This is a genomic window from Sphingomonas sp. PR090111-T3T-6A, assembly GCF_000383095.1.
In the GTDB taxonomy this organism is placed as follows: Bacteria; Pseudomonadota; Alphaproteobacteria; order Sphingomonadales; family Sphingomonadaceae; genus Solisphingomonas.
Genome location: NZ_AORL01000021.1, coordinates 1,063,083 through 1,163,284, shown reverse-complemented (window position 1 = coordinate 1,163,284; position 100,202 = coordinate 1,063,083). Strand labels below are relative to the sequence as shown.

Annotated in this window: 92 protein-coding genes (1 of these 92 only partly in view); 48 read left to right on the top strand and 44 right to left on the bottom strand. The window is 68.1% G+C overall.

Annotated elements, in window-relative coordinates:
* Nucleotides 1-134 precede the first annotated feature (134 nt).
* Both ST3T6A_RS0115725 and ST3T6A_RS20410 read right to left on the bottom strand, forming a co-directional pair.
* Nucleotides 135-743, bottom strand: a complete 609-nt coding sequence (locus tag ST3T6A_RS0115725) for a hypothetical protein (protein WP_019833908.1) — start codon at nt 741-743, stop codon at nt 135-137.
* Nucleotides 740-1,441, bottom strand: a complete 702-nt coding sequence (locus ST3T6A_RS20410; protein WP_019833907.1) for a class I SAM-dependent methyltransferase — start codon at nt 1,439-1,441, stop codon at nt 740-742. Before ST3T6A_RS20410 ends, ST3T6A_RS0115725 begins: the two co-directional genes overlap by 4 nt.
* A gap of 248 nt (nt 1,442-1,689) precedes the next feature.
* Between ST3T6A_RS20410 and ST3T6A_RS0115715 the strand changes: the two genes are divergently transcribed.
* From ST3T6A_RS0115715 to ST3T6A_RS0115695, 5 genes are all read left to right on the top strand, one after another.
* Complete coding sequence (locus ST3T6A_RS0115715) at nt 1,690-2,643, top strand: UDP-2,3-diacylglucosamine diphosphatase (RefSeq protein ID WP_019833906.1); 954 nt, start codon at nt 1,690-1,692, stop codon at nt 2,641-2,643.
* Entirely contained in the window at nt 2,640-3,701 is a 1,062-nt protein-coding gene (locus tag ST3T6A_RS0115710) for a glycosyltransferase family 4 protein (RefSeq protein ID WP_019833905.1), read from the top strand. The genes ST3T6A_RS0115715 and ST3T6A_RS0115710 overlap by 4 nt, the downstream gene beginning before the upstream one ends.
* 127 nt (nt 3,702-3,828) lie before the next feature.
* Complete coding sequence (locus ST3T6A_RS0115705) at nt 3,829-4,119, top strand: hypothetical protein (protein WP_019833904.1); 291 nt, start codon at nt 3,829-3,831, stop codon at nt 4,117-4,119.
* Nucleotides 4,120-4,196: 77 nt separating this feature from the next.
* A complete protein-coding gene (locus tag ST3T6A_RS0115700; RefSeq protein WP_019833903.1) occupies nt 4,197-5,552 on the top strand; it encodes an amino acid permease in 1,356 nt (451 codons plus the stop codon).
* Nucleotides 5,553-5,666: 114 nt separating this feature from the next.
* Nucleotides 5,667-6,140 carry a hypothetical protein gene (locus ST3T6A_RS0115695; RefSeq protein WP_019833902.1) on the top strand — a complete coding sequence of 158 codons (474 nt, stop codon included), beginning with the start codon at nt 5,667-5,669 and terminating at the stop codon, nt 6,138-6,140.
* A 6-nt stretch (nt 6,141-6,146) separates the two neighbouring features.
* Here the strand turns inward: ST3T6A_RS0115695 and ST3T6A_RS20405 are convergent, their stop codons facing one another.
* A complete protein-coding gene (locus tag ST3T6A_RS20405; protein ID WP_019833901.1) occupies nt 6,147-8,558 on the bottom strand; it encodes a glycosyltransferase in 2,412 nt (803 codons plus the stop codon).
* A gap of 222 nt (nt 8,559-8,780) precedes the next feature.
* Between ST3T6A_RS20405 and ST3T6A_RS20400 the strand changes: the two genes are divergently transcribed.
* A complete protein-coding gene (locus ST3T6A_RS20400) occupies nt 8,781-10,796 on the top strand; it encodes a glycosyltransferase family 4 protein (RefSeq protein ID WP_019833900.1) in 2,016 nt (671 codons plus the stop codon).
* A 13-nt stretch (nt 10,797-10,809) separates the two neighbouring features.
* On the opposite strand, the gene ST3T6A_RS0115680 is transcribed toward ST3T6A_RS20400, so the two are convergent.
* Genes ST3T6A_RS0115680 through ST3T6A_RS20940 form a run of 3 tightly spaced genes read right to left on the bottom strand, consistent with a single transcriptional unit; the run spans nt 10,810 to nt 17,750 of the window.
* Entirely contained in the window at nt 10,810-11,775 is a 966-nt protein-coding gene (locus ST3T6A_RS0115680; RefSeq protein WP_019833899.1) for a class I SAM-dependent methyltransferase, read from the bottom strand.
* 19 nt (nt 11,776-11,794) lie between these two features.
* Nucleotides 11,795-13,453 (bottom strand): glycosyltransferase family 4 protein, encoded by a 1,659-nt coding sequence (locus tag ST3T6A_RS20395; protein WP_019833898.1) that lies wholly within the window; start codon nt 13,451-13,453, stop codon nt 11,795-11,797.
* Nucleotides 13,454-13,478: 25 nt separating this feature from the next.
* Nucleotides 13,479-17,750 (bottom strand): rhamnan synthesis F family protein, encoded by a 4,272-nt coding sequence (locus ST3T6A_RS20940; protein ID WP_051103460.1) that lies wholly within the window; start codon nt 17,748-17,750, stop codon nt 13,479-13,481.
* 259 nt (nt 17,751-18,009) lie between these two features.
* Here ST3T6A_RS20940 and ST3T6A_RS20385 point away from each other — a divergent pair, with 259 nt between their 5' ends.
* The 6 genes from ST3T6A_RS20385 (at nt 18,010) to ST3T6A_RS20375 (ending at nt 27,011) form a co-directional block, all read left to right on the top strand.
* Nucleotides 18,010-19,644, top strand: coding sequence for a TolC family outer membrane protein (locus ST3T6A_RS20385; RefSeq protein WP_019833897.1), 1,635 nt, complete (start codon nt 18,010-18,012; stop codon nt 19,642-19,644).
* A gap of 82 nt (nt 19,645-19,726) precedes the next feature.
* Nucleotides 19,727-21,466, top strand: a complete 1,740-nt coding sequence (locus tag ST3T6A_RS0115655; RefSeq protein ID WP_235785805.1) for a type I secretion system permease/ATPase — start codon at nt 19,727-19,729, stop codon at nt 21,464-21,466.
* Nucleotides 21,467-21,471: 5 nt separating this feature from the next.
* Nucleotides 21,472-22,857 carry an HlyD family type I secretion periplasmic adaptor subunit gene (locus ST3T6A_RS0115650; protein WP_019833895.1) on the top strand — a complete coding sequence of 462 codons (1,386 nt, stop codon included), beginning with the start codon at nt 21,472-21,474 and terminating at the stop codon, nt 22,855-22,857.
* A 1-nt stretch (nt 22,858) separates the two neighbouring features.
* Complete coding sequence (locus ST3T6A_RS0115645; RefSeq protein WP_019833894.1) at nt 22,859-23,629, top strand: sulfotransferase domain-containing protein; 771 nt, start codon at nt 22,859-22,861, stop codon at nt 23,627-23,629.
* Nucleotides 23,630-23,930: 301 nt separating this feature from the next.
* Nucleotides 23,931-25,196: a calcium-binding protein gene (locus tag ST3T6A_RS20380; protein ID WP_019833893.1), complete on the top strand. Its 1,266-nt coding sequence runs from the start codon at nt 23,931-23,933 to the stop codon at nt 25,194-25,196.
* A 732-nt stretch (nt 25,197-25,928) separates the two neighbouring features.
* Entirely contained in the window at nt 25,929-27,011 is a 1,083-nt protein-coding gene (locus tag ST3T6A_RS20375; protein ID WP_019833892.1) for a calcium-binding protein, read from the top strand.
* 81 nt (nt 27,012-27,092) lie between these two features.
* On the opposite strand, the gene ST3T6A_RS0115630 is transcribed toward ST3T6A_RS20375, so the two are convergent.
* The 16 genes from ST3T6A_RS0115630 to ST3T6A_RS0115550 all read right to left on the bottom strand — a co-directional run bounded on the left by ST3T6A_RS0115630 (nt 27,093) and on the right by ST3T6A_RS0115550 (nt 47,854).
* Nucleotides 27,093-28,079, bottom strand: a complete 987-nt coding sequence (locus tag ST3T6A_RS0115630) for a M23 family metallopeptidase (protein WP_019833891.1) — start codon at nt 28,077-28,079, stop codon at nt 27,093-27,095.
* Between the two features lie 14 nt (nt 28,080-28,093).
* Nucleotides 28,094-32,005: a glycosyltransferase gene (locus ST3T6A_RS0115625; RefSeq protein WP_019833890.1), complete on the bottom strand. Its 3,912-nt coding sequence runs from the start codon at nt 32,003-32,005 to the stop codon at nt 28,094-28,096.
* Nucleotides 32,002-33,180, bottom strand: a complete 1,179-nt coding sequence (locus tag ST3T6A_RS0115620) for a sulfotransferase family protein (protein WP_019833889.1) — start codon at nt 33,178-33,180, stop codon at nt 32,002-32,004. The genes ST3T6A_RS0115625 and ST3T6A_RS0115620 overlap by 4 nt, the downstream gene beginning before the upstream one ends.
* A 47-nt stretch (nt 33,181-33,227) precedes the next feature.
* A complete protein-coding gene (locus tag ST3T6A_RS0115615; RefSeq protein WP_019833888.1) occupies nt 33,228-34,292 on the bottom strand; it encodes a GSCFA domain-containing protein in 1,065 nt (354 codons plus the stop codon).
* The gene (locus tag ST3T6A_RS0115610; RefSeq protein ID WP_019833887.1) at nt 34,289-35,029 is read right to left on the bottom strand and encodes a hypothetical protein; all 741 of its coding nucleotides are present in this window, start codon (nt 35,027-35,029) and stop codon (nt 34,289-34,291) included. The genes ST3T6A_RS0115615 and ST3T6A_RS0115610 overlap by 4 nt, the downstream gene beginning before the upstream one ends.
* The gene (locus ST3T6A_RS0115605) at nt 35,026-37,218 is read right to left on the bottom strand and encodes a hypothetical protein (protein WP_019833886.1); all 2,193 of its coding nucleotides are present in this window, start codon (nt 37,216-37,218) and stop codon (nt 35,026-35,028) included. Before ST3T6A_RS0115605 ends, ST3T6A_RS0115610 begins: the two co-directional genes overlap by 4 nt.
* Nucleotides 37,219-37,253: 35 nt before the next feature.
* Nucleotides 37,254-38,351, bottom strand: a complete 1,098-nt coding sequence (locus ST3T6A_RS0115600) for a hypothetical protein (protein ID WP_019833885.1) — start codon at nt 38,349-38,351, stop codon at nt 37,254-37,256.
* 107 nt (nt 38,352-38,458) lie between these two features.
* Entirely contained in the window at nt 38,459-39,283 is an 825-nt protein-coding gene (locus tag ST3T6A_RS0115595; protein ID WP_019833884.1) for an ABC transporter permease, read from the bottom strand.
* On the bottom strand, nt 39,283-40,536 hold the full coding sequence (locus ST3T6A_RS0115590; RefSeq protein WP_019833883.1) for a glycosyltransferase family 4 protein: 1,254 nt from the start codon (nt 40,534-40,536) through the stop codon (nt 39,283-39,285). The genes ST3T6A_RS0115595 and ST3T6A_RS0115590 overlap by 1 nt, the downstream gene beginning before the upstream one ends.
* The gene (locus ST3T6A_RS0115585; RefSeq protein ID WP_026359766.1) at nt 40,533-41,774 is read right to left on the bottom strand and encodes a capsule biosynthesis protein; all 1,242 of its coding nucleotides are present in this window, start codon (nt 41,772-41,774) and stop codon (nt 40,533-40,535) included. The genes ST3T6A_RS0115590 and ST3T6A_RS0115585 overlap by 4 nt, the downstream gene beginning before the upstream one ends.
* A gap of 223 nt (nt 41,775-41,997) precedes the next feature.
* Complete coding sequence (locus tag ST3T6A_RS21610) at nt 41,998-42,600, bottom strand: hypothetical protein (RefSeq protein ID WP_157602894.1); 603 nt, start codon at nt 42,598-42,600, stop codon at nt 41,998-42,000.
* A gap of 91 nt (nt 42,601-42,691) precedes the next feature.
* Entirely contained in the window at nt 42,692-44,374 is a 1,683-nt protein-coding gene (locus tag ST3T6A_RS0115570; RefSeq protein ID WP_019833879.1) for a capsular polysaccharide export protein, LipB/KpsS family, read from the bottom strand.
* A 14-nt stretch (nt 44,375-44,388) separates the two neighbouring features.
* A complete protein-coding gene (locus ST3T6A_RS0115565; protein ID WP_037538485.1) occupies nt 44,389-45,429 on the bottom strand; it encodes a phytanoyl-CoA dioxygenase family protein in 1,041 nt (346 codons plus the stop codon).
* A gap of 40 nt (nt 45,430-45,469) precedes the next feature.
* A complete protein-coding gene (locus ST3T6A_RS0115560) occupies nt 45,470-46,072 on the bottom strand; it encodes a histidine phosphatase family protein (RefSeq protein ID WP_019833877.1) in 603 nt (200 codons plus the stop codon).
* Nucleotides 46,069-46,887: a 3-deoxy-manno-octulosonate cytidylyltransferase gene (locus ST3T6A_RS0115555; protein WP_019833876.1), complete on the bottom strand. Its 819-nt coding sequence runs from the start codon at nt 46,885-46,887 to the stop codon at nt 46,069-46,071. The genes ST3T6A_RS0115560 and ST3T6A_RS0115555 overlap by 4 nt, the downstream gene beginning before the upstream one ends.
* A gap of 10 nt (nt 46,888-46,897) precedes the next feature.
* Complete coding sequence (locus ST3T6A_RS0115550) at nt 46,898-47,854, bottom strand: KpsF/GutQ family sugar-phosphate isomerase (protein ID WP_019833875.1); 957 nt, start codon at nt 47,852-47,854, stop codon at nt 46,898-46,900.
* Between the two features lie 265 nt (nt 47,855-48,119).
* Between ST3T6A_RS0115550 and kdsA the strand changes: the two genes are divergently transcribed.
* Nucleotides 48,120-48,950 (top strand): 3-deoxy-8-phosphooctulonate synthase, encoded by an 831-nt coding sequence (kdsA, locus tag ST3T6A_RS0115545; RefSeq protein WP_019833874.1) that lies wholly within the window; start codon nt 48,120-48,122, stop codon nt 48,948-48,950.
* A 263-nt stretch (nt 48,951-49,213) separates the two neighbouring features.
* A complete protein-coding gene (locus tag ST3T6A_RS20935; protein WP_019833873.1) occupies nt 49,214-49,750 on the top strand; it encodes a TonB family protein in 537 nt (178 codons plus the stop codon).
* Between the two features lie 60 nt (nt 49,751-49,810).
* Here ST3T6A_RS20935 and ST3T6A_RS0115535 read toward each other — a convergent pair whose 3' ends face one another.
* Nucleotides 49,811-50,167 carry a GntR family transcriptional regulator gene (locus ST3T6A_RS0115535; RefSeq protein ID WP_019833872.1) on the bottom strand — a complete coding sequence of 119 codons (357 nt, stop codon included), beginning with the start codon at nt 50,165-50,167 and terminating at the stop codon, nt 49,811-49,813.
* Between the two features lie 43 nt (nt 50,168-50,210).
* On the bottom strand, nt 50,211-50,789 hold the full coding sequence (locus tag ST3T6A_RS0115530) for a nitroreductase family protein (RefSeq protein WP_019833871.1): 579 nt from the start codon (nt 50,787-50,789) through the stop codon (nt 50,211-50,213).
* A 198-nt stretch (nt 50,790-50,987) separates the two neighbouring features.
* On the opposite strand from ST3T6A_RS0115530, the gene ST3T6A_RS0115525 reads away from it, so the two are divergent.
* Complete coding sequence (locus ST3T6A_RS0115525) at nt 50,988-52,778, top strand: peptide MFS transporter (RefSeq protein ID WP_019833870.1); 1,791 nt, start codon at nt 50,988-50,990, stop codon at nt 52,776-52,778.
* 364 nt (nt 52,779-53,142) lie between these two features.
* Here the strand turns inward: ST3T6A_RS0115525 and ST3T6A_RS0115520 are convergent, their stop codons facing one another.
* Nucleotides 53,143-54,090, bottom strand: coding sequence for an L-threonylcarbamoyladenylate synthase (locus tag ST3T6A_RS0115520; protein ID WP_019833869.1), 948 nt, complete (start codon nt 54,088-54,090; stop codon nt 53,143-53,145).
* A gap of 122 nt (nt 54,091-54,212) precedes the next feature.
* Here ST3T6A_RS0115520 and glmM point away from each other — a divergent pair, with 122 nt between their 5' ends.
* Genes glmM through thiD form a run of 3 tightly spaced genes read left to right on the top strand, consistent with a single transcriptional unit; the run spans nt 54,213 to nt 56,529 of the window.
* A complete protein-coding gene (gene glmM / locus ST3T6A_RS0115515) occupies nt 54,213-55,550 on the top strand; it encodes a phosphoglucosamine mutase (protein WP_019833868.1) in 1,338 nt (445 codons plus the stop codon).
* A complete protein-coding gene (locus ST3T6A_RS0115510) occupies nt 55,550-55,771 on the top strand; it encodes a DUF1272 domain-containing protein (RefSeq protein ID WP_019833867.1) in 222 nt (73 codons plus the stop codon). Before glmM ends, ST3T6A_RS0115510 begins: the two co-directional genes overlap by 1 nt.
* Nucleotides 55,768-56,529 (top strand): bifunctional hydroxymethylpyrimidine kinase/phosphomethylpyrimidine kinase, encoded by a 762-nt coding sequence (thiD, locus tag ST3T6A_RS0115505; protein WP_019833866.1) that lies wholly within the window; start codon nt 55,768-55,770, stop codon nt 56,527-56,529. The genes ST3T6A_RS0115510 and thiD overlap by 4 nt, the downstream gene beginning before the upstream one ends.
* Before the next feature lie 58 nt (nt 56,530-56,587).
* Here thiD and ST3T6A_RS0115500 read toward each other — a convergent pair whose 3' ends face one another.
* Nucleotides 56,588-57,910, bottom strand: coding sequence for a nucleotide sugar dehydrogenase (locus ST3T6A_RS0115500; protein WP_019833865.1), 1,323 nt, complete (start codon nt 57,908-57,910; stop codon nt 56,588-56,590).
* 127 nt (nt 57,911-58,037) lie between these two features.
* Here ST3T6A_RS0115500 and msrA point away from each other — a divergent pair, with 127 nt between their 5' ends.
* From msrA to folP, 4 genes are all read left to right on the top strand, one after another.
* Nucleotides 58,038-58,580, top strand: a complete 543-nt coding sequence (gene msrA, locus ST3T6A_RS0115495; protein WP_019833864.1) for a peptide-methionine (S)-S-oxide reductase MsrA — start codon at nt 58,038-58,040, stop codon at nt 58,578-58,580.
* A 261-nt stretch (nt 58,581-58,841) separates the two neighbouring features.
* Nucleotides 58,842-59,444 carry a ribonuclease HII gene (locus ST3T6A_RS0115485; protein WP_019833862.1) on the top strand — a complete coding sequence of 201 codons (603 nt, stop codon included), beginning with the start codon at nt 58,842-58,844 and terminating at the stop codon, nt 59,442-59,444.
* Between the two features lie 350 nt (nt 59,445-59,794).
* On the top strand, nt 59,795-60,931 hold the full coding sequence (locus ST3T6A_RS0115480; RefSeq protein WP_019833861.1) for a DNA methyltransferase: 1,137 nt from the start codon (nt 59,795-59,797) through the stop codon (nt 60,929-60,931).
* The gene (folP, locus tag ST3T6A_RS0115475; protein ID WP_019833860.1) at nt 60,928-62,052 is read left to right on the top strand and encodes a dihydropteroate synthase; all 1,125 of its coding nucleotides are present in this window, start codon (nt 60,928-60,930) and stop codon (nt 62,050-62,052) included. Before ST3T6A_RS0115480 ends, folP begins: the two co-directional genes overlap by 4 nt.
* A 124-nt stretch (nt 62,053-62,176) precedes the next feature.
* Here folP and ST3T6A_RS0115470 read toward each other — a convergent pair whose 3' ends face one another.
* Nucleotides 62,177-63,610, bottom strand: a complete 1,434-nt coding sequence (locus tag ST3T6A_RS0115470; protein ID WP_019833859.1) for a sigma-54-dependent transcriptional regulator — start codon at nt 63,608-63,610, stop codon at nt 62,177-62,179.
* Between the two features lie 135 nt (nt 63,611-63,745).
* Here ST3T6A_RS0115470 and ST3T6A_RS21250 point away from each other — a divergent pair, with 135 nt between their 5' ends.
* From ST3T6A_RS21250 to ST3T6A_RS20365, 5 genes are all read left to right on the top strand, one after another.
* Complete coding sequence (locus tag ST3T6A_RS21250) at nt 63,746-63,877, top strand: aa3-type cytochrome c oxidase subunit IV (RefSeq protein ID WP_019833858.1); 132 nt, start codon at nt 63,746-63,748, stop codon at nt 63,875-63,877.
* A gap of 6 nt (nt 63,878-63,883) precedes the next feature.
* Nucleotides 63,884-65,008 (top strand): NAD(P) transhydrogenase subunit alpha, encoded by a 1,125-nt coding sequence (locus ST3T6A_RS0115460; protein WP_019833857.1) that lies wholly within the window; start codon nt 63,884-63,886, stop codon nt 65,006-65,008.
* A gap of 52 nt (nt 65,009-65,060) precedes the next feature.
* Nucleotides 65,061-65,354 (top strand): NAD(P) transhydrogenase subunit alpha, encoded by a 294-nt coding sequence (locus tag ST3T6A_RS0115455; RefSeq protein WP_019833856.1) that lies wholly within the window; start codon nt 65,061-65,063, stop codon nt 65,352-65,354.
* Nucleotides 65,355-65,383: 29 nt separating this feature from the next.
* Nucleotides 65,384-66,799 (top strand): NAD(P)(+) transhydrogenase (Re/Si-specific) subunit beta, encoded by a 1,416-nt coding sequence (locus ST3T6A_RS0115450; RefSeq protein ID WP_026359760.1) that lies wholly within the window; start codon nt 65,384-65,386, stop codon nt 66,797-66,799.
* Nucleotides 66,800-67,291: 492 nt separating this feature from the next.
* Nucleotides 67,292-67,975, top strand: a complete 684-nt coding sequence (locus ST3T6A_RS20365; RefSeq protein ID WP_019833854.1) for a LuxR C-terminal-related transcriptional regulator — start codon at nt 67,292-67,294, stop codon at nt 67,973-67,975.
* 5 nt (nt 67,976-67,980) lie between these two features.
* Here the strand turns inward: ST3T6A_RS20365 and ST3T6A_RS20930 are convergent, their stop codons facing one another.
* The 15 genes from ST3T6A_RS20930 to flgB form a co-directional block, all read right to left on the bottom strand.
* Nucleotides 67,981-68,628, bottom strand: a complete 648-nt coding sequence (locus ST3T6A_RS20930) for a LuxR C-terminal-related transcriptional regulator (RefSeq protein WP_019833853.1) — start codon at nt 68,626-68,628, stop codon at nt 67,981-67,983.
* Nucleotides 68,629-68,833: 205 nt separating this feature from the next.
* Nucleotides 68,834-69,529, bottom strand: coding sequence for a hypothetical protein (locus tag ST3T6A_RS0115435; protein ID WP_019833852.1), 696 nt, complete (start codon nt 69,527-69,529; stop codon nt 68,834-68,836).
* A gap of 373 nt (nt 69,530-69,902) precedes the next feature.
* A complete protein-coding gene (locus ST3T6A_RS0115430; RefSeq protein ID WP_019833851.1) occupies nt 69,903-70,874 on the bottom strand; it encodes a flagellar motor protein MotB in 972 nt (323 codons plus the stop codon).
* Nucleotides 70,875-70,877: 3 nt separating this feature from the next.
* A complete protein-coding gene (gene motA / locus ST3T6A_RS0115425) occupies nt 70,878-71,741 on the bottom strand; it encodes a flagellar motor stator protein MotA (protein ID WP_019833850.1) in 864 nt (287 codons plus the stop codon).
* Nucleotides 71,742-71,884: 143 nt separating this feature from the next.
* A complete protein-coding gene (locus tag ST3T6A_RS0115420) occupies nt 71,885-72,757 on the bottom strand; it encodes a flagellin N-terminal helical domain-containing protein (protein ID WP_019833849.1) in 873 nt (290 codons plus the stop codon).
* A gap of 11 nt (nt 72,758-72,768) precedes the next feature.
* Complete coding sequence (gene flgK, locus ST3T6A_RS0115415) at nt 72,769-74,136, bottom strand: flagellar hook-associated protein FlgK (protein ID WP_019833848.1); 1,368 nt, start codon at nt 74,134-74,136, stop codon at nt 72,769-72,771.
* Nucleotides 74,133-74,447, bottom strand: coding sequence for a rod-binding protein (locus tag ST3T6A_RS0115410; RefSeq protein WP_019833847.1), 315 nt, complete (start codon nt 74,445-74,447; stop codon nt 74,133-74,135). Before ST3T6A_RS0115410 ends, flgK begins: the two co-directional genes overlap by 4 nt.
* Nucleotides 74,444-75,538, bottom strand: coding sequence for a flagellar basal body P-ring protein FlgI (locus tag ST3T6A_RS0115405; protein WP_019833846.1), 1,095 nt, complete (start codon nt 75,536-75,538; stop codon nt 74,444-74,446). Before ST3T6A_RS0115405 ends, ST3T6A_RS0115410 begins: the two co-directional genes overlap by 4 nt.
* A gap of 9 nt (nt 75,539-75,547) precedes the next feature.
* Nucleotides 75,548-76,243 carry a flagellar basal body L-ring protein FlgH gene (locus tag ST3T6A_RS0115400; protein ID WP_019833845.1) on the bottom strand — a complete coding sequence of 232 codons (696 nt, stop codon included), beginning with the start codon at nt 76,241-76,243 and terminating at the stop codon, nt 75,548-75,550.
* The gene (gene flgG / locus ST3T6A_RS0115395; protein WP_019833844.1) at nt 76,240-77,028 is read right to left on the bottom strand and encodes a flagellar basal-body rod protein FlgG; all 789 of its coding nucleotides are present in this window, start codon (nt 77,026-77,028) and stop codon (nt 76,240-76,242) included. The genes ST3T6A_RS0115400 and flgG overlap by 4 nt, the downstream gene beginning before the upstream one ends.
* A gap of 34 nt (nt 77,029-77,062) precedes the next feature.
* Nucleotides 77,063-77,812, bottom strand: a complete 750-nt coding sequence (locus tag ST3T6A_RS0115390) for a flagellar basal body rod protein FlgF (RefSeq protein WP_019833843.1) — start codon at nt 77,810-77,812, stop codon at nt 77,063-77,065.
* Nucleotides 77,813-77,845: 33 nt separating this feature from the next.
* Nucleotides 77,846-79,159: a flagellar hook protein FlgE gene (locus ST3T6A_RS0115385; protein WP_019833842.1), complete on the bottom strand. Its 1,314-nt coding sequence runs from the start codon at nt 79,157-79,159 to the stop codon at nt 77,846-77,848.
* 27 nt (nt 79,160-79,186) lie between these two features.
* A complete protein-coding gene (locus tag ST3T6A_RS0115380) occupies nt 79,187-79,858 on the bottom strand; it encodes a flagellar hook assembly protein FlgD (protein ID WP_019833841.1) in 672 nt (223 codons plus the stop codon).
* Entirely contained in the window at nt 79,855-80,259 is a 405-nt protein-coding gene (gene flgC / locus ST3T6A_RS0115375) for a flagellar basal body rod protein FlgC (RefSeq protein WP_019833840.1), read from the bottom strand. The genes ST3T6A_RS0115380 and flgC overlap by 4 nt, the downstream gene beginning before the upstream one ends.
* A complete protein-coding gene (gene flgB, locus ST3T6A_RS0115370) occupies nt 80,259-80,618 on the bottom strand; it encodes a flagellar basal body rod protein FlgB (RefSeq protein WP_019833839.1) in 360 nt (119 codons plus the stop codon). Before flgB ends, flgC begins: the two co-directional genes overlap by 1 nt.
* 258 nt (nt 80,619-80,876) lie before the next feature.
* Between flgB and ST3T6A_RS0115365 the strand changes: the two genes are divergently transcribed.
* The 8 genes from ST3T6A_RS0115365 to ST3T6A_RS0115330 are packed head-to-tail and all read left to right on the top strand — an operon-like array spanning nt 80,877 to nt 87,061.
* On the top strand, nt 80,877-81,560 hold the full coding sequence (locus ST3T6A_RS0115365) for a motility protein A (protein ID WP_019833838.1): 684 nt from the start codon (nt 80,877-80,879) through the stop codon (nt 81,558-81,560).
* The gene (locus ST3T6A_RS0115360; RefSeq protein ID WP_019833837.1) at nt 81,557-82,057 is read left to right on the top strand and encodes an OmpA family protein; all 501 of its coding nucleotides are present in this window, start codon (nt 81,557-81,559) and stop codon (nt 82,055-82,057) included. Before ST3T6A_RS0115365 ends, ST3T6A_RS0115360 begins: the two co-directional genes overlap by 4 nt.
* A 60-nt stretch (nt 82,058-82,117) precedes the next feature.
* Entirely contained in the window at nt 82,118-82,672 is a 555-nt protein-coding gene (locus ST3T6A_RS0115355) for a flagella basal body P-ring formation protein FlgA (RefSeq protein ID WP_019833836.1), read from the top strand.
* Nucleotides 82,673-82,689: 17 nt separating this feature from the next.
* On the top strand, nt 82,690-82,980 hold the full coding sequence (flgM, locus tag ST3T6A_RS0115350; protein ID WP_019833835.1) for a flagellar biosynthesis anti-sigma factor FlgM: 291 nt from the start codon (nt 82,690-82,692) through the stop codon (nt 82,978-82,980).
* Entirely contained in the window at nt 82,977-83,300 is a 324-nt protein-coding gene (locus tag ST3T6A_RS0115345) for a hypothetical protein (RefSeq protein ID WP_019833834.1), read from the top strand. The genes flgM and ST3T6A_RS0115345 overlap by 4 nt, the downstream gene beginning before the upstream one ends.
* A gap of 51 nt (nt 83,301-83,351) precedes the next feature.
* Nucleotides 83,352-84,209 (top strand): transglycosylase SLT domain-containing protein, encoded by an 858-nt coding sequence (locus tag ST3T6A_RS0115340; RefSeq protein WP_019833833.1) that lies wholly within the window; start codon nt 83,352-83,354, stop codon nt 84,207-84,209.
* Nucleotides 84,210-84,215: 6 nt separating this feature from the next.
* Nucleotides 84,216-86,345 carry a flagellar biosynthesis protein FlhA gene (gene flhA, locus ST3T6A_RS0115335; RefSeq protein ID WP_019833832.1) on the top strand — a complete coding sequence of 710 codons (2,130 nt, stop codon included), beginning with the start codon at nt 84,216-84,218 and terminating at the stop codon, nt 86,343-86,345.
* Nucleotides 86,346-86,359: 14 nt separating this feature from the next.
* The gene (locus ST3T6A_RS0115330; protein WP_019833831.1) at nt 86,360-87,061 is read left to right on the top strand and encodes a FliA/WhiG family RNA polymerase sigma factor; all 702 of its coding nucleotides are present in this window, start codon (nt 86,360-86,362) and stop codon (nt 87,059-87,061) included.
* On the opposite strand, the gene ST3T6A_RS0115325 is transcribed toward ST3T6A_RS0115330, so the two are convergent.
* Both ST3T6A_RS0115325 and ST3T6A_RS0115320 read right to left on the bottom strand, forming a co-directional pair.
* Nucleotides 87,009-87,782, bottom strand: a complete 774-nt coding sequence (locus ST3T6A_RS0115325; protein ID WP_019833830.1) for a hypothetical protein — start codon at nt 87,780-87,782, stop codon at nt 87,009-87,011. The genes ST3T6A_RS0115330 and ST3T6A_RS0115325 overlap by 53 nt on opposite strands.
* Before the next feature lie 112 nt (nt 87,783-87,894).
* A complete protein-coding gene (locus ST3T6A_RS0115320; RefSeq protein ID WP_019833829.1) occupies nt 87,895-88,749 on the bottom strand; it encodes a flagellin N-terminal helical domain-containing protein in 855 nt (284 codons plus the stop codon).
* Between the two features lie 295 nt (nt 88,750-89,044).
* Between ST3T6A_RS0115320 and ST3T6A_RS0115315 the strand changes: the two genes are divergently transcribed.
* From ST3T6A_RS0115315 to fliP, 13 genes are all read left to right on the top strand, one after another.
* Nucleotides 89,045-90,316 (top strand): sigma-54 interaction domain-containing protein, encoded by a 1,272-nt coding sequence (locus ST3T6A_RS0115315; protein ID WP_026359757.1) that lies wholly within the window; start codon nt 89,045-89,047, stop codon nt 90,314-90,316.
* 11 nt (nt 90,317-90,327) lie between these two features.
* On the top strand, nt 90,328-90,687 hold the full coding sequence (gene fliE / locus ST3T6A_RS0115310; RefSeq protein ID WP_019833827.1) for a flagellar hook-basal body complex protein FliE: 360 nt from the start codon (nt 90,328-90,330) through the stop codon (nt 90,685-90,687).
* Between the two features lies 1 nt (nt 90,688).
* On the top strand, nt 90,689-92,452 hold the full coding sequence (gene fliF / locus ST3T6A_RS0115305) for a flagellar basal-body MS-ring/collar protein FliF (RefSeq protein ID WP_019833826.1): 1,764 nt from the start codon (nt 90,689-90,691) through the stop codon (nt 92,450-92,452).
* A complete protein-coding gene (gene fliG / locus ST3T6A_RS0115300; RefSeq protein WP_019833825.1) occupies nt 92,445-93,473 on the top strand; it encodes a flagellar motor switch protein FliG in 1,029 nt (342 codons plus the stop codon). Before fliF ends, fliG begins: the two co-directional genes overlap by 8 nt.
* Nucleotides 93,466-94,110 carry a FliH/SctL family protein gene (locus ST3T6A_RS20355; RefSeq protein ID WP_019833824.1) on the top strand — a complete coding sequence of 215 codons (645 nt, stop codon included), beginning with the start codon at nt 93,466-93,468 and terminating at the stop codon, nt 94,108-94,110. The genes fliG and ST3T6A_RS20355 overlap by 8 nt, the downstream gene beginning before the upstream one ends.
* Nucleotides 94,107-95,435: a FliI/YscN family ATPase gene (locus ST3T6A_RS0115290; protein ID WP_019833823.1), complete on the top strand. Its 1,329-nt coding sequence runs from the start codon at nt 94,107-94,109 to the stop codon at nt 95,433-95,435. The genes ST3T6A_RS20355 and ST3T6A_RS0115290 overlap by 4 nt, the downstream gene beginning before the upstream one ends.
* Nucleotides 95,432-95,860 carry a hypothetical protein gene (locus ST3T6A_RS0115285; protein WP_019833822.1) on the top strand — a complete coding sequence of 143 codons (429 nt, stop codon included), beginning with the start codon at nt 95,432-95,434 and terminating at the stop codon, nt 95,858-95,860. The genes ST3T6A_RS0115290 and ST3T6A_RS0115285 overlap by 4 nt, the downstream gene beginning before the upstream one ends.
* The gene (locus ST3T6A_RS0115280) at nt 95,857-97,344 is read left to right on the top strand and encodes a flagellar hook-length control protein FliK (protein ID WP_019833821.1); all 1,488 of its coding nucleotides are present in this window, start codon (nt 95,857-95,859) and stop codon (nt 97,342-97,344) included. Before ST3T6A_RS0115285 ends, ST3T6A_RS0115280 begins: the two co-directional genes overlap by 4 nt.
* A gap of 14 nt (nt 97,345-97,358) precedes the next feature.
* A complete protein-coding gene (locus tag ST3T6A_RS0115275; protein ID WP_019833820.1) occupies nt 97,359-97,937 on the top strand; it encodes a flagellar basal body-associated FliL family protein in 579 nt (192 codons plus the stop codon).
* A gap of 29 nt (nt 97,938-97,966) precedes the next feature.
* On the top strand, nt 97,967-98,929 hold the full coding sequence (locus ST3T6A_RS0115270) for a flagellar motor switch protein FliM (RefSeq protein WP_019833819.1): 963 nt from the start codon (nt 97,967-97,969) through the stop codon (nt 98,927-98,929).
* A 5-nt stretch (nt 98,930-98,934) separates the two neighbouring features.
* Nucleotides 98,935-99,252: a flagellar motor switch protein FliN gene (gene fliN, locus ST3T6A_RS0115265; protein ID WP_019833818.1), complete on the top strand. Its 318-nt coding sequence runs from the start codon at nt 98,935-98,937 to the stop codon at nt 99,250-99,252.
* Nucleotides 99,249-99,548, top strand: coding sequence for a flagellar biosynthetic protein FliO (locus tag ST3T6A_RS0115260; protein WP_019833817.1), 300 nt, complete (start codon nt 99,249-99,251; stop codon nt 99,546-99,548). The genes fliN and ST3T6A_RS0115260 overlap by 4 nt, the downstream gene beginning before the upstream one ends.
* 61 nt (nt 99,549-99,609) lie before the next feature.
* Nucleotides 99,610-100,202: the 5' portion of a flagellar type III secretion system pore protein FliP gene (fliP, locus tag ST3T6A_RS0115255; RefSeq protein ID WP_037538827.1), read on the top strand. It continues 211 nt past the right edge of the window; only the first 593 of its 804 coding nucleotides appear in the window; it begins with the start codon at nt 99,610-99,612; the stop codon falls past the right edge of the window.

The following is a 100,202-nucleotide window of genomic DNA, read 5'->3' as shown; positions in this document are numbered from 1 at the left end:
TTGAGGCTGACAACCCCTCCACCACCTGCGGCGGTCCCCCTCCCCATTTCATGGGGAGAATGAGGGGCCGCCTTCCGATCAAAAGAAAAGGGCGCCTCGGCCGGAACCGAGACGCCCCAGACTTCATCCGAAGCTCAGTTGGCCTCGACGGTCGCCCAATTGTCCAGGCGCTCGCCGCGCATCAGGCGGCCCGGCGCCTTGCGGTAGAGCTTGAAGTCGTTGAACGGATCGGTGAGGATCTTGGCGCCCCACACCAGCCCGGTCTGCACATCGCGCACGAAGAAGAGCTGCACGACGCGGAAGACGAGGCCGCCGGCGCCCAGCGCCAGCCACACCAGGCCGAGGTGACGCAGAAACTCCATCACGCCCGCCGGCTTGTCGAACAGGCCGAACAGCGTCGGGTTGGCCCAGAGCGCCACCGGGGTCAGCGCCCAGATCGTCATGAACACCCACTTGCGGGCGAGGTTGTAGCCGACCTTCACGTCTTCCTTATACTCGTGGCTGGCGTCGTTCGCGACGTCATAACCCTTCGGCTCGAAGAAGAAGTGGCCGATCTGGCGGCTGGTCATGGCGACCGTCCAGGCGAGCAGGCTCGCCAACGCCGGGTCCTTGAACATCAGCACATAGGCCGTCAGGAACGTGCATGCCGACAGGAAGTGCAGGCTCTGGTTGACCAGGCTGTGGTGATAATAGCGATGGTCGTCCCAGCGCTGTTCATGCAGATGTTCGCGGAAGCTCTTCATTGAACCACCTCGTTGACGGGCGCCCGGACGGCCCCGTTGATGGAGTCGTTGGCCGCCAATGCCATCTTGCGAAAGCGCACCAGCGAGAAATGGCCGAGCGGCGGCAGCTCGCGGCGCTCGATCAGCTCGATCTCGGGCATCGCCTCAGCCCAGTCGGAATAGCGCGAGAAGGCGAACTCGGTGCGGAAGCCCAGCCGGCTCGTCACCGGCATCAGCGCCTTCTCGATCTTGCCGCGGATGCCCTGCTCGGCGCCGACGCGGGTGGTGATAACGATCTCGCCGCCGGGACGCACGACGCGGGCGAACTCGTCCAGCGCCTTCTCCGGGTTCGGCACCGAAGTGATGACATATTGCGCCACCACCACGTCGAAGCTGTTGTCGGGGAAATCCATGTTCTCGGCGTCCATCACCTCAATCGCCTCGACATGGCCGAGCTTGAGCGCGCGGACGCGCTGGCGCGCCTTTTCGAGCATCGGCTCGGAGATATCGACGCCGGTGATGCGGTTGGCCTTGTCGTAGCCCGGCAGCGAGATGCCCGTGCCCACGCCCACTTCGAGAATACGGCCGCCGATCTGCTCCGCCACGTCGATCGCCGCGCGACGGCCCTGCCGGAACACCGGCCCGAACACGAGGTCATAGACCGGCGCCCACCGCCCATAGGCATTCGCAACCTGATCGGTTTCCATTTGCGGCACCATCGCCAACCTCCTGAATCCTGACCTCCGCCTATGATCCCGATGTGCGACAAAGAAGCGTCCGATCCGCGTAGCTTTTGCAATGTTCGCGTTTCAGTTCGAAGACAGTTCGACGGGCGGTTTTTGGGTGATTGGCCATAGTCAAGATTCCGTAAAGAAGTGGCAACAGCAGAGTCTTGATTTGGGGCTATAGGGCCTGACGACGGCGGGGTGCCGCCGCCGGTTGCGATTTTCATTCCGGAGGCCACCGCATGGCGACCCTTCCCGATACCCCCGCCGAGGCCCGCCGGTCGCCGCCCGCGCCGCGCCACGATCGCGTGCCACCGCGCACCGGTCGCAAGCTGCCGGACTGGATCCATGAGAGCGACAAGCGCGATCAGCATCCGCACAAGCAGCGCCTGCCGTTCCGCACGATCTGGATCTCGGACACGCATCTCGGCACGTCCGGCTGCAACGCCGATCTGCTGCTCGACTTCCTGAAGTCCACCGAGTGCGAGACACTCTATCTGGTCGGCGACATCGTCGACGGGTGGCAGCTCCGCAAGGGCTGGTACTGGCCGCCGCGCCACAACGACGTGGTGCGCTGCATCCTCAAGCGCGTGAAGCGCGGCACCCGCGTCATCTATGTGCCGGGCAATCACGACGAGGCGTTCCGCGATTTCGTGGGTCTCGACTTCGGCGGGATCGAGCTGATCCCCGAGGACATCCACGTCACCGCCGACGGCCGCCGCCTGCTGGTGCTGCACGGCGACCAGTTCGACTCGATCGTGCTCTATGCCAAGTGGCTCGCCTTCCTCGGCGACAGTGCCTATGTGTTGCTGCTCAAGTCAAACCGGCTGGTGAACGCGGTGCGCAAGCTGTTCGGCCTGCCTTACTGGTCGCTCGCGGCGCATCTGAAAAAGCGCGTGAAGAACGCCGTCCAGTTCATCGGCAAATATGAGGAAGTGGTCGCCCATGCCGCCGCCGATCGCGGCGTGGACGGCGTGGTGTGCGGTCATATCCACTCGGCCGAAATCCGCCAGTTCGGCGACATCACTTATTATAACGACGGCGACTGGGTGGAGAGCTGCACCGCGCTGGTCGAGCATTTCGACGGCCGGATGGAGATCATCGACTGGGCCGAGAAGGTGCGCGCCGAGGCGATGGCCGCCGCCGCGACTGGCGCCCGCGCGACGCCCTCCACCGGCGCGGCCGTGCCCGCATGAGGATCGCGCTGGTCAGCGACGCCTGGGCGCCGCAGGTCAATGGCGTCGTTCGCACGCTGACCACCACCGTCGCGATGCTGCGCGGGCAGGGGCATGTGGTCGAGACGATCACGCCCGACCAGTTCGCCACCGTGCCGTGCCCGAGCTATCCGGAAATCCGGCTGGCTCTGGGTTGCGGGCGGGCGGTGGCGGCGCGGATGAAGGCGTTCGCGCCGGACGCGATCCACATCGCCACCGAAGGCCCGCTCGGCTGGGCGGCGCGGCGCTGGTGCATGGATCGGAAGCGGCCGTTCACCACCTCCTTCCACACGCGCTTCCCCGACTATGTGGCGATGCGCAGCCGGCTTCCGGCCAACTGGTTCTGGCCGATCGTCCGTCGCTTCCACGGCCCCGCCGAGCGCGTCTTCGCGGCGACCGAGACGCTGTCCGCGGAACTGGCGGAGCGCGGCCTGCCGCAGACGCATCGCTGGTCGCGCGGCGTCGACCTCGCGCTTTTCACCCCCGGCCTCGTGGCCCTGCCCGAACTGGCGGACCTGCCGCGTCCGATCCAGCTCTCGGTCGGCCGCGTGGCGGTGGAGAAGAATATCGAGGCCTTCCTGCGCTCCGGCGTGCCCGGCACCAAGGTGGTGGTGGGTGACGGCCCGGCGCGCGCGATGCTGGAGAAGCGCTTTCCGGACGTGGTCTTCCTCGGCGCGCTGCATGGCGAGCGGCTGGCGGCGGCCTATGCGGCGGCGGACGTGTTCGTCTTCCCGAGCCTCACCGACACGTTCGGGCTCGTGATGATCGAGGCGCTGGCGAGCGGCGTTCCGGTGGCGGCCTTCCCGGTGCAGGGGCCGCTCGACATCATCGGGCGGGACGGCATCGGCATGGCCGGCGGCGCGGGCCGTCCGGTCGGCGTGCTCGATGAAAATCTGGAGACGGCCATTCGCGAGGCACTGCTGCTCGACCGGCAGGACTGCGTGGCGGAAGGGCGGCGCTATGGCTGGGATCGCTGCACGGCCCAGTTCTTCGCCGGGCTGGCGTCGATCACGGAAGGCGATCTCGTGATCGCCGCCTGATCGGCTGTTCGAAACTCTGGAACGATTTTGTCGAAACTATCGGGCTGATCCGCAAAGGCCGATCGAAGTATGAACGGTTTGTCAGCCGAGCCGCTCCCCCCTCCGGCCCGGTGACAGGAGGCCCGTCATGGTCCAGTTCGCCTATGCCGTAGCGCGTTGCACCGGAGCTGATCCAGCCGCGTTCGGTCGCCCCTCCCGGCGGACTCAGGCCACGGCGGGCCTCTGCTTTGATCTCATCCGGCGTGTCGCGACCGGGCTGCTGCTGGTCGCGTTGCTGAGCCTCGCCGGCTGGCTTGCCGCTCGTGCGCTGGACTCGACGCTGCTGGGCTTCGTCTTCGCGGACCTGCTGTTTCTTGTCGGCATTGCGCTGCGCGGGGCGGTTGCGCCGGCTCGTGGCCCCCAATCGCGCTCGCGCTGAGGCCAGTCATATTCCCCTGAGTTGACGGACTGCGATACGGATGTGCAATCTCGTGCCCTCAGCGATGGGGGCGCGCGATGGCGGACGAGGCAGGCAACGGCACAGGTCGGCAGAAGCGACCGGCCCGCGCGCTCGGCTTCTGGATGTGCAGCGCGCTCGTCGTCGGCAACATGATCGGTTCGGGCGTGTTCATGCTGCCAGCCTCCCTCGCGCCGTTCGGATGGAATGCGATGCTCGGCTGGATCGTGACGATCGCCGGCGCGCTTACCATCGCCTTCGTCTTCGCGCGCCTCGCACGGGCCTTTCCGCAGGCGGGCGGGCCTTATGCCTATACCCATGCCGCGTTCGGCCCGATGGCGGGCTTCGCGATCGCCTGGACCTATTGGCTGTCGATCGTCGTGGGCAATGCGGCCATCGCCGTCGCGGGCGTGAGCTATCTGAGCGTGCTGATCCCGGTGATCGGGCAGGTGCACGCCCTGCCGCCGTTGCTCACCCTCGGCGTGATCTGGTCGCTGACGCTGGTGAACTGCCTCGGCGCGCGCTCGGCGGGGTGGGTGCAGCTCGCGGCGACGATCCTGAAGCTGCTGCCGCTTGCCGCCGTGCTGCTGGTCGCCGCGGCGGTGTTCGCCGGCGGGGCGGAGCCGGTCGCGCCGTTGCGGCTGGCGGATATCCATCCCGGCGCGGTGACGGGCGCGGCGACGCTGACGCTGTGGGCGCTGCTCGGCCTCGAATCCGCGACCGTGCCGGCGGACAAGGTGATCGACGCGCCGCGCACCATCCCGCGCGCCACCCTGTTTGGGACGGCCTTTGCCGGGCTCGTCTATCTCTGCCTCTGCTCGGCCGTGCTGCTGCTGATGCCGGCGGACCAGCTCGCGCATTCGCCGGCCCCGCTGGCGGACTTCCTCGACGCCCACGTCGGAGCGCATAGCGGCCCGGTGCTGGCGGGCTTCGCGGCCCTGAGCGCGTTCGGGGCGCTCAACGGCTGGGTGCTGCTCCAGGGTGAGTTGCCGGGCGTGATGGCGCGGCGCGGCGTCTTCCCGCGCTGGCTGGGCAAGACCAATGCCGAGGGCACGGCGGTGCGCGCGCATCTCGTCTCGGCGGTGGTGCTGACGGTGACGATGCTGATGAACTTCCAGCGATCGATGGTGGAGCTGTTCACCTTCATCGCGCTGCTTTCCACCACGGCGTCGCTCTTCGCCTATCTGTTCAGCGCGCTGGCGGCGATCCTGCTCCAGCGGCGGGGTGAGATGCCGGCGTCGCGGCCGCTACACGGCGTAGCGGCGGTGGCGGCGGCTTACTCGTTGTGGGCGATTTGGGGCGCGGGCCGGGGGCCGGCGATGTGGGGGCTGGCTTTCCTCGCCTCGGCGCTGCCGGTCTACGCGCTGATGCGCTGGCGGGAGCGGGCGGGCCGGGCGGCGCTGGCGACGGGGTGAGCGTCCTTAACGGCGGATAAAGACTTTGGTCGAAATTCGCGGCTTGTCCTGCATTTCCATGCAACTCAACGGGATACTCGTGGTTGCATCGGCGAAGGCAGCGGGAGCGCGCCCATGCGGGACATGCTGGAAGAGTATCTTGAACGGATGATCGCCATCACGGTTTCAGCGGAGATGGAGATACTGTCGGTATCGGGCACGGACTTCGCGCATCTCGACTATCATCGGATGCGGATGGCCCGGACGCTCACCGCCTACCAGCTTTTCGCGCATCGAGAGATGTTCCACGCCCTGCTGTCGAGCCGCCATGCCGCCGACGTCGAATGCGGGCAGCGGCTGAGCGTCGAGTGCAATGCGCTGGCCGAGGCGATGCGAGCCCACGCCCGCAAATGGGCCGCGCAGGAGCCGGCAGCGATGTGGGGCGAATATCGCCCTGCGGCGCTCGGGCTGATCGAGCGCATCCGCCAGCATATCCTGCACGCCCGCGCGGGCGCGAAGCGGCTTGATCGCGACGAGCGGATGCCGGCGGAAGCGATGTCCTACCCCGCCGACTCCTATCTCCGGCAGATGGCGCGGACCTCGCTCTGACCGACCTCAGGCCTGGCGGCGATAGGCGCTGGCCTGCTCGATGCTGCCGAACGCCGCCGCCTCGATGAAGCGGGCGCGAGCCTCCTCATCGTCCCTCTCGCACAGCGCGAAGCCGATCACGGCGATCGACGCGGCGTGCTGCTTGTCGGTGCCGCCGGTGGACATGGTGATGGTCTCGCTCGTGTCGCCACGGACGAGCACGGTGAGGCTGCTCCGCGCGCCTTCGGGCACGTCGCCGCCGATCCAGCGCGTGGTGCCGGCGTCGAGGCGGCCGCACGCGATCACCGTGCCGTCGACGATGATCTCGAAGGCGGAGGACGCCGCCGCCAGCCCACGCAGGCGGAGATAGAGGCGCAGCGGCACGTTTCCGGCGGGCAGGTCCATGCGCAGCTCGCCGCCGTCGGGGCGGGTGCGGCAGCCGCTCGTTTCCGGCCAGAGCCAGCCCTCGCCGGTGCGGAAAATCTCGCCGCTGGCGAGCCCGCGCCAGATCGGCGTGTCGCGATACAGGCTCACCGGATAATAGGCGCCGAGCGAGACGGGGCGGGCGACGGGCGCCGAGCCTTCGCCCTCGCCGGCGAACCGCTCCAGCGCGTCGCTGATCTGGCCGGCCACCTGCGTCCAGGTGCGGGGCGTGAAGCCGGCACGGATCTCCGCCTCGCGCGCGGTGCGCCATTCGGCATCGAAGGCCACCTTCTCGACCGCCTCGACCAGCCCTTTGGCGCTGTCGTCCTCGAACACCAGCGCGAAGCCGGCGCCCGCCTCGGGCAGCGAGCTGTTGTCGGCGATCACCGGCACCTTGCCGTAGCAGAGCGATTCCGTGATCGGCAGGCCCCAGCCTTCATAATGGCTCGGATAGACGGTGAACTCGCAGGAGCGATAGAACAGCGCCAGCTCCTCGTCCGACGCCTGATGGATGATCGTGACATGCGCGCGCAGCTCCGCGTTCGCGTTGAGGCGCGCGAAGATATGGTCGTTCAGCCACCCGTTGCGGCCGACGCAGACCAGCCTCGGCACCTTCGCCTTGCCATGGCGGCGCAGCAGCTCGGCCCAGGCCTCGAAGGCGAGGAGATGGTTCTTGCGGGATTCGATCGTCGAGACGAACAGCGCGTAGGGCGTGTCCTCCAGCCCCCATTGCGCCAGCGCGGAGGCCGGCAGCGGATGGGACGAGGGGCGGCGGAAGTCGGCGTCGAGCGGCACGACCTCGACGCGGTTCTCCGGCACCTCATGGCCGAGCCGCTCGGCGACGCGCAGCAGGTCGCGCCGGGTGGACTGCGAGTTCACGAGGAACAGGTCCGCGTGCTGGAACACGCCGACCAGCCAGCTCACATAATCCTCGATCACGCCGCGCACGACATGCTCGGGCGCCATGATCGGGATGAAATCGTGGATGAAGGGGATGTAGCTGATCCCCTGCCGCTCCTTGGCGTCGCGCACCATCCGGTAATAGTCGTAGATCCACCACGACGTGCCGAGATTGACGAGGATCGCCTTGTCCGGGAGCGCATAATGCCCGTCCACCGCGAGGTGGAAGAAGAGGCGGGCGCGCAGGAACTGCCACGCCGGATCGTTCGCGTCGCTGCCCGAGGTGGCGAGATAGGCGAGTTCGAGGAACATCGGGACGGGGATTTCGATCCAGTGATCGCGCCCGTCGATGAAGCAGCAGATGCCGACCATCTCGCGGCCATGCGTCTTGAGCGCGGTGGCGAGCACCTCGATCTGCACGCGCTGGATGCCGGTGGGCAGGCGGCTGTGGCGGAAATGGGCGATGAGGTCGGTCAGGTCGAACACCAGCGGGCGCTGGCTGGCCGATGCCGGGGCCTCGGCCCACCCGACATGATCGAGCGCCTCGCGCGCGGCGGCGAGCGTGCGCAGATCCTCCGAACTGGCCTTCTGGCCGAGGCGGCGCATCGCCGCGTCGAGATCGGCGGCGGCGCTTGCGGCGGGCTCGGTCGGACGGGCGGCGGCCTGCTCCTCGTGACGGATCACCGCGCGCACGAGCGCGGGCGACATGTTCGCGACGCGGCGGATGGCGTGGAAGACCTCTTCCTCCAGTTCCTCCGCATGGCCCTGCCGGAGGAGGCCGCTGGCGTAATAGCGCGTCGCGTCGGGGTGGCGCCCGCCGCGCTTCGAGATGTGGCCGAGATGGAGATAGGGTTCCGCGCTGTCCGGCCTGAGCGCGGCGGCGGACTTGTAGGCCTCCACGCCTTCGTCGATGCGATGGCATTCGGCAAGCGAATGGCCGAGCTGCATCCAGATGTGAAAGAGCGAGGAATCCTCCGCCAGCGCCGCGCGATAGGCGTCGGCCGCGCCGGACCAGTCGCCGCTGTTGCGGGCGCGGTTGCCGCGGGCGATCGTCCGATGGACGCGCGGGGTGACGGCCACGCCAGCGGATTTCTTGATCTTCAGCTCGAACTTCATGACCGGCGGTTTCTGTCCTTCGGGGTGCGCGCGGGGGCGGTGTATACCGGGCGGCGGGCCATGCCAACGCGCCTCGCGGCGCTTCGTCCTGAGAATGAGGGTAAGTGGCGTCAACCCACTTGAGTTTCGCAAGGCCTTCGTGGATGGCCGGGTTGAAAGCAATATGCGGAGCGGGGCCGGGAGCGGGCGGAACCCACGCATTCAGCGGGAATGTTCAGGACTATGCCGATCGAAAACGACTCCCACGCCGTGAACGGCGCGCAGAGCCTGCTGGAGGCAGTGCAGACGGCGCGGGATTCGCTGGGCCGCATGGCGTTCGAGCTGGACGCCGGCACCGCCACGCTGCCCGCCGACGCAGCCGAGAGCCTGAAGGAGGCGCAGCAGCTCCTTCACCGTCTGGCCGGCGAGGTGACCGACGGCCCGCGCGCGACCGGCACGGGCAAGGCCTTCTTCTTCGACGTGTCCGACCTGCTCGGCTATTATCCGCACAACCGCCTGCCGACCGGCATCCAGCGCGTGCAGATCAACACCATCCTCAATCTGCTCGATGCGCCGGGCGACTGGGCGATCACGCTCTGCCGCTTCTCGGAGACGCGCGACGAGTGGCTGGCGGTGCCGGTCGCGCCGTTCCGCAGCGTCTGCGAACTCAGCATAGCGGGGGGTGATCCCGAGGCGAGCGTGTGGCGCAACGAAGTCGCGCGTCTGGAAGGGATCGTGATGAGCGGCCCGGCGCTGGCCTTCCCCAAGGGCGCCACGCTCATCAACCTCGGCACGTCGTGGTGGCTGCCCAATTATTTCATGTACATCCGCCAGGCGAAGATCGCCTCGCAAATCCGTTATGTGCCGCTGATCCACGACATGATCCCGGCGATGCTGCCGGACTATTGCAATATCGAGCTGGTCCATGAGTTCATCGACTGGCTGGTCGGCGTGCTGCAACATGCGGACTTCTTCCTCGCCGTGTCGGAATCAACCAAGGCGGACCTGATCCGTCTGGCGGGCGATCTCGGCCGTGAAATCCCGTCCGAGCAGGTGGCGGTCGTCCCGCTCGCAGCCGAGCTGAACGGCGAGGCCGTGAAGGCGCAGGCGGCGCACGTGTCGCTGGGCAAATGGGGTCTCGCCAAGGGTTCGTTCGTGCTGTTCGTCTCGACGGTCGAGGCGCGCAAGAACCAGGTCGCGGCGTTCGAGGCGTGGCAGAAGCTCTTCACCCGCCACGGCAAGGACAAGATTCCGCAGCTCGTCTGCGTCGGCAAGAAGGGCTTCGGCTGGGACGTCGCTTATGCCCGCCGGGAGATGAGTCCGGACCTGATCGAGAAGGTCACCATCCTCGACAAGGTGAACGACGCCGAGCTGGAGGCGCTGTACCGCAACTGCCTCTTCACCATCTATCCGAGCCTTTATGAGGGTTGGGGCCTGCCGGTGACGGAATCGCTCTGCCACGGCAAGGTGCCGGTGGTGGCGAACAACTCGTCGCTGCCACAGGCGGGCGGCGGCTTCTCGGTGGAGTTCGAGACCGGTTCGGTGACGAGCTTCGTCGCCGCGCTGGAGCAGATGATGTTCGACGATGGCTTCCGCGCGTCGAAGGAGCAGGCGATCGCGCAGCGCTTCGTGGCGCGGACATGGCGTGAGGTGGCGGCCGATGTCGAGCGGCGGGTGGGCGAGTTCGCCGCCCGCGCGGACGGGACCGAGCATCTGTGGCGCACCCCGGTCGCCGAGCCCGGCTATTATCCGATGATGCGCAATCGTGAGCGGACGGCGCGGGTCGGCATCGGCTCGGCCGAGTTGTTCCGCCACGGCAACGGCTGGTGGCGTCTGGAGGATGCGGGCTGCTGGACGCGGCCGGGCGGTGGCGAGCTGCTGCTGCGCGTGCCGGCGGGCGCTGCGCGGATCGGCATCGAGCTGATGGCGCTGCCGAACCATGTGACGAAATACAGCATCAGCTCGTCCGACGGCGTGCTGGCGACCGGGGCGCTCGATCCGAAGGTGCGGAAATGGGCCTTCTTCGATCTGCCGGCGGCGGACGAGGATCGCGACGTGCTGCTCCATATCGTCAGCAACACGGAGGAAGTGTCGGTCGAGGACGAGGAGGGGAACGAGCTGGAGCCCAGCCGCGATCTCGGCATCGGCCTCTGCGCCTTCTTCGTCTTCGATCTCGCGAACCCGCGCGCGCGCATCGACTTCATCGAGGCGGCGGCGCTGGGCGGGCTCGGCGATTACAAGGTGGGCCTGCGCTTCTGACGCCGGCCCGGCGTCAGAGCTTCCAGGCGATCAGCGTGTTGCCGGCGGCATAATGCTGGCGCGCCTCGTCCGGGAGTGCTGCCATCACCCGGCCCCAGAAGGGGCCGCCCGGCTGCTCGGCCAGCAGCGCGCCGACGGACATGGCCCTCATCTCCTCGCGCAGCTCGGGTGAGGTGATCGCCTCCATGATCCCGGCGAGCTGCCAGCTGATGGCGTGATCCGGCGTCTGATTGTCGAAAGTGCCCAGCCGGATCGTCTCGAAGCCGTCGTCGAACAGCCGCGTCAGCCCCGCGCGCGTCGCGTTGTAATAATGTGACGGATATCCGTGGACGGGGACGAGGAAGGGATAGTCGATGAACACGACGCCGCCGGGCTTGAGCATCCGGCGGAACTCGGCCGCCGCCACCCACGGCTCGGTGACATGCTCCAGCACCGCGAAGCAGCCGATGCCGTCCAGCGAGGCGTCCGCGATCGGATAGCGGCAGGCGGGCTCGATCACGAGATCCGCGCTCGCCGACGGGTAGACGTCGAGATAGAGGCAATTGTCGAACCGGCGGCTACGCAGCCCGCAGCCGACGTCGAGATAGCGGCGATCGGGATGGCGGCGCACCTCCTCGACGAAATCGCCGAGGCCGGGATTGGCCGATTCCGCATCATATTCCGCGAGCGTGTGGCTGAGGCCTCCATAAGCCACGGGGAAGCTACCTTCGCCGCGCAGGAAGCGGAAGCTGCCGCCCGCGCCGTGCGATGCGTCCAGAACGTCGGCGAAGCGCCGATATTTCCGCTCCGCGCGCGTGCCGACCCAGCCGAGCGCCTCGGGCAGCCACTGATGCCGCCCCTCGCGCCGGCCGTGGCGGATGAAATGGTCCCAGGCGTCTCCGCCGTTCGCGACATGGCGCGCCACGTCGGGATTGGCGCGGAGATACAGCTCCTCCTCGAAATTCTCTTCGGTGGCGGGTTCGCGGGGCGGCTTGGTCATGATTGAAACCCTGTGTCGTCTAGCGCGCGGTCGTCGCGAAGCCGTATTTGATGAGCCACATCACGCCGGCGGTGAGAATGCGGCGGTTGATCTCGGGGAAGGCATCGAACAGCGTCCGCAGCGTGGCGTCACCCGCGTCGAGCCGGGCGAGGATCGCGTCCAGCCTGGCAGGAGCAGGCAGGAGGTGAGGGGCCGCCATCGTCATCTCCAATCCCCCCGCGACTGCCGCGGCCTCCGCCGGTCCGCCGGGCAGGCGGCGGATCGGCAGGTCGAACCCGAGCGGCGCGGTCGGATAGGATTCGAAGAGCGTGTAGGGGTCGCCCCGGTCGGGCCGGAAGGGCTTGCCGGCGGCGAGCGGCGCCGTCTCCCCGGTCGCGGCCTTGCGGCGTTCCGCCAGCTCGCCGAGCAGATCGCGATACTGGCCGATCACGACCGGCCAGTCATAGAGCCGGCGTGCGTGGCGGCGGGCGGCATGGCCCATGGCGGCGCGCAGGGTGGCGTCGGTGATGAGCGCCTCGAACGCTTCCGCGGCGTGGGCAAGATCGATCGACGTGCTCTGCGCCGCCGCGCCGATATAGCCGTTATACTCGTCGATCCCGAGCGCGTAGCGCAGTGTCAGATGGCTCCCTGCGCCGGGCAGCGGCTGCATGGTGGGGATGAGGAAGCCCGTCTCGCCGTGCGCCACCGTGTCGCGGAAGCCGTCCCAGTCGCTCACCACCACGGGCAGGCCGGCGGCCATCGCCTCGACGGGGGCGAGGCCGAACGTCTCCTGGATATTGTCGACCAGCAGCGTGAAGATGTCGGCGGCGGCCCAGATCGTCCGGCGCACGTCGGCGCGGCGGCCGTCGACGACATGCGTGACGATCGTCTCCGCGAACTGGTCGGCGATGGCCTGGAAAGCGGCTTCCTGCTGGGGCGAGGAGAACCAGCCGGCGAGGATCAGGTGGACCTTGCGTCCCGCCTTCCGGGCCGCGGCATCGAGCGCGAGATAGAGCGGCACCGGATGCGCCTTCCCGAACAGCGCCAGCCGCGCGACCTGAAGGATGGCCACCGCGTCTTCGGGGATGCCCAGCTCCTCGCGCCAGCGGGTGCGATTCTCGGGCGTGGTGGCGAAATCGTCGCAATGGACGCCCAGCGGGATCACGGGCAACTGGCAGGTATCGAAACGCTGCGCGCCGAGACGCGCGGCGAAATATTCCTTCTGCGCCTCCAGCATCGTCGTCACCGTCGCGAGGACGGACTTCGAGGTGCAGATCAGCGCGTCCCAGCTCTGCACCGGCGTCGTCATCAGCGCGGCGATGCGGTCCATCGTATTGTCGGAAGCCGTCGTGTGCGTGATGCCGACGATGCTCCAGAGCTTCTGTCCATGCGCGCGGCGATGCCAGGTGAAGGCGCCCACCGACGGATCCGCGAGCCAGAGCGCGCCCGCCTCGATCAGCGCGCGCTCCGCGCCGATGCCGGCGCGCGCCGTCGCCCCCGTCGATCCGAAGGCGGCGACCTTCTTCGCGAAATGCTCGCCTTCGGCGGCATTGTGCGTCCAGCAGGTCAGCGGGTCCGCGCCCGCATGGCGGGCCCACGCCTTGAGGAAGCCCTCGCTCGCCGAATGCCGGCCGAGCAGGCGCGGGCCGGTGGTGTCGAACTCGGTCGAGACATATTGCAGCGCGGCCAGACCCGGCATGGGGAAGCGTCCTCAGGGAGTGGCGTCAGCGATACCAGGCGTGCGGATCGGCCTGGGGCGCGAGATCGAAGCGATCGCGGTGATGGCCGGGGTGGAAGGAGGGGTCCGCCTCCAGCCAGCGCCGCCAGCGCGTGGTGAAGCGGGCCATCTCCTCGCCGGGCGGCAGCACCTCGCCCCGCGAGGCCTTCTCGGCATGGGTGAATTCCGCATCGGGCGTATAGACGATGCGATAGCCCATCGAGCGCAGGTTCAGGCAGAGGTCGACATCGTTGAACTCGAGGCTGAAGCCCTCGTCGAAGCCGTTGACCTTCTCCATCAGCGAGCGGCGCGTGGCGAACACCGCGCCCGTCACCATCGACCATTCACGCTGGGCCAGCGCCCAGTCCTGATAGCCGCCCTGATCGGTGCGCGCGCCGAGCCAGACATGCGCGACGGCGGCGAACAGCGGCGCGATGCCGGCATGTTGCAGGCGGCCATCCTCATAGAGCAGCCGCGCGCCGACGCCGCCCACGCCCTCATCTAGCGCGAAGGTCTGGAGACCCTTGAGCCAGCCCGCGCCCAGCGGCAGCAGATCGTCGTTGAGGAAGACGAGCTGCTCCGTCTCGGCCGCGCGCCACAGGCGGTTCATCTTGGCGGCATAGTTGAAGGGCTCGCCCGGCGCGCGCGGCGTGGCGAGGCGGCGCAGCTCGAATGGCCAGTTGCGCTCGGCCCAGGGGGCTTCGTCCTCGATGTCGTCGCCGACGATGACGTGCAGGCGGTCCATCGGCCAGTCCGTCTCGGCGATGCCGGCGAGCAGGCGCTCGATATAGGTCGACTGGCCGTCCGGCGTCGGGCTGCGGCGCGTGGGGATCAGCAGCGTCACCGCCGGCATGGCGCCGGGATCGAAGCGGCGGGCGAGGCTCAGCAGCCCCGGCGCGCGGCCATCGGCCGCGTCGTGCATCGCGAAGGCCGGCAGGTCGCGCAGGACGGCGCGGCGGCTTTCCGCCGAAGCGCGGGGACGCGCGCCCTGGAAGGCGAGCAGCACCTCGGGGATGCGCACGATCGACAGCCCGGCGGCGTGCGCACGCAGGAGGAGGTCGGTCAGGACCGCCGCGCCATGCTCGGCATGGAGGCCGAGCTGCGCCAATGCGGAGGCCCGCACGATCACCGGCCAGCCGACATAATCCTGCGCGGCGAGGAGGGTGACGTCGAACTCCGGCTTGAGGCGGATCTGGTCGATGCCCTGCTCTTCGCCGACCGCGACGTCGTCCGCATAGAGGATCGCGGCGTCGGGGCGCCGGGCGGCGAAGTCGAGCACGCTGCGCTCGAACTGGGGCGAGGCCAGCGCCTGCTCGGGCGCGAAGGCGATCCAGCGATCGGCCTCGGTGGGGAGATCGGCGAGACGCTCCGGATCGAGCGAGCCGTCCTCGGCGAGCGGCACGGCGACGAGGCTTTCGTTCCAGTCCACCTCGGGGAAGGGCACGCCCGCATCGACGTTCGAGCCGAAGCCGCCCGCCGGGCGGATCGGGCCGCCGCGCTGGACGGTGGCGTCGAGGCTTTCGGTGATCTGGCGCGCGACGGTTTCGAGCGAGAGCATCGCGCCGATGCGCTGGCGGCCGGCGTCACCGATCTGCGTCTCGCCCGCGTCGACGGCGGTAGCTGCGCGAGTCAGCGCGTTGGCGAGCGCCGGCTCGTCGATCCGCGCCCATTCGCCGCCGGCGGTGTAGTGGCCGAAATCCTCGGTCAGCTCCCAGCGATGCGCGCGGACGGGATAGCCGCAGCTCGCATCGAGGAAGTCCCTGCTGCCCGAGAAGTCGGTTGCGACGACGGGCTTTCCGGCTGCCATGGCTTCCGCGATCGTGAGGCCGAAGCCCTCCGAGCAATGCGGCGAGGCGTAGATGTCCGCCGCCGCGACGAGATCGGCCAGCGTCGCCGGATCCATCGAGCGGTCGATCAGGTGGACCGACGGCGTGCCCTCGGCCAGCGCCTTGAAGGCGGCCCCGTCTTCGGGGCGATCCATCAGGTGCTTGGTCTTGAGCACGAGCGTCCAGCCCTGCGCCGCAAGGCCCGAGGCCGCGAAGGCGCGGACCAGCGCGGCGGGGTTCTTGCGGACGAGATAGCTCGACCCATCAAAGACATAGAGGATGATCTTGCCATCCACCTTCAGGCCGAGATCGCGGAACAGCGCCTTGCGATACACGGGCCGCGCCGGGGCGACGGGCACCGGATGCGGAATGACGTCCACCGGCGCATCGCTCTCGCGGGCGAAGACATCGGCGCAGTAGCGGCTCGGGCTCCAGATGCGGTCGACCGAGTGGAACTCGGCGCGCCAAGCCGGCGGCAGATGGCCCATCTCCCACACCCAATAGCCGATGCGGCGATGGGCGGAGCGGACGGCATGGAGCTGCTCGTCGGTCAGCAGGTGCCAGCTATCCGGGTTGAGATGGACGATGGCGATGTCCGGCGTGCCCTCGAAGTCGAGGATGTCGACCGGCGGCGTCAGCGGGCGGTGGACGTGGAAGGGCTTCTTGATCGGATGCGCGTTGATCCGCGCGCCGGTACGGCGCAGCGCGGCGAGCAGGTTGCGGCTCGCGCTGCCGAGGCCGTTGTCGTAATTCCACGGGCCGTAGAAGGCGATCTTCAGCCGCTGCTTCGGCGCCTCCGGCAGGGGCTCGACGCGGCGGGCGAGGAGCCCGCGATCCGGGCCTTCGGGGCCGAACTCGTCGGCAGCGGCGATGGTCTGGTCGATCAGGCCGATGTCGAAGCCCGCCTGCGTCAGCGTGTCGCGCCAGCCGTCGGTGTCGGCTTCCGGGAAGAGACCGCGCAGCAGGAGCAGCTTCACGAAGGGGAAGCCGTCCGCGATCAGCTCGCGCCAGCCGAACAGCGAGGGGTTGATCGCCAGATGGCTGGGGAACAGCACCTCGACCGTGTGGCCATAATTCTCCATCCCCCGTGCGAAAGGGATCTCATAGGTGCGGACCACATCGTCCTTGGAGCCGAGCATCTGCACCCGGTCCCAGAAGCTGTGGAATGCCCAGGAGGAGAGCAGGCGCGGCTTGCAGGCGACGAAATAGCTCTGGAGATGCCAGCCATATTCATGGCTTTCGGTGAGCCCCACGAGGTCGGCCTCGCTCGCCCGCACCCGCTCGATCATCGTGGCGAAGCGCGGTGCGTCGACCGGCCCCATCACGCTGTCGTTGAGGAGGAGCAGCAGCTTCGACCCGAACAGCTCGGGATGGAGCTTCAGCGCGTGGGCCCAGGCGGCGAAGTCGTAGCCGACATTCTCGCGCACCATCGCGCCGGCCAGCAGGTCGAGCACGGAGGCCGGCAGGTCGAGCGGCCGGTCCGCGACGGCCACCAGCAGCGTGGCGATGCCCTGATCCTTCAGCGCGCGCAGATAGCCGGGGACGTGCGGCTTGAGCTTGCCCATCGGCGCGTGCGTGACGAACAGGGCGACCTCGCCATGGGCAGGCATCACGAACGGTCGGGCCATGGTGCTGTGCGCCGCCCACGCCGGGCGCGGTGCGCCGTCGCCGAAGCCGGGGTTCGGGTGGAGCTGCACCGGCGAATTGTCCAACTCCTCGCCGCCGGGGAGGCGGTGGGCCGAGACGATCACCGTGTCGCCGTCGATATCGAGCATGGCGCGGAAGCCGTGCTCGCCCGCCTTCTCGCGCGGCAGGCGGGCGCGGGTACGGCCGATCACCTGGCCGTCGACGCGGAACTCGATCAGCGGGCGCTCGCCGGGCTCCGACAGTACGAAGCCAGACACGTTGCGCTGGAACCATCCGTCGAAGCGGCCGACCGCGACGGGGGCCTCCTCCGGCTGCTCTTCGGCGGGGGGCGGAGGCGCGGACTCCTCCTCCTGCGGAGGGACCGGGCCGAAGCCGATGCCGCCCGGCGCATCGGCGGCAGCTTCCGTCGTTTCGTCCTCCGCCTGTTCGACCGGCGGCAGCGGCAGGTTGGCGAGCGCATTGCGGGCATCCGTGTTGCCATCCAGCAACAGGCTGTCCGTATAATGGAGGCGGGCTTCGTCCACCTTGCCCTGCCGGTTCGCCAGATGGCCGCGGCACAGGGCGAGATCGGCGTCGCCGGGGTTCAGGCGGTCGGCCGTTTCATAGGCGCGCTCGGCGTCATCGAACTGACCGGCTTCGCCCAGCATATGGCCGAGTTGCACCCAGATGGCGGCATCTTCGCGATGGCGTGCGAGATAGCGCCGATATTCGGCGGCGGCGTCGGTCCAGCGGCCTTCGGCGCGGGCGGCATCGCCCCTGCGACGCGCCGACCGCGCGGCGCGGTCGAGCAGATAATCCCCGATCATGAACCCCTCGACAAACACCGGAAACGCAAATTGTGCACCCCTTGCCCGCGATCACAAGTCGGCGCCGAGCCGACGATCCGTTCCGCTGTAGGAAAGAGCGTGGCATGTGGAAAGCCTTGTAGGATGGTCGAGCCGCCCCATGGCCCTCGATTGACAGCAAATGCGATCCCGCTAAGGAAACCTCCGCGCGATTGCCTTTGATGCCATCCGTGAACTTTTGGATCTCTGCTTGACTGCAATCGGCCGCCATCGACCGTCCATGAACCTCCGCGTCCTGTCGCGAGCCCTTCGCCTGCTTCCGCCCGTCATGGCCGCTGCCATGCCGCAGGTGGTGAGCGCGGAGAGCCTCGCCGATGCCGTCGCCATGGCCTATGCCCATAATCCGACGCTGGTGCAGCAGCGCTTCACCCAGAAGAGCGTCGACGAGAATTATGTGCAGGCGCGCGCCCAGTACGGGCCGCAGCTCAGTCTTCAGGCGACCGGCAATTACGACAGCCAGAACGCGCTGGGCAGCACGTCGAGCTCCTCCACCGGGCAGGTGATCGCGCAGGTCAGCCAGCCGATCTACACCTCGGGCCAGCTTCGCGGGCAGCTTCGGGCGGCGCACGCCAATGTGCTCGCGGGCCAGCAGAACCTGCGTCAGGTCGAGCAGAACACCGTCCAGAACGTCATCATCGTCTACGCGCAGGTGCTCCGCGACGAGCAGCGCGTGCAGGTGGCGCGCGAGAATGTCGCGGTGTTGCAGGACCAGCTTCGCGAGAATCGGGAGCGCTACACCAAGCTCGGGCGCGGGCAGGGTGCGGGCGATGTCACCCTGACGGACGTGGGGCAGGCCGATACCCGCCTCGCGCAGGCCGAGAGCGACCTCGCCTCGCTGGAGGCGACGCTGGACACCAGCCGCGCCCAATATCTCCAGATCGTCGGGCAGAATCCCGGTACGCTCGATCCGCTGCCGGACCTGCCAGGCATGCCCGCATCGATCGACGAGGCCTTCGCGCGCGCCGAGGCCAATAATCCGGGCCTGCTCACCGCGAAATATACCGAGCAGGCATCGAGCGCGAACGCCGCCGCCGCGCGGGGCGCGCTTGGGCCGACGGCCTCGCTGACCGTGCAGGGGAGCTACACGAGCGAACCGAACCAGGTGATCGGCCGTTATGGTTCGAAGGAAGTGTTCGCGGGTGTCACGGTGCGCCAGCCGCTCTTCTCCTCCGGTGCGCTCCGCTCGCAGGTGCGCCAGGCCGATGCGCGCAACGGCGCCGATCAGGCCGCCGTCGAGGCGGCGCGCCGGCAGGTGATCGAATCCGTCGACGCCGCCTGGAGCCAGCTCGTCGCCGCGCGCCGTTCGCTGACCTCGGGTGAGCGTCAGGTCACCTCCGCGCAGCTCGCCTTCGCGGGCATGCATCGCGAGGAGCTGTACGGCCTGCGCTCGACGATCGAGACGCTGAACGCCGAACAGGACCTCTTCTCCGCGCAGCTCAATTTCCTGTCGAGCCGCTACACCGAATATGTCTCGCGGGCGCAGCTCCTCTCGGCGATCGGCGCGCTCAAGGCGGAAGCGATCGTGACGGGCCTCCAGAAGCAGGACCCGAACGACAATTTCCGCAAGGTCCGCAACCGCGGGCGCACCCCGCTGGAGCCGCTCGCGATGGCGATCGACCGGATCGGCTCGGCTAATCCGCGCCGCCCGGCGGTCGCCGATCTGGCGGGCGCGGACAGCCCGCTTCCCAATTCCACCGCGCCGCTTCCCGACACGCCCAGTGCGGAGGTGTTGCAGAAGCCGCTCGTTCCGATCACGCAGAGCCCACTGGTGCCTGCGGACAAACTGCCCGGCGGACTGCCCAAGACCGGCGACCTGCCGGACAAGCCCGCCATGTCGACGGACCTCAACCCATGACGTTCCCCTTCGTTGCCGCCTTCGCCGCGCCCCTCGGGCGCGCTAAGGTCCGTACTGCAATCCTGTCGGAGGGGGCCCGGTCATGGCGTTGAAACCCGGAAAATCCTCGCGCGTCCACGAGGTGATGCCGTCGCCGCTGCGCCGGACGCTGGCGCTCGGCATCGGCCCGATGCTGTTCGCCGGCCTGTTCAGCCTCGTCAGCAACCTCTTGTATCTCGCGCTGCCGATCTACACGAACCAGATCTACAGCCGGGTGCTGTCGAGCCAGTCGGTCTCCACGCTGGTGGTGCTGACGCTGGGCGCGGCGTTCGTGTTCATCATCTCCTCGATCGTGGACCATTTCCGCGAGCAGGTGCTGAGCGGCTTCGGCGCGGTGTTCGACCAGCAGGTCGCCTCGCACGTCTTCTCGGCGCTGTTCGACGCGGTGGTGCGCCGCCAGGGCACGCGGGCGCAGGCGCTGCGCGATCTCGATACGGTGCGTCAGGCGATCAGCGGCTCGGCCGTCAACGTGCTGTTCGACCTGCCGTGGATGCCGGTGTTCCTGCTCATGCTGTTCATCGTCGATCCGCTGATCGGCGTGGCGACGCTGGTGGGCGGCGTGATCCTCGTGATCCTCGCCGTGTTGCAGGATCGCGCGACCCATGGCGCGCTAAAGACCGCCAACAACGCCGCGCTGCAAAGCTACAGCTTCACCGACGCGGCGCTCCGCAACGGCGAGGTGGTCCGCGCGCTGGGCATGTTGCCGCGCCTCGGCTCGCAATGGGCGAGCTTCCGCCAGCTCTCGATCAGCGCCGGTGCCGCGGCGGGCGAACGGGCGTCCTTCTACAGCGGCGCGATCCGCTACGTCCGCATGCTGATCCAGATCCTGATCATCGCGCTCGGCGCCTATCTGGTGGTGGAGCGGACGATCCCGTCGGGCCTGCTGTTCGCCAACATGATCCTCGCCGCTCGCGCGCTCGCGCCGATCGAGCGGATCGTGGCGTCGTGGAAGGGGCTGTTCGAATCCGCGCAGGCCTTCCGCCGTCTGGAAGCCGCGCTGGAGGATTATGAGCCGCCGGTGCCGCTCACCCAGCTTCCGGTGCCGCAGGGCCGGCTGACCGTCGAGAACGTCAATTTCGCGCCCGCCGGCGCCCCGGCGCTGGTGCTGGTGAACCTGACCTTCGGCATCCTGCCGGGCGAGATGGTGGGCGTGATCGGCCCGTCCGGCGCGGGCAAGTCGACGCTGGCGCGCCTGCTGGTCGGCATCTGGAAGCCGGTGGCCGGCTCGGTCCGCCTCGACGGCGCCGACGTCTATAGCTGGGATCGCGAGGATTTCGGCCGTCACGTCGCCTATCAGCCGCAGGATACGGAACTCTTCTCCGGCACGGTGCGCAACAATATCGCCCGCTTCCGGGCCGATGTGGACGATGCCGACGTGATCCGCGCCGCGCAGGCCGCCGGTGCGCATGACCTCATCCTGCGCCTGCCCAATGGCTACGACACCGAGCTGGGCGAGGGCGGGGCGATCCTGTCCGCCGGCCAGCGCCAGCGCGTCGGCCTCGCCCGCACGCTGTTCGGCGATCCCAAGCTGGTGGTGCTCGACGAGCCCAACGCCAATCTCGACCAGGAAGGCGAGAAGGCGCTGAACGAGGCGATCCTGAGCCTCAAGGCGCGGGGCGCCACGATCGTGATGATCTCGCACAAGCCTTCGGCCTTCCAGCATGCCGACAAGCTGCTGGTGCTCCAGAACGGCAAGATCAGCATGTACGGCCCGCGTGAAGACGTCATGCAGCAGCTCAGCGGGGCTCGCCCGCGTCCGCCGCTTGCGGAAGTGAAGGGTTAAGTTCGGTGAAGGCTTTCATTCGTCGGCATCTGGGCGCCCCTCAGCTGGAGGCGCCGGCGGCCGAGTTCCGGCCCGCGGGCGATGCCCATCCGGGCGAGATCATCCGCCTGCGCCTGCGCCGCCCGATCGTCGCGGGCAGCATCGTGGTGCTGGTGCTGGTGTTCGGCCTGCTGATCTGGGCGTCGATCTTCTCGATCGCGGGCGCGGTGATCGCGCCGGGCACGGTGAAGGTCGAGGACAATATCAAGCAGATCAAGCATCGCGAAGGCGGCATCGTCCGCGCGATCCTCGTGCGCGAGGGGCAGCGGGTCCATGCCGGCCAGGTGCTGCTGCGCCTCGATCGGGTGCAGGCGCAGGCCAGCGTCGACATCTACCAGGCCGATTATGACAGCGCGCTCGCGCAGATCGCCCGCTTCCAGGCGGAAGCGGCGAACGCGAACGACATCCGCTTCCCGCAGGAGCTTCTGGCCCACCAGAACGATCCCCGCATCGCCGCGCTGCTCACCAGCCAGCGCAGCCTCTTCCAGTCCCGCATGACGCTGTACCGCAGCCAGTCGATGGTGCTCTCCGGGCAGGCGGAGCAGCTCGGCACGCAGATCCAGGGCCTGCGCGCGCAGATGACCGCGCTGGACGCCCAGTCCGATCTGATCAACGACGAGCTGAGCGGCGTGCGCGATCTCAACAAGCAGGGCTATGCGCCCCGCACGCGCCTGCTGGAGCTTGAGCGCAGCATGGTGAGCCTCAAGGGCCAGCGCGGCTCGCTCGTGTCGGACATCGCGCGGGCGAATCAGGCGATCGGCTCGGTCCGCCTCCAGATCGCCCAGCTCGACGACAAGCGCGAGACGGACGCGACGCAAGGCCTGCGCGACACCGAGGACAAGCTGACCGACACGGTGCCGAGGCTCCGCGCGATGCAGGACAGCCTGTTCCAGGCGGACGTGCGCGCGCCGGTCGACGGCTACGTGTTCAACCTCACGCAGTTCACCGTCGGCGGCGTCGCCGCGCCGGGTGAGGCGCTGCTCGACATCGTGCCGGTGAACATGCCGCTCAACATCACCGTGGAGGTGAAGCCGAGCGACATCGCCGAGGTGCATGTCGGCATGCCGGCCCGCGTGACGCTCACCGCCTTCAACCCGCGCACCACGCCGCAGGTGGACGGCCATGTCACCCTCGTCTCGGCCGACGCCAGCACCGACCAGCAGAGCCACCAGTCCTTCTACGTCGTGCAGGTGAAGGTCGATCCGGGCGAGCTGGCCAAGGCGGGCAAGGGCGTCCACCTGACGCCGGGCATGCCGGCGACGGTCGCGATCGTGACGGGCAAGCGCACGATCATGCAGTATCTGCTCGGCCCGATGACGGAAGCGATGCACACCGCGCTCCGGGAGCGGTAGGATGCCCCGTTCGGACAGGCGCGTGTCCTTCCTCGTCGCCGGCGTGCAGAAGGGCGGGACGAGCGCGCTGTTCGAATATCTGCGCGAGATTCCGGCGCTCCAGCTGCCGGAGGTCAAGGAAGCCCATTTCTTCGACGACGAGGAAGGGGTGGACTGGTCCGCGCCGGATCATGTCCCCTATCACCGGCTGTTCGTGGAGGACGGCCGGATGTGGGGGGAGGCGACGCCGATCTACCTCTACTGGCCGAACGCGCTGGAGCGTGTCCGCGCCTACAACCCGGACATGAAGCTCATCCTCCTGTTCCGCGATCCGGTCGAGCGGGCCTGGTCGCACTGGAAGATGGAATATGCCAAGCGCAAGGAGACCGAGCCCTTCGCCTGGTGCATCCGCGAAGGCCGTGCCCGCATGGCGGAGGGAACGCCCTATCCCGGCTTCCACCGCGTGTTCAGCTATGTGGAGCGCGGCTTCTACGGCCGGCAGCTTGCCCGCGCGTTGCATCTTTTCCCGTCGAATCAGCTTCTTCTGCTGGAATCGGCGAGGCTCTCGGCGGAGCCCGATACGGTGCTGGCGGAGATATGCGCCTTCCTCGGCGTGCCCGAGCCGGAGGCGCCGATCAGGCCGCGCCGCGTTCGTACCGCGCATGAAATGATCTACCCGTCCGAGCTGACGAACGCGGATGTCGACTATCTGCGGGACCTGTATCATACGGAACTTGCACGCTTTCATCACTTGGTGGAGCGGTGCAACCAAAACCGGGCTGAGGCTTTTTAGCTGTCCGGCGCGACGCCGGGGAGGAACGTCCGGCTGTCATTCAACTCCCATGTCACCGTGCTGCCACACCGCTGTCATCAAGAGGGGCGGTGTTCGGATCAGCGTCGATATATTGCGACTGGTCGTTGCGTTTCGCGGTTGCACGGTAGGAGAAGCCCCGCTAATCAACCGGCTGGGCTCGCCGCGTTGACCACGCCCTGGCAGGGGTATGGCGGCTTGGCGAATAAGGCGCCTCCAGCTCGTTGCGGGGGGGAGGGAGCTGAATATGCACGCCCGGACGAAGGTTTAAGTGGAGGCTTTCATGGCTAGTTTCATTTTCGAAGAGGGTACCCAGATTCAGGCTAGCGCGTTCACCGCTGGCGATACCCTGATCTTCCGTGATGCCGATCCGGCGTCGCTGAACGTTACCTTCACCGCGAGCACCGGTGGTCTCTCGGTTGACACGGTCACCATCTCGGATGGCACGCACTCGTTCAACTTCGCCGCTTCGGCGCTGGACGATGCGGCGACCACGACGCAGTTCCTGTCGTCGGGTGGCAGCCTGATCTTCACCACCGGCGCTACCACCACGGTGGCCGGTGATGACGCCGACGCGGCCTATAACTTCACGGGCGCGGCGACGACCTTCACCGTGACGGACGCGGGCAACCACGTGATTCACGCTGGCAGCGCTGGTGACACCATCGACGCTGGCACCGCGACCGGCGACCTCAACATCCTCGGTGGCAAGGGTGTCGACACCATCACCGTTGGTGACGGCAACAACATCGTCTCGGGCGGTGCCGGTGCTGACAGCATCATCGTCGGTGATGGCAACAACCACGTGTACGGCAATGCTCTCGGCTCGGTGCAGGGCGCGACTGACGGCATCGACACCATCACGGTTGGCGATGGCTCCAACTATGTGAACGGCAACGCCGGCAACGACATCATCACCACCGGTGATGGTTCGAGCCGCGTGTACGGTGGTCAGGGTGATGACAACATCACCGTCGGCAATGGTAACAACCACATCAACGGCAACGCTGGTTCCGATACCATCAACATGGGTACCGGCAACAACACCGTGAACGGTGGCCAGGGTGACGACCATATCTTCGCCGGCACTGGCAACAACACCATCTCGGGTGACCTCGGCAACGACGACCTGCACGCCAACACCGGTATCGACATCCTGACCGGTGGTGCTGGCAACGACGTTTTCGATTTCAGCGTTACGGGTTCGGCGGCTGTCAATGTGGTCGGCTCCGGCACCTCGGCCGCGAACTACTACGATGAGGTCACCGACTTCACCAACGGTACGGATCACTTCCACCTCGGCAACGCGACCGATGCGGTCCTGACCCAGGGTGCGGGCGTCACTTTCACGTCGGTCGACGACGCGCAGGTTTATGCCCAGCAGATCCTCACCGCCGGTGCGGATGACCACGCCGTTGCGGCGATCGTGGTCGGTAGCGATACCTACCTGTTCTACAATGACGCGGGTGCGGCTACGACCATCGACTCGGTCATCAAGGTCGACGGTTTCACCGACACGGCTCACCTCAAGGCCGCGTCGTTCGTCTAATATTTCCGGCCGCATCGCGGCTTGAAATAGAAGCAAGTTGGGGGCCGGTCCTTCGGGATCGGCCCCTTTCTTTTTGCCTGTATGAGATCGATGCCATCCATGTGGGTGAGCCTGCGAGCGCCATGATGCCTGTGGCATTGCATACACACAGCGCGAGTCCGGTCGGCGCCGTCCTCGGAAACGGGGACGGAAGACGTGGAGCGGCGTCGGCTCTGATCGGCGGAGGGATCGGGAAGGCGGCGGCGCAGGGCGCTCGCGGCAGGTCCGGAATGCTGAAGTGGGGAGGCCTTTGGGCTCAGCCTCCCCACAATGCACATTCGGACGAAGGCCCGATATCCTCCGATACGCGAGGATATCTTCGAGCCGAACCGACTATGGGCTTCTCGCGTGAGAAAATGAAGTCGTAAGTGGAATGATGGCGGATTTTTCAGGTTTCGCCCATGGAAAGCCCGCTTCCGCCTCCGAACCGCGCCTCCCGGCGACGGCCTTTCGGGAGCCGGGCTCCTCGCCTGTCCCATCGCGGTGCGATTTCCCGGTCCCTGATTCGGCGCCACGTCGTGCGGAAGGGGGCTGTTGCAATGAAACCGCTAATAAAACTCGATTTGTTGCATGGCTGCATAAGGCCATGGTCTAGAAAACATAGATAAAATCCCGTTAACCATTTGTTGTTCGGATCGTCGTCCTCATGATTTCCGCAGGGGTGCGCAACCTTTTGTAGAAGGGAACGGGGTCGTGGCGAATTTCGTCTTTGGGCTTCTCGGCACGGTCGAGAACCTGTTGCTGAGCACGTTGGGGTTGTCGAACAGCGACACTCTCAGCTTTCCCGATACGGTCGGTCTCGACAATCTGTCGATCACATCGAGTGGCCTCAACACGACGTTGTCCGCGCTGGGCAACACGCTCTCGCTGCCGTCGCTGCAACTGAGGACGGCGGCGCAGGAAGGCCATGTCACGCTGGCCGACGGCACGCATGTGATCACCGGTACGGACAGCGCCGAGACGCTCAACGGTTCCAGCGGCGACGACGGCATCTACGGCCTCGGCGGCGACGACACGCTGACGAGCGGCGGCGGCAACGACTATATGTTCGGCGGCGCAGGCAATGACGTCATCACCGGCGGAGACGGGAACGACCATCTCTACGGCATGGGCATGACGGCCGACGTCAGCGGCGACGGCGCGGATACGATCAGCGGCGGCGCGGGTGGCGACTATATCCAGGGCAATGCCGGCAACGACATCCTGGACGGCGGCGACGGCGACGACCGCATCAACGGCGGCAAGGATGACGATCACATCACCGGTGGCAACGGCAACGACACCATCAACGGCAACTTCGGCAACGACGTCATCGATGGCGGCGCGGGCGATGATGTGCTGCGCGGCGGCAAGGACAACGACACCATCACCGGCGGCGACGGCAACGACCAGATCTATGGCGATCTGGGCGTCGACACGCTGACCGGCGGCGCGGGGTCGGACACCTTCCACTTCAGCGGCAACGATTCCGCGCTGCTCAGCCTCACCACGCTGGGCCAGACCGATACGATCACCGACTTCCACCATGGCGAGGACCATCTGGACATCGGCTATGCGCCCGCGGGCGTGATCCAGGGCGGCGTCGCAGGGACCGTCGAGGCGGCGATCGCGGCGGTGACCGGGTTGCTGACCGGCGCTTCGGGCAGCGTCGTCGCGATTGGCGTCGGCAGCGACACCTATCTCTTCTACAGCGCGAGCCACACCGCGCTGGTGGATAGCGTCATCGATCTGAAGGGCGTGGCGCCGACGTCGATGGCGGTGTCCGACTTCGTCTGATCCAGCGACTGGGGGAGGTCTCTGGCTGGCGGCGAGCCATCCCTTCGGGGGGCTCGCCGCTTTTGTCCTGTCCGGGCCGGCTCAAAGCGTGATGCGGAAGCTCCGTACGATCACGTCCACCCCGTCACGGCGGACGCTGTAATCGGCCTGATAGACGCCCGGGGCCCAGCCCTGCGCAGGCCGGCGGCGGCCGACGTTGAAGATGGTCTGGGCCTTGTCATGATCCAGCGGCTCGGCCCGCTCGTCGGCGATCACCACGGCACCGGGGCCGCTGACGCGCAGGCGCTGGATGTCGCCCTTCTCGAGCCCGAGCGCCTGCACGAAGGCCACCAGTGCGGGGGCGTCGCGGTTGACGCGGGGCTGCTGGTCGGCGCCATTCTCCTGCGCTTCGGCCATCTCGACCGCGCGCGTGGCGAAGCCGGCGACGAAGACCTGGCCCCGCTGATAGGGCAACCGTTCCTTCCACAACGGCACGCCGCCGCCGCAGGAGCCCGGCGCCGCGCCATAGGCGAAGGGATCGATCGCCTTGCCGTCCTTGCGCACGGTCAGGTGGACGTGCGGGAACTCGGTATCGCCCGAGAGGCCGATGCGGCCGAGCACCTGTCCGGCCCTCACATGGCGGCCCGGCTTCACGCGGATGCTGCCGTTGGCGAGATGGCAATACTGGCTTTCCCAGCCATGGCCGTGATCGATCACCAGTCCGTTGCCGCATTCCTCGCCGGTGACGGCGGCCTTGCCGCGCTCGTTCACCGAGATGTCCGGCACGCCGTCGCGGGTGCGCAGCACGCGGCCCGGCGCGACGGCGACGACATTCACCCCGGCGCGTTGCCGCGCCATGCTGGGGATGCGGAAATCGATGCCGTTATGGCCCTGGTAGGTGCGGCCGCGGCAGAGATAGTCCTTCGCGGCCGGGCCGGCATCGTCGTCCATATAGTTCTGGACGGCGCAGTCCTGCCCGATGCGGCACTGGAGCGGCAACTGGAGCTGGAGCGGCGGGCGCGGTCTCGCGGCCCCTCCGAGCAGCAGGGGGAGCGCGAGCAGGGCGACGCGGCCGAGAGTGCGAGACATGATCGTGGTCCTTCCTACGCGGCCACAAGGCGCTCCAGCCGCGCGAGCAGGGCCGGAGCGATTTCGGAAACGGCGCGATGGCGCCAGAGATATTCGTGAAGGCGGGCGGCCTCCTCGCGCGCTGCGTCGCGATGGTCGAGGATGTGGGCGAGCGCCTCATGCCAGCCATCGTCCGCCACGCGCGTGGCGGGGAGGGCGGGGTCGGCTCCATAGGCCGGCCCGTCCGAGGCAAGCGCCGCCAGCCCGAGCGCGGCATAGTCGAGCAGCTTGATGTCCGACTTGCCGCGATTGAAGTCGTTGTCGACCAGCGGGGCGAGGCCGACATCGAACGGCCCCTGATCGCGCAGCCAGTGGACGAAGCGCGGATAGGCGATCGCCTCGGCCGGGGGCGACAGGCGATGCATCCACGGCGCGGGCTCGATGTCGGGCGAGACGCCGATGACGGTCAGACCGAAGCTGCCGGGGCGTTCCTCGGCCAGCCGCTCCAGCGCCGGGCGGATCATCGCGAAGTCCGCGCCATGGGTGTGCGTGCCCATGTAGAGCATCCGCACGCGTTCGCCCGTGAAGGGCGCGGGGCGCGGCTTGCGCCAGTCGCGCCACAGTCGCGGGTCGAGCATGTTGGCGCGGACATGCGGATTGGTGGCGATGCCGCGATAGGCCTGCGCCAGCTCGGCAGTCGAGAACCATGTCTCGGCGGACGCGGCGATGGCGCGCTCCAGCGCGGCGTTGAGCGGGCGGTAGAAGGCGGCCTCGGGATGATCCGGTCCGATCCGTGTGAAGGTGTCGTCCACCTCGGTGACGAGCGTCGCGCCCATCGCGCCAAGCTGGCGGATGAGGGCGTCCACCGCCTCGACCGTCGGCATGGCGGTGCGCTGGACGATGCAGACGTCCGAGGGCGGCACCGGGTCGGCCGACGAACCCAGCGTGACCTCGATGCGGCCGGTGATGCTCTCGTCGGTGAGCGGGGCGATCAGGCGGATGAAGGCCGAGCTTTGCGGGCCGTGGGGACCGTGCGGAGCGATGATGTGGACGCGGAGCGGCTTGCGCGGCGCAGGTGTCGTGCGGGGCGCCTCCGGTCCCTCCAAGCCGAGTGTGCGGAGCGCATCGCCGACCAGCTTGGCGGCGCGGGCGTCGAAGCTGTGCTCCTTTGCGACCGTCTCCGCGAGCTTGCGGCGCGTTTCGGGATCGGCGGGCGCCGCGAGCAGGCTGTCGATGGCGCGCCGCGCCTCGCGGGCATCGGCCACCTGCGTCACCGCGTCACCGAATAGCGGCGCGATCGAGGGCACTGGATCGGACACCACGCGCCCGCCCGATGCCACCACGTCGAACAGCCGGTTCGATACCAGCCCGAAGGCGCGCATCGACGGCCAATGGTCGTTCAGCACCACGCCCGAGCCCGCATAGAGCCGCCCAAGCGCCTTGTTGTCGATGTTCTTCGCGGCGACCAGCGCGTCGGGCACGAGGCCGGCCCAGCCGTCGCCGTAGATGGTCGGCTCGCGGTCGGCGTCGATCGCCCAGCGGACGATCTCGCGATCCATCCCGCGCGAATTGCCGCAGAAGAGGATGTCGGGCGCATCCCCGGCCGGCGTCTCGGGGTGGAAGCGCGCGGGGTCGGTCGCCTGGAGCAGGACGTCGACCGGCGGCTTCACGAGATGCTTGAGCAGCGCCGCGTGCGAGGCCGAGGCGCAGTAGATGCGCGTATAGCGGTCATATTCCTCATAGCCGACCTGATCGGGGTGGCTGATGTTCCACAGGAACGCGATCTGGCCGGGGCGCGGCGTATAGGGGATGAGCCCGCGCAGCACGATCGCGACATCCTCGTCGGCGAGCGCATGGCCGGACCATTGATGGCGGAAGTCGATCCGCGCCTTGTGGCCGAGCCGCTCGATCGCCTCCGCCAGCGACTGCGCGAAGTGGAAGTCGCCCCAGGCGTCCCTCTCGTCCTCGGGTGCGGCGATCTTGATCGCGAAGGTAAGCTTCAGTGCCTTGGCGAAGGCCTTGCTGCCGATCTCCAGCCCTTGGCGGTTCTTCGTCCAGACCATCTTCTGAAAGGCGGCGGGCTCGGAGACGGTGATCCGCTCGCGATCGGCGCGGCCGTCGAAATAGTCGCAGCCGACGAAGGGCGCATAGCCCGTATCGCGACCCCTGGTGATGCGCAGGATCAGATCCCAGTCGACCATCCGCCGCAGCTTCGTGTCGAACACGCCTACCTCGTCCAGCACGTCGCGCCGGTGGCAGAAGGCGTTGAGGTCGACATAATTCTGGGTGAGGCAGGCCTCCCAGTCGAAATCGTCGCCGCGATAGCCGGTGAGGTGGCTGAGATCATCGCGCAGCGCGATACCGCAATAAGCCGCCGTCTGCCCGGTGGCGGTCAGATGCCGGACCATCACGTCGAGGAACCACGCCTTCCAGCGATTGTCGGAATCGAGATAGGCGACGATCTCGCCGGTCGCCTCCGCCAGCCCCGCATTGCGCGCCGCCGAGACGCCGCCATGGGGCGCCTTCACCAGCTTCACGCGCGGATCGGCGAGGAACTGGGCGACGACCGAGCAGGTGGCGTCGGTCGATCCGTCGTCGACGACGATCAGCTCGAAGCGCTCGTGCGTCTGCTCCAGCACGGAGGCGATCGCCGACGCGATGGTCGCCTCGCGGTTGTAGGCGGGCATGACGATGCTGACGAGCGTGTCGCGGGCGCGTTCGACCTGCTCGGGCGGGAGGTTTGCTATGGCGTGCAGGAAGGCCTGCTCGCGCTCGATGTCGAAGACGGGGTAGAAGCGGCGAGGGCCGTCTTCTGTCGCTTCATATTCCGGTTGGCTGATCCCGATGGCGAGGCGCTTCTCGGCGAGGCCTATTTCGAGGAAATGGCGCAGCGGATCGCCGGTTACGTCCGGATAGGTCATCCGATAATGCAGGCCGTCGAACAACGGCCCGGTCATGCGACCCTCAGTGGCGCCATGATGTGTGTAATGGTGGAGCGGATGCATCCCCGCCGCGAACACGTCGGCGTGCGTGCGGTTGTAGAAGCTGCTGGAGAAATAGGGATTGGGATCCAGTGCATCCTCGTCACGGCCGGTGCGAATATAATCCACCAGCGGATTGTGCGCGCGGATTAGCTCGACCAACTCGGTATCGAGGGGAGCAACGGAGCGTTCGGCGCGATTTACCAGGGTTCGGATGATCGGCTCATGGCTGGGTTTGCCTGGAGCGGGCGTGATCTCGATTCCCTCTTCATCGACGAGGCCGATACTTCCTCCATCGGCGATGGGCGCCAAACCAAAAAGCCGTTCCAGCGCGTGCGCGAGGGTTCCATCGCGATCGGTCCCCTCCGCGTGCGCGCCCTTTTCGAAGTCGGCAACCACCATGGTCAGCCGCTCCAGCAGGGGAAGGCGCGTCCAGAACATCGTGCCTGCGAAAAAGCCCCAGTCCGCAGGTGGATAAGCCGGCGCGGCAATCCGTGGGGCGAGGCGCGAAAGCAGTTCCGCGTTCCGGAACTGGTGACTGGCGACGGACTTGTAGAGTGGCCTTGATCCGATCAGCGCTACGGACGGATCGCGCTCGAATGCGGCGAGGATGTCAGCGACCAACGCCTGCGAGCCGATCGTCCCATCATAGGCCATGTCGCGCCATTCGGCGGCGTAGCCGGACGAACCCTTTTTCGTATGGAGCTTGCAGATGACGTCATATCCGCGCGCGCGAAGCTGCGGCAGGATGGCGAAGAGAGGGGCGATGTCCCAGCCTGCGTTGGGTACTTCCATTCGTTCGACCGCGCCCGGCACGCGATCCAGAGCGCTGTCGATCTCGGGATCGAGTTGTCCGCTGTAAGTCGCGAACAGGTCGATATCCGCGCGGCCGAGCGCGGCGACGCGATCGATCAGGTCGAGCGCGATGTCGGGATAGAAGAGATGGAGATGGAAGGCAGCCTTCACAGGGTGTTCCCCGATTGCCCGGCAAGGCGTCTTGCCATCTGCCGCGCGTAATATCCGGTGTCGAAAAGCGGACTGGGGTTGCGCCCTTCCGCCGCGCCGATGGTGAGATAATGATCGACCGCGTCCATGTCGGCCGGCACGTCAGCATAGCGCGCACGATACCAATCGGCGTCGAACAAGCCGCTGTTCCGAATGAGCGCCGCGTCGCCCGAAGGGTCGTGTGCCGGCGGCGGGGGCGGGTTCGTCACTGTCGCTTTCGCTTTCTGGGTAGGCTCGGCTGGAGGCGTGGCATCTTCGATCGCCTTGGAAGCCATACGGCGGTGGCGAAGCTCATCATGGACGACATCGCCTTCCAGCCAGGGGAGGGCTTCCAAACGAGCGTAGGCGCGGTCGAGCCGGTCGCGCGCAGAAGCATCATCAGAGGTGATGAGTCCGCGCAGGCCATCCTCGACCTCGACGATGATCCCCGCGAGGGGTTCCTCCAACGCCGCGCGAGGGTGCTGATGATGCCGCAGCGATGGATCGATGAAGCGATCGATCTCGGCCGCTTCGCCGGTTTCAAAGACATCCGTGTCGCGGCCGAGCAACGGCGCTAGGCGCCGCGCCGTATCGCGCCAGTCGGCCAGCATGGCGTCATAGTCGACGACGACTCGCTGCATTGCGCGTGAGCCCTGTTCGGCGTCGATCATGTGGCGCAGACAGAGCAGATGGGCATAGGCCGGTGTGGTTCCGTCGCGGCTGGCGATGGAAGCCGCGATGTCCACCATGTTGCGCAGCATCAGCACCGCGCGGGGCTCGACGTGCATTTCGCCCAGCACATGCTGCACGACCGGCACGAAGCGGCATTGGCGGGGATCCTTGACGACGAAGAGAGGAGCCGTACCGAAGGCGTGTTCTAGCGCTTCACGGATATGGCGGCGCCTCGATGCAAGGGCATTGGGAGATAGTCGGGAAAAATCCAGCGGACGCGGATCGAACCAGCTCGACCGGGCGACACGCAGCAATTGGTCGTCCGCGGCGACCAGCCCGGTCGACTCCCAATATCCGCGCGGATTTTCGGGTGTCGGCGCGATCGCGTCGGCGGGCAGCGTCGCGCCGAGGCGGCCGATCAGCCATGTCAGCGCCGAGGTTCCGCTGCGGTGCATGCCCAGCACGAGAATGGCGATACGGTTCATAGCCACGATCGGGTAGCGGAGGGCAGGGGCGTCCGCAACGGCGCGTGTCAGGGCTGGTCCAGCATGGCCTCGTCGCACATCGTCTCGATCCAGGCGGCGATGTCGGGGGCTACTCCCGTCTCGACCTCGCGGGACGGGGCGGCGGGCATGCCGGGCTCGATCCCGGCGGCGTGGCGGAGGAAGACCGACATGACGTGCGACACGCCTTCCTCGGTCACTTCGCGCAAATCCTCGGCGTAGAAGCGTCCGCGCGCCTGCGGCCCGGTGACGATCTCGTAGGAGGGGAAATAGAAGACGTCGCCGACCTCCTCGTACACCTCCTGCGCGGCCACCCGGAGCACCGATTTGGAGTAGATCGTCGCCGGCAGCACGTGCTGCGCCGAGGCGCTGGCGGCGAGCGGCACGGGCGAGACGGTGAGCATCACGCGGGCGCGCGGATTGACCGAGCGCAGTCGCGCGATGAAGTCCTGCAACTGCGCGCGGACTTCCGACGCGCGGAGATTGTGGAAGCGGTAGGCAGCCGGATCGAACGTCCCGCCCGCCACGCCGGGGCAGATTGGGAAGGCCGCGCCATCGGCCGCCGAGACCCATCCCTCGGTCAGCCCCAGCGTGAAGACGAACACATCGAGCGTCTCGAACGCCTCGCGGACCTTGGCGAAATGATGCGCCCGGTCGGTGAGCAGCTCGGCTTCGGAGGAGAAGCCGCCGGGCTGGATGGTCGGCCGGAAGGGATCGGCGACACCGCCGTCCGCCAGCCGCCACGGGGCCTCGGCAGGCGTGAACCGGGCATAGGCGCGGTCGAAGAGCTGCACGAGCTGGAGCGTCGTGTAGATGTTGCCGTAGCGCGCGGTGTAGACGCCGTAGCCGGCCGCCTTCGCGGCCTCGGCGGGGACGATCGGGTGCGCCGTCTCGGTGACGAGATAGTGGAAGCCGCTCGCCGCCAGATGGCGCGCGATGTGCTGGGCGAAGCAGCTCCCGGCGGTCGCCACCTTGTCCTCGCGGGAGAGGTGGAGGAAGGGGCCGGCGATCGGATCGGCCCATGGCGCCGTCGCCGCGACCGAGCGCCGCCAATAGGCCGTGTCCGGCATCGCGCGATAGGGATGGTCCGTCATGCCATGGCCTCCAGTGCGCGGATCAGCGCTTCGCCATATTGCTCGTTCCCGTGCGTGGCGTCGCCGGCGAGATGGGGCAGCAGGAAGCCGTCCGCATCGCACAGCGTCGCGGGGACGGGGAGGAAGCGGCATCCGAGCGCCTCCACCGCCTCGCGCACGATGCGGCTGTTGAGCCGCCAGATCCGCCAGCGCAGGCCGGCGGGCGCGACGCCGCGCGCCTCCAGCCCGCGCCCCTGGAAATAGGCGTCGGCCTGCACGGCGATGGCGGCGTCGTCCCGCAGCGGGGGCGGGCTCTCGATATGGATGAAGGGCCCGAACTCGGCCAGCCGCCGCAGCCGCGCGAGATCGCGCGCAATGCCCTTTTCGAGCGCAGCGCGGACCAGCGCCTCGGGAATCGGCTCGGCGGCCTCGTCGAGGGGCAAGGGGGAGCCGCCGGTCAAATGGAAGTCGAACGGCCGTTCATGCTGCACCAGCGCGATCGCGTTGTGGAAATTGCCGCCCATCGCCGAGGCGAACAGCGGGTCGTGCCGGTCGAGCTGGTCGCGGATCGTCTCGACGAGGCTCGGGCCGAAGCGGGCATCCGGCCCTTCGCCCTCCATCTCGGGGCGATAGCGCTCCTCCAGCGTGTGGATGACGCGGGTGCGGGGGGCTTCGGGGTTCGTTTCGCGGCGGGTCCTGGCCGCGGAGCGGATCGCGGCGATGTGGCTCTGGCCCACGACGAGAATGTTGCGGCTCATGCCTCGACCTCCAGATGCCCACCCTCGAACGCCGTCGCGCCGTCGACACCGCCGATCTCGATCACGTCGCCGGGCTTCACCTCGCTCGCGTCGAAGCGGAGCGAGAAGCCATAGGCGCCGTGGCCGATGCCGGCGGCCAGCAGATCGGCGCGGAAGGTGCTGGCGGCGGCGCGCGCGATCGTCCGCCCCGCGACATGGGCGCGCAGGGCCGGCTGCGCGCCGGGCCATTCGGGCAGGTACAGCCAGCCGTCGAGCGACACCTCGCCCGTGCCCTCCAGCCGCAGCCGGCCTGGCGCGGACAGGGACGCGGCGCCGGTGGCCGCATCGAGATAACCCGACAACGGCGCGACATGGGTGATCGGCGCCTGCGAGGCGATCGGTGCGATCGGGCGGCGGAGCGCGGGGCCATCGTCCGCGCCGATCTTGTCCGGCTGGACGATGCCCGCGCCGTGGAAGACGGCCGCCGTCAGCCCGAGCAGGCCGATCAGCCCGAAATAGTCGAAACGCGTATCCCGGAGGTGCGCCAGCAGCCGCTCGCGGTCGATGCTGTCCCACAGGGCCACGTCCGTGGTGCGGAACAGGTCGGACAGCCACGCCCGCAGCCGGGGCATATAGTTCACCGAATGCTGCCAGTTGCCGAACAACGGCAGACCGGGCGCGGCGAGCAGCGGTGGTGTCTGCGGCGCGTTGGGAAGTGCCGCGTTCCAGCTCTGGTGTGCGAAGGGCAGGTCCAGCAGTTCGGGCGCGAGGCGGCGGACGATCTCGAAATGCAGCCGCTCCTGCCGCCGCTCGCCGGCCGTGAGGCGGAAGGCGAGCGCTTGCAGGCTGTCGACACCGAGCGGCATGATCGGCTGCTGCTCGAAGGATTTGATGCCCCGGATGCCGCCCAGCCAGTTCGGCACGCGGTTGCGGAGGTAGAAGAGATCGGGGAGATCGGCCTCCTCCGCGCCTTCCGCGCGGGCGGCGTCCATCTGCGCGGCCACCTCGGCCACCATCGCCGCGCGGGCCTCCGGGCGCAGCAGTTCGAGTGGATCGAACGGGGCCTGGAGCCGGATCATCGCCACCGGGTCGAGCACGCCATCGCCGCCGCCCTTGGCATAGGCCTTGAGCACCTCGCCGAGATGGCCGGTCATCGTCGTGGTCGCGCCCTTGGCGGTGCCGCTGACGAGATCCCAGCCACCCATGCCGCCGTCGGTCTGATAGACCAGCCGGGCGAGGGCGGCATGGAACATGTCGGCGTCCCAGTCGGTGCGGGCGCGTAGGCCGGGGGCCGTCTCGCGCCGATGGGGAACGCCGATGCGCGCGGCGATCAGACGGCCGGCCTCGACGTCCGGATGACCCTCCGGCCCGCGCGTGAAAAGCTGCAGCCGGTCGCGCAAGCCCGCTGCGAGGCAGATGGCGAGCACGGCGCGGCTGTCCTTGCCCCCGGTGATGGGGAGCGTGACGATCCCGTCGCCCGCGCCGAGCAGGGCGGCTGCGCGCGCCTCTTCCAGCCCGCGTTCGAGCAGGGCCTCGCTCCCCTCCGCCTCGAAGCCGCGTGGCGTGCCGGGGACGGGGAGGATGGCGGCGGGGGGCAGATGGCGCGCCCGTCTGTTCTCCACCACCATCGGCGCGGCGAGCTGGCGAACATTCCGCCACGCCGTCGCGCGGCCGACGCGATAGCCGATGGTGGAGAGCCACAGCCCCGCCTCCGGCTCGGGCGTCCAGTCCTGCCCCAGCAGCGCGAGGAAGGCAGCGCGCGAGGCGACCATCGCGTCGTTGTCGGTGCGGCGGAAGAGCTGGTGCAGCCCGCGCGGATCGGAGAAGGCCGTCAGCGTGCCGCAGGGATGGAGGCGGGCGACGGCATATTCGCCGGTCACATCGTCGGGCAGGCGCTGTCCGGGGCGTTCCAGCAGCCGTGCCACCTCGGCGGCGGAGACGAGGCTGGGCACGCCATCCCGCTGCCGCCAGAGCACGCCATGGATGACGCAGGCGCCGCCTTCCGGGTCGGTCCAGACCTGCTCGTCGGTGCGGTAGAAATGCGTGTCGGTGGCGAAGGCGGCGAGCTGCCACACACCGCCCCGCGTCGCGATCGGGAGCGCGAAGCTCCGGTCCGGGACGACATGCGCCTCGTCCCGCAAGCGTTCGTGAAGCAGGGAAGGCGGCCCGAGCCGGACCGCCTCCTCATGCCAGAGAGCGAACAGCGCCATCGTCGGAACGGATCAGCGGCGTTCGCGCCCGTTCGTTACGCGGTGTGCTCGCGCACGCCGGCCACGATCAGCCAGCCGATGCTGTAGGCCACCAGCAGCGAGAGGAACACGGTGAGCAGCGTCTCCGCGCGCTTCGGATAGAGCGCCTTCACCGGCATCGACGGATCGACGATGCGCAGCAGATAGAGGCTCTGGCGGCGGGCGGTGTCGCGCGCCTTCTCCAGCGCGGCGGAAGCGACTTCGTAGCGCTTGGCAGCGAACGCCTGACGGACCTTCAGATCCTCATAGCCGCCGAGACGCGAGGCGACCGTGCTGCCCGAGCCGGTGAGCTTGCCCTTCTGCCGGCCGACCTCGGCCTCCAGCGCCGACACGCGCTGCTGCATCGCGCGATATTGCGGGCTGTTGTGATCGATCATCGTGCCCATCAGCGCGAGCTGCGAGCGCGCTGAGGCGAGGCTGCCCTCAATCTGCGTCAGCAGCGAGGACTGCTGCACACCCGAGACGGTCGGATCGACGTCGGCATTGCCCTGGCGATAGGCGGTCATGCGCGCCTCGATGTCGCGGGCATTCTGTTCGGCTTCATCGACCTGGCGCTGCGCGTTGCGCACCGCGTCGTTGTAGGAGCGCTGGTTGAGCTGGTTCACGCGCTCCTCGCCGAGCGTCAGCAGGCGCTGGATGAGCGCATAGGAATCGCCCGGCCGGAATGCGCGGACCTCCAGCGTGGAAATGCCGGTGTCGCGGTTGTAGCGGGTCTTCACCCGGCCCTCATAATAATCGTGCAGACGCTCGGGCGTCGGATCGGCGGGGTGGAGCTTGGACAGCATGTCCGCTTCCGGACGGCGGAAAATCTGCACCAGATTCATCTGCTTCTGGAGAGTGTCGACGGCTTCCTGCGAGCCGAGATAGTCCGACACGCCCATCGCCTGCGACTGGCTCGACGAAACCGGGCCGGAGAAGCCGAACACGTCGCCGATGCTCATCGGCATGCTCGTGCCCGTCGACGACTGGATCACGAAATGCGCTTCCGTCTGATACTGATCGGCCGCGATCACATAGAGATAGAGCGCGGTCAGCAGCGTCGGCAACACCACGATCAGCATGAGGGGCCGACGCTTGCGCATCCAGTCCATCATGCGCCGGCCTGGCGAGGCCTTTCCATGATCGGTCGAATGGGCCGGGGTTATGAAACCGTGCATGTTCATGAATGATGCCTATCGAAGCAGGTTTTTGCGCGGGCAGATCAGCTGAGCTGGATGCGGTTGCGAACGGTGGAAAGCAGCAGCAGCCCGATCAGGGTCAGCCCCACATTCCAGGCGGTTGCATAAGGAAGATCGACATATTCGAGGGTCGCGCTGGCGAACTGGCCATAGCGGACCATCTCGAACATATGCGGCAGCGGCACCCACAGCAGATAGCTGCGATACGGTTCGGGAATCCAGGACACCGCGATGAACGCACCGGAAATCGGCATCGCGAAATAGGTGGCCGGGTGGACGAGCCGGCCGAGCGTATGGCGCTCATAGGTGCCGGCCGTGATGATCATCGACAGCGCGAAGGACACCCAGAAGACATAGAAGATGCCGAGCATCAGATAGAGCGGGCGGGCGGGCCAGTCGGTGAAGCCCATCGCGATCGATATCGAGAGCAGGATCAGGAAGGCGGAAACCGTGCCCGCCAGTTCCAGCAGCGCGCGCGCGACCGTGATGTCCAGCACCGTCACCATCCGGTGATAGAGCAGGCCGAGATTGCCTGGCAGCGCGCCCTCCGCGCGGTTCACGATGCCGCGGAAGATGATGAAGATCGAATAGCCCGTAACCGCGAAGGCCACGGGGTTCATGTCGCCCTCATGGCCGCGCTGGCCGCTGTGCATGGCGGCGATGACGCTGCCGAACATCAGCGGTTCAGCGACGACCCAGAGATAGCCGATATTGTCGCGGCCATAGCGCGTGTGCAGTTCGCGCATCAGCAGCGCGCCGATCACGCGGAGCTGGATTTCGAGCGACTGGAGGAACGACGTTCCCTTGTCGACTGTCGTAGGGCTTTCGCTCAGCCGAACGTCCGACATCAGGCAATTTCCTCAACGGTCTTCAGTACAATCCGCACATGCTCTTCCCAACTGGGGGCGGCCCAGGCCTGCATCCGCGCGAGCTGGGCTGCGCGGCGTCCCGACCCCGGAGCGCTATACTCGATTAACGCATTGTGCCAGCCGATACCATCCAGAGGATGGATGTAGTCCGCCGCATCGCTGCCGGCCTCACGAAGCGCGGGCAGGTCGCTGCAGATCACCGGCGTGCCGAGCGCCAGCGCCTCCGTCACCGGCATCCCGAACCCTTCCGCGAACGAGGGGAGCAGCACGGCGCAGGCGCCCGCCACGATGCCGCGCATGTCCGCGTCCGAGAGGGCGGACATCTCCTCGACATGCCCCTTCAGCGCCGGACAGCGATCGAGCATGTCGACGACCTGCTCGTTTTCCCAGCCGCGCCGGCCGATGATGACGAGCTTCGGGATCGGCCGGTCCCCGGCTTCCTCCGCCCATTGCCGCCAGATGTTGAGCAGCAGGAGATGGTTCTTCCGCGCCTCGATCGTGCCGAGGCAGGCGAAATAGGGCTGGGCGGTCGGACGCGGCACGGGCCGGCTTTCGTCGTGGAGGCCGAGATGGGCGACGCGGAGCGGAATGTCCCGTCGCTCGGCCGCGAGGTGCGGCGCGAAGGAGCGCAAGGTCGCCGCCGAATTGCCCAGCGCCGCAGACGCCAGCCGCGCCACCGTCCGGATGCGGCGCCGGTGGAGCGCATCCCCGCCGGGGCGGGCATATTCGGGATATTCGATCGGGATCAGATCGTGGATCAGGCAGACGAGGCGCGCCTGCTCGCGCCGCAATATGTCCCGGACAAGCTGTTCGTTGTGGAGATGGTGCGGCGAACTCTGCACCAGCACGCGGCGCGCCGATCCGCCCGGCCGCGCGCGGCGGGGGCGCATCTGCCACAGCACCTTGAGCGCGTGGAGCTTGCGGCCGGGCCCGCTCGCGGGAATCTCGATCTCCCCGGCCCACGCGGCGCGGGTCGCCTCCAGGAAGGCGCGGGCGGTCTTCGTCGGGATGCGGCCGTAGAAGCCGGTCGGATGCACGAGGCAGAAGGACAGGCGCTCGGGCGCCTCGCGCAGCAGCCCTTCGGCATAGGCCAGCTCGACCCGGTCCACGCCGGTCGGCGTCTTGTGCAGTACGCGCGAGACCAGCCGCGAGATGTCGAGCAGGATCTCGGGCTGGTCGGCTAGGGGAGGACGGGTGCGCGTATCCCGGGGATCGCGCCAGGCGGTCGTCATGGACGGGCGACGGGCACGGCCAGATCGACGGGGCCGGCCTCGGTCAGCCGGCTCATGGCGGCGGAGACGAGCAGGTCGATGCCGGCATTGCTCAGGAACGCCCCGTGCAGCAGGCAGCGATTGGCGAGAACGCGGTGGAACGCGTCGTAGATCGTCGGATCGGGCGCCGTCGGGTTCAGCCAGAAGCTGTCCAGCGGCTGCTGGTCCGTCACGCCGGGGATGTCGTAGACCGCATCGCCCAGCACCTTCACCGCGCGCCCAGCGGCGAGCGACAGCGTGCCGCTCGTGCTGTTCACCGTCACCATGCCGCGCGAGCCGTTGACGAGCTTCAGCAGATCGCCCTGCTCCAGGAAGGCGATCCGCTCGCCGATGCCGAGCGAAGCTGCGATCTCGGCCACGACGGTGCGCCAGTCCTTGAGGCCGCTGTCGAGCGGATGCTCCTTGATGGCGAGCATCATCTCGGCGGGCGCATGGGCCGCGAAGCTGCGCATCACCGTCTCGATCGCCGGCCGCATCTCGCCGAAGGGGGAGTGGACGCGGATCTGGTAATCCGAGTTCAACTGGAGCGGAAAGAGGAAATAGTTTGTCTTCTCAAGGCGCTCAAGGTCGAGCTGCGTCCGCGCTTGATCCTCGTCATGCTTCGAGAAGCGGCGGAGGAACATGATGCCCTCCCACACCGGATTGCGCGAACGGTGGCTGCCGTGGAACGGGAAGCGCCAGTGCTGGAGCACGACCTCCGCATAATAGAAGAACGCCGCCCAGCCTCGCGCCGTCGTGTAGGAGGGGATCGGCTCATGCTCGCCCGGCGCCGGAAGGCCGCGCGCCTGCTCGACATACCATTGCGGATCGCGCGACAGGGTCGAGTTGCCGTTCACGCCGTCGCGTTCCAGCGTCACCCAGTCAGGCCGGATATAGCCTTCCTCGAAGACGTGGACGCGCACGTCGGCGGCCCGCGCGATGGCGACGGCCTCGATATGATGCGGGCGGCTGTCCCCGAACAGGATCAGGTCGGTGACCGCTTCCTTGGCGAGATAGCGCTCGAAGAAAGCCGGCCAGTGCCGGTCCTTGCCGCGGAAATCCGTGCCGTTCGGCCAGGTTGCGCGGTCGCCGCCGTTGAAGTTGATCCGGCGCACGCGATGCCCCGCCTGCTCCATGGCGTTACCGAGCTTGGGGAAGAAGGAGCCGTGCGGGCCCTGGAGGAAGAGGAATGTCCGGCGAATTCTGGGATGCTGCCTCACGAATGCGCGCTCCGCATCATGGAACGGGCCATCGTGCAGAGGGAGGTCTGCCCAGTCATGTAATCCCCGGCAATCATGGCGGACACAGCACCGTCTCGATCGGTCGCCATTTCGTAGCGAACTCCGAAGAGGCGCGCGAATTGCATCAAAAGCAACATTGTTTCGGATAACGAAATGCGGCCGGCGCCGCAAGCCGCGCGCCGGCGGGAGGGAAACGCCATGGTCAGATCCTGACGTTGCGCAGCGCTTCGCGATCGGCGGTGGCGAGCAGCGTCCCCACGGTGATCGGCAGGACGGCGGGCAGGAGCATCGCGGCGAAGGCCAGCCAGTGCGGCACATGGCCGATCAGCATCAGCGCGGACAGCAGCCAGTAGGCGAGATGCCCGGCATAGGCGCGGATGCCGCAGCTCGTCCGCTGGTCGCTGCCGACACGCTGGGCGAAGACCGTCCACGGCCCGGTCGCGACGCCGTAGGACCAGAACCAGAGCAGCTCGGCGCGCGCGGGGAAGGCCATGATGCGGGTGAGGCAGAGATATTCCCAGCCGAGCACCACGAGCATCGGCAGGATGCCGCTCAGCAGGCCGACCAGACGACCGGTGCGGCGGCCATGCCGCTCCAGCGCGGCGAGCGCGGCGGCGTCGAGGCCCCTCACCACGAATTCGAGCAGGGCGGCCACGATCAGGCCGACGACGAAGGCTCCGATCCCGCCGACGACGACCATCCATGCGCCGGACAGCAGGAGGGCAACGCCGCTGATAACGCTGACGAGGCTCAACAGGGCCATGGGGATCGTCGCCAATCCCATCACCGTACCAACCAAATCCAAGCGTCGCTCCCCTCCGGCTCCGGCGGGCGCCCTAGCCTATCATGGCCACGGTGAAAACAGGCGAGTGACGTCAGGATGACGCCAAATCGGGCTAACGGCTCGCGAGGCGGCCCTGGAGGCGGCGCAGCGTGGTGAGCCAGGTGGCCTTGGGCCGGACCTGCTCCGCCAGCCGCGACACCAGCAATTCCGCGGGACAGGGCAGGAAGGTGACGGGGTCGAGATAGCGCGGATAGAGGATCAGCACGCCGGCGACGAGTTCGTGCACGGTCAGCCGTCGCGTCCGACGCCCGGGCACTGCGCCGAGATCGCGGGTGACGCCCCAGCCCGCATAGAAGGGCGTTCCGTGCGTGGTGACGTCCCGCCCGCGCAGCAGCGCCTCGAAGCCGGTGAGCGAGGTCAGCACATGCACGCCGTCCACCAGATCGAGAAGCTGCGCCATGCCGCCGCCGCGCACCACCTTGTCCGCATGGCGCAGCGCCTCCTCGTCCGGCACCGCGCCGCGCCGGTGGCCGGCATCGACGTCCGGGTGGGGGCGGAACCAGATTTCGGCATCGGGCTCCAGCGCGCGGACCCGCTCCAGCAGCGTGAGATTGCTGGCCAACCCGCCGCCGCCGAGCAGGACGGACATGTCGTCCTCCACCTGTCCGGGGACGAGGACGAGGCGTCGCGCGGGGGCGCGCTCGGGGAAGCGGTGCGCGGCGGCGCCACCATATTTGCTGATGCCGGCCTTGACGATGAAGGCTTCCAGCGCCCGTGCCCGTTCGATCAGCGGCTCGGGGAAGTCTGCCGTTTCAAGCAGATGTTCGAGGTCGCTCGCACGGGATGGGTCGTAATGGATGCCCCGCCGGTCGACCGCGACCGAGAAGGGCGGGAAGAGATTGCTGCCCAGCCCCACCGAGCGGACGAAGCCGTCCTCCACCCGGATCAGCGGCACGCCCTCGCGCGCGGCCTCCTCGCGGAAGCCTTCGGGCAGACGCGACGGCCAGACGGCGATGCCCGCGCCCGCCGCCTTCGCCGCCTCGATCGCGGGGCGGGTGGAGGTGGTGAAGCGCAGCGGCGTCTTGCGCGGCGCCCAGAGGAAGCGCTCGATCTCGCGGCGCTTCCACCAGGCGATGCCGGCGGCGACGGCGATGCGATGGTTGGCATCGATCGTCTCGCGCCACAGCGCGAGGAGGGCGATGGCCTCCTCCACCGCGCAGGGCTCGCCGGTGAAGGGATTGCGATAGCGGGTCGCGGCGAGCAGGTCGCGCGCGACCAGGCGGGCGCGTTCCTCGGGCGGGGTGGCGTTACTGCTGAAGCGTCCGGGTGTGTGGATGCGGAGCGGGGCTCCGGCGATGCAGGCGAGCGCCGCCATCTCGTCGTCGCCATGGACGTGCCACGCCGCGCCGCTCGTTAGCAGCGGCCACGGATCGACCTCTCCGATCGCGGTGCGGATGCCCTTCGCGCTGAGCTTCCATGCCGCATGCCGCGCCCATTTGGCGTAGGGCAACAGGATCAGCGGCGCGGCGGCGTCCGTGGCAGGGAGCGCTTCCACCATCCGCTCCGCTTCACTGGCGGAGGCGGGGCGCAGCACGGCCGTCACCGCCCCGAACTCGGCGGGCGCGGCCCAGCTCGGCCCGCCGATCCGCGCCTCCCGGATGGCGGCGAGCAGCGTTTCGATGCGCTCCGGCGACAGATCGGGCTCTGGTCCGGTCGCGCGCACGCTCACCGCTGCCTCGGCCGGATCGACGCGCGGGAAGGGCGGGGAGCGCAGGAGGGGCGGGAAGCTCGGCATCGGCGCGATCGGGCTCAGCCGCCTACGTCTTCGGCGGCGGGGGCGGCGGGCGTCTTGATCCCGGCGTCGCGCCACGGCTGGCCGAGCCATGCACGGAAGCGGTCGCGCGCCGCCCACATCCAGTTGGCGCGCCGCTCGGCGATGCCGGGGAGGCTCAAGAGGTCGAACCCCGTCCACGGCAGGAAGGGATTGCGGCGGCCATAGGTCCAGATCTCGACGCGGATCGACGGACGCACCGACGGCCCGCGCGCATGGAAGCCGGAGGTGTCCGCCACCACCAGCGTGTTCGCCGGCACCGCGAAGGCTTTGGGCGCAGGCAGGCCGAGGCTCGCCAGCTCGTCCTGCCGGATACGCAGCGAGCCGCGCGAGGAGAGCCGGTCGAGGCCGTCGCGCGCGCGGATGCTGCGCTCCTTCTCCCAGGCGAGGCGCTCGGGCGTCATCCGGTGCGAGCCGGGGACGTAGACGAAGGGGCCTTCTTCCGCGTCCACGTCGGTGAGGAAGTAGAAGGCCTTGACCGTCGCGTGGAAGGTGTCGGCGTGGAGCGCGGTCTGCGGGTCCGGCTCGCGGTCGTTCACATGGGAGAGGATCGTCTGGATATAGCCGACGGGCTCGCTGTCGAAGCTGCCGACATAGCGCATCAGCCCGCGCCATTTCGCGCTGCGGATTAGCGTACGGACACCCGGCATCGCGTCGAGCGCGGCGGGATCGAGCGCCATGCGGCGCGTGATCGTGTCGCCCTGCACCATCTCGCGCGCGGGTCCGCGATAGGAGAGCGCCTCTTCGCGCAGCCGGGCGAACTCCTGCGGCGGCAGGAAGTCGCGCTTCATCACGAAGCCGTCGCGCTCGAAGGCGGCGCGCTCCTCGGCCGAGATGAGCCCGCTCAGCCGCTGCCGCCGCGACCGCGCCAATGCCGCCGCGATCCGCACGCGCCCGACATGCAGGCCCCAGCGGTTGAGCAGGGGCGAACCGATCAGGGGATTGTCGCTGAACGCCTTGGCCCCGGTCGCCAGCTCGGCGAGCCACCATGGGAAGAGGAGAATGCGCAACGGGTTCATCCGCGCCCTTTCGGCCAGCCGTCGCCCGCGCGCAAGAGGGTCAGGGGCGGCGATCCCAGGCTTCGAGGCGCAGGCCGGCTTCGGTCGCGGCGATTTCGCCCCATGCGCCGGTGCGCAGCTTGAGCGTGGGCAGCGCGCTCGCCTGTTCGCGGAGCGCCGGGTCGGTGGTGAGCGCGAAGCGCGCCGCCCCGTTGCTGGTGACGAGGAGGATGTTGCCGCTGCTCTCTGTGTAGAGCTGTCGCCATGCGGCGAGGCGGGCGGGGACGTCGATCGCCCAGCCGGGGGGCACGGTGGCGTCGCGCTCCCATGCCGCCAGCGCTTCCTCGCCGATGCGGGCGAGGACGGCGGCCTCTGGCTGGTTCTCGTCGGGGCCGTGGTCGACTTCGGCGAGCCAGTCGGCGGTCTCGATCGGCGGGGTTGCGGAGAGGGCAGCGGCGATCAGCTCGGCCGTCTCTCGGGTGCGCAGCAGCGGGGATGTCAGGATGCGGTCGAAGCTACGCCCGGCGAAAGTGCGGCCGAGCGCGCGGGCTTGCTCGCGGCCGCTCTCGACCAGCGGTATGTCGGTTCTGAGGCCGACGCGGCGTGGCGTTTCGCCGGGCGCGAAGGTGTTGCCGTGGCGGACGATCGTGAAACGGGCGCTCATGCCCGGTAAGGATCGCCCAGTTCAGCGATCAGTGTCTCCGCCAGCGCGACATCCTCCGGCGTGTCGATGCCCGAGACGGCGAAGCGCGGCGGCGCGACTTCGACGGTCAGGATGTCGAGCCCCATTTCCAGAAAGCGGAGCTGTTCCAGCCCCTCAATCTGCTCGTAATGCGAGAGCGGGGTCTGCTCGAACCGCTCCAGCGCATCGAAGCGATAGGCGTAGAGGCCGAGATGCTGGAACACCGGCGACTGGGGCGATTGCTTCCGTCGCTCGGCCTCGTCGCGGATGGCGGGGATGATGGCTTTCGAGAACCACAGCGCCCGCCCGTCCGGCGCCCGCACGCAGGTGGTGCCGCTGAAGGGCGCGCGGGTCTTGTGGTCGCGCAGGCGGTCCAGTTCGGCCCAGCCCATGCGCGTGACGGGCGTGGCGGCGGCGGTGCTGCTGGCGCGCACGGCCTCGATCAGTTGCGCCACCACCTCCGGGGGCATGAAGGGCGCGTCGCCCTGAAGGTTGACGACGATCTCCGGCCGCACCTCCCGGCTGAGGGCCGCGGCATAGGCACGGCCCGAGCCCGAGCTGATATCGCTCGCCGTCATCACCGCCGCGCAGCCGAGGTCGCGGGCGTGCGCCTCGATGCGCGGATCGTCGGTGGCGACGAGGATGTCGATGTCGCCCGCCACGCGCGACGCCTCGCGCGCGACATGGACGACCCGCTCCAGCAGCGTCCGCCCCGCGATCCGCACGAGCGGCTTGCCCGGCAGCCGCTTCGATCCGAAGCGGGCCGGGACGACGATCAGGTCGGTACGGGACGTCAAAGGAAGAGGCTCAGGCCACCCCGTGGCGCAGCACGTCGTGCAGGTGGATCGCGCCGACCAGACGGCGGTTCTCGCACACGAACAGCACGGTCACGGCGTTCTCGTTCATGATGCGCAGCGCATCGGACGAGAGGGTGGTCGGCGGCACGGCCAGCGGGCTGGACGTCATGTGCGCGCTGATGTCGTCGTGCAGATGATTGGTCGCAAAGCTGCGGCGGAGATCGCCGTCGGTGAAGGCGCCGACCAGCTCGCCCTGTTCGTTCACCACCGCCGTGCTGCCGTAGCGCTTGCGGCTCATCTCGAAGGTGGCGTCCATCAGCGTGGCGCCGGTCGAGACGACGGGCACGGCCTCGCCGGTGCCCATGAGCTGGCCCACGGTGGTGAGCTGCGCGCCGAGGCGGCCGCCCGGATGAAGAACGTGGAAGTCGGACTTCGAGAAACCGCGCTTTTCGATCAGCGCGATCGCCAGCGCGTCGCCCAGCACCACCTGCATCGTGGTCGACGAGGTCGGCGCGAGCTGGTTCGGGCAAGCCTCGCGCACGGCGGGCAGCGGCAGGCAGATGTCGGCGGCGCGGCCCGCGGTGCTGTCGGCGCGTGAGGTGCACACGATCAGCTTCACGCCGAAGCGGCGGCAATAGGCGATGATGTCGCCGAGTTCGGTGGTCTCGCCCGACCAGGTGAGCGCCATCACGAGATCGTCCGGCGTGATCATGCCGAGATCGCCGTGGCTCGCCTCGCCCGGATGGATGAACATTGAGCGCGTGCCGGTGGAGGTCATGGTGGCGGCGATCTTGCGGCCGATGATGCCGCTCTTGCCCATGCCGGTGACGATCACGCGGCCCTTGGTGTCATGGATGGTGTCCACCGCCAGGGCGAACGAGTCCCCGAGGTCCGTCTCGCGGAGCGCCTGGGCGAGGGTCGCCAGCGCTTCCTGCTCGATGCGGACGGTCTGGACGGCAGAGAGCATGGCGTTTTCGCCAATCCTGCTCATCTCCATGATACGCAAACTCCCCTTCATACCCATGGTCCCCCGGCAGCGCTGATACAGTGCCGACCTCTTATGACGTTGCGAGTCCGGTTTTCCCTTAGGCGAGGGCGTAACGGTCGCAAGCGTTGACTTCCACAGCAATCGCGTCGCAGGAGCCGAACGAAGATCAACGGCGCGCCGTTCCCGACGAACGTGCGACTTTTTTACAGCGGCTCCCCATGGCCTGCTGAGAGGACGACGGCAAATGCTTTTGTGTGGCCAGGAAGTAGGGCTCGACCAGCGGCTCTTCGTGATCGCGGGGCCTTGCGTGATCGAGAGCGAGGCGCTCGCGCTCTCGACCGCCGAGACGCTGAAGGGCATCGCCGAGCGGCTCGGTATCCTGTTGATCTACAAGAGTTCCTTCGACAAGGCGAACCGCAGCTCGGGCAAGTCCTACCGTGGCCTCGGCATGGACGAGGGGCTGCGCATCCTCGAAAAGGTGCGCGCCGAGACGGGCCTTCCGGTGCTCACCGACGTGCATGACGGCGATCAGGTGAAGCCGGTGGCCGAAGTGGTCGACGTGCTCCAGACGCCCGCCTTCCTCGCGCGGCAGACCGATTTCATCGCGGCAGTGGCGGCGAGCGGCAAGCCGGTCAACATCAAGAAGGCGCAGTTCATGGCACCGGGCGACATGGGCAATGTCGTCACCAAGGCCCGCGATGCCGCGACTCGCGCGGGCGTGCCCGACGACCAGTTCCTCGTCTGCGAACGCGGGGCCTCGTTCGGCTACAACAACCTCGTCTCCGACATGCGCAGCCTCGCCATTATGCGCGACACCGGCTGCCCGGTGGTGTTCGACGCGACCCATTCGGTGCAGCTTCCGGGCGGGCAGGGCGATCGCTCGGGCGGGCAGCGCGAGTTCGTGCCGGTCCTCGCCCGAGCGGCGGTGGGAGCGGGCATCTCGGGCCTGTTCATGGAGACGCATCCCGATCCCGAGACGGCGCTCTCCGACGGCCCCAATGCCCTGCCGCTCGGCGAGGCGGAGCCGCTGCTGCGCCAGCTCCTCGCCATCGACGCGGTGGTGAAGGCGTACTGAGGCCAGCGATCCGGCTACGTGTCAATTTGGTAATGAAATTACACGAATGATGCAGTTCGTGGAAGGGATCGTGTCGTTTGTCGATCCCGCCTTAAGGAAAATTGCCTTCAGGCGCTAGGTGACCCTTGCCCGGTGACTCGCGACGAGGGCGTCGGACATGCCGGACTTGGTGTCGCTTGGCAGGCCTCGTGGCGGGGCGGGCATCGTCGACGCGGAAGCGCCGCATCCCCGGTCGCGGGCATCTACGCAGAGGAGAGACGGATATGCTCAAGCGCAACTGGCGCCTGCTGGCGCTCGCGCCGCTTCTGGCCACGCCTGTGTGGGCGCATGGGGCCCAGACCCATGACAACAACGCCGCCATCACCGTCCAGGCACAGCATGAGACGGTGGGCGAATGGTCCCAGCGTGTGGGCCGCAGCCTCGACGATGAGTTGGTCTATCCGCACAGGGCCGGACCGGATGATTATGCGCAGGGGCTCGCCAAGGTGAGCTTCCGCTGCTCGGACGACGGCAGGCCGGGAAGCGTCGCAATGCTCTCCTCGTCCGGATCGCGTGATCTCGACCGGGCGGCGATGCAGGCGGTGAAGCGCATTCCCACGCTGCACCCGCTGCCCGACGGCATCAGCCACGACCGGGCCTTCCAGGCGTGGATCGCCTTCGCGCTTGATGAGGGGGCGCTGAAGAGAATGGCCAACACCGCCCATCGCGATGCCGACCAGATGAACGCCCGCGTCGAGCGAGATCGCACCGGCCGTCAGGTGGCGAGCAACGCGCTGCCGATCGTGATCGCCGCCAACTGATCCGCCAGCCTGCCGTGCGGAGGGGCTTCCCCATCTCCCCCTCCGCCCGGCCGTTTTGGCTCAGGCGGGCGTCTCGACATCCTCATGGAAGAGATCGGCCGGATCGAGGTCCAGCCGGCGGATCTGCGCGTGGATGCGCGGCCATGTGTCGCGCAGGAAGGCGGTGCGCTCCTCGGCGCGCAGCCGTTCGCTCGCGCCCTTGGCGACGAACATGCCGATGCCGCGACGCACGACCACGAGGCCATTGTCCTGAAAGCTCTGATAAGCCTTGGCGACGGTCAGCGGGTTGGCGCCATATTCGGCGGCCAGCGCGCGGACCGAGGGGAGCGGATCGCCGTCGCGATACCGGCCTTCGAGAATGGCCTCCGCGATCGAGTCGCGCAGGCGGAGATAGACGGGGCGATCGTCATGGGCCATAGCGATATGCTGTACTAACACAGCAGCGCAGGATCAAGCGCCATCAGCCGTTCCAGCGCGAGACAATGCTGTCGAAATCGGGACGGGGGCGCTCTTCGGGCTCCTTGCCGGGCGTGCCGAGGAAGACGAAGCCCGCGATCCGCGCGCCGGGATGGCCGAGCCCTTCCGCGACCTCCGGCGAATAGGCCGCCCAGCTCGTCAGCCAGCCGCCCACGAAGCCTTCCGCATGGGCGGCATAGAGCATCGCGGTGCAGGCGGCGCCGGCGGACAGCTCCTGCTCCCAGAGTGGGATGGGGCGCTCGACATTGGGCGTGGAGAGAACGGCGACGAGCACCGGCGCCTGATGGGCGAACTGCTGAAGCGTCTCGATCTCGCGGGGCGTGGGGGCCGGCTTGTCGACGCGATAGGCGCGCTCCAGAAGCGCGGCGAACGCCTCGCGCTGTTCCGCGCCGATCACCACGAAGCGCCACGGCGCGATCTTGCCATGATCGGGCACGCGCATCGCGGCAGTGAGGATGCGGCGGAGTTGCGCCTCGTCGGGGCCGGGGGCCACCATGTCGCGCGGCTTGCCCGAGCGGCGCGTGGCGGCGAGCGCGGCGGGGGAGGAGAGGTCGTTCAGCATGGCGTCCCGCTAGCAGCCGGAGCGGCAGCCGCCAACTCGCGGGCGCAGGTATGTGGCGATGCTGCGTTGCGATCGTGCGACAATCGGCAACATCCTTGCGCGGGGCTCTTGGCATCGCCGCCGCCGTCGCTAGGGTGCGCGCCATAATCGGCCGCGCCCGCAAGGTGCCGCGCGCCGTCCTCTTGTTCTGGAGCATCCATGGTCCTTCCGGACGCCGACGCAACCTTCGAGCCGGGGTCGCCCCACGTCAGCCGATCTGACGGCGGCACCTGGCTCGGCCATCCGCGACAACTCGCGCGCCTCTTCTCGGTCGAAGCGTGGGAGCGCTTCGGCTTCTACGGCCTGCGCGCGCTGCTGGTCCTCTATCTGACCAACCACTTCCTGCTCTCCGACCGCGAGGCCAACGGCCTCTACGGCGGCTATATGAGCCTTGTGTACCTGACCCCGGTGGTCGGCGGCCTGATCGCGGACCGCTATCTGGGCTCGAAGCGCTCGGTGAAGTTCGGCGCGATCGTGATGGCGGTAGGCTATTTCCTGCTTTGCTTCGGCGGGCAGCCGGCCAAGCCCTTCGCGCTGATCGACGGCCAGCGCTATGAGGTGACCGAGCAGAAGGCGGCGGACGACAGCAAGCAGCAGTTCATCACTGCCGCCGGCCAGCACCTGCGCATCAAGGGCCAGCCGGACGGTTCCGTCCAGCTCCTCGCCGACGACGGCCATGTCGCGCGCACCGTGTCGAAGGAGAGCTTCTCCTCCGACGCCCACCGCTCGCCCTTCTATGTCGCGCTGATGCTGTTCGCGCTCAGCCTGATCGTGGTGGGCAACGGCTTCTTCAAGCCGAACATCTCCACCATCGTGGGCTCGCTCTATGCGGAAGGGGACCGCCGGCGCGACGCGGGCTTCACCATCTTCTATTGGGGCATCAACATCGGCTCCATCGGCAGCCAGACGCTCTGCCCCGTGCTGGTGACGTGGTTCGGCTGGTGGGCGGGCTTCCTGCTCGCGGCGATCGGCATGTTGTTCGCCTATGCGCTCATCAGCTTCGACGGCGGACGGCTTGCCGGCTATGGCGAGCCTCCGGCGCGCGAGGGCAAGGACCGTGCGGCGATCATCTACATCCTCGCCGTCCTGGCCGCCCCGCTCACCTGGCTGGTGCTGCGCAACGTGATGGAGGCCCCGGAGGCCGCTGCGGGCGCGGGCTTCGTCGGCTATCTGCTGGCGCTGCCGGTGCTGGGCAAGGTGCTGTTCGTCACCTTCCTCGCGGCCGTGGTAGGCATCCCGATCTGGGCGTGGAAGGCGGGCACCCGCGCCGAGTTCCAGATGATGCTGGCGGCGGTGATCCTCGTCGTCTTCAACGTCACCTTCTGGACGCTGTTCGAGCAGGCGGGCTCCTCGCTCACCCTGTTCGCGGATCGCAACACCGATCTCAGCCTGTTCGGCCTGCATATGTCGGCCGCGCAGACGCAGAATTTCAATCCGATCACCATCGTGCTGTTCGCGCCTGTCATGAGCTGGCTGTGGCTGGCGCTGGCGAAGCGCAACTGGGAGCCGTCGATCCCGATCAAGTTCGGCCTCGCGCTGGTGCTGGTCGGCGCGGGCTTCGTGCTGCTGGCGTTCAGCGGCCATTTCGCCGGTTCGAGCTTCCGCGTCTCGCTCTGGTGGCTGGTGGCGACCTATTTCCTCCACTCGATCGCGGAGCTGTGCATCTCGCCGGTCGGCCTGTCGATGATCACCAAGCTGTCGATCGCGCGCGTGGTGGGCATGATGATGGGCGTATGGTTCCTGTCGATCTCGGTCGCGGAATATTTCGCGGGTGCGATCGCGCAGGCGGCTTCGGTGCAGACGGTTGGCGGTCAGGTGACCAACGCCGAACTCAGCCTCCACACCTATCTGGGCAGCTTCCAGACGGGCGGCATCGCGACCATCGCGGCCGGCGTGCTGCTGCTGGTGTTGGCGCCGGTGCTGAAGCGCCTGATGCACGGCGTGCGCTGACGGACGGGCTGGCCGGGGTTCGCCCGGCCAGTCTTTCGATCACTGTGACGCAGACGATCAATTTCACGACAACGCCGGACACGGCTATTCAGGTCGTGTTCCCAGGGTTCCTCCCCTGGCCCTTATGGGAACCCCAAGCCCCGCTGGCTCCCCCCCCTTTGGCCAGCGGGGCAATTTGTATCTGCGCCATGGCGTTGCGCGCTGGCGGCGTTGCGGCCGCCTTTTTCGTTGCCACACCAACTCGTCACCCCGGACTTGATCCGGGGTCCAGCTTTCTTCTTCCCTCGTCGCGAAGAAGCAAGAAGCGGGATCCCGGATCAAGTCCGGGATGACGAAGGGGAAGTGCGGCGACGGAACAGCAGCGTTATCGCGGCGCGGCGGCGCGGGCGAGGCGGTCGTTGATCGCGAGGCCCAGTCCATCGCGCGGGATCGGGGCGACCGCGATGGCGGTGGACGCCGTCTCATCCGCATCATGCAGCGCGCCGAACAGCCGGGATGCGGCCTCGATCAGGTCTCCGCTGGCGGACAGCGTATCGTCACCCGTCACATCCCCGAAGCCGATCAGCCATTCGCCGTCGCGCCGCTCGGTCGCATCGAGGCGGAGGGGCTTGCCCGGTGCATAATGGCTGGAGAGCTGGCCCGGCGCCTCGATCGCCGCGTCCGCGACGGGGGAGAGGACGGGGAGGCCGCTCGCCTCCTCCAGCGCCTTCGCGTCGATGGGGCCGGGGCGGAGCAGACGCAGCTTGTCCTGCTCCACAGCGACGATGGTGGATTCCAGCCCATGCCGCGTCGCGCCGCCGTCGAGGATGAGCGCCACCTTGTCGCCCAGCGAGGCGGCGACGTGCGCCGCACGGGTCGCGCTGATCCTGCCGCTGGCGTTGGCGGACGGCGCGGCAAGCGGGCGGTCCGATGCGGCGATCAGCGCGCGCATCGCCGGGTGCGCCGGCATCCGGATCGCGACCGTCGTGAGCCCCGCCGTCACCAGATCGGCCACTGGCGAGCCTGCGCGCGCGGGCAGCACCATGGTCAGCGGGCCCGGCCAGAAGGCGGCGGCGAGCCGATGGGCGGCGGGCGGAAGCTCGGCCAGCGTCTCGGCCTGCTCCAGGCTCGCGACATGGACGATCAGCGGGTTGAACGAGGGCCGCCCCTTGGCCGCATAGATGCGCGCCACCGCCTCGCCCGAGGTCGCGTCGGCGGCGAGGCCGTAGACCGTCTCGGTTGGCACTGCGACGGGCAGGCCTTCGCGGATCTGCGCGGCGGCCACGGCGATCGCGGCGTCGTCGAGGGCGAGGATGCGGGGATGGGACGGCATGACCGGGCGCTAAACCGCATGAGGCCGCGAGGCAACAGCATGAAAGCGTCGCAATGATCGCTGCTCGGGCTGGCGGTCGGCCGCCCGAGCAGAGTATGAGGCCGCCAAGGAAGGGAGCACACATGGCGCGCAAATATTTCGGCACGGACGGCATTCGCGGGCGGACCAACGAGGCGCCGATGACGGCGGAGCTGGCGATGCGCGTGGGGCAGGCGGCCGGCGCGCACTTCCTGCGCGGCGATTATCGCCACCGCGTGGTGATCGGCAAGGACACGCGTCTGTCCGGTTATATGATGGAATCCGCGCTGGTGGCGGGCTTCACCTCGGTGGGGATGGACGTGATCCTCGTCGGCCCGATGCCGACGCCGGCGGTGGCGCTGCTCACCAAGGCGATGCGCGCGGACATCGGCGTGATGATCTCGGCCAGCCACAATCCCTATCAGGATAACGGCATCAAGCTGTTCGGCCCGGACGGCTTCAAGCTCTCCGACGAGGACGAGATGGCGATCGAGGCGATGCTCGACCGTCCGCCGACGCTTGCAAAGCCCGAAGCCATCGGCCGCGCCCAGCGCATCGAGGACGCGCGCGGCCGCTATATCCATGGCGTGAAGGCGACTTTCCCCGAGGATCTGCGTCTCGACGGCCTGCGCATCGTGATCGATTGCGCGCATGGCGCGGCCTACAACGTCGCGCCCTCGGCGCTGTGGGAGCTGGGCGCCGACGTGATCGCGATCGGCGTCAAGCCGGACGGCACCAACGTCAACGACAAGGTCGGGTCGACCGCGCCCGAGGCCTTGCAGCGCAAGGTGCTGGAGACGCGCGCCGATATCGGCATCGCGCTGGACGGCGATGCGGATCGCCTCATCATCGTCGACGAGCGCGGCCAGATCGTCGACGGCGACCAGATCATGGCGGTGATCGCCACCGGCTTCCAGCGGCGCGGCCTGCTCAAGGGCGGCGGCATCGTGGCGACGGTGATGTCCAACCTTGGCCTCGAGCGCTATCTGGAGGCGAACGGGTTGACGCTGCACCGCACCGCGGTCGGCGACCGCTATGTGCTGGAGGCGATGCGCCGCGACGGCTTCAATGTCGGCGGCGAGCAATCGGGGCATCTCATCCTGTCGGACTATGCCACCACCGGCGACGGCCTGCTGGCGGCGCTTCAGGTACTGGCCGAGCTGGTCGAGAGCGGCAAGCCGGCCTCGCAGCTTCTCCGCTGCTTCGAGCCGCTGCCGCAGAAGCTCCAGAACGTCCGCTTCAAGAATGGTGCGCCGCTGGAGGCCGACACGGTGAAGGCGGCCATCGCCGAAGCGGAGGAGAAGCTCGCCGGCACGGGCCGCCTGCTCATCCGCAAGTCGGGCACCGAGCCGCTGATCCGCGTGATGGCCGAGGGCGAGGACCCGGCACTCGTGCAGCAGGTGGTGGAGGCCGTCTGCGAAGCGGTGCGGCGCGCCGCCTGATGCTGGAGATGAGGCCCCTGTGCGAGGCGTGCGGGCGCATCCTGCCGGCGGAGCGCGACGGGGCCTTCATCTGCTCGATGGAATGCACCTTCTGTTCGGACTGCGTGGTGGGGCCGCTCGACGGCACGTGCCCCAACTGCAAGGGCGAGCTCCGCCCGCGTCCGCCGCGCGTGGGTGAATTGCTGTCGCGCTATCCGGCGGCGACGGGGCGCCCGGCATGACCATCCCGCGCGTGCTGATCATCGCCGGCTCGGATTCCGGCGGCGGGGCGGGCATCCAGGCCGACATCAAGACGGTGACCGCCTTCGGCTGCCACGCGATGACGGCGATCACCGCGATCACCGCGCAGAACACGCGCGGCGTGAGCGGCGTGGCGCTGCTCGATCCGGCGATGGTGGTGGCGCAGATCGATGCCGTGCTCTCCGACATCGGCGCGGATGCGATCAAGATCGGGATGATCGGCTCGTCCGCCATCGCGGAGGCGGTGGCCGACAGGCTGGAGCAGGCCGACGCGCGCGTGCCGCTGGTGTTCGATCCAGTCATGGTGGCGACCAGCGGGGCGATGCTGGCGGACGATGCCACGATCGCTGCGTTCGAGCGGCTGATGCGCCTCGCGGCCTTGGTGACGCCGAATATCCCCGAGCTGGCCGTCCTGTCGCCCGAGGGGGCTGATGCGCTGGTCCGGCGGACGGGCACGGCGGTGCTCGCCAAGGGCGGCCATGGCGACGGCGAGCTGCTGATCGACACGTTGATCCTGCCCGGCGGCGAGCGGACCGAGTGGGGCAACCAGCGGATCGTGACCCGCCACACGCATGGCACGGGCTGCACGATGGCAAGCGCGATCGCGTCCGGGCTGGCGCGGGGCGACGATCTCGCCAAGGCGGTGGCGGCGGCGCGGCGCTATGTCCGCACGGCGATCGAGGCTGCGCCGGGGTTGGGGCAGGGCAGCGGCCCGCTTGGCCCCGGCATCGTCGGCTAAAGCGATTTCAAGCGCGGCGGAATCGCCGCGCGGCTCGGAAAACGCGTTCGAACAGGAGCTAGAGCGTCCAGACCTTCCGGCCGAAGTCGCGGCCGCGGAACACGCCCTTCACGTCCGCGAACAGGCCGTCCTCCTCGACGAGCCCGGCCAATGCCGCATCGCTCATGTTGCGATAGAAACGGTGCGACACCGCCGACACGACGAGATCATAGCGCCGGTCGAGAGCGTCCGGATCGAGGCGCACGCCATAATCCTTCTCGGCCTCGGCGGCATCCGCGAGCGGATCGTGCACCGTCACGGAGTGGCCGTGATACCAGAAGCGCTTCACGATATCGCCGACCTTGGAGTTGCGCAGGTCCGGCACATCCTCCTTGAACGTCACGCCGAGGATCAGGATGCGCAGCGCGATGCGGCCCATCTTCAGGTGCAGCGTGTCCGCGATCCAGCGGCCCATATCGTCGTTCACCCGGCGCGCGGCGGGGATGACCTCGGGCAGATGCCCCAGCTCGATCGCGCGGTGCGAGAGATAATAGGGGTCCACGCCGATGCAGTGCCCGCCGACGAGACCGGGGGTGAAGGGCAGGAAGTTCCACTTGGTCTTCGCGGCATCGATCACATCCCAGATCGACACGTCGAGCCGGGCGAAGATGCGCGTCACCTCGTTCATGAAGGCGATGTTGATGTCGCGCTGGGCATTCTCGATCGCCTTGGCGCCCTCGGCCGCCTTGATCGAGGCGGCGCGGAAGGTGCCGCCCGTCGTCACGCGCTCGTAGATGGCGGCGACGCGCTCGGTCGTCTCGGGGCTGTCGCCGGAGACGACCTTCACGATGCGGTCGACGGTGTGCTCGCGGTCGCCCGGATTGATGCGCTCCGGCGAATAGCCGACGACGAAATCATCCTTCCACCTGAGCCCCGAGACGCGCTCCATCGCGGGCACGCACAGCTCCTCGGTGACGCCCGGATAGACCGTGCTCTCGAAGATCACGAGCGGCTTGCGGCGGCCGTCCAGCATCCGCCCGACCATCTCGCTTGCCGAGATCAGCGCGCGCAGATCCGGCCGGTTGCGGTCGTCGACAGGGGTGGGGACGGTGACGATGTAGACGTCCGCCGGGGCGCATCCCGCCGCGTCCGAATGATATTGGAGCGTGGAGGCGGCGAGCGCCTCCGCGTCGATCTCGCCGGTGCGATCCTCTCCGCGGGCGAGTTCCGCGACACGCTCGGTGCTGATGTCGAGGCCCGCCGTCGGGAAGCTGCGGGCCAGCGCAACCGCCAGCGGCAGGCCGACATAGCCCAGCCCGACCACGACGATCGACTGGGCATCGGCCGCACCCGGAACGGGGGCGTCGGGGGCGGAGGTCGGGTCTGCGAAGCGTACGTCCATGCGGGCGGCATAACGCGTTGGCGTAAAGGCTTCGTCAAGGCGCCTTTCGTCGGGTTGGACTGTTGAAAATCCCGTTCCGGAGCACCACCCTCTGCGCCAAGATATTCTCTAGCTTCGGAGTGAGGAAATGGCGCAGGAGATCGCGACGCTGGCAGGGGGCTGCTTCTGGTGCGTCGAGGCGGTGTTCGACGACGTGCTCGGCATCGAGTCCGTGGAGAGTGGCTACACCGGCGGCACAGTCGAGAGCCCGAGCTACAAGCGGGTGTGCGAGGGCGACACCGGCCATGCCGAGGCGGTGCGCATCACCTTCGACCCGGACGTCATCAGCTATGACGACCTGCTCGACATCTTCTTCCACATCCACAACCCGACACAGCTCAACCGTCAGGGCAACGATGTCGGCACGCAGTATCGCTCGGCGATCTTCCCGCATTCGCCCGGGCAGGAGGCTTCCGCCCGCGCCGCGATCGCGCGTGCGCAGGAGGAGCATGATGAGCCGGTCGTCACCACGATCGAGCCGCTCGCGCCCTGGTATGTCGCCGAAGACTATCACCAGGAATATTTCGAGCGGCAGGGCTCGGAGAACGCCTATTGCATGGCGGTCGTCGCGCCCAAGCTCCAGAAGTTCCGCAAGAGCTATGCGGCGCGGCTGAAGCGCCAGACGGCCTGATCGGCCGGGGCGGGGGCTTGCCGGCCTCCGCCCGCTTCGTCTTCAGTGGCCGGCCAGCGCCACGAAGCCGAGACAGAAGCTGCCGCCGATCACGATCAGCACCAGCTTCGGCGAAATCGGCGCCGGTCGCGCCCCCTTCCAGAGACTCATGGCATCATCCCCCTGTGGCGCCATCATGCGCTGCAAAGATGAGCATATGCTTGACGGCGGTTTGGCGCATTGACGGTTCCTTGGCGGGCCCGATCGCCGTAGAGGGGCGTCATGCCTCCCAGCTTCCGTTACGAGCGAGACCATCCCGAACCCTGCGCCGGCGTCGACGAGGCGGGGCGCGGGCCGCTCGCCGGCCCTGTGGTCGCGGCGGCCGTCATCCTCGACCGGCGGCGCGTGCCGCGCGGCATCGATGACTCCAAGAAGCTCAGCGAAGCCGCCCGCGAAGGGCTCTACGACCGCATCGTGCGTTCCTCGACGGGCTGGGGCGTCGGCATCGTCGACGTGGAAGAGATCGACCGGCTCAACATCTATCACGCCACCATGCTCGCCATGAACCGCGCGGTGGATGCGCTGGGCGTCGATCCGGGGATGGTGCTGGTCGACGGGAATGCGCTGCCCAAGTGGCGGCACCCCGCGACGGCCATCGTCTCGGGCGACGCGCTCAGCCGCTCGATCGCGGCGGCCTCGATCATCGCCAAGGTGACGCGCGACCGGATGATGCTGGATTATGACGGGCAATATCCCGGCTATGGCTGGCGGCAGAACAAGGGCTACGGCACCGCCGAGCACCGCGCGGCGCTCATCGAACTCGGCCCGACGCCGCTCCATCGCCGCAGCTTCGCGCCGGTCGCGCAGTTGGTGCTGGCGCTCTGACCTGCCGTCATCCCGGACTTGATCCGGGATCCCGCTTCTTCCCTGTTCATCGCTGGAAGAAGGGAGCTGGACCCCGGATCAAGTCCGGGGTGACGAGGCAGGGGAGGAGCAGTCGTCCGAAACGTGCGAAATTTACCCTAAGTGTGAACTGAGTCGTTTGAGTCACACCACTAGGGGTTGAGTCAGGCGAGTCGCCCTGACTCCCATATCTGGTGTCGGAGGGAATCGGTTCTCTCTCTGTACCGCCGCGACTCGCGGGATTCCGGGGGTTTTTATGCTTGACGGTCGAGTCGCGGGGAATCACTTAGCACCCATCTGACAGTGTCAATCGGTGTATAAGGGTTCGCGTCATGGGGCAGTTCGATGTTGGTGTGCAGACGCGCGTGGCTCAGGCGCGAGCCGCTGAGGGTGTGCTGCCGCTCGACCAGATTGTGCGCGACGATTGCGTGCGCGCCATGAAGGCGATGCCCGACAAGTCGGTCGACTGCATCTTCGCTGATCCGCCCTACAATCTCCAGCTCGGCGGCGATCTCTTCCGCCCGGACGGCAGCCAGGTGGATGCCGTCGACGACGACTGGGACAAGTTCGAAAGCTACGCGACCTATGATCGCTTCACCCGCGCCTGGCTCAAGGAGGCGCGCCGCATCCTCAAGGACGACGGCACGCTCTGGGTGATCGGCAGCTACCACAACATCTTCCGCGTCGGCGCCAATCTCCAGGACGAGGGCTACTGGATCCTCAACGACATCGTGTGGCGCAAGGCGAACCCGATGCCCAACTTCAAGGGCACGCGCTTCACCAACGCGCACGAGACCCTGATCTGGGCCGCCAAGTCCGAGACCGCGCGCTACACCTTCAACTACAAGGCGATGAAGGCGCTCAACGACGATCTCCAGATGCGCTCGGACTGGGTGCTGCCGATCTGCTCGGGCGGCGAGCGCCTCAAGGACGACGAGGGTGGCAAGGCGCACCCGACGCAGAAGCCGGAAGCTCTGCTCTATCGCATCCTGTTGGCGACGACGAAGCCGGGGGATGTGGTGCTCGATCCCTTTTTCGGCACGGGCACGACGGGCGCGGTCGCCAAGCGCCTCGGCCGCCGCTGGATCGGCATCGAGCGCGAGCCGCGCTACATCCGCGTGGCGCGCGAGCGCATCGCCGCTGCGCTTCCGCTCGACGAGAGCGCAATGATGGTGATGCCGTCGCGCAAATCGACGCCGCGCGTGCCCTTCGGCGCGCTGGTCGAGGCGGGGCTGCTGGAGCCGGGCGCGGTGCTGATGGACGCCAAGCGCCGCTGGAGCGCCAGCGTGCGCGCCGACAGCTCGCTGACGCATGACAGCCGCACCGGCTCGATCCACAAGCTCGGCGCCGAGTTGCAGGGCGCGCCGTCGTGCAACGGCTGGACCTTCTGGCACTATGAGCGCAACGGCAAGCTGGAGCCGATCGACACGCTCCGCCAGGCCTATATCGCGAGCCAGCCGGCGGCATGATCTCCGCCGAGATCGCGCGGCGCGGCCGCTCCGCGCAGATCTATCTCCGGCCCACCGGCTTCGTCGACGCGCCTTTCGGCTATGACGGGCAGACGATGCGGCTGGCGGGCGGGCTGGTCTGGTTCTCGATGGTCGAGGTGCTGGCGGCGGATGCGCACGGGCGCTTCGACCATGCCCTCGTCCCCGTCGAGCGGATCGAGGATTTCGTCGACAGCCTGCCCGAGCCGCAGCGGACCTCCGCGGGCCGGCAGCTCGGCCGCCTCACCGAGGCCCGTGCGCCGCTGACGCTGGGCGAGCGCGTCGTCCGGCTCGACCAGCCGCAGGTGATGGGCATCGTCAACGTCACGCCCGACAGCTTCTCGACCGGCAAGGGTCTGGAGGAGCAGCCCGCCGAGGCCGCCGACCATGCGGTGGCGCTGGCGTCGGCGGGGGCGGCGATCATCGACATCGGTGGCGAGTCCACGAGGCCGGGCGCCAAGACCGTCTGGGAAGGCGACGAGATCGCCCGCGTCGTCCCCGTGATCGAGCGGTTGAAGGCGAGTGGCGCGGCGCTCTCGCTTGATACGCGGAAGAGCGCGGTGATGGCGGCGGGCCTCGCGGCGGGCGCGCACATCATCAACGATGTCTCGGCGTTCACCTATGACAGCGAGGCGCTGCGTGTCGTGGCGGCGAGCGACTGCCCGGTGGTGCTGATGCATCATCAGGGTTCGCCCGAGACGATGCAGCAGGACCCGCAATATCGCGACGCGCTGCTCGATGTTTACGATTGGCTGGAGGAGCGCATCGCGGCGGTGACGGCCGCGGGCGTGGCGCGCGAGCGGCTGCTGATCGATCCGGGCATCGGCTTCGGCAAGACGCTGCGGCACAATCTGGCGATCCTGAATGGGCTATCGCTGTTCCATGCGCTCGGTCTGCCGATCGTGCTGGGCGCGAGCCGCAAGCGGATCGTCGGCGCGCTCTCGGGCGAGGCGGATGTGAGCCAGCGGCTCGGTGGATCGATCACGTTGGCGCTCAAGGGCGCGGCGCAGGGCGTGCAGATATTGCGCGTCCACGACGTGTTCGAGACGGTGCAGGCGCTGCGCGTGTGGCGCGGGCTGAGGGATGAGGCGCTGACGCCGTAGGCTTCTTCGTCACCCCGGACTTGATCCAGGGTCTAGCTGCCTTCTCGGCGCTGAAGAAGAAAGAAGCGGGATCCCGGATCAAGTCCGGGATGACGTTGGAGGAGGCGGGGCTGAAGCGAGGGCCTCAGGCCGCCGTATCGATCCCCAGTTCGCCGAGCTTGCGGTAGAGCGTCGAGCGCCCGATCCCGAGGCGGCGCGCCACTTCGCTCATCCGGCCGCGATAATGGCTGATCGCATGGCGGATCACGTCGGCCTCGATCTCGTCGAGCGGGCGGAGATGGCCGTCGGGCGTGTAGAGTGTCACCCCGCCCGAGGGCGACACCGGCACGCGATGGCCGAGCCCGTTGCCGCGCGGCTGGCGGCGGCGGGAGAAGCTCTCCTGCGCGATCTGCGGGAAGTCGGCGGTCGTCAGCGACGGCGCGTCGCACAGCACGGCGGCGCGGAACAGCGCGTTCTGGAGCTGGCGGACATTGCCCGGCCAGTCATAGCCGGCGAGCAGGGCCAGCGCGTCGTCGGTGATCTCCAGCTCGCGCAGGCCCGGCTGGTGGGCGATACGGTCGAGCAGGTGGCGGACGAGCAGCGGCAGGTCGCCCATCCGCTCGCGTAGCGGCGGGACCGCCACATGCACGCCGGCGAGGCGATAGAGCAGATCCTCGCGGAAGCGTCCGGCGGCGACCTCCTCGGCCAGCGACATGCGGCTGGCGGCGATGATGCGGATGTCGACCTCGCGATAGCCCCGGCTGCCCAGCGGCCAGATGCGCCCCGTCTCGATCGTCGCGAGGAGCCGCGCCTGCGTGTCGAGCGCGAGCGAGGAGACATCGTCGAGGAACAGCGTGCCGCCGTCGGCTTCGACGAAACGGCCGGGCTTGCGCTCGAAGGCGCCGGCGAAGGCGCCGCGCTCATGGCCGAACAGATCCGAATCGATGACGTTGGCGGGGATGGCGCCGCAATCGATCACCACCAGCGGGCGCTGGGCGCGCGGGGAGGCGGCGTGGATCGCCTCGGCGAACATCTCCTTGCCGGTGCCGCGCTCGCCTTCGATCAGCACGGGGATGCGGGCGCGAGCGGCCTTGGCGGCGGTGGCGACGGCGGCGCGGAAGGCGGTGCCGGTGCCGACGATCTCGTCGAAGGCGAGCGGTTGCCACAGCTTCTCCGCCATCGGGCGCAGCTCGCCCTCGATCGACTGGCGGTTGGCGGCGGCGTCGAGGGCGGCGAGCAGGCGGTCCGGCGCGATGGGCTTCACCAGATAGTCCGTCGCGCCCTGCCGCATCGCCTCCACCGCGACGGCGAGACCCGCCATTTCGGTGAGGACGTGGACGGCCTTGTCGGGATGCTTCGCGCGCAGCTCCGCGACCATGGTGGGCGTGTCGTCCCGCTGGTCGATCAGGATCGCCTCGATGGTGCTGCCCTGCGGCGTGGAGAGCGAGGAGAGCGAATCCGGGCCGACGTCCGCGACGATGGTCCGCCAGCCAGCGCGGGCGGCGATGGCGGAGACGAGACGCCGCTGGCCGGCATCCTCATCGATCAGCAAAAGGCTTCGGATCGTCTCGCGCGGCATTCCGTTTCCTCTGGAATTGGTCTTGTCGGTAACGTCGTCAGGTAAAGACAGGCTTAATCACCCTACATATGATTAGGCTTGCAGCCCGGAGTCAGGCAGGTAGAAATCTGCGCACTGCAATCCAGCGAGGAACCGATGGCGGAAAGCTCCCACGTTGAGATGAATGCTCATCAGCAAACCTATGGCAGTTTCGTCAGGCTGTTGAAATATGGTGCTGCTGCCTGTTTCCTTGCGGCGTTTGTCGTCATCCTGCTCATCGCGAACTGACGGCGGATGGCGAAGATCGGGGCGCTCAGGGAGAGCGCGGCGGGGGAACGGCGGGTGTCCGTGACGCCCGAGACGGTGAAAAAATTCATCGGGCTCGGCGCGGAAGTGGCCGTGGAAGCGGGGGCGGGCGAGGGCGCGTCGATCGCCGATGCGGCTTTCGCGGAGGCTGGCGCCAAGGTTGCGACTCGGGCCGAAGTCATTTCGGGGGCGGATATCCTGCTCGGCGTGCAGGGGCCTGATCCGGCGAGCCTCTCCGGTGCGAAGCCGGGCGTCTGGCTCGCGGCGGCGCTCAACCCCTTTGGTGAGCGGGCGCGGGTGGATGCCTATGCCGCCGCCGGGATCGAGGCGCTGGCGATGGAGTTCATGCCGCGCATCACGCGCGCGCAGTCGATGGACATTCTTTCGTCGCAGTCGAACCTTTCCGGCTACAAGGCGGTGCTGGATGCGGCGAGCGAATATGGCCGTGCCTTCCCGATGATGATGACGGCGGCGGGCACGGTCTCAGCCGCGCGGCTGTTCGTGATGGGCGTCGGCGTCGCCGGCCTCCAGGCGATCGCCACCGGGCGCCGTCTGGGCGCGCAGGTGTCGGCTACCGACGTGCGATCGGCCACCAAAGAGCAGATCCTGTCGCTCGGGGCGAAGCCGATCTTCGTCGAGAATGTCGCCGGGATCGAGGGCGAAGGCTCGGGCGGCTATGCCACCGAGATGTCGCCCGAATATCAGAAGGCTCAGGCGGAGCTGGTCTCCAGCCATATCGCCAAGCAGGACATCGTCATCACGACGGCGCTCATTCCGGGCCGCCCCGCGCCGCGCCTGATCTCCGACGCGCAGATCGCGACGATGCGGCCGGGCTCGGTGATCGTCGATCTCGCGGTCGAGGCGGGCGGCAATGTCGAGGGTGCGGTTCCGGGCGAGGTGGTGGTGCGGCATGGCGTCAAGATCGTGGGCCATCGCAACGTACCGTCCCGGCTCGCGGCGGATGCCTCGGCGCTGTTCGCGCGCAACCATTTCAACTTCCTCTCCGCCTTCTGGGACAAGGAGAAGGGCGCGCCCGTGCTCGACGAGGAGATCGGCGACGCGATCCGCCTGACGAAGGACGGGAAGGTCGTGAACCCGAGGCTGCTCGGATGAGCGCCGCCCGACGCCCGTTCCGCACGACCGCGACGCAATAGGAGCCGTTCCCATGGATTTCGTTTCGGTCCTGTCGATCTTCATGCTGGCCTGCTGCGTGGGCTATTATGTCGTCTGGTCGGTGACGCCGGCGCTGCACACGCCGCTGATGTCCGTCACCAATGCCATCTCCTCGGTCATCATCGTCGGCGCGCTGATCGCGTCGGCGGCGGAAGGATCGACCACGTCCAAATGGCTTGGCCTCGCCGCCGTGGTGCTGGCGAGCGTCAATATCTTCGGCGGGTTCGCCGTCACCGAGCGGATGCTCGCCATGTACAAGAAGAAGGATCGGCCGGCGGCCAAGTGATCCGGCACCGACATCTGGGGGTTTAAGGAATGTCCGAAGCCGTTGCCGTCAACCCGTGGGTGGCGTTCATCTATCTGATCGCGGGGTTGTGCTTCATCCTCGCGCTGCGCGGGCTGTCGAGCCCGGAGAGCAGCCGGCGGGGCAACCGCTTCGGCATGGTCGGCATGGTGCTGGCGGTGGGCACGACGCTCGTCACGCACCGGATTGCCAGCCTGCCCGAGATCATCGTGGCAATGGCGATCGGCGGTGGCATCGGCTTCGTGGTGGCGCGGCGCATCCAGATGACGGCGATGCCGCAGCTCGTCGCGGCCTTCCACTCGCTGGTCGGCCTCGCGGCGGTACTGGTGGCGGTGGCGGCCTATGCCAATCCGGGCGCGTTCGGCATCCTCGATCTCGCGACCGGGCATATCCACCAGGTCAGCCGGATCGAGATGGGGCTGGGCATCGCGATCGGCGCCATCACCTTCTCGGGCTCGGTGATCGCCTTCCTCAAGCTCAACGGCAACATGTCGGGCAAGCCGATCCTGCTGCCGGCGCGCCATGTCATCAATCTCGGCACGCTGGCGCTGATCGTCGCGCTGATCGGCTATTTCCTCACCGACGACGCGCTGCCTGTCTTCGCTGCGATCACGGCGCTGAGCTTCGTCATCGGCTTCCTGCTGATCGTGCCGATCGGCGGGGCGGACATGCCGGTCGTGGTGTCGATGCTGAACAGCTATTCGGGCTGGGCGGCGGCCGCGATGGGCTTCACGCTGCACAACACGGCGATGATCATCACCGGCGCGCTGGTGGGCTCGTCGGGTGCGATCCTCTCCTACATCATGTGCCGCGCGATGAACCGGAGCTTCATCAGCGTGATCGCCGGCGGCTTTGGCACCGAGGCGGGCGCGTCGGGCGGGGCGGCGGCGATCGACCGTCCGTGGAAGCGCGGCTCGGCCGAGGACGCTGCTTTCCTGATGAAGCAAGCCGAGCAGGTCATCATCGTGCCGGGCTATGGCATGGCGGTGGCGCAGGCGCAGCACGCGCTGCGCGAGATGGGCGACCTGCTCAAGAAGGAAGGCGTGCGCGTGAAGTACGCCATCCACCCTGTTGCGGGCCGTATGCCGGGCCATATGAACGTGCTGCTGGCCGAAGCCAACGTCCCCTATGACGAGGTGTTCGAGCTGGAAGACATCAACGGCGAGTTCGCCCAGAGCGATGTCGCCTTCGTGATCGGCGCCAACGACGTCACCAACCCGGCCGCCAAGACCGACAAGTCCTCGCCCATCTACGGCATGCCCGTGCTGGATGTGGAGAAGGCCAAGACGGTGCTGTTCGTGAAGCGCTCGATGGGTGGCGTCGGCTATGCGGGTGTCGATAACGAGGTATTCTACCGCGACAATACCATGATGCTTCTTGCCGATGCCAAGAAGATGGTGGAGGAAATCGTCAAGGCGATGGGCTGACGCCGGCTTCGACACGGCGTTCCGATCCGCCTCCCGCCCGGGGAGGCGGCATTCGCCTCGTCCCTTGTGCATCACGCCCCGGCGAGAATCACCCCGCCTGTCGGCCGTGCCGCCGAATGCCCTGAGAGCGCCGATTCGGCGGTAAAATCAGCCGAATGAGTGAGCCTCCATCCCTCCGGAGTAGAGGGGGCATCCGCACGAGATGATCGGGACATCCATTATTTCCTCGCACCAAGGCCGGTTCGAGGTTCTGTTCTTCATTATTGTTTGCCCGAAACAACCCGCAGCTACCTACCAAGTTTAGACCAAAGCCCAAAAGATTTGTACCGGATATGGGCACTTGTGACAGATTGGTTGGTTAACGCCTTGTTACTGGAGGGCCTCCGAGTATATTAATACTTTCGGAGGGCGAACCAGAAAACCTCCAAGGTTTCGGTCGAGTTGATGGAGTGTTGCGGAGCGGGTCAGTGGGCTGTCATTCCGGGGGTTGGCATGGCCAAATCTGCGCACATCTCACTATTTGGCGACAACGAGATCGCTCGGGAAGGGCTGAAGCGCCTCCTCGTGGAAGGCGGGTTCGAAACGCGCTGCCGGGCGGTGGATGAGATCGGCAAGGTGGCCGGCGAACTGGACGACGAGCCGGAGCATGTCATCATCGTCGATGCCCAGTCCGCGGAGGCAGGGCTGGTTGCCTGCGCGGCGATCCGGGAGCAGCTCAAGTCCGCGCGCATCGTCCTCATCGGCGACGGCTGCGACACCGCGACGGTTCGCCGATCGCTCACCATGGGCGCGGACGGCTATCTGGCGCGACAGGTCTCCTACGAACCGCTGATCCTGATGCTGGAACTGGTGTCGATGGGGGAGAAGATCCTCCCCACCGAATTCGTCGAGGACTTCGCCTCCAACGGCCATGTCGCGGCGGTCGCCAAGTGGGACGACGTGAAGACCCGCAACAATCTTTCCGAGCGAGAGATCGGCATTCTGCGCTGTCTGGTGGAAGGAGACGCCAACAAAGTCATCGCCCGCAAGCTCGGCATCGCCGAGGCGACGGTGAAGGTGCATGTGAAGGCGATCCTGCGGAAGCTCCATGTCCTCAACCGCACGCAGGCGGCGATCTGGGTCGTCAATCAGGGGCTGCTCGAGGAGCAGAGTCTGGCGGCCTGTGACGACGCATAAGCCTGTCAGGATGCAGTACGCCGGCTGACCGCCCATACCGCGGCCTGCGTGCGGTTGCCGACGTTGAGTTTGCGCAGAATGGCCTTGATGTGCACCTTCACCGTCGGCTCGGCGATATTCAGCCGGCGGGAGATCACCTTGTTGGCGTCCCCTTCCACCAGGCAGTGCAGCACGCCGACTTCGCGTTGCGAGAGCTGCCGGTGATCGGCGATCTCGTTCCAGTCGGGCAGGAGGACGGAGACTTCCGATCCCATCAGATGCTCGATGCAGCGGGTCGGCAATATCTTCTGCCCGGTCAGGATCAGGCGCAGGCTGTGGAGCAGCGCGGCGAACGGCATGTCGCGCGTCAGGAAGCCGTTGATCCCCGCGGCGAGGCCGTTCTGCAGGAAGGCCAGAGGAAAATCCGGGCAGAGCAGCGCGATCGGGGAGTTGAGGAAACGGCCCCGTAGCCGGAGCGCCATCGCCAGTGCGCCGGCTTCGCTGTCGCCTTCGACGAGCAGGAGATGGAGCGGGTCGTCCTGTCCGACGGAAAGGCGCTCCGCTTCCGCGAAGGAGAGGCTGGCCGCCGGGAGGCCGTGCGAGAGGATCAGGCGCTTCGATCCCTCGCGGCTCAGCTCGCAGTTCGAGATGATCGTGATCCGCTGTTGGCCCATGGGTGCGCCCCCTTCATGGCTTCGCACGCCGCGCGTCCCGCCGTTTCACAGGAAGGCCCGCGGCGACGATCGCTCCGGACGTCATTCCATGTGCGGTCTTTGGGTGGCACGATCCCACAGGATGTCTCTCCCCGGACAGGCTTTTTTGCCGTTCCGGCGGAAGACTGTTCCGATGCGGGACGATGACGCCCCGCACGCGGCGATTTCAGGCAGGGACGGGCACGCCGATCCCGATCACCGTCCAGTGCGGATGGTGCGCACCGGAAAGCACCTCGCGCAGCAGCAGCGGCGCCACCTGTGTCATGAGCGAGACGTTCATGTCCGTCGGATCGCCATGCATGAGGATGACGGTGCCGGAGATGCGCCGATCGGCAAAAGTCCGTTTTGCGGCTTCCCGGCAGTGGGCGAGGAGCTTCTGCTCATCCTCATATTCCTGAGCGCCGGACGATCCCGCCCAATGAACTAGCAGCCAGTCCGACACCCGATCCCGGAGCAGGCGATGCACGCGCAGCATGTGATGGCCGCCCCCATGGGGAAGGCGGACGAAACAGGGCGTGGGTTCCGGCTGGAGACGGGTGACGAGATCGTCGTCGCGGTCGGGTCTGGCGAAGAAGGGTTCGGGCGGAATCCGATCCATGCCGAACGCGTCATAGCCGCGCGCATAGAGGGCTTCCCCGTCGCTCGTCAGGGGAGCGGGTTGGGGATGGGGCTCGATGCAGGTGCCGCGCAGGAAGAAGCTGATCGGCACGCCCTGCACGCGGAGATGGTCGACGATCTCGGGCGAGGGGGCGTGATCCAGATCGCTCGCGATGGAAAGGCGGGGCGCATTGCGCTCCAGCGCCGAAATTCCATGACCGCCAGGGAAGACGCCTTCCAGCGTCCGCTTCATCTTCTCCAACATCGGCGCCCTTCTCCCCCGCCTTCTCCCGGCAGGCGGACGGATCGCACCGCGCCGGGTCATTGTCCGGCGGCCGCCCCCTCGGCCGGCCGGATTATGCAGAAACTTGCCCAAGGGCCGATCGGCAGCCTGCGTCACGCGAAGGAGCCCCCCGAGGCCCGAGCGTAACGAAACGCGCTTACCGGTCTACCGGCTCACCGGGCATTTGTGCCAATTCGGGGCGGCCCTCTCTATGGGACATGCGTCGTCCGAAACGAATCCGATGTTGGAATATCCGACAATATGACGGTTTTCCGCCGCTTCTGGCGACAGAGCATGGGTCGATATCCCGAAGGGCTAGGTTGCTCCATAACGGGGAGGGGCGTGAAGCCATCCCTTAACGGGCGTCAAAACCGCGTCGATCCGCGCTGTCCGGCGCCGTGCCGCCGCCAACTTTTGCCTGCATCGCCTGCATCTGCGCGTCGTCGGCGCCGCCTGCCGTCCAGGCGAGCGTGATCGACATGCGGCGGTTGCGCGGATCGTACATGTCCTGCGGCACGAACGGCTCGCGATCGGCGACGCCCTCGATGCGGACGAAGCGATCCGGCGCGACATGGCCGTCCGCCAGCCGCTTGCGCGTCGCCTCGGCGCGGGCGGAGGAGAGCGTCCAGTTGTTCACCTGACGCCCGGCCGCATAGGGCAGCGCATCGGTGTGGCCGCGCACGATCACGCCGTTGGGCACGTCCGCGATGGTGCTCGCCACCTCGCCGATGAGCTGCGCGGCGCGGGGCACCAGCACGTCAGAGCCGAGCGCGAACATCGAGAAATCCGCCCCATCGACGATGTCGATGCGCAATCCGTCCGGCGTCTCGGTGAAGCGGACATGCGGGGCGAGGCCGGTGAGCGACTTGTTCGCCTGCATCTTCAGCTCGATCTTCTGCTTGAGCTGGCGGAAGCGCTCGCGGTCGCGCGTGCGGATCGCGGCCGCGCCTTCCTTCGGGCCGCCGGTGGCGTCCTTGGGGATGGTGATGCTCTTCGAGCCCGTCTGCGAGGCGCGATGGGCGTAATGATCCTTGGCGATGATGCTGTCGCCGCCGAAGGCGCCGTTGGAGCCGGCGGACTTCTCGCGCATCTCGACGAGCGTGGGCGAGAAATAGTCGGCGATGCCCTTGCGCTGCTTCTCGGTGGTGGCGCCGAGAATCCAGAGCAGCAGGAAGAAGGCCATCATCGCCGTCACGAAGTCGGCATAGGCGACCTTCCACGCGCCGCCATGATGGCCGCCATGACCTTCGCCGATGATCTTCTTGACGATGATGATCTTGGCGGGCTCGGCCTCGGGCCGGGCGCGCTTGGGGGCGGCGCTCGCCATCTTTTAGCGGCCCCGCATACCGTCGAAGACGTCGGCGAAGGCGGGCTGGTTCGAGTGGCTGATGCCGGAGCGCGCGGCCTCGATCACCAGTGGCAGCGGATGGCCGTGGAGCGAGGCGATGATGATCTGCTTCACCACATGGTAGATCGCGGCATCGCTCTCCACCACCTGACGGCAGCGGGACGCGAAGGGGCCGACGATGCCGTAAGCCAGCAGCACGCCCATGAAGGTGCCGACCAGCGCCGAACCGATCATCGCGCCGAGGATCGCCGGCGGCTTGTCGATCGAGCCCATGGTCTTCACCACGCCCAGCACGGCGGCCACGATGCCGAGCGCGGGGAGCGCGTCGGCCAGGCTCTGGAGCATGTCGGCGGGGCGGATGTCGTCGTGGTGGTGGGTCTTGAGGCTGTTGTCCATCACCTCCTCGACCGCGTGCGGATCGAGCGTGCCCGAGGACACGACGACGAGGCGCAGCGTATCGCAGATCAGGTGGACGAGCGTGTCGTCCTTCAGCAGCTTTGGGTAGTCCGCGAAGACGGTGGACGACTTCGGGTCCTCGATATGCGGTTCGACCGCGACCGGGCCGGAGGTGCGCAGCATCTTCATCAGCGTCGACACCAGGAAGATCGCGTCGAGATAATCCTGCTTCTTGTATTTCGGGCCCTTGAAGATCTTGCCGACGCCGGCGCCGAACTGCTTCAGTTCCTTCATCGAGTTGCCGGCGATGATCGCGCCGACGGCGGCGCCGCCGATGATGATCATCTCGTGCGGCACGGCCTCGATGATCGGGTGCAGGTCTCCGCCGGTGAAGGCGAAGCCGCCGAACACCATGCCGAGAAGCACGATCAGGCCGATCGCTGCGAACATAAGGCCACTGACTCCCGCGTTGACGCTATTCCGGGCCGGACGCCCTTCGCCCGCTTCACCCTGTGGACCCAAGGATAGCGGCCAATCGAAAACGAAATCCTAAGCTAACGCGCCGTTCACCGCGTTTCGCGGCGCGTTTGCGATCAGCTGATCTTGTCGAACAGCGACACCTTGTTCATCGACGCCAGCACCGACTGGGCAGCGTTCAGGATCGTCATCTTGCTCGACATTTCCGCGTAAGCCGCGGTGGCGTCAGTATCTTCGAGGCCTGATCGCTCGGCCTTGAGGTCCGTCGCCGAGGTGGCGAGGGCGTCGCTCGCGGCGTTGAACCGGCCCTCGCGCACGCCAAGGTCGGACTGGGCCATGGAGATATGGCTGGCCGCGTCGTCGAGCGCACCGAGCGAGTCATTCATCGCCTGCCGCTGCGCGGTGGGATCGGTCTGCTGAAGCCCGGCGATCGCGCTGCTGAGGATGTCGTCGATGCTGACGGTGCTGCCGGCATTGGTGCCCTTGGAGAGCGTGACCGATCCGAACACGTCGTCATAGCTGTCCGCCGCGGCCACGGCGGTGTTGTTGCCGATGGGAATCTGCGTGGGCTGCCCGTTCTTCACGAACAGGGCGTTGCCGCTCGAATCCGTCTGGGCCGAGAAGTTCTGGAGGTCCTGCTGGAGGCCCTGCAACGAGGTGATGATGGCCTGCCGGTCGCTGTCGCTCATCGTGCCGTTGGCGGCCTGGAGCATCAGCGTCTTGGCCTGCACCAGCGCATTCTGCACGCCGCTCAGATTGCTGTCGAGCAGGGAGGTGATGGCCTGGCCCTGCTTGACGTTGGTGGCGTAGACGGTCTCGTCGGCCTGCTGGCGCCCGATCTGCGCGATGCGCGCGGCGGCCTGCGGATCGTCCGAGGCGACATGCACCCTGACGCCCGACGAGATGTCCGTCTGGAGCTGCGCGATCTGGGATTCGAGCGCCTGCTGCCGGGCGATCTCAGACTGGAGGCTGTACTGGGTGTTGAGCATCGTTCAAATCCTCAGAACAGATCGAAGATGGACTGCATCGTGTCCTTGGCCACCTGGATCACCTTGGCCGCGCCGCTGTACGCCTGCTGGTAGCGGATCATCTCGCCCGCCTCGGTGTTGAGGTCGACGCCGGTGAGGGAGTCCCGCGCGGCGAAGGCGGAGTTGCTGGCGGCTGACGTGGCGGTGTTCTCGGACTGGGCGGCCGACACCATCTGGCCCTGATCGGTGATCATGCCGGCCCATGTCTTTTCGAGGCCGCTGTCCCCGCGCAGGGACGAGAGGTTGAGCAGGTTGCCGTTGCTGGCGGTCGACGATGCGGCGGCGATCGCGTTCGGATCGTTGGTGGTGAGCGTGATCGACGCGGCGTCCGTGCCGCTCAGCAGGGGCACGCCGGCGGTGCCGGCCGGGTTCAGGCCGGCCGCCTGCCAGTCGTTCACCGATTTCACGAAATCGGTGGCCATCTTGTTGAGCGAGTTGCGCCGGTCGGCGACGGTCTGCGCGCTCTCCACCATGCCGCCCAGCTCGCCGCCCGGCGCGGCGATCGCCTGCGGCTTGCCGGCGGTGACGGCCGAAAGCTGGAGCGCGCCATTGTCGCCCTGTTCGAGCATGAAGCGCGTGCCGGGCGACTGCGAGCTGCTGTTGTTGCCGACGCTGGCGGTGAGCTGGATGCTGCTCGCATTCGCGAGCGTGACGGTGGCGACGCCGCTGTCGTCGAGCTTCACGTTGATGCCGATCTGGCTCGACAGGTCGTCTAGGATGCGGTCGCGCTGGTCCATCAGGTCGGCCTGCGCCGAGGAGCCCGCCACCTGATGGTTGAGCGACGCATTCACCTTATCGAGCGCGTCGAGATCGGAATTGATCGTCTGCACGCTGGTCTGCGCGGCGGTGGCGATGCCGGCGGATGTCTGCGCGAGGGCGCTCGCGGTGGAGCGGAAGGCCGAGGCGGTCTGGTCGAGCGCGTTCAGGAAGGCCTGACGGTTGCCGCTGCTCCCCGCATCTGCTGCCAGCGCGTTGCCCGCGCTGAAGAAGGTCGTGGCGCTCTGGCCGACGCCGGTGGCGGTGTCGTTGAGCGCGCTCTGCGCATTGCCGAGCCAGGTGGCGCGCGCGTCGGCGCGGCCGGCCTCGCCGGCGGCCGTGCGGGCGACCGCCGCCTGATAGTCGTTCCATGAGCGCGTGACGGCAACCGTCGACACGCCGCTGAATTCGGGACGGCTGGTGAAATAGAGGCTCGTGGCGTTGGCCGACGTGTTCTGCGCGAACGTCACCGAGCGGCGCGTATAGCCCGGCGTGCTCGCGTTGGTGACGTTGTTGCCGATCGCCGACAGCATGTTGCTGTAGGCGGCGACACCCGAGGCGCCGATCCCGAGAAGGTCGCTCATGCCTTGGCTCCGGTGGTGGCGTCGCCGGCGCTGTGCTCGACGATCGGCGTCATCTGCTTGATCAGCATGTCGGCGATGCCGAGCACGCCCTTCTGCGACATGGAGTCGGCCAGCTTGGAGTCGGCCATGTCGCGGAACTGGTTGGACGCGTCGCTGTCGAGCATCCCGTCGCCGAGGCCGGCCTGACGCATCGAGCCGATCATCTGGCGCAGGAACACGGCCTCGAACGCCTGCGCTGCGGACTTCAGCTTGGCCGCCTTCGGATCCTGCGTGGAGGTCGTGGCGGTCGCGGTGGAGACTGACTGGATCATAGGACGATCAAATCCGCTTTCATGGCGCCGGCTTGCTTCAGCGCTTCGAGGATGGCGACGAGGTCGGCGGGCGAGGCCCCGATGGCGTTCACCGCTTTCACGATGTCGGCCAGGTTGGCGCCCTGGATCTGGAAGGCTGGCGACGACTTCTCCTCCACCGAGATCGCGCTGTTCGGCGTCACCGTGGTCTTGCCGCCGGAGAAGGGCGCGGGCTGCGACACCTGCGGCTTCTCGTCGACCTTCACGGTCAGCTTGCCATGGCTGACGGCGGCCGGCGCGATGCGGACCGCACCATTGATAACGACCGTTCCCGTCCGAGCATTAACAACGACCCGCGCGGGGGCATCTGCCGGGGTGACGTTGAGCACTTCGAGCTGGGCCATCAGGGCGGTGCGTGCCTCGGCGCCCTGCGGCGCGGTGACGGCCACGGTCTCGGCGTCGATCGCCTGTGCACGGCCGGGGCCGATCGCCTGATTGATGACCATCGCGACGCGCTGGACGGTGGTGAGATCGGCTTCGGAGAGGTTGAAGTTGATGGTCGGCGAGGTGGCGAAGCCGGCGTCGACCGAGCGTTCCACCGTCGCACCGCCGGGGATGCGGCCGGCGGTCGGCACGTTGACGACGACGTTCGAGCCGTCCTGCGCCGAGACGCCGAGGCCGCCGACGGCGAGGTTGCCCTGTGCCATCGCGTAGATTTGGCCGTCGGCGCCGACCATCGGCGCCATCACCAGCGTGCCGCCGCGCAGGCTCTTGGCCTTGCCGAGCGCTGAGACGGTGATGTCCAGCGTCTGGCCCGGCTTGGCGAAGGCGGGGAGGTCGGCGGTGATGAGCACGGCGGCCGCGTTCTTGGTGGCCGGGTTCACGCCCGGCGGGATCTGGAGGCCGAAGCGCGAGGCCACGCCCTTCATCGCCTGCGTGGCATATTCGAGGCTGTCGTCGCCCGTGCCCGACAGGCCGACGACGATGCCGTAGCCGGTCAACTGGTTGGTGCGCAGGCCCTGCCAAGTGCCGAGATCCTTGATCCGGTCGGCCTGGGCGGGGGCGGCGGCGAGGCCGGCCAGTGCGGCGAGGAGGAGGAAGAGGCGCTTCACGTCAGATCCTCAGAACGGGCTGATGCGCGAGAAGAAGCGGCCGAGCCAGCCCTGCGAGCTGGCACGCGCGATCTCGCCCTTGCCGGTGTAGGTGATGCGGGCGTCCGCCACGCGGGTGGACAGCACGCTGTTGGTGGAGTCGATGTCGGTCGAGCGGACGATGCCGCTGATCTGGATCGTCTCGTCGCCGCGATTGAGCGTCAGATGCTTCTCGCCGCGCAGCAGATAGGTGCCGTTCGGGTAGATCTGCGCGATCGTGACGGTGATGGCGCCGGTGAGCTGGTTGGACTGCGAGGCCGCGCCCTTGCCGGCGAAGCTGCTCGTGCCGCCCATCTGCGTGTCGGTCGCCTTGAAGAAGGAGAGCGGGCCGGTCGGCGGCGGCTGGAGGCCGATGCTGCCGGTGCGATCGGTCGAGGCGGAGTTGGTCTTCTGCGCCTGCGTGCTCTCGACGAGCACGATCGTGACGAGATCGCCCACCATCGCGGCGCGTGCGCCCGACGTCAGCGGGGCATAGCCCATCGACGCCTGGAAGATCGCGCCGTTGGCGACCGGCGCCGGCATCGGCTGCGAGAGCGTCGGCGCATATTCGCTGATCTTCGGCGTCTTGTCCTTGTGCGCCACGGCCGGAGCGGCGGTGAGCACGAGGGCGAGTGCGGTCAGCGACACGCGGAGGGTGGGGGAGAGCGTCACGGTCGCTCCGATCACATGTTCTGGTTGGCGAACTGGAGCATCTCGTCCGTCGCCTTGATCATCTTGGAGTTCACCTCGTAGGCGCGCTGCGTCTCGATCATGTCGACCAGCTCCTGCGTCACGTCGACGTTCGACGCTTCGAGCGAGCCCTGCGTGATCGTGCCGCGCCCCTCGACGCCGGCATCGCCGAGCTGCGGGGTGCCGGACGCCTGCGTCTCGACGAGGAGGTTGTTGCCGATCGCCTGAAGGCCGGTCGGGTTGACGAAGCTGGCAAGCTGGATCTTGCCGAGCTGCGTGCCCTGCGCCGAGGTCGAGGTGGTGGCGGTGACGGTGCCGTCCGCGCCGATCACGACCTTGTCGACGCCGTCCGGCACCTGGATGTTCGGGACCAACGGGCGGCCGTCCGTGGTGGTCACCTGACCCTCGGGCGACAGCGTGAAGCTGCCGTCGCGGGTGTAGGCGATGGTGCCGTCGGGCTGCTCGATCTGGAAGAAGCCGGCGCCGTTGATCATGAGATCGTAGGTGCCGCCGGTCTGCTGGGTCGCGCCCTGCGTGTCGGTGCGCGACGTGCCGGTGATCTGAACGCCGCCGCCGAGCGCCATGCCCTGCGTGTACTTGTCGTCGCCCGACGAGGTCGCGCCCGGCGTCGTGAGGTACTGATAGGCCAGCGTCTGGAAGTTCGCACGATCGCGCTTGAAGCCCGTCGTGTTCACGTTCGAGATGTTGTTCGCGATGACCTGCATCCGCTCCTGCTGAGCGTCGAGGCCGGTGCGGGCGACATGGAGGGCGGCGTTCGTCATGGTCGTCTATCCTTGTTCAGGTCGGCCGGGCCGATCAGTCCTGCACGTTCATCAGCTCGGCGGAGGAGGTATCCATCTCCTTCGCGCCGGAGAGCATCTTCACCTGGGTTTCCCAGGCGCGACTGGCGTCGATCATGTCGGTCAGCGTCTTGGTGACGTTCACGTTCGAGCCTTCGAGCGCGCCCGAGGTGACGCGCGCATTGGGATCGGAAGGAAGCGCGCCGCCGTTGGCGACGTGGAACAACCCGTCCTCGCCCTTGGAGATCTGCGAGCCCGTCGCGGAGACGAGCTTCAGATGATCGGTCTCCACCGGGGTCGTCGGATCGCCGCCCTGAGGAACGATCCAGATGACGCCGGTCTTGTCGATCGTGACCTTGTCCGCTGGCGGCAGCGTGATCGGGCCGCTGTCGCCCATCACAGGCAGACCGTCGCCGGTGGTGAGCAGGCCGCTCTCCGAGACCTGAAGGTCACCGCGGCGGGTATAGGCTTCGGTGCCGTCCTTGGCCTGCACGCCGAGGAGAGCCCCGCCATCGAGCGAGATGTCGAGATCGCGCCCGGTGGCGGTGCTGGCGCCGGTGGCCATGTCGGGGCTGTCCTTGCTGTCGGCCGCCTGCGCGCGGGCGGTGACGGCGCCGCCGCCCGTGCCCAGATACACCGCCTCGCTGTTGGTGAGATCGCCCCGGAAGCCGACGGTGTTGACGTTGGCGAGGTTGTTCGCCGTCATCGCCTGCTTCTGCATCAGGGTCCGCATCGCCGAGAGCGAGGTGTAGATCAGCCGATCCATGGTTTCAGCCCCGTGCCTGTCCCGCCGCCATCATCACTGCATGTTGAGGATGGAGGAGATCATCTGCTTGTCGGTGTCGATCGCCTTGGCGTTCGCCTGGAAATCGCGCTGCGCCGAGATCAGGTTGACCAGCTCGGTGGTGAGATCGACGTTCGACATCTCAAGCTCGCCCGAGGAGACCGTGCCGCGGCCGTCGCTGCCGGCTTCGCCGATCTCCGGATCGCCGCTGGTGCCGGATGCGGTCCAGGTGGTGTTGCCGACCTGATGCAGGCCCGACGGGTTGTTGAAGTTGGCGACCGCGATCTTGCCGAGCGCGATGGTCGAGCCGTCCGAATAGGAGGCGGTGACGAGGCCCTTCTCGTCGATCGCCAGCGTCGAGAATTTGCCGGTGGTCGAGCCGTCCTGATAGGAGGAGACGGCCGAGAAGGCGTAGGCGCCCTGCTTGGTCGCGCTGCCATAATCGACGCTGATGGTCAGCGGCGCGACGGCGCCCGTCGGCGAGACCGAGTCATAGGCGGTGTTCGACGGATTGGGCGAGGTCATCGTGCCATTCTGGTCGAAGGTGAGCGTCAGCGGCGTGCCGGCGGGCGAGGCGCCGCTCGGAAACACTTCCTTGTCGCCCACGTACATATGGGCTTCCCAGGTGCTGTCCGTTACCGTGCCGTCGGCGGACGGTGCGCCCGTGCGGACATAATAGACCGTCGCCGGGATCGCATCGCCGGCCGAGTCATAGACCGTCATCGAGGTGGCGTTGTTGTAGCTGTTCGGGTCCTTCGGATCGAACTTGTAGGGGTTCGACGCGGTGTAGACCGAGCGGCTGGCCGGCAGGTCCGCATCCGACGGGAAGGTCATCGACAGGTCCATCTGGCTGGTCGCCTTGGGGCTGCCGTTGGTGGCCGGGATGTGGAGGCTCTGGAGCGCGCCGAGGCCGGTGGCCGTCACGTTGCCGAGCGGATCGACCGGCAGGACCTGCACGTTGTTGCCGTTGGAATCGACCACGTCGCCATTGCCGAGCGGGCTGAAGCTGCCGTTGCGGGTGTAGCTCACCTGCGCGCCGGTGCCGGCCGACTTGGTGATGAAGAAGCCGCCGCCCGAGAGCATCAGGTCGAGCGTCTGGCTGGTCGTCTCCTGCGAGCCCTGCGAGAATTGCTGGGTGACGCCCTTGAGCTTGGTGCCCGAGCCGATCACCGAGGACGCTGCCTGCTGCGGCGAGGACGAGATCAGGTCGCCGAACTGGGCGTAGCTCGCCTTGAAGCCGACCGTGCCGACGTTGGCGATGTTGTTCGACGTGACGTTGAGGTTGGTCTGGGCGGCGTTGAGGCCCGAGAGCGAAGTGTAGAAGGACATGGGATCAGCTCCTCAGTCGGAAAGGGATCAGGAGAGGCTCAGCACGTCCGCCGGGGCGACCGTGCCGAGCGAGGTGGAGATCTGCGCGGCGCTGCCGCCGGCGGGCGACTGGACGCCCGTCACCGTGGCCCACACGGCGGTGGCCGGCGCGGTCTGGCCCGACGCGGTCGTGGCCGAGACCACCACCTTGAGCGGACCCGTGGAGGCGGTGCCGTCCGGCAGCTTGCCGTCCCACGAGAAGTCCACGACGCCGGCCTTCTGGTTGTTGTAGGTCTTGGACCACACGGCATTGCCGTTGGCGTCGACGAGGCTGAGGCTCATGCTGGTCGCATCGTCGGTGAGCGCGATCTCGCCGCCATAGCTGCCGTCGGAGAGCGGCTGGGCGGTGGAGGATTCCACCAGCGCCTTCTTGCCGATCCAGCTCGCCGCATCGCCGATCCGGTTGCCAACCAGTTCGGTCGTCATGTCCTTGAGCGACTGGTTCATCTCGGTGATGCCCGAGACGGTCGACATCTCGGTGAGCTGCTGCACCATGGTGCTCGTGTCCATCGGCGCGGTCGGGTCCTGCTGCGTCATCTGGGTGGTGAGCAGCTTCAGGAAGCCCGCCTGGTCGATGCCCGAGCTGGCCGTGGTGGTCGCCGCCGCGGGCGGGGTGATGCTCGCGAAGGGGTTGGTGCTGGTGGCGCTGGTGGTGGTCATTTTTCGATCCTCAGGGTGTCGAGGGTCAGCGTCTTGGCGGTCTGCATGACCTGGACGTTGTTCTGGTACTGGCGCTGGGTGTCGATCATATCGACCAGCTCCGCCGCGCTATCGACGCCGGCATCCCAGACATCGCCATTCTTGTCGGCGAGCGGGTTGGACGGATCGTGGCGGCGGGTCGGCTCGGTGTTGGACTGGACGACCTGATCGACGCGGACGGTCGACACGCCGGGCGCATCCGACACCTGCGAGAAGACCGGCTTCAGCGCGCGGAAGGCGCCTTCCTTGGTGGTCGAGACGGTGCCGGCATTGGCCATGTTCGACGCGACCGTATTGAGCCGCACGACCTGCGCGGACATCGCCCGGCTGGCGATGTCGAAGACCGACATGGAGCCGCTCATCAGCTATCTCCCTTGAGCGCCTGCATCACCGTGTCGACACGGCCCTGCAGGAAGGTGAGCGTCGCCTTGTAGGCGACGGCGTTCTCGGCGAACTTGGTCTGCTCGACGGGCAGCTCGACGGTGTTGCCGTCGATCGAGGCCTGCACGGGCACGCGATAGCCGAGCGCATCGTTGGCGGCATCGGTGGCGGACTGGGCGCTGGCGCCTGTCGCGCTGTCGAGCGCCTTGGCGAAATCGAAGTCGCGCGCCTTGAAGCCCGGCGTCGCGGCGTTGGCGATGTTCGAGGCGAGCATCGCCATGCGCTGGGACCGAAGCTCCAGCGCGGCGCCGTGGATGCCGAAGAGTGCATCGTTGCTCATGAAATTTCTTTCGTTCCACCCCTAAACTTTCGCCCCGAGCGGCCGTCCTTGGGATTGAAAGGCCCGACCACGAGGGTTCGCCCATGCTTGATGCAACGGGCGTGCCAATTCGTCGGAGCTATCGAGAGGCCGGGACTTTCCGGGCAATGACGACAGGGGCGGCAAGCCTTTGCCGGCAGGCGGCAAATTTTTGCCGGTCGCTTTGCCGCGTCCCGGTTCGGCGGGCGTTGCTCCGGCTACAGGAAGGGGACAGGGTCCGTGAACGTCGCGATTTTCCTCGATCCGGTCGCCATTCTGCTGGTCTTCGGCGGCGCGGTGCTGGTGGCGGCGATGCGATCCACCTTCCATGATCTGGGCCGCGCGATCGCCGCGCTCGGGCCGCTCTTGCGCAGCCGCCCCGAGGCCGAGGCGCAGGCCGCGCGCGTCGCCGCCAACCGCATCGTCGAGCGCGCGAGCCTCACCGGCATCGCGACCGCCGACCGCGTGCCGGTGGTCGAACGCTTCCTGGCCCACGCGGCGGCGCAGCTTTCCGATGTCCGCGAGCCTGGCCGCCTGCTGACCTGGGGCACCGACGAACTCGCCCGGCGGGCCGAGCGTCATGCGGCGGTCCATGCGGTGTGGCGCGCGATGGCGGATGCCGCGCCGGCTATGGGCATGATCGGCACCGTGATCGGCCTGATCCGCATGTTCTCCGCGCTGGAAGACCCGACCCGCATCGGGCCGGGCATGGCGCTGGCGCTGCTCACCACGCTCTATGGCGTGATCGTCGCCAACTGCATCGCCGGGCCGGTCGCCGCCCGTCTCGAGCGCCTGAGCCGCGCCGAGCTGCTGTGGCAGAAGGAGGCGCTCGACAAGCTCACGACCGTCGCGCGCGAGGAGCTGATGGGGCCGCTGGAGACACGGGTGTCGCGCATCGAGGCGCGGCTGCGCGTCGTCAAATGAGGCTGCCCGCTCTCTCCTCAAATACATCGCCGAACGGCGCGCGCTGGGCGACGAGCTTCGCCGACCTGTGCCTCGTCCTGCTGGCCTTTCTGCTGCTATTGCAGGCTCATAGGGGCGATCCGGCTTTGCTCGGCGCGAGCATCCGATCGGCTTTCGGCGCGCCCTCCATGCCCTCGCTCGACGAGCAGGCGGCGCCTCTGTTCCAGCCCGGCGAGGCCGTGCTGCTGGACGATGCCCGCGCGCACTTCACTGCTCTGGGACGGGAGGCGGCAAGCAGCCATTATCTCGTCCATGTCGAGAGCGTCGGCACCGACGGCCATGCCCAGCGTTTCGACGCCTGGGAATTGGCGGCCGCGCGCGCGGCCTCGATCGCACGGGCGATCCAGTCCGGCGGGCTGGAGGCAGGCCGCATCGATCTTTCCATCGACGGAACCGGCCCCGTCGCGGCGGGGCGCGGCCAGCATGTCCGCGTGACGATGATCGCCCATAAGGGCTGATCTGGAGCAAACTGGCACAGCCCTTGCTTGAAATGCGCCCGTATGACGGGAGCATCTTTCATGGCACGCAAGGCTCTGGCCTTCTTCCTGCTGCTGGGCGCGTCTGCCGCGGCCCATGCCGCCACTGACGCCAGCGGCTTCGAGGATCTCGACAAGCTCGAAGGCCGCCTCGTGGGCGCGCTGGACGTGGATGTCGGCAAGCCCGGCGGGCCGCTGACCCATATCGACCGCCGGCTGAAGCTGAAGCCGTGTCCGGTTCCCGCCACCATCGATCCGCCCGCGCTCGGCGCCGTGGCGCTGCGCTGCGAGCCGCTCGGCTGGCGCATCCGCGTGCCGCTGATGCGGGCGCCCGCGCAGGCCACCGCGGCGACCGGCGGCACCGTCATCATGCCCGCGGTCGCGCAGGCGATGCCGGCGCTCGGTCCGGCCGTCATCAAGCGCGGCGACCCCGTCGAACTCGCCGCTACCAGCAACGGCTTCACCGTCACCACCGAAGCGGTGGCTCAGGAGGATGGGCGCGTCGGCGGCCGCATCCGCGTCAAGCCCAGCGACAAGGGCGGCATCGTCATCGGCGAGGTGGTCGATACCGGCCGCGTTCGCGTGACCAGCTTCTGATCCCGGAGGGACAGCACATGATCAACGGTATCGGCCTTTCGACCAGCGGCTCGCTCGCCGGCATCGGGGGGAAGACCGCCACCCAGCGCGGCGAGGGCGCCCAGCGCGTCACGCCGGCGCAGACCTCCTCGATCGAGGATCGCGCCGCCGTCTCCACCACCAGCGCGCAGATGGTGGCCGAGGGGGCGCCCGTCGATCTCGATCGCGTGGCTTCGCTCCGCGCCGCGATCAAGTCGGGCCAGTATCGCCCCGATGCCAAGGCGATCGCCGGCAGCATGATCAAGAGCGACATGGGGGCCGGCCTGTGAGCACGGCGCCTCTGGAAGCCCTGATCCATGCCCAGCGCGCGCTGATCGCCGCGCTCGATGCCGACGACGTCGATGCCATCTCCGCCCAGACCGTGGCGGTCGACGAGGCGCTGGTCCGCATCCGTGCGCTCAGCCCGCGTTTCACGGGCGCCGAGTCCAAGGCGCTCGTCAGCGAGTCCATCACGCTGGCGGATGCCGCGCGGGTGCGCGTGAACGTGCTCGCCGACATGACCACCCGCCGCCTCACGCGCCTCGCGACGGCGACCGGCAAGGGCAATGCGGCCCCCACTTATGGGCGCAACGGCCGGTTCGGTCGATAGGCAGGAAGTGGCACGGGGCTTGCTTAAAGCCTCTGTAACCAAGGGAACGACATGACGCTGACCATCATTCGCGGCAATGGAGAGACGGGAAGGGCGGGGCTGACCAACGGCCGCGTCCAGAACGCCATCGCCTCCGCGTCGGCCAGCACCGGTGTCGATTTCCACTATCTCTATCATCAGGCCCGCATCGAGAGCGGCTTCAACCCGAACGCGCACGCCACCACGTCGAGCGCTTCGGGCCTCTATCAGTTCACCACGCAGACCTGGCTCGGCGTCATCAAGAACCATGGTTCGGAGCACGGCCTGAGCTGGGCCGCCAACGCGATCACCAAGGGTTCGGACGGGCATTATTATGTGTCCGACGACACGACCCGTCAGGAGATCCTGGCGCTGCGCCAAAACCCGGAGACCTCGGCCGCGATGGCGGGGGAATATGCCTCCGACAACAAGGATGTGCTGGAGGCGAAGCTCGGCCGCGAGGCGAACTCCACTGACCTTTATATGGCGCACTTCCTCGGCCCGGCGGGCGCGACCCGTTTCCTGAAGGCCAAGGATGCCAATCCGGACCAGTCGGCCGCCTCGGTGATGCCGGCCGCCGCGCGCGCCAATCGCTGGGTCTTCTATGACAAGTCCGGCAACCCGCGCAGCCTTCAGGATGTCTATCAGCGCTTCGCCTCGCGCTTCAACCAGTCGACGCCGGCCGCTTCGACGCCGGCCGACAGCGGCACGCCCACCGACAGCGCATCCGACCTCGCGCGGATGCAGCTCGCGGCGCTGAACGGCACCAGCGACGGCACCACCGTCACCGAAGCCGGCGGCAGCCCGCTGCCGACCGCGCAGAGCCTCCTGACCCCGAGCCCGCAGACCGCGCGGCTCGCCTACCTCATGCTCGCATCCCTCGGAGTCTGACGATCAATGGCCGCGACCGCGATCAACAAGCGTGTGTGGATGGATGCGAGCAAGGGCGCGATCCTGCCGATCGCCTCGTTGATGCTCATCGCCCTGATGGTGGTGCCGATGCCCGCCATCATGCTGGACATCGGCTTCATCTCGAACATCGTGATCTCGCTCGCCGTGCTGATGGTGGCGCTGAACGCCGCCAAGCCGCTCGACTTCTCGGCCTTCCCGACGGTGCTGCTGTTCACGACGCTGCTCCGCCTGTCGCTCAACGTCGCCTCGACCCGCGTCGTGCTGGTCCACGGCCATGAGGGCGCGGGCGCGGCCGGCCATGTGATCGAGTCCTTCGGCAGCTTCCTGATCGGCGGCAATTACGCGGTTGGCATCTTCGTCTTCGCGATCATCATGATCATCAACCTGGTGGTCATCACCAAGGGCGCGGGCCGCGTGTCCGAAGTGTCGGCGCGCTTCACCCTCGACGCGATGCCCGGCAAGCAGATGGCGATCGACGCCGACCTCAACGCCGGCCTGCTCACCCCCGACGACGCCAAGAAGCGCCGTCAGGAAGTCGCGACCGAGGCCGATTTCTACGGCTCGATGGACGGCGCCTCGAAGTTCGTGAAGGGCGATGCCGTCGCGGGCGTGCTGATCCTCGCGGTCAATATCGTCGGCGGTCTGATCCTCGGCGTGCTCAGCCACTCGATGGCGATCGGCGACGCCGCCAAGAATTACGTCCAGCTCGCCATCGGCGACGCGCTGGTGGCGCAGGTGCCGGCACTGCTGCTCTCGATCGCGGCCGCCTCTATCGTGACGCGCGTCAGCTCGCCGCTCGATCTCGGCGGGCAGATCAGCAGCCAGTTCGGCTCGGCCAAGGCCTGGACGCCGGTGGCCGCGATCCTCACCATTCTCGGCGTGCTGCCGGGGATGCCGCACATCATCATCCTGCCGGCGGCGGCGCTCTGCGGCTATGTCGCGTGGCATCTGCGCGGCGCTGACGCGCTCCGCAAGGCCGAGGCCGAGCTTGCCGCCAAGGCTCCGCCGCCCGCGCCCGCCAATCCGAGCGCGATCGGCTGGAACGAGGTGTCCGACGACGCTCCGCTCGGCCTCGAGATCGGCTACGGCCTCGTCAGCCTCGTCGACGAGCGCAAAGGCGCGCCGCTGATGGCGCGGATCACCGGCATCCGCCGCCAGCTCTCCAAGGAGCTGGGCTTCGTGATCCCGCTGGTGCGCGTGCGCGACAATATGAATCTGGCGCCCAACGCCTATCGCATCACCGTCGCCGGTGTCGTGGTGGGCGAGGACGAGTGCCACCCGTCCGACCTGCTCGCACTCGACAGCGGCGATCTCGCCGCGACGGTCGATGGCCGCAAGGTAAAGGATCCGACCTTCGGCCTCGACGCCGTGTGGATATCGCCCGAGAAGCGCGGTGAGGCGGTGGTCGCGGGCTATACGGTGGTGGACAGCTCCACCGTGCTCGCCACGCACCTCAACCAGCTCATCCTGAATTCCGCCTCCGACCTGTTCGGCATGGACGAGGCGCAGAAGCTGCTCGATGCGCTCAAGGAGTCTTCCCCGCAATTGGTCACCGGCCTCACCCCCACGCCGCTGTCGCTCTCGGCCATCGCGGCGCTGTGCCGCGCTTTGCTCTCGGAGGGCGTTCCGCTCAAGGATTTCCGCCGCATCGCCGAAGCGATGGCGGATGCCGCCCGCGAGGAGAGCGATCCGATCCAGCTCGTTGAGCAGGTCCGCCGCCGCATCGGCGCGCTGATCGTGCAGACGATGGTGCCGGTGCGGATGCCGCTCCCGGTCGTGACGCTCGACGCGGGCCTCGAAAGCCTGCTGACCCAGGCGGTGCGCAGCGGCCCCAACGCCAATCACCCGATCGAGCCGGCGCTCGCCAGCCGCATCGTGCAGGCGGTGAGCGAGGCGGCCGCCCCGCTGGTGGGCGAGGCCAAGCGCTTCGCCATCGTCACCTCGCCGATCGCGCGCCGTGCGCTGGGCCGGCTGCTGCGTCCGCACCTGCCGGACGCGCCGGTCCTCTCTTTCCTCGAAATCCCGGACGGCAAGCCCGTCGAGGTGGTGGCGGTCGTCGGCGGCAGGCCGGCGCAGGTCGCCCAGCAGCATCGTGAAGCGGAGATGGTCCGTTGAACGCCGAAGTCCCCATGACCTACGCGCGCAAACCCGCGCGCATCAATCAGGCGCAGCTCATCCAGTCGCACATGCCGCTGGTCCGCAAGATCGCCTGGCACGTCCATGGCCGCGTCTCGAACGCGATCGACGTCGAGGATCTGGTGCAGATCGGCATGGTCGCGCTGGTCGAGGCCGCCAATGGCTATGAGGATCGCGGCCACGCCTTCTCGACTTATGCCGGAATGCGCGTGCGCGGGGCGATGATCGATCACCTCCGCCGCCATGCCGCGCAGGCCCGTTCGGGCATGGCGAAGCGCAAGGAGCTCGCGCGCGCGCGCGTAGAACTGGAATCGCAACTTGGTCGCGCAGCCACCGAATTTGAGTTGGCCGAGGCGATGGGCCTCGATGCCGCCGCCTTTCGCGAGCTGGTCGACGCCGCCGAAGCCGTCCGCCACGAGTCCCTCGACGAGGTCTATTCGGACCAGTCGATGTGGTTCGCGGACCTGGAGGAGCAGGCCGACGAGACGTTCGACCGCGAGCGGCTGGGTGAGGCGCTGGCCGAGCATATCGCCGAACTCCCCGAGCGCGAGGCGATGGTCCTCCAGCTCTATTTCGTCGAGGAGCTGAACCTCGAGGAGATCGGGCAGGTGCTGGAGATCGGCGCCGCCCGCGTCTGCCAGATCAAGAAGAGTGCCTTGGATAAGCTCCGCGTGAAGCTGGCGGGCTGGCGCTGACCGACGCGCCCTGCGTCCGGTTGAGCTGATCCGACAGGCGATCCAGCCGCTCGGCCACCTCCGCAAATCCGCTCTGTGTCGTGCCGGTCAGCGCCGAGACGCCGTCCGGCTGATGCTGCGCGAGCGCGAGCTTCAACACGTCCAGCTCATGGCGGACATCCTCGATCGTCGCGGGCGGGCCCGACGGTGCTGCTGCAGCGGCGCGTGCCGAGGCCGCATCCAGCCGGTCGGTCGCCGTCCTGAGCTGGGCGACCATCGCGGGCACGCCGGCCAGCGCATCCCTGCGAGCCTCGGCCTCCCGTCGAGCGACATTGGCCTCGGCGAGAGTCCGGCCGACAGCGATCAGCCCGCCGACCGAGAGCAGGCTGCTCAGCAGCGCCAGCCCCACGATCGCGAGCAGGAAAGGGTTCGTCCTGGAGCCGGCCGATTCAGCGCCATGCGGCGGGAAAGGCGCGGGCGCGCCACCGGCCGGCTCCTCCACGGAAGCCGCCGGAGCGGTCACCGCGGAAGACGAGGGCGTCGGGTTCTCGATACGGACGGGCTCGGGAGCGGGAGCGCTCTCCGTCGCCGGGGCGGCGCGCTTGCCCGCGCGGCCCTTGGACAGCTTCGGCGCCGCCGCCGGCGAGGTGACGGGTGCGACGGCCGGAGCCTCGTCGAACACCAGTTCCTCATCGTCGTCGTCGCCGATGAAATCCTGCGGATTGGGGAGCGTCTCGCTCATCGAAGTCGTCCGTCGTCTCGAGTGTACCGACACGAAAAACGCGAAACAGCCTCCGGCGCGGGGGAGCGATTGCGCCGGAGGCCATCCGCCTCAAGTCAAGGAAGCGAATTCCTTACTGGAGAAGCTTCAGCACACCCTGCTGCGACTGGTTCGCCTGGGCGAGCATCGCGGTCGAAGCCTGCGAGAGGATCTGGGCCTTGGCGAGGTTGGTCGTCTCGGCCGAGAAGTCCGCATCCTGAATGCGCGAGTTCGCGTCGGTCAGGTTGGTGACGTTGTTGGTCAGGTTGTTGACCACCGAGTTCAGGCGGCTCTCGTTCGCACCGAGCTGAGCGCGGGCCGTGCCGACCGCATCCAGGGCGACCTGGATCACACCGGTGGAACCGAGCGCGGCGGTGGCGCCGGCCTGCGTGCTGATGTCGAGCGGCGTGCCAGCGGAGTCGGTGAGGTCGGAAACCTCCTTCATCGACGACTGGGCGATATCGACCGTGTCGGTCGAGTCATTGCCGGTCTGGATCGTCAGCTTGCTGGTCGAAACCGTGCCAGCCGCAGTGGTCTTGTCGAACAGCGCGTTGCCGTTGAACTGCGTGCCGAGAATGCTCTGCACCTGGGCGCTCAGCGCGGTGACTTCGGCCTGCATGTTGGTGCGGTCGCTGTCCTGGTAGGTGCCCGAGGCCGACTGAACCGCCAGCTCGTGCATACGCTGCAGGGCGTTGGTGACCTCGTCCAGCGCGCCGTCGGCGGTCTGGGCCAGCGAGATGCCGTCGTTGGCGTTACGGATCGCCTGGTTCATGCCCTTGATCTGCGCGGTCATCGAGTTCGAGATCGCGAGGCCGGCGGCGTCGTCCGAGGCGGAGTTGATGCGCTTGCCCGAGGAGAGGCGAGCCATCGCCTGGCTGAGGGCGTCGTTCGCCATACGCGAGCTGTTCTGGGCCCGGAGCGCCGACGTGTTCGAGTTGATCACGGTCATTTCAAAATTCCTTTTCCCGCTCTGTGCCGCTCCGGGTCAGTGTCCGTCTCGGCTACGTCCCGGGTAACGACGGGCCGGCAGGAACTTTTAGCGCTGGGCCACAAAGTTTTTTCCCAACCTGGTGTTAACTAACCTCGGTCACCTGCTGGTGACCCGCTACGCGCGAGTGTGCGTGCGCGTAGAGGGGAAATCCCGCGCGACGGGTGGGCGTAACGCGCGCGTTAACCATTTGTTGGATAAACTGCGGCAAGAAGGTGCTCGACGGGATTTGGGTTCCACAGGGGGAAAGCCGGGCATGCATGCAATCGGGATCAGTGCTCTTGCAGCCCTAGAGAATCCTGCCCTCGCGGCATGGCTCTCTGGTGTGGGCATTGCGACGCGCACGGTCGATACGCAGCAGGCTCCGGCGCGTGACGAAATCCGCATCCTCTCGGCTTCCGAGATTCGGCAGGCGACCGTCCGCGATATCCTCATCGAGATGACGACGGGCGCGCCGAGCCTCCGGCTCGCGGCCAAGGGTCTGCCCGCGATTATCCGATTTGGTTTCGAGGATATGGCTTTCGGCCTCGCGCTGGTTGCCGAGCTGTGCCGCCCCGCGGCGCGCCCGGCAGTGGGCGAGCCGGAGAGCGCGATCTATCTGAAACTGGCCGAAAAGGTCGCCGGTTCGGATGCGACCGTGCTCGTGCTGGGCGAAACCGGCACCGGCAAGGAGGGCGTCGCCCGCTTCATCCACGCCGCGTCGCCGCGCGCCGACAAGCCGTTCGTTGCCGTGAACTGCGCCGCGCTGCCGGATACGATGCTCGAAGCCATCCTGTTCGGCCATGCCAAGGGCGCCTTCACCGGCGCTGCCGGGGCGAGCGAAGGCCTGTTCCGCGCGGCCGAGGGCGGCACGCTGCTCCTCGACGAGATCGCCGAGATGCCGCTTCCGCTCCAGGCGAAGCTGCTCCGTGCAATCCAGGAGCGTGAAGTTCTTCCCGTCGGTGCAACCCAACCGGTTAAAATCGACGTCCGCATCATCGCCGCCGCCAACCGGGAGCTGGCGACCGAAGTGGCCGAAGGCCGCTTCCGTGCCGACCTTTACTGGCGCCTCAACGTGATGCCGCTGGCGCTGAAGCCCCTGAAGGCGCGCCGCCTCGACATCCGCGCGATCACCGCCGCGCTCATCCTGCGCCACACCCGCGAGGGCGAGAGCGTCGCCTGGCCGACCGCCAATGCGCTTGATCGCCTGATGGCGCATGAGTGGCCGGGCAATGTCCGCGAGCTGGACAACGTCATCCAGCGCGCCCTGCTGCTGCGCATGGGCGACCGCATCGAGGCGGACGATCTCGCCATTGAGGTGATGCAGCATGTCGCGCCGGCGCTGAGCGTCGTGCCGGCTCCGGCCGCCACCCCGATCGTCCGCAACGGCAACCTCGCCGACGTGGCGCGGGCGAGCGAGATGGAGGCGATCCGCGCCGCGCTCGACGCGACCGGCGGCAAGCGCCTGCTCGCGGCCGCCAAGCTGGGCATTTCCGAACGCACCCTCCGCTACCGGCTCGCAGAAATGCGTGAGCTGGCGGCGGCCTGAGGACCGAACCGATGACCTCGATCAATGCATCCAGCCTGCTGGCTCTGCGCAATCAGATCCTCCAGCAGAACTCCGCGCTCCAGAAGGCCGCGGCGACGGGGCCGGCCGCGCCGATCTCCGGCGCTGAGTCTGCGACGCAGGGCACCCAGTCGACCGATTTCGGTTCCGCGCTCAAGGGCGCGCTCCAGCAGGTCAACGGTCTCCAGAGCAAGGCCGAGGATATCTCGAACAGCTACGAGCGCGGCGACACCACGGATGTCGCCTCGGTCATGCTGGCCCGTGAGCAGGCTTCGGTCGGCTTCCAGGCGACGCTTCAGGTCCGCAACAAACTTCTGTCCGCTTACAAGGACATCATGAGCATGCCGGTTTGATATGGCTGAGAACGCACTCATCCCCAGCGACGCTGCCTCCGGGCGCTCGATGCCCATTCCGCTCGCCGATCTCGGCAAGGGCGGCTTCGGCGGCATCATGGAGAAGCTGAACGCCTTTGCGCGCCAGCCTGCGGTGGCGAAGAGCCTGCCGATGATGGGCCTGATGGGCCTTCTCGGCGCGGCGGCGCTCATCTGGGCGGTGCTGCATCAGGGGCCGCAGCGCGATCTGTTCATGGGCCTCGGCGATGCCGACAAGGCCTCGGTGGTGCAGGCGCTCGACACGGCAGGCATCAAGTATCACATCGACAACTCCACCGGCGCGCTGACCGTGCCGGAGGACAGCTATTACCGCGCCAAGATGCTGCTCGCGCAGCAGGGCCTGCCCAAGGCGGCGCCCGACGGCGACCAGCTCATCTCCAACCTGCCGATGGGCGCCAGCCGCGCCGTCGAGGGCGCACGCCTCCAGGAGGCCAAGGAGATGGACCTCGCCCGCACGATCGAGGCGATCGACGCGGTGGCCACCGCCAAGGTCCACATCGCGGCCGACCAGCCGAGCGTCTTCCTGCGCGACGACGCCAAGCCGCAGGCGTCGGTGATGCTGACGCTGCGCAGCGGCCGTGCGCTGTCCGATGGGCAGGTGCAGGCGATCATCCACCTCGTCGCCGCCTCGGTGTCGGGCATGTCGCCGGACGACGTGTCGGTGGTCGATCAGTCGGGCCGCCTGCTGAGCCATGCGGCCGGGCAGGGCGACGACGATGTCGCCGACAAGCAGGTTGCGCTCCAGACCAAGGTCGAGGATCGCTATCGCCGCGCGCTCACCTCGCTGCTGACGCCGATCGTCGGCGCGGGCAACTTCACCGCCGAGGTCCACGCCGATCTCGACTTCGCGGAAGTCGCCTCCACGACCGAGACCTATCCGAAGGACGGCTCGGTCGTCCGCACCGAGCAGGGAAGCTGGACCAACACCGAGAATGGCGCGGACCAGCCGGCCACCGGCATTCCGGGCGCGCTCTCCAACACCGCGCCGGCGCCGGCCAAGCCCGCGACGACCGCGAACGGCCAGCCGCAGGGCCAGAACGGCCCCGCCGCGCCGGGCGCCGCTCCGGGCCAGGCGGGAGCCTCCGCGCCGCAGAAGCTCAATGAGACCTACAACCGCAGCTATGAGCTGGGTCACCAGATCTCGGTGACGAAGAACCCGGTCGGCACCGTGCACCGTCTCACCGTCGCGGTGGCGCTGCGTCAGGCGCCGGGCGCCAAGCCGCTCACCCCGCAGCAACAGCAGCAGATCCAGAACCTCGTGAAGGGCGCGGTCGGCTTCGACCAGAACCGGGGCGACATCGTCGCGGTGACCTCACAGACCTTCGCGCCGGAGGACGGTGCCGCCGGGCCGAAGTGGTACGAGGCGAGCTGGCTGCCCGTCGTCGGCCGCAACCTGACGGCGCTCGCCGTCGCCGCGATCCTGGTGTTCGGCATCGGCCGCCCGCTGATGAAGCGCCGCGCCGCCGCCGCCGAGCAGAAGATCGCCAGCAAGGCGAAGGAACGCGCCGCCGTCGGCAAGGAGATCGCCTCCGCGCTCGCCAACCAGACGGAGGAGGGCGACATCGATCGCCCGGTGACGCTCGACATGATCGAGGCCGCGCCCGGCTATGCCGCCCGCGCCGCGCTGATCCGCAACTTCGTGCGGCAGGACCCGGATCGCGCCGCGCTGGTCGTCCGCGACCTGATCCGCGCCGACATGCCCAAGCCGGAGGCGGCCAGTGCCTGAGATCGTTCCCGCCGCCCCGCAGGCCGCCGCGCCGAGCGGCTCCAGCGCCGCAGCGATCCTGCTGATGCTGCTCGCCGAGGACGAGGCCGCGCAGGTGCTCGGCCGGCTCGACCCGGACGAGGTGCAGCAGCTCGGCACCGCGATGTTCGGCGTCGCCGACGTGTCCGAGGAAGAGGTCGACGGCGTGCTCGACCAGTTCGTCGATCGCGCCCGCGAGCGCACGACGATCGGCTTCGGTGCCGACAGCCAGATCCGCAACATGATGGAGCGCGCGCTGGGCGCCGAGCGGGCCGAGAACATGCTCGCCCGCATCACGCCGCCGACGCGCTCGTCCGCGCTCGATTCGCTCAAGTGGATGGACGCCAAGACCATCGCCACGCTGATCGAGCCGGAGCATCCGCAGATCGCGGCGCTCGTGCTCGCGCATCTGGAGGCCGGCGTCGCAGCCGACGTGCTCCAGCAGCTTGCCGAGGATGTGCAGGCCGATATCGTCTATCGCGTCGCGACGCTGGGCAGCGTCTCGGCCGAGGCGCTCGACGATCTGGAGCGGCTGCTGCTGCGTCAGGTCAACAAGGTTGGTTCGCAGGGCAGCGCCCCCAAGCGCGGCGGCGCGCAGGAAGCGGCGAAGATCGTCAACTCCACGCGCGCCAATGTCGAGCAGCGGGTGATCCGCCAGCTCGCCAAGCTCGACAAGAGCCTCGCCCGCACGATCGAGGACGAGATGTTCGTCTTCGAGAATTTGAACGCGCTCACCGAGAAGGATCTCGGCGCGCTGCTCCGCTCGGTGGATACCGAGATTCTCATCGTCGCGCTCAAGGGCTGCGAGCCGATGCTGCGCAACAAGATGTTCGGCTGCATGTCCAGCCGCGCCGCGCAGTCGATCCAGGACGAGATGGCCGAACGCGGCCCGATGCGTCTGGTCGAGGTGCAGGAGGCGCAGAAGCAGGTTCTCGCCATCGCGCGTCGTCTGGCGGAAGCCGGCACGATCAGCCTGGGCGGCAAGGGGGAAGACTATGTCTAATCTGTTCGCCGCCGAGCGTGCGGCCTCCGCGACGGCGGTGCCGGTCTGGACCCAGCCGCGCCGCACCGCACCCTTCACCTCGTGGCACGAGGCGCTTCAGGATCAGGGCGAGCCCGACTGCGACGTGGAGCCCGAGGTGGAGCCGGAAGAGGAGGAGCGCGTCGATATCGATGCGGTTCGCGCCGCGTCGATCGCGCAGGGCTATGCCGCCGGGCTCGAAGCCGGCCGCCGCGAGGCGGACAAGGAGCGGGACGCGCTGGAGCGGCTCGCCCTCGGCCTCCAGATGCTCCGTCCCGAGCCGACGCAGGGCCTCGGCGCGATGATCGCCACCACCGTCGAGCGGCTGGTCCGTCAAGTGATGGGCGAGGTGGACGTCGATGTCGGCACGCTGATGGACCGCGCGCAGGCCGCCGCGGCCCTGATCGGCGAGGAGACGCGCCCCACCGTGCTGAAGCTCAACCCCGCGGACATCTCGCGCCTGAACAGCGCCGAGCTGCCGGTTTCGATCGAGGCCGATCCGACGCTTGCGCCCGGCGATCTCCGGCTGGAAACGGGCGCCGGCGCGATCGAGGACGGCGCCTCGGTGCGCCTCGAGCGGTTGCGTGCCGCGCTGGACCGGGTCGCCGGCTCGCGATGAGCACGCTGGAAGCCCGCGCTTCGGAACTGCTCGAAGGGCTGACCGTCGGGGACGCCGGTCCGCGCCGCATCGGCAAGCTCGTCGCCTATGACGGGCAGATGCTGGAGGCGACGGGTCTTTCCATGCCGGTCGGCGCGTCGGTCCGCGTGATCGATGCGGACGGCCATGCGACGCGCGCCGAGGTGGTGGGCTTCCGGGGGGAACGCTCGCTGCTGATGGCGCTCGACGGCGATGCGCCGCACAGCAATGGCGGCCGCGTCGAGCCCGATGCGCGCGGCGGCGTCGCCGAGGTGGGCGAGGGGCTCTTGGGTCGAGTGATGGACGCGACCGGCCAGCCGCTCGACGGGCTCGGCCCGATCGACGCGACGGGGACGTGGCCGCTCGCCGGGCGGCCCGCCAATCCGCTCGACCGGGCGCGTGTCACCGAATGTTTCGACATGGGCGTGCGCGCGATCAACGCGCTGCTGACGGCGGGCGTCGGCCAGCGCGTCGCCATCTGCGCGGGCTCGGGCGTCGGCAAGTCGGTGCTGATGGGGCAGATGATCCAGGGCGCGGACGCGGACATCATCGTCGTCGGCCTGATCGGCGAGCGCTCGCGCGAAGTCGCGGACTTCCTCGCCACCAAGCTGGTGCCCGGCGTGCGCGAGAAGAGCGTGGTCGTGGCGGTGCCGGCGGATCATCCCCCGGTGCTGCGCCTGCGTGCCGCGATGCGGGCGACCGCCATCGCCGAATATTTCCGCGCGCAGGGCAAGCGCGTGCTGCTGCTGATCGACTCGCTGACCCGCTGCGCCCATGCCCAGCGCGAACTCGGCCTGTCGCTGGGCGAGCCGCCGACGATGAAGGGCTATCCGCCCTCCGCGCTCGGCATGATCCCGCGCCTGATCGAGCGCGCCGGGGCTGACGCGCATTCGGGCGGTTCGATCACCGCGCTCTACACCGTGCTGGCGGATGGCGATGATGGCGATGACCCAATCGTCGATACCGCCCGCGCCATCGTGGACGGGCACATCATCCTGTCGCGCTCGCTGTCCGAGCAGGGCGTGTTCCCGGCGATCGACGTGGGCCGCTCGCTCTCGCGTGTCATGGCGGACATCGTCGATGACGAGCATGCCGAGGCGGCGGCGGCGCTACGGCGGCTGTGGTCGGTCTATGAGGAGAACCGCGATCTCATCCTGATGGGCGCCTACAAGGCGGGCAGCGACGGCACCATCGATCAGGCGATCGCGCGACATCACGAGATTCTCGACTTCCTGAAGCAGAAGCCGAAGGAGCGCATCGATCTGGCGCATGCTTCGGCTGAACTGATCGAAAGGTTCGGCGGATGAGCAACCTCGTCAAGCGGCGCGAGCGCATCGCGCGCGTCCGGCGCGTCGAGCATGTGCAGGCGGCAGGCGCCGCCGCCGCCGCCGAGGCGCAGCTCCAGTCGCTGGAGCATAGCGCGGCGCGCGTGCTCGATCTGCGCCTCAGCCTCACCAGCGAGACGGGGAGCATGATGGCTTCGACGCTCGCGGCGCGGGGCGAGCTGGCGCATCGTCTCGATGTTGCGCGCTTCGGTCTGGCGGACGCCATCGCGGGTGCCCGCGCCACCGCTCACACGCGCGCGGCCGAGCGGATCGAGGCGCGCATCCGGCAGGAGAGCGCGGATCGCCTCGTCGACCGCGCGGCTTCCGATGCGGCCGCCACCGCGGAGCGACGCATGGCGTCGTCGGTCCGCGCGCGTGCCTATCGTTCCATGGGAGAGGAGGCATGACGGTGAGTGGTCTTTCGCTGCTCGCGGGCCTGATGCCGGCGACACAGGATGCCTCCGGGGCGACCGGGACGACGCCTGATGGCGCCGATGCCTTCGCGGCGATGATGGCGGACCTCGGCAAGCCGGCGATCGCGGCGGGGGCGCTCCCGGCCGACGACGGCAAGGATACGCGCACGCTTCACGACAAGGGCGACGACGACGCGCAGGCGGGCGACGAGAAGGGCTCGAACAAGACGCAGGATGACGATGATGCCGCGCTGATGGCGATGCTCGGCGTGCCGATGCCGCTCGTGCCGCCGGCTCCGCCCTCCGCGACCCCGCCGGTCGAGACGGCCGTGAAGGATGGCGCGCCCGCCAAGGGCAAGGACGTGCCGCTCGCAACCACCACTCCTGCCGTGCCGGCCGATGCGACACCCGCGGCCACGCCTGCTGCCGATCCGGCTCCGCCCGTCGATCCGCATCTCGTCCTCGCCGCGCTGGAAAAGCAGACCAGCGCGGACGGCTCCGCCAAGAGGCCTCTCCCCGATCGGAATGCGCAGCCTCAGGCCGCGCAGGACGCGCCGGTGACGATGGCTGACAAGGCCGCGCCGGCTCCCGTTGCCGCGAAGCCTGTCGCCGCCCCGGTCACCCGGACGGCAGACGCGACGCAGGTTTCGCAGCCGGCCCCGTCCACCCAGCCGCCCGCTACACCGGCACCCGAGCCGCTTCCCGCGACCGCTGCGCTGCTTGCGGCGCGTGTCGCGACGGTGAAGCCCGCCGCTCCGACTCCCGCGCCCGCCGCTCCGGCGCGCAAGGCCGCGAAGGAGGACGACGACGCCATCGACCCCGATCTCGATCCGAAGGCCGCCCCGGCGCCCGCCGGCGCGCATGTGGCAGCGGCTCCGAAGTCCGCGACGGTCACGCCGGCCGACAATGCCGGGCAGGTGCTCGCCGCGGGCACGGCCGACCGCCAGCTCGATCTCGCCAAGCAGGGGGCATGGCTCGACGGGCTCGCCCGCGACATCGCGTCGACCGGCGCCTCGACCAGCACCGTCCGCTTCCAGGTTTCGCCCGAGCATCTCGGCACCGTGCAGGTGGAGATGAAGCGTGGCGACGACGGCTCGGCCGTCACGCTCACCGCGACCAGCGAAGCCTCCCGCGTCGCGCTCGCCGATGCACGGCCGCAGCTCATCGCCGAGGCGCGCGCACACGGCATCCACATCGCCAACGCGCAGGTCGATGTCGGCACGGGCGATACGGGCTCGAATCGCGATTCGCAGCCGCAGTCTTCCTCCCACCAACATGATTCGCGCAATCAGGCGATGGCCGGAAATGGCGGATTTTCAGGGGGAACGGGCAGCGGAGGCAGTGCCGGCAACCGGTCGCAAACCCGATCGCAACCTCTTCCCGAGTATCAGAGTGGGCCAACGCGGACAGTTCGCGGTGGAACCACCGGCCAGGCGCCGGCTCCCAAGCCCACGCCCGCCGACGCACGCTATGCATGACCAAGGATTGATCGATGAGTGACGCCGCCGCCGCTGCCGCCCCGAAGAAGAAGGGGGGCATGAAGAAGTTGATCCTGATGGCCGTCGGCGGCCTCGTTCTCGTCGGCGGTGGCGTCGCGGGCGGCATGTTCGCGGCCGGCATGGGACTGGGCGGTTCGCACGCCAAGCCGGCCGAAGACCCGGATGCGCCCAAGCTCGTGTTGCGTGACGGGCAGAGCGCCGATCCCACGATCCAGCACAAGGCAGTGGGCAGCTTCGTGCCCGATCCGCGCCGGTACAAGCCGAGCTATTACACCATGGAGCAGGCGTTCACCTCGAACCTGCGCGACACGGACGGGATCGCCCAGCTCTCGCTCGGCGTTTCCACCTTCTACGACGCCAAGGTGCTGGACAACTTCAAGGACAACGAGATGCCGATCCGCTCGGCCGTGCTCGCGACGCTGGCCAATCAGGACTCGATGGTCCTTGAGACGCCCGCCGGCAAGGAGCAGCTCCAGAAGACGCTGCGCGACGCGATCAACAAGGTTCTCGTCGAGAAGACGGGTTACGGCGGCATCGATGACGTCTATTTCACCAGCTTCATCATCCAGTAGGATGGTGGAACGAAGCGGAGTGGACGAGCGTGGCGAAACAGCCGGCAGGCAAGGATGACGGCAAGCGGCAACGGGCCGAGCTGAGCGAAAGCGACGTGAAGCCGTTTTCGCTCGGCAGCGAGGCGCTCCGGCCCGGCGCGCGCCTGGCCGGTCTCGACCGGATCGGCGAGCGGCTGGCCCGTCGCCTGCGCGACGTGTTCGAACCCTTCGCCCGCGTGAAGCCCAAGGTTGAGGCCGAGGCGGCGCTCACCTCGCGCTTCGAGACGTGGCGCGACGCGTTGCCGGAATTCACCAGCATCAGCCTCTATCGCCTGCGCCCGATGAAGGGCGGGATGCTGATCGCGATCCAGCCGGAATATGTGAGCCGTCTGGTCGACACCTTCTATGGCGGCACCGGCGCGGTCAGCCCGTCGGCCACCCGCAAGCGGGAGTTCACGGCCGCCGAGGAGCGCCTTCTCGCGCGGCTCACCGATGCGATCACCGGCGCGGTCGTCGAAAGCTGGAGCGAGATCGTGCCGCTGGAGCCGATGCTCGCCTCGCGCGAGACCAACTCCGGCTATGCGAGCCTCGTGCGCGGCGACGAATCGGTGGTGGTGCAGCGCTTCACCATTTCCGGCGGCGGCCCCGGCAAGACGAGCATGGACCTCGTCTTCCCGCTCACCGCGATGCGCGCACACGAGAGCCAGCTCGCCGCCAAGGTCCACGCCGAGGCGGGGCCGGTGGACAGCGAATTCCGCTATCGCATGGCGCGCGCGCTGGAAGGCGTGAGCTTCCCGGTCCGCTCCGTCGTGGCGCGGCCGACGCTTTCGGTTTCGGAGCTGATGGCGCTCAAGCCCGGCGACGTGATCCCGATCACGCTCTCGCCCCGCGTTCCGCTGATCGTCGGCAACAGACGGCTTGCGGAAGGCACGATCGGCGAGCAGGAAGGGCGCGCGGCGTTCCAGATCGAGATGATCGGGACGAATGATCGCACAGGGGGCCAGAGGAATTGAACGACATGACCGAAGCGCCCTTTCCGGGCATCGATGATCCGAACAGCCCGGCCGGCCGGAACTTCCGCCTGCTGGCCGACATTCCGCTGCGGCTGTCGGTGGAGGTGGGCTCCACCTCGCTGAAGCTCGCGGAGCTGCTCGATCTCAACGAGGGCTCGGTGGTGGAGCTGGACCGGCAGGCCAATGAGCTGCTCGACATCCTCGTCAACGGCACCTTGGTGGCCAAGGGCGAGGTGGTGACGGTGAACGGCCGCTTCGGCATCCGCGTCGTCGACGTGGTGGCGGCCGAGGCACGCCTCGCGGGGCTCGAACGCCGGGCATGACGATCACCTATCTGCTCAACGTGCTCCTCATGCTGGCGCTGGTCGCGGGCATGGCGGTCGGCACGCTCTGGCTGATGCGCAAGTTCCAGCCGGGCCTGTCGATCGGCGGCCAGCGGGATCGCCTCGTCAAGGTGGTGGACGCGGTGCCGATGGGCGCGACCGGCGGTCGCCTCGCGGTCGTCGAGTTCGAGGGCAAGCGCATCCTCGTCGGCATCTCGCGCGGGCGGATGGACGTGCTCTCCGAAGCGCCGATCGACGGCGCCTTTTCGCGCTACATCGACGACGGGGGCGTCTGACGTGACCTCGGGGGGCGCAGGGGCGTTGCGGCGGCGGGGCTGGGTGGTCCCGGCGCTGCTGATGGTCGTGGGGCTGATCGCGGCGCTGCTGATGGCGCATCCGGCCTTCGCGCAGGCGGCGGCTCCGGGGACGGGCGTGGTGGCGCAGACGGCGACCGCCGCGGGCCCTGCGACGGGCGGTGCGGTGCAGGCGAGCGCGTTGAACCGCGCGCTGGGTCAGGTGTCGGGCGACGGCAAGCCGCTGTCGCTCTCGCTCCAGATTCTCATCCTGATGAGCCTGCTGACGATCCTGCCGTCGCTGCTGCTCATGATGACGAGCTTCACGCGGATCATCATCGTGCTGTCGATCCTGAGGCAGGCGCTGGGGCTCCAGCAGACGCCGCCCAATCAGGTACTGGTCGGTCTGTCGCTGTTCCTGACGCTCTTCATCATGCGGCCCACCATCGACGAGATCAACAAGGCGGCGATCGTCCCCTACGGGCAGGGCCAGTTGCCGCTGGAGCAGGCGATCAGCCGCTCGGGCGACGTGCTGCACGTCTTCATGGTGCGGCAGGTGCGCAAGACGGACATCCAGCTCTTCGCCAACATCGCCCATGCGCCGAAGTTCGCGAGCGCGAAGGACATTCCCTTCTCGATCCTGCTGCCGGCCTTCGT

Coding starts and splice junctions, on each gene's coding strand:
- ST3T6A_RS0115565 (WP_037538485.1), bottom strand. CDS start 45,429: ATGAACCCGTTGCGCATTCTCCTCTTCCCATGGTGGCTCGCCGAGCTG.
- flgC (WP_019833840.1), bottom strand. CDS start 80,259: ATGAGCGGCTCCATGTCGGTCTTCGACATCGCCAGCCGGGCGATGTCC.
- ST3T6A_RS0115390 (WP_019833843.1), bottom strand. CDS start 77,812: ATGGATCGGCTGATCTACACCTCGCTCTCGGCGATGCGGACCCTGATG.
- ST3T6A_RS20365 (WP_019833854.1), top strand. CDS start 67,292: ATGGCCAAATCTGCGCACATCTCACTATTTGGCGACAACGAGATCGCT.
- flgK (WP_019833848.1), bottom strand. CDS start 74,136: ATGAGCGACCTTCTCGGGATCGGCGCCTCGGGTGTCGCCGCCTACAGC.
- flgG (WP_019833844.1), bottom strand. CDS start 77,028: ATGACGAACGCCGCCCTCCATGTCGCCCGCACCGGCCTCGACGCTCAG.
- ST3T6A_RS0115325 (WP_019833830.1), bottom strand. CDS start 87,782: ATGAGCGAGACGCTCCCCAATCCGCAGGATTTCATCGGCGACGACGAC.
- ST3T6A_RS0115715 (WP_019833906.1), top strand. CDS start 1,690: ATGGCGACCCTTCCCGATACCCCCGCCGAGGCCCGCCGGTCGCCGCCC.
- ST3T6A_RS0115290 (WP_019833823.1), top strand. CDS start 94,107: ATGAGCACGCTGGAAGCCCGCGCTTCGGAACTGCTCGAAGGGCTGACC.
- ST3T6A_RS0115525 (WP_019833870.1), top strand. CDS start 50,988: ATGGTCCTTCCGGACGCCGACGCAACCTTCGAGCCGGGGTCGCCCCAC.
- ST3T6A_RS0115695 (WP_019833902.1), top strand. CDS start 5,667: ATGCGGGACATGCTGGAAGAGTATCTTGAACGGATGATCGCCATCACG.
- ST3T6A_RS0115610 (WP_019833887.1), bottom strand. CDS start 35,029: ATGAGCCGCAACATTCTCGTCGTGGGCCAGAGCCACATCGCCGCGATC.
- kdsA (WP_019833874.1), top strand. CDS start 48,120: ATGCTTTTGTGTGGCCAGGAAGTAGGGCTCGACCAGCGGCTCTTCGTG.
- ST3T6A_RS0115410 (WP_019833847.1), bottom strand. CDS start 74,447: ATGATCCAGTCAGTCTCCACCGCGACCGCCACGACCTCCACGCAGGAT.
- ST3T6A_RS0115630 (WP_019833891.1), bottom strand. CDS start 28,079: ATGTCTCGCACTCTCGGCCGCGTCGCCCTGCTCGCGCTCCCCCTGCTG.
- ST3T6A_RS0115275 (WP_019833820.1), top strand. CDS start 97,359: ATGAGTGACGCCGCCGCCGCTGCCGCCCCGAAGAAGAAGGGGGGCATG.
- ST3T6A_RS0115700 (WP_019833903.1), top strand. CDS start 4,197: ATGGCGGACGAGGCAGGCAACGGCACAGGTCGGCAGAAGCGACCGGCC.
- ST3T6A_RS0115680 (WP_019833899.1), bottom strand. CDS start 11,775: ATGACCAAGCCGCCCCGCGAACCCGCCACCGAAGAGAATTTCGAGGAG.
- ST3T6A_RS0115595 (WP_019833884.1), bottom strand. CDS start 39,283: ATGTCGGACGTTCGGCTGAGCGAAAGCCCTACGACAGTCGACAAGGGA.
- ST3T6A_RS0115460 (WP_019833857.1), top strand. CDS start 63,884: ATGGCGAAGATCGGGGCGCTCAGGGAGAGCGCGGCGGGGGAACGGCGG.
- ST3T6A_RS20385 (WP_019833897.1), top strand. CDS start 18,010: ATGAACCTCCGCGTCCTGTCGCGAGCCCTTCGCCTGCTTCCGCCCGTC.
- ST3T6A_RS0115620 (WP_019833889.1), bottom strand. CDS start 33,180: ATGAACCGTATCGCCATTCTCGTGCTGGGCATGCACCGCAGCGGAACC.
- flhA (WP_019833832.1), top strand. CDS start 84,216: ATGGCCGCGACCGCGATCAACAAGCGTGTGTGGATGGATGCGAGCAAG.
- ST3T6A_RS0115455 (WP_019833856.1), top strand. CDS start 65,061: ATGGATTTCGTTTCGGTCCTGTCGATCTTCATGCTGGCCTGCTGCGTG.
- fliN (WP_019833818.1), top strand. CDS start 98,935: ATGACCGAAGCGCCCTTTCCGGGCATCGATGATCCGAACAGCCCGGCC.
- ST3T6A_RS0115655 (WP_235785805.1), top strand. CDS start 19,727: ATGGCGTTGAAACCCGGAAAATCCTCGCGCGTCCACGAGGTGATGCCG.
- ST3T6A_RS0115385 (WP_019833842.1), bottom strand. CDS start 79,159: ATGTCCTTCTACACTTCGCTCTCGGGCCTCAACGCCGCCCAGACCAAC.
- ST3T6A_RS0115520 (WP_019833869.1), bottom strand. CDS start 54,090: ATGCCGTCCCATCCCCGCATCCTCGCCCTCGACGACGCCGCGATCGCC.
- ST3T6A_RS20940 (WP_051103460.1), bottom strand. CDS start 17,750: ATGATCGGGGATTATCTGCTCGACCGCGCCGCGCGGTCGGCGCGTCGC.
- ST3T6A_RS0115450 (WP_026359760.1), top strand. CDS start 65,384: ATGTCCGAAGCCGTTGCCGTCAACCCGTGGGTGGCGTTCATCTATCTG.
- ST3T6A_RS0115530 (WP_019833871.1), bottom strand. CDS start 50,789: ATGCTGAACGACCTCTCCTCCCCCGCCGCGCTCGCCGCCACGCGCCGC.
- ST3T6A_RS0115500 (WP_019833865.1), bottom strand. CDS start 57,910: ATGGACGTACGCTTCGCAGACCCGACCTCCGCCCCCGACGCCCCCGTT.
- folP (WP_019833860.1), top strand. CDS start 60,928: ATGATCTCCGCCGAGATCGCGCGGCGCGGCCGCTCCGCGCAGATCTAT.
- ST3T6A_RS0115590 (WP_019833883.1), bottom strand. CDS start 40,536: ATGACGACCGCCTGGCGCGATCCCCGGGATACGCGCACCCGTCCTCCC.
- fliE (WP_019833827.1), top strand. CDS start 90,328: ATGACCTCGATCAATGCATCCAGCCTGCTGGCTCTGCGCAATCAGATC.
- ST3T6A_RS20380 (WP_019833893.1), top strand. CDS start 23,931: ATGGCTAGTTTCATTTTCGAAGAGGGTACCCAGATTCAGGCTAGCGCG.
- ST3T6A_RS0115280 (WP_019833821.1), top strand. CDS start 95,857: ATGACGGTGAGTGGTCTTTCGCTGCTCGCGGGCCTGATGCCGGCGACA.
- ST3T6A_RS0115560 (WP_019833877.1), bottom strand. CDS start 46,072: ATGAGCGCCCGTTTCACGATCGTCCGCCACGGCAACACCTTCGCGCCC.
- ST3T6A_RS20355 (WP_019833824.1), top strand. CDS start 93,466: ATGTCTAATCTGTTCGCCGCCGAGCGTGCGGCCTCCGCGACGGCGGTG.
- ST3T6A_RS0115480 (WP_019833861.1), top strand. CDS start 59,795: ATGGGGCAGTTCGATGTTGGTGTGCAGACGCGCGTGGCTCAGGCGCGA.
- ST3T6A_RS20935 (WP_019833873.1), top strand. CDS start 49,214: ATGCTCAAGCGCAACTGGCGCCTGCTGGCGCTCGCGCCGCTTCTGGCC.
- ST3T6A_RS0115470 (WP_019833859.1), bottom strand. CDS start 63,610: ATGCCGCGCGAGACGATCCGAAGCCTTTTGCTGATCGATGAGGATGCC.
- ST3T6A_RS20400 (WP_019833900.1), top strand. CDS start 8,781: ATGCCGATCGAAAACGACTCCCACGCCGTGAACGGCGCGCAGAGCCTG.
- ST3T6A_RS0115550 (WP_019833875.1), bottom strand. CDS start 47,854: ATGCTCTCTGCCGTCCAGACCGTCCGCATCGAGCAGGAAGCGCTGGCG.
- ST3T6A_RS0115360 (WP_019833837.1), top strand. CDS start 81,557: ATGAGGCTGCCCGCTCTCTCCTCAAATACATCGCCGAACGGCGCGCGC.
- ST3T6A_RS0115510 (WP_019833867.1), top strand. CDS start 55,550: ATGCTGGAGATGAGGCCCCTGTGCGAGGCGTGCGGGCGCATCCTGCCG.
- ST3T6A_RS0115570 (WP_019833879.1), bottom strand. CDS start 44,374: ATGCCGAGCTTCCCGCCCCTCCTGCGCTCCCCGCCCTTCCCGCGCGTC.
- glmM (WP_019833868.1), top strand. CDS start 54,213: ATGGCGCGCAAATATTTCGGCACGGACGGCATTCGCGGGCGGACCAAC.
- ST3T6A_RS0115485 (WP_019833862.1), top strand. CDS start 58,842: ATGCCTCCCAGCTTCCGTTACGAGCGAGACCATCCCGAACCCTGCGCC.
- ST3T6A_RS0115615 (WP_019833888.1), bottom strand. CDS start 34,292: ATGACGGACCATCCCTATCGCGCGATGCCGGACACGGCCTATTGGCGG.
- flgB (WP_019833839.1), bottom strand. CDS start 80,618: ATGAGCAACGATGCACTCTTCGGCATCCACGGCGCCGCGCTGGAGCTT.
- fliF (WP_019833826.1), top strand. CDS start 90,689: ATGGCTGAGAACGCACTCATCCCCAGCGACGCTGCCTCCGGGCGCTCG.
- ST3T6A_RS21250 (WP_019833858.1), top strand. CDS start 63,746: ATGGCGGAAAGCTCCCACGTTGAGATGAATGCTCATCAGCAAACCTAT.
- ST3T6A_RS0115645 (WP_019833894.1), top strand. CDS start 22,859: ATGCCCCGTTCGGACAGGCGCGTGTCCTTCCTCGTCGCCGGCGTGCAG.
- ST3T6A_RS0115320 (WP_019833829.1), bottom strand. CDS start 88,749: ATGACCGTGATCAACTCGAACACGTCGGCGCTCCGGGCCCAGAACAGC.
- ST3T6A_RS0115315 (WP_026359757.1), top strand. CDS start 89,045: ATGCATGCAATCGGGATCAGTGCTCTTGCAGCCCTAGAGAATCCTGCC.
- thiD (WP_019833866.1), top strand. CDS start 55,768: ATGACCATCCCGCGCGTGCTGATCATCGCCGGCTCGGATTCCGGCGGC.
- ST3T6A_RS0115710 (WP_019833905.1), top strand. CDS start 2,640: ATGAGGATCGCGCTGGTCAGCGACGCCTGGGCGCCGCAGGTCAATGGC.
- ST3T6A_RS0115380 (WP_019833841.1), bottom strand. CDS start 79,858: ATGACCACCACCAGCGCCACCAGCACCAACCCCTTCGCGAGCATCACC.
- ST3T6A_RS20405 (WP_019833901.1), bottom strand. CDS start 8,558: ATGAAGTTCGAGCTGAAGATCAAGAAATCCGCTGGCGTGGCCGTCACC.
- ST3T6A_RS20930 (WP_019833853.1), bottom strand. CDS start 68,628: ATGGGCCAACAGCGGATCACGATCATCTCGAACTGCGAGCTGAGCCGC.
- msrA (WP_019833864.1), top strand. CDS start 58,038: ATGGCGCAGGAGATCGCGACGCTGGCAGGGGGCTGCTTCTGGTGCGTC.
- ST3T6A_RS0115260 (WP_019833817.1), top strand. CDS start 99,249: ATGACGATCACCTATCTGCTCAACGTGCTCCTCATGCTGGCGCTGGTC.
- ST3T6A_RS0115535 (WP_019833872.1), bottom strand. CDS start 50,167: ATGGCCCATGACGATCGCCCCGTCTATCTCCGCCTGCGCGACTCGATC.
- ST3T6A_RS0115420 (WP_019833849.1), bottom strand. CDS start 72,757: ATGCTCAACACCCAGTACAGCCTCCAGTCTGAGATCGCCCGGCAGCAG.
- ST3T6A_RS0115355 (WP_019833836.1), top strand. CDS start 82,118: ATGGCACGCAAGGCTCTGGCCTTCTTCCTGCTGCTGGGCGCGTCTGCC.
- flgM (WP_019833835.1), top strand. CDS start 82,690: ATGATCAACGGTATCGGCCTTTCGACCAGCGGCTCGCTCGCCGGCATC.
- motA (WP_019833850.1), bottom strand. CDS start 71,741: ATGTTCGCAGCGATCGGCCTGATCGTGCTTCTCGGCATGGTGTTCGGC.
- ST3T6A_RS20395 (WP_019833898.1), bottom strand. CDS start 13,453: ATGCCGGGTCTGGCCGCGCTGCAATATGTCTCGACCGAGTTCGACACC.
- ST3T6A_RS20410 (WP_019833907.1), bottom strand. CDS start 1,441: ATGGTGCCGCAAATGGAAACCGATCAGGTTGCGAATGCCTATGGGCGG.
- ST3T6A_RS0115340 (WP_019833833.1), top strand. CDS start 83,352: ATGACGCTGACCATCATTCGCGGCAATGGAGAGACGGGAAGGGCGGGG.
- ST3T6A_RS0115285 (WP_019833822.1), top strand. CDS start 95,432: ATGAGCAACCTCGTCAAGCGGCGCGAGCGCATCGCGCGCGTCCGGCGC.
- ST3T6A_RS0115600 (WP_019833885.1), bottom strand. CDS start 38,351: ATGATGGACTGGATGCGCAAGCGTCGGCCCCTCATGCTGATCGTGGTG.
- ST3T6A_RS0115725 (WP_019833908.1), bottom strand. CDS start 743: ATGAAGAGCTTCCGCGAACATCTGCATGAACAGCGCTGGGACGACCAT.
- ST3T6A_RS0115605 (WP_019833886.1), bottom strand. CDS start 37,218: ATGGCGCTGTTCGCTCTCTGGCATGAGGAGGCGGTCCGGCTCGGGCCG.
- ST3T6A_RS0115435 (WP_019833852.1), bottom strand. CDS start 69,529: ATGTTGGAGAAGATGAAGCGGACGCTGGAAGGCGTCTTCCCTGGCGGT.
- ST3T6A_RS0115705 (WP_019833904.1), top strand. CDS start 3,829: ATGGTCCAGTTCGCCTATGCCGTAGCGCGTTGCACCGGAGCTGATCCA.
- ST3T6A_RS0115430 (WP_019833851.1), bottom strand. CDS start 70,874: ATGGCGAGCGCCGCCCCCAAGCGCGCCCGGCCCGAGGCCGAGCCCGCC.
- ST3T6A_RS0115330 (WP_019833831.1), top strand. CDS start 86,360: ATGACCTACGCGCGCAAACCCGCGCGCATCAATCAGGCGCAGCTCATC.